120 protein-coding genes and 1 riboswitch (2 of these 121 running past the window's edge) are annotated in these 106,792 nt (G+C 59.2%); of the genes, 59 read left to right on the plus strand and 61 right to left on the minus strand.

Features of this window, described 5'->3' with window-relative positions; all coding sequences use genetic code 11:
- Positions 1 to 115 carry the end of an efflux RND transporter permease subunit gene (locus ACZ5C3_RS09200; RefSeq protein WP_464037078.1) on the plus strand. Its footprint begins 3,068 nt before the window's first position, so the window shows 115 of its 3,183 coding nt (coding positions 3,069-3,183); its start codon lies beyond the left edge, outside the window; it ends in the stop codon at positions 113 to 115.
- A complete protein-coding gene (locus ACZ5C3_RS09205) occupies positions 112 to 1,380 on the plus strand; it encodes an efflux RND transporter periplasmic adaptor subunit (RefSeq protein ID WP_464037079.1) in 1,269 nt (422 codons plus the stop codon). The genes ACZ5C3_RS09200 and ACZ5C3_RS09205 overlap by 4 nt, the downstream gene beginning before the upstream one ends.
- 90 nt (positions 1,381 to 1,470) lie before the next feature.
- On the opposite strand, the gene ACZ5C3_RS09210 is transcribed toward ACZ5C3_RS09205, so the two are convergent.
- Positions 1,471 to 1,968: a DUF3455 domain-containing protein gene (locus ACZ5C3_RS09210; RefSeq protein WP_464037080.1), complete on the minus strand. Its 498-nt coding sequence runs from the start codon at positions 1,966 to 1,968 to the stop codon at positions 1,471 to 1,473.
- A 202-nt stretch (positions 1,969 to 2,170) separates the two neighbouring features.
- On the opposite strand from ACZ5C3_RS09210, the gene ACZ5C3_RS09215 reads away from it, so the two are divergent.
- The 7 genes from ACZ5C3_RS09215 (at position 2,171) to ACZ5C3_RS09245 (ending at position 8,708) form a co-directional block, all read left to right on the plus strand.
- The gene (locus tag ACZ5C3_RS09215; RefSeq protein WP_464044664.1) at positions 2,171 to 2,776 is read left to right on the plus strand and encodes a hypothetical protein; all 606 of its coding nucleotides are present in this window, start codon (positions 2,171 to 2,173) and stop codon (positions 2,774 to 2,776) included.
- Positions 2,777 to 3,097: 321 nt separating this feature from the next.
- A complete protein-coding gene (locus ACZ5C3_RS09220; protein WP_464037084.1) occupies positions 3,098 to 3,688 on the plus strand; it encodes a hypothetical protein in 591 nt (196 codons plus the stop codon).
- An 84-nt stretch (positions 3,689 to 3,772) separates the two neighbouring features.
- Positions 3,773 to 5,350 (plus strand): ABC transporter substrate-binding protein, encoded by a 1,578-nt coding sequence (locus tag ACZ5C3_RS09225; protein ID WP_464037086.1) that lies wholly within the window; start codon positions 3,773 to 3,775, stop codon positions 5,348 to 5,350.
- A gap of 219 nt (positions 5,351 to 5,569) precedes the next feature.
- Entirely contained in the window at positions 5,570 to 5,887 is a 318-nt protein-coding gene (locus ACZ5C3_RS09230; RefSeq protein ID WP_464037088.1) for an immunity 53 family protein, read from the plus strand.
- A gap of 158 nt (positions 5,888 to 6,045) precedes the next feature.
- The gene (locus ACZ5C3_RS09235; RefSeq protein ID WP_464037090.1) at positions 6,046 to 6,807 is read left to right on the plus strand and encodes a DUF1127 domain-containing protein; all 762 of its coding nucleotides are present in this window, start codon (positions 6,046 to 6,048) and stop codon (positions 6,805 to 6,807) included.
- Complete coding sequence (locus ACZ5C3_RS09240) at positions 6,797 to 6,976, plus strand: hypothetical protein (RefSeq protein WP_464037092.1); 180 nt, start codon at positions 6,797 to 6,799, stop codon at positions 6,974 to 6,976. The genes ACZ5C3_RS09235 and ACZ5C3_RS09240 overlap by 11 nt, the downstream gene beginning before the upstream one ends.
- A 379-nt stretch (positions 6,977 to 7,355) precedes the next feature.
- Positions 7,356 to 8,708: an FAD-dependent oxidoreductase gene (locus tag ACZ5C3_RS09245; RefSeq protein WP_464037093.1), complete on the plus strand. Its 1,353-nt coding sequence runs from the start codon at positions 7,356 to 7,358 to the stop codon at positions 8,706 to 8,708.
- A gap of 288 nt (positions 8,709 to 8,996) precedes the next feature.
- Here the strand turns inward: ACZ5C3_RS09245 and ACZ5C3_RS09250 are convergent, their stop codons facing one another.
- The 4 genes from ACZ5C3_RS09250 to ACZ5C3_RS09265 all read right to left on the minus strand — a co-directional run bounded on the left by ACZ5C3_RS09250 (position 8,997) and on the right by ACZ5C3_RS09265 (position 11,048).
- The gene (locus ACZ5C3_RS09250) at positions 8,997 to 9,176 is read right to left on the minus strand and encodes a hypothetical protein (RefSeq protein WP_464037095.1); all 180 of its coding nucleotides are present in this window, start codon (positions 9,174 to 9,176) and stop codon (positions 8,997 to 8,999) included.
- Positions 9,177 to 9,523: 347 nt separating this feature from the next.
- On the minus strand, positions 9,524 to 10,354 hold the full coding sequence (locus tag ACZ5C3_RS09255; protein ID WP_464037096.1) for a class I SAM-dependent methyltransferase: 831 nt from the start codon (positions 10,352 to 10,354) through the stop codon (positions 9,524 to 9,526).
- A 59-nt stretch (positions 10,355 to 10,413) separates the two neighbouring features.
- Positions 10,414 to 10,746 carry a nickel-binding protein gene (locus ACZ5C3_RS09260; RefSeq protein WP_464037098.1) on the minus strand — a complete coding sequence of 111 codons (333 nt, stop codon included), beginning with the start codon at positions 10,744 to 10,746 and terminating at the stop codon, positions 10,414 to 10,416.
- A gap of 53 nt (positions 10,747 to 10,799) precedes the next feature.
- Positions 10,800 to 11,048 carry a hypothetical protein gene (locus tag ACZ5C3_RS09265; protein WP_464037099.1) on the minus strand — a complete coding sequence of 83 codons (249 nt, stop codon included), beginning with the start codon at positions 11,046 to 11,048 and terminating at the stop codon, positions 10,800 to 10,802.
- Positions 11,049 to 11,232: 184 nt separating this feature from the next.
- Here ACZ5C3_RS09265 and ACZ5C3_RS09270 point away from each other — a divergent pair, with 184 nt between their 5' ends.
- On the plus strand, positions 11,233 to 12,984 hold the full coding sequence (locus tag ACZ5C3_RS09270) for a winged helix-turn-helix domain-containing protein (RefSeq protein WP_464037101.1): 1,752 nt from the start codon (positions 11,233 to 11,235) through the stop codon (positions 12,982 to 12,984).
- 9 nt (positions 12,985 to 12,993) lie between these two features.
- Here ACZ5C3_RS09270 and ACZ5C3_RS09275 read toward each other — a convergent pair whose 3' ends face one another.
- Entirely contained in the window at positions 12,994 to 14,436 is a 1,443-nt protein-coding gene (locus ACZ5C3_RS09275) for an amidase family protein (protein ID WP_464037103.1), read from the minus strand.
- A 244-nt stretch (positions 14,437 to 14,680) separates the two neighbouring features.
- On the opposite strand from ACZ5C3_RS09275, the gene ACZ5C3_RS09280 reads away from it, so the two are divergent.
- Entirely contained in the window at positions 14,681 to 15,625 is a 945-nt protein-coding gene (locus tag ACZ5C3_RS09280; RefSeq protein WP_464037104.1) for an AraC-like ligand-binding domain-containing protein, read from the plus strand.
- 13 nt (positions 15,626 to 15,638) lie between these two features.
- Here ACZ5C3_RS09280 and ACZ5C3_RS09285 read toward each other — a convergent pair whose 3' ends face one another.
- The 6 genes from ACZ5C3_RS09285 to ACZ5C3_RS09310 all read right to left on the minus strand — a co-directional run bounded on the left by ACZ5C3_RS09285 (position 15,639) and on the right by ACZ5C3_RS09310 (position 20,873).
- Complete coding sequence (locus tag ACZ5C3_RS09285) at positions 15,639 to 15,884, minus strand: hypothetical protein (RefSeq protein WP_464037106.1); 246 nt, start codon at positions 15,882 to 15,884, stop codon at positions 15,639 to 15,641.
- A gap of 84 nt (positions 15,885 to 15,968) precedes the next feature.
- Entirely contained in the window at positions 15,969 to 16,640 is a 672-nt protein-coding gene (locus ACZ5C3_RS09290; protein WP_464037108.1) for a T6SS immunity protein Tdi1 domain-containing protein, read from the minus strand.
- Between the two features lie 134 nt (positions 16,641 to 16,774).
- Positions 16,775 to 17,140 (minus strand): DUF488 domain-containing protein, encoded by a 366-nt coding sequence (locus ACZ5C3_RS09295; RefSeq protein WP_464037110.1) that lies wholly within the window; start codon positions 17,138 to 17,140, stop codon positions 16,775 to 16,777.
- Between the two features lie 30 nt (positions 17,141 to 17,170).
- The gene (locus ACZ5C3_RS09300; RefSeq protein WP_464037111.1) at positions 17,171 to 18,928 is read right to left on the minus strand and encodes an MOSC domain-containing protein; all 1,758 of its coding nucleotides are present in this window, start codon (positions 18,926 to 18,928) and stop codon (positions 17,171 to 17,173) included.
- A gap of 42 nt (positions 18,929 to 18,970) precedes the next feature.
- Positions 18,971 to 19,882, minus strand: a complete 912-nt coding sequence (locus ACZ5C3_RS09305) for a DUF427 domain-containing protein (RefSeq protein ID WP_464044666.1) — start codon at positions 19,880 to 19,882, stop codon at positions 18,971 to 18,973.
- A 163-nt stretch (positions 19,883 to 20,045) separates the two neighbouring features.
- Positions 20,046 to 20,873: a class I SAM-dependent methyltransferase gene (locus ACZ5C3_RS09310; protein ID WP_464044668.1), complete on the minus strand. Its 828-nt coding sequence runs from the start codon at positions 20,871 to 20,873 to the stop codon at positions 20,046 to 20,048.
- Positions 20,874 to 21,252: 379 nt separating this feature from the next.
- On the opposite strand from ACZ5C3_RS09310, the gene ACZ5C3_RS09315 reads away from it, so the two are divergent.
- Positions 21,253 to 23,316 carry a hypothetical protein gene (locus ACZ5C3_RS09315; RefSeq protein ID WP_464037116.1) on the plus strand — a complete coding sequence of 688 codons (2,064 nt, stop codon included), beginning with the start codon at positions 21,253 to 21,255 and terminating at the stop codon, positions 23,314 to 23,316.
- Between the two features lie 70 nt (positions 23,317 to 23,386).
- On the opposite strand, the gene ACZ5C3_RS09320 is transcribed toward ACZ5C3_RS09315, so the two are convergent.
- Positions 23,387 to 23,797 (minus strand): flagellar basal body rod protein FlgC, encoded by a 411-nt coding sequence (locus tag ACZ5C3_RS09320; protein ID WP_464037118.1) that lies wholly within the window; start codon positions 23,795 to 23,797, stop codon positions 23,387 to 23,389.
- Between the two features lie 257 nt (positions 23,798 to 24,054).
- Between ACZ5C3_RS09320 and ACZ5C3_RS09325 the strand changes: the two genes are divergently transcribed.
- Positions 24,055 to 24,807: a nucleoside deaminase gene (locus ACZ5C3_RS09325; protein WP_464037120.1), complete on the plus strand. Its 753-nt coding sequence runs from the start codon at positions 24,055 to 24,057 to the stop codon at positions 24,805 to 24,807.
- Positions 24,808 to 24,910: 103 nt separating this feature from the next.
- Positions 24,911 to 26,239, plus strand: a complete 1,329-nt coding sequence (locus ACZ5C3_RS09330; RefSeq protein WP_464037121.1) for a cytochrome-c peroxidase — start codon at positions 24,911 to 24,913, stop codon at positions 26,237 to 26,239.
- An 18-nt stretch (positions 26,240 to 26,257) separates the two neighbouring features.
- On the opposite strand, the gene ACZ5C3_RS09335 is transcribed toward ACZ5C3_RS09330, so the two are convergent.
- Both ACZ5C3_RS09335 and ACZ5C3_RS09340 read right to left on the minus strand, forming a co-directional pair.
- Complete coding sequence (locus tag ACZ5C3_RS09335; RefSeq protein WP_464037122.1) at positions 26,258 to 27,046, minus strand: transporter substrate-binding domain-containing protein; 789 nt, start codon at positions 27,044 to 27,046, stop codon at positions 26,258 to 26,260.
- A 182-nt stretch (positions 27,047 to 27,228) separates the two neighbouring features.
- The gene (locus tag ACZ5C3_RS09340) at positions 27,229 to 27,456 is read right to left on the minus strand and encodes a hypothetical protein (RefSeq protein WP_464037124.1); all 228 of its coding nucleotides are present in this window, start codon (positions 27,454 to 27,456) and stop codon (positions 27,229 to 27,231) included.
- Between the two features lie 291 nt (positions 27,457 to 27,747).
- Between ACZ5C3_RS09340 and ACZ5C3_RS09345 the strand changes: the two genes are divergently transcribed.
- Both ACZ5C3_RS09345 and ACZ5C3_RS09350 read left to right on the plus strand, forming a co-directional pair.
- Positions 27,748 to 28,410, plus strand: a complete 663-nt coding sequence (locus tag ACZ5C3_RS09345) for a hypothetical protein (RefSeq protein ID WP_464037125.1) — start codon at positions 27,748 to 27,750, stop codon at positions 28,408 to 28,410.
- A 47-nt stretch (positions 28,411 to 28,457) separates the two neighbouring features.
- Positions 28,458 to 29,972 carry an arylsulfatase gene (locus tag ACZ5C3_RS09350; RefSeq protein ID WP_464037127.1) on the plus strand — a complete coding sequence of 505 codons (1,515 nt, stop codon included), beginning with the start codon at positions 28,458 to 28,460 and terminating at the stop codon, positions 29,970 to 29,972.
- 68 nt (positions 29,973 to 30,040) lie between these two features.
- Here ACZ5C3_RS09350 and ACZ5C3_RS09355 read toward each other — a convergent pair whose 3' ends face one another.
- Both ACZ5C3_RS09355 and ACZ5C3_RS09360 read right to left on the minus strand, forming a co-directional pair.
- Positions 30,041 to 31,789 (minus strand): cache domain-containing protein, encoded by a 1,749-nt coding sequence (locus ACZ5C3_RS09355; protein ID WP_464037128.1) that lies wholly within the window; start codon positions 31,787 to 31,789, stop codon positions 30,041 to 30,043.
- Between the two features lie 63 nt (positions 31,790 to 31,852).
- On the minus strand, positions 31,853 to 32,824 hold the full coding sequence (locus ACZ5C3_RS09360; RefSeq protein ID WP_464038300.1) for an ABC transporter substrate-binding protein: 972 nt from the start codon (positions 32,822 to 32,824) through the stop codon (positions 31,853 to 31,855).
- A 226-nt stretch (positions 32,825 to 33,050) separates the two neighbouring features.
- On the opposite strand from ACZ5C3_RS09360, the gene ACZ5C3_RS09365 reads away from it, so the two are divergent.
- The 4 genes from ACZ5C3_RS09365 (at position 33,051) to ACZ5C3_RS09380 (ending at position 37,417) form a co-directional block, all read left to right on the plus strand.
- Positions 33,051 to 33,734 (plus strand): site-2 protease family protein, encoded by a 684-nt coding sequence (locus tag ACZ5C3_RS09365; protein WP_464038301.1) that lies wholly within the window; start codon positions 33,051 to 33,053, stop codon positions 33,732 to 33,734.
- Between the two features lie 539 nt (positions 33,735 to 34,273).
- Positions 34,274 to 35,806, plus strand: a complete 1,533-nt coding sequence (locus ACZ5C3_RS09370) for a sensor histidine kinase (protein ID WP_464044669.1) — start codon at positions 34,274 to 34,276, stop codon at positions 35,804 to 35,806.
- Positions 35,781 to 36,170: a response regulator gene (locus ACZ5C3_RS09375; protein WP_464037131.1), complete on the plus strand. Its 390-nt coding sequence runs from the start codon at positions 35,781 to 35,783 to the stop codon at positions 36,168 to 36,170. Before ACZ5C3_RS09370 ends, ACZ5C3_RS09375 begins: the two co-directional genes overlap by 26 nt.
- Entirely contained in the window at positions 36,167 to 37,417 is a 1,251-nt protein-coding gene (locus ACZ5C3_RS09380; protein WP_464037132.1) for an adenylate/guanylate cyclase domain-containing protein, read from the plus strand. The genes ACZ5C3_RS09375 and ACZ5C3_RS09380 overlap by 4 nt, the downstream gene beginning before the upstream one ends.
- 2 nt (positions 37,418 to 37,419) lie before the next feature.
- Here the strand turns inward: ACZ5C3_RS09380 and ACZ5C3_RS09385 are convergent, their stop codons facing one another.
- Positions 37,420 to 39,486 (minus strand): ATP-dependent helicase, encoded by a 2,067-nt coding sequence (locus tag ACZ5C3_RS09385; protein ID WP_464038302.1) that lies wholly within the window; start codon positions 39,484 to 39,486, stop codon positions 37,420 to 37,422.
- Between the two features lie 203 nt (positions 39,487 to 39,689).
- Between ACZ5C3_RS09385 and ACZ5C3_RS09390 the strand changes: the two genes are divergently transcribed.
- From ACZ5C3_RS09390 to ACZ5C3_RS09400, 3 genes are all read left to right on the plus strand, one after another.
- Positions 39,690 to 40,064, plus strand: coding sequence for an ArsR/SmtB family transcription factor (locus tag ACZ5C3_RS09390; protein ID WP_464037134.1), 375 nt, complete (start codon positions 39,690 to 39,692; stop codon positions 40,062 to 40,064).
- Between the two features lie 8 nt (positions 40,065 to 40,072).
- Positions 40,073 to 40,552 (plus strand): SRPBCC family protein, encoded by a 480-nt coding sequence (locus ACZ5C3_RS09395; RefSeq protein ID WP_464044782.1) that lies wholly within the window; start codon positions 40,073 to 40,075, stop codon positions 40,550 to 40,552.
- A gap of 144 nt (positions 40,553 to 40,696) precedes the next feature.
- Complete coding sequence (locus tag ACZ5C3_RS09400; protein ID WP_464037137.1) at positions 40,697 to 41,533, plus strand: SDR family NAD(P)-dependent oxidoreductase; 837 nt, start codon at positions 40,697 to 40,699, stop codon at positions 41,531 to 41,533.
- 134 nt (positions 41,534 to 41,667) lie between these two features.
- On the opposite strand, the gene acmB is transcribed toward ACZ5C3_RS09400, so the two are convergent.
- Complete coding sequence (acmB, locus tag ACZ5C3_RS09405; RefSeq protein WP_464037139.1) at positions 41,668 to 42,858, minus strand: methyl acetate hydrolase AcmB; 1,191 nt, start codon at positions 42,856 to 42,858, stop codon at positions 41,668 to 41,670.
- Between the two features lie 706 nt (positions 42,859 to 43,564).
- Between acmB and ACZ5C3_RS09410 the strand changes: the two genes are divergently transcribed.
- Complete coding sequence (locus ACZ5C3_RS09410; protein WP_464037140.1) at positions 43,565 to 43,867, plus strand: hypothetical protein; 303 nt, start codon at positions 43,565 to 43,567, stop codon at positions 43,865 to 43,867.
- Between the two features lie 119 nt (positions 43,868 to 43,986).
- Here the strand turns inward: ACZ5C3_RS09410 and ACZ5C3_RS09415 are convergent, their stop codons facing one another.
- A complete protein-coding gene (locus tag ACZ5C3_RS09415) occupies positions 43,987 to 44,160 on the minus strand; it encodes a hypothetical protein (RefSeq protein ID WP_464037141.1) in 174 nt (57 codons plus the stop codon).
- A 302-nt stretch (positions 44,161 to 44,462) separates the two neighbouring features.
- Between ACZ5C3_RS09415 and ACZ5C3_RS09420 the strand changes: the two genes are divergently transcribed.
- Positions 44,463 to 45,413, plus strand: a complete 951-nt coding sequence (locus ACZ5C3_RS09420; protein WP_464037143.1) for an oxygenase MpaB family protein — start codon at positions 44,463 to 44,465, stop codon at positions 45,411 to 45,413.
- 25 nt (positions 45,414 to 45,438) lie between these two features.
- On the opposite strand, the gene ACZ5C3_RS09425 is transcribed toward ACZ5C3_RS09420, so the two are convergent.
- Positions 45,439 to 45,729 (minus strand): hypothetical protein, encoded by a 291-nt coding sequence (locus tag ACZ5C3_RS09425; RefSeq protein WP_464037144.1) that lies wholly within the window; start codon positions 45,727 to 45,729, stop codon positions 45,439 to 45,441.
- A gap of 219 nt (positions 45,730 to 45,948) precedes the next feature.
- On the opposite strand from ACZ5C3_RS09425, the gene ACZ5C3_RS09430 reads away from it, so the two are divergent.
- Both ACZ5C3_RS09430 and ACZ5C3_RS09435 read left to right on the plus strand, forming a co-directional pair.
- Positions 45,949 to 47,490, plus strand: a complete 1,542-nt coding sequence (locus tag ACZ5C3_RS09430) for a S10 family peptidase (RefSeq protein WP_464038304.1) — start codon at positions 45,949 to 45,951, stop codon at positions 47,488 to 47,490.
- A gap of 200 nt (positions 47,491 to 47,690) precedes the next feature.
- Positions 47,691 to 48,740: an SAM-dependent methyltransferase gene (locus ACZ5C3_RS09435; protein ID WP_464044671.1), complete on the plus strand. Its 1,050-nt coding sequence runs from the start codon at positions 47,691 to 47,693 to the stop codon at positions 48,738 to 48,740.
- Between the two features lie 193 nt (positions 48,741 to 48,933).
- On the opposite strand, the gene ACZ5C3_RS09440 is transcribed toward ACZ5C3_RS09435, so the two are convergent.
- Positions 48,934 to 49,314, minus strand: a complete 381-nt coding sequence (locus ACZ5C3_RS09440; RefSeq protein WP_464037149.1) for a hypothetical protein — start codon at positions 49,312 to 49,314, stop codon at positions 48,934 to 48,936.
- Positions 49,315 to 49,728: 414 nt separating this feature from the next.
- Between ACZ5C3_RS09440 and ACZ5C3_RS09445 the strand changes: the two genes are divergently transcribed.
- From ACZ5C3_RS09445 to ACZ5C3_RS09460, 4 genes are all read left to right on the plus strand, one after another.
- Positions 49,729 to 50,757, plus strand: a complete 1,029-nt coding sequence (locus ACZ5C3_RS09445; protein WP_464037150.1) for a class I fructose-bisphosphate aldolase — start codon at positions 49,729 to 49,731, stop codon at positions 50,755 to 50,757.
- A 241-nt stretch (positions 50,758 to 50,998) separates the two neighbouring features.
- A complete protein-coding gene (locus tag ACZ5C3_RS09450) occupies positions 50,999 to 51,208 on the plus strand; it encodes a dodecin family protein (RefSeq protein WP_464037151.1) in 210 nt (69 codons plus the stop codon).
- 309 nt (positions 51,209 to 51,517) lie between these two features.
- Positions 51,518 to 52,105 carry a hypothetical protein gene (locus ACZ5C3_RS09455; RefSeq protein ID WP_464037153.1) on the plus strand — a complete coding sequence of 196 codons (588 nt, stop codon included), beginning with the start codon at positions 51,518 to 51,520 and terminating at the stop codon, positions 52,103 to 52,105.
- Positions 52,106 to 52,230: 125 nt separating this feature from the next.
- Positions 52,231 to 53,166, plus strand: coding sequence for an NADP-dependent oxidoreductase (locus ACZ5C3_RS09460; RefSeq protein WP_464038305.1), 936 nt, complete (start codon positions 52,231 to 52,233; stop codon positions 53,164 to 53,166).
- Positions 53,167 to 53,200: 34 nt separating this feature from the next.
- Here ACZ5C3_RS09460 and ACZ5C3_RS09465 read toward each other — a convergent pair whose 3' ends face one another.
- Positions 53,201 to 53,644 carry a MarR family winged helix-turn-helix transcriptional regulator gene (locus ACZ5C3_RS09465; RefSeq protein WP_464037155.1) on the minus strand — a complete coding sequence of 148 codons (444 nt, stop codon included), beginning with the start codon at positions 53,642 to 53,644 and terminating at the stop codon, positions 53,201 to 53,203.
- A 165-nt stretch (positions 53,645 to 53,809) separates the two neighbouring features.
- On the opposite strand from ACZ5C3_RS09465, the gene ACZ5C3_RS09470 reads away from it, so the two are divergent.
- Entirely contained in the window at positions 53,810 to 54,394 is a 585-nt protein-coding gene (locus ACZ5C3_RS09470; RefSeq protein ID WP_464037157.1) for a DUF308 domain-containing protein, read from the plus strand.
- Positions 54,395 to 54,482: 88 nt separating this feature from the next.
- Here ACZ5C3_RS09470 and metG read toward each other — a convergent pair whose 3' ends face one another.
- From metG to ACZ5C3_RS09485, 3 genes are all read right to left on the minus strand, one after another.
- Positions 54,483 to 56,183: a methionine--tRNA ligase gene (gene metG, locus ACZ5C3_RS09475; protein WP_464037158.1), complete on the minus strand. Its 1,701-nt coding sequence runs from the start codon at positions 56,181 to 56,183 to the stop codon at positions 54,483 to 54,485.
- 498 nt (positions 56,184 to 56,681) lie between these two features.
- Positions 56,682 to 57,839 carry a hypothetical protein gene (locus tag ACZ5C3_RS09480; protein ID WP_464037160.1) on the minus strand — a complete coding sequence of 386 codons (1,158 nt, stop codon included), beginning with the start codon at positions 57,837 to 57,839 and terminating at the stop codon, positions 56,682 to 56,684.
- 293 nt (positions 57,840 to 58,132) lie between these two features.
- Entirely contained in the window at positions 58,133 to 58,618 is a 486-nt protein-coding gene (locus ACZ5C3_RS09485) for a PaaI family thioesterase (RefSeq protein WP_464037162.1), read from the minus strand.
- Positions 58,619 to 58,956: 338 nt separating this feature from the next.
- On the opposite strand from ACZ5C3_RS09485, the gene ACZ5C3_RS09490 reads away from it, so the two are divergent.
- Positions 58,957 to 59,490 (plus strand): invasion associated locus B family protein, encoded by a 534-nt coding sequence (locus ACZ5C3_RS09490; RefSeq protein ID WP_464038306.1) that lies wholly within the window; start codon positions 58,957 to 58,959, stop codon positions 59,488 to 59,490.
- 62 nt (positions 59,491 to 59,552) lie between these two features.
- Here ACZ5C3_RS09490 and ACZ5C3_RS09495 read toward each other — a convergent pair whose 3' ends face one another.
- Positions 59,553 to 60,503, minus strand: a complete 951-nt coding sequence (locus ACZ5C3_RS09495; protein WP_464038307.1) for a GlxA family transcriptional regulator — start codon at positions 60,501 to 60,503, stop codon at positions 59,553 to 59,555.
- A gap of 146 nt (positions 60,504 to 60,649) precedes the next feature.
- Between ACZ5C3_RS09495 and ACZ5C3_RS09500 the strand changes: the two genes are divergently transcribed.
- Positions 60,650 to 61,366 carry a DJ-1/PfpI family protein gene (locus tag ACZ5C3_RS09500; RefSeq protein WP_464037164.1) on the plus strand — a complete coding sequence of 239 codons (717 nt, stop codon included), beginning with the start codon at positions 60,650 to 60,652 and terminating at the stop codon, positions 61,364 to 61,366.
- 66 nt (positions 61,367 to 61,432) lie between these two features.
- Here ACZ5C3_RS09500 and ACZ5C3_RS09505 read toward each other — a convergent pair whose 3' ends face one another.
- Positions 61,433 to 63,307: a peroxidase family protein gene (locus tag ACZ5C3_RS09505; protein ID WP_464037166.1), complete on the minus strand. Its 1,875-nt coding sequence runs from the start codon at positions 63,305 to 63,307 to the stop codon at positions 61,433 to 61,435.
- Between the two features lie 452 nt (positions 63,308 to 63,759).
- Here ACZ5C3_RS09505 and ACZ5C3_RS09510 point away from each other — a divergent pair, with 452 nt between their 5' ends.
- The gene (locus ACZ5C3_RS09510; protein ID WP_464037168.1) at positions 63,760 to 64,314 is read left to right on the plus strand and encodes a cupin domain-containing protein; all 555 of its coding nucleotides are present in this window, start codon (positions 63,760 to 63,762) and stop codon (positions 64,312 to 64,314) included.
- A 134-nt stretch (positions 64,315 to 64,448) separates the two neighbouring features.
- Positions 64,449 to 64,763: a hypothetical protein gene (locus ACZ5C3_RS09515; RefSeq protein WP_464037170.1), complete on the plus strand. Its 315-nt coding sequence runs from the start codon at positions 64,449 to 64,451 to the stop codon at positions 64,761 to 64,763.
- A gap of 21 nt (positions 64,764 to 64,784) precedes the next feature.
- Here the strand turns inward: ACZ5C3_RS09515 and ACZ5C3_RS09520 are convergent, their stop codons facing one another.
- Together ACZ5C3_RS09520 and ACZ5C3_RS09525 are read right to left on the minus strand one after the other, a co-directional pair.
- Positions 64,785 to 65,033: a DUF2798 domain-containing protein gene (locus ACZ5C3_RS09520; protein ID WP_464037171.1), complete on the minus strand. Its 249-nt coding sequence runs from the start codon at positions 65,031 to 65,033 to the stop codon at positions 64,785 to 64,787.
- A 363-nt stretch (positions 65,034 to 65,396) separates the two neighbouring features.
- A complete protein-coding gene (locus tag ACZ5C3_RS09525) occupies positions 65,397 to 67,868 on the minus strand; it encodes an arylsulfatase (protein ID WP_464038308.1) in 2,472 nt (823 codons plus the stop codon).
- Between the two features lie 358 nt (positions 67,869 to 68,226).
- On the opposite strand from ACZ5C3_RS09525, the gene ACZ5C3_RS09530 reads away from it, so the two are divergent.
- Positions 68,227 to 68,409: a hypothetical protein gene (locus tag ACZ5C3_RS09530; protein ID WP_464037173.1), complete on the plus strand. Its 183-nt coding sequence runs from the start codon at positions 68,227 to 68,229 to the stop codon at positions 68,407 to 68,409.
- A 50-nt stretch (positions 68,410 to 68,459) separates the two neighbouring features.
- On the opposite strand, the gene ACZ5C3_RS09535 is transcribed toward ACZ5C3_RS09530, so the two are convergent.
- Positions 68,460 to 68,969 (minus strand): P-loop nucleotide/nucleoside kinase family protein, encoded by a 510-nt coding sequence (locus tag ACZ5C3_RS09535; protein WP_464037175.1) that lies wholly within the window; start codon positions 68,967 to 68,969, stop codon positions 68,460 to 68,462.
- A 178-nt stretch (positions 68,970 to 69,147) separates the two neighbouring features.
- On the opposite strand from ACZ5C3_RS09535, the gene ACZ5C3_RS09540 reads away from it, so the two are divergent.
- Positions 69,148 to 69,603, plus strand: coding sequence for a hypothetical protein (locus tag ACZ5C3_RS09540; protein ID WP_464044672.1), 456 nt, complete (start codon positions 69,148 to 69,150; stop codon positions 69,601 to 69,603).
- A gap of 6 nt (positions 69,604 to 69,609) precedes the next feature.
- Here ACZ5C3_RS09540 and ampC read toward each other — a convergent pair whose 3' ends face one another.
- Complete coding sequence (gene ampC / locus ACZ5C3_RS09545) at positions 69,610 to 70,776, minus strand: class C beta-lactamase (protein ID WP_464044673.1); 1,167 nt, start codon at positions 70,774 to 70,776, stop codon at positions 69,610 to 69,612.
- Positions 70,777 to 71,184: 408 nt separating this feature from the next.
- Here ampC and ACZ5C3_RS09550 point away from each other — a divergent pair, with 408 nt between their 5' ends.
- Both ACZ5C3_RS09550 and ACZ5C3_RS09555 read left to right on the plus strand, forming a co-directional pair.
- Entirely contained in the window at positions 71,185 to 71,985 is an 801-nt protein-coding gene (locus tag ACZ5C3_RS09550; protein WP_464044674.1) for an alpha/beta hydrolase, read from the plus strand.
- A gap of 133 nt (positions 71,986 to 72,118) precedes the next feature.
- A riboswitch (ZMP/ZTP riboswitch) is annotated at positions 72,119 to 72,201 on the plus strand.
- Positions 72,202 to 72,244: 43 nt separating this feature from the next.
- Positions 72,245 to 73,465, plus strand: coding sequence for a phosphoribosylaminoimidazolecarboxamide formyltransferase (locus tag ACZ5C3_RS09555; RefSeq protein ID WP_464037183.1), 1,221 nt, complete (start codon positions 72,245 to 72,247; stop codon positions 73,463 to 73,465).
- 88 nt (positions 73,466 to 73,553) lie between these two features.
- On the opposite strand, the gene ACZ5C3_RS09560 is transcribed toward ACZ5C3_RS09555, so the two are convergent.
- The 3 genes from ACZ5C3_RS09560 to ACZ5C3_RS09570 form a co-directional block, all read right to left on the minus strand.
- Complete coding sequence (locus ACZ5C3_RS09560; protein ID WP_464037185.1) at positions 73,554 to 74,381, minus strand: alpha/beta hydrolase; 828 nt, start codon at positions 74,379 to 74,381, stop codon at positions 73,554 to 73,556.
- Positions 74,382 to 74,477: 96 nt separating this feature from the next.
- Positions 74,478 to 74,867 carry a nuclear transport factor 2 family protein gene (locus ACZ5C3_RS09565; RefSeq protein ID WP_464037186.1) on the minus strand — a complete coding sequence of 130 codons (390 nt, stop codon included), beginning with the start codon at positions 74,865 to 74,867 and terminating at the stop codon, positions 74,478 to 74,480.
- Between the two features lie 62 nt (positions 74,868 to 74,929).
- Complete coding sequence (locus tag ACZ5C3_RS09570; protein ID WP_464037188.1) at positions 74,930 to 75,790, minus strand: SDR family oxidoreductase; 861 nt, start codon at positions 75,788 to 75,790, stop codon at positions 74,930 to 74,932.
- Positions 75,791 to 76,177: 387 nt separating this feature from the next.
- Here ACZ5C3_RS09570 and ACZ5C3_RS09575 point away from each other — a divergent pair, with 387 nt between their 5' ends.
- Positions 76,178 to 76,786: a CGNR zinc finger domain-containing protein gene (locus ACZ5C3_RS09575; protein ID WP_464037190.1), complete on the plus strand. Its 609-nt coding sequence runs from the start codon at positions 76,178 to 76,180 to the stop codon at positions 76,784 to 76,786.
- A gap of 104 nt (positions 76,787 to 76,890) precedes the next feature.
- On the opposite strand, the gene ACZ5C3_RS09580 is transcribed toward ACZ5C3_RS09575, so the two are convergent.
- The 4 genes from ACZ5C3_RS09580 to ACZ5C3_RS09595 form a co-directional block, all read right to left on the minus strand.
- Complete coding sequence (locus ACZ5C3_RS09580) at positions 76,891 to 77,529, minus strand: hypothetical protein (protein ID WP_464037191.1); 639 nt, start codon at positions 77,527 to 77,529, stop codon at positions 76,891 to 76,893.
- A 118-nt stretch (positions 77,530 to 77,647) separates the two neighbouring features.
- On the minus strand, positions 77,648 to 77,992 hold the full coding sequence (locus tag ACZ5C3_RS09585) for a hypothetical protein (protein ID WP_464037193.1): 345 nt from the start codon (positions 77,990 to 77,992) through the stop codon (positions 77,648 to 77,650).
- Between the two features lie 36 nt (positions 77,993 to 78,028).
- Entirely contained in the window at positions 78,029 to 78,349 is a 321-nt protein-coding gene (locus ACZ5C3_RS09590) for a hypothetical protein (protein WP_464037194.1), read from the minus strand.
- A 41-nt stretch (positions 78,350 to 78,390) separates the two neighbouring features.
- Complete coding sequence (locus ACZ5C3_RS09595) at positions 78,391 to 78,819, minus strand: hypothetical protein (protein ID WP_464037195.1); 429 nt, start codon at positions 78,817 to 78,819, stop codon at positions 78,391 to 78,393.
- A gap of 114 nt (positions 78,820 to 78,933) precedes the next feature.
- Between ACZ5C3_RS09595 and ACZ5C3_RS09600 the strand changes: the two genes are divergently transcribed.
- Together ACZ5C3_RS09600 and ACZ5C3_RS09605 are read left to right on the plus strand one after the other, a co-directional pair.
- Complete coding sequence (locus ACZ5C3_RS09600; RefSeq protein ID WP_464037197.1) at positions 78,934 to 79,233, plus strand: hypothetical protein; 300 nt, start codon at positions 78,934 to 78,936, stop codon at positions 79,231 to 79,233.
- 114 nt (positions 79,234 to 79,347) lie between these two features.
- Complete coding sequence (locus tag ACZ5C3_RS09605; RefSeq protein WP_464037199.1) at positions 79,348 to 79,755, plus strand: GFA family protein; 408 nt, start codon at positions 79,348 to 79,350, stop codon at positions 79,753 to 79,755.
- Here ACZ5C3_RS09605 and ACZ5C3_RS09610 read toward each other — a convergent pair.
- Both ACZ5C3_RS09610 and ACZ5C3_RS09615 read right to left on the minus strand, forming a co-directional pair.
- Positions 79,752 to 80,582, minus strand: coding sequence for a ricin-type beta-trefoil lectin domain protein (locus tag ACZ5C3_RS09610; RefSeq protein ID WP_464037201.1), 831 nt, complete (start codon positions 80,580 to 80,582; stop codon positions 79,752 to 79,754). The two genes, ACZ5C3_RS09605 and ACZ5C3_RS09610, sit on opposite strands and share 4 nt — an antisense overlap.
- A 64-nt stretch (positions 80,583 to 80,646) precedes the next feature.
- Complete coding sequence (locus ACZ5C3_RS09615) at positions 80,647 to 81,495, minus strand: RICIN domain-containing protein (RefSeq protein WP_464037202.1); 849 nt, start codon at positions 81,493 to 81,495, stop codon at positions 80,647 to 80,649.
- Between the two features lie 196 nt (positions 81,496 to 81,691).
- Between ACZ5C3_RS09615 and ACZ5C3_RS09620 the strand changes: the two genes are divergently transcribed.
- Both ACZ5C3_RS09620 and ACZ5C3_RS09625 read left to right on the plus strand, forming a co-directional pair.
- Entirely contained in the window at positions 81,692 to 82,057 is a 366-nt protein-coding gene (locus ACZ5C3_RS09620) for an ArsR/SmtB family transcription factor (protein WP_464037204.1), read from the plus strand.
- A 10-nt stretch (positions 82,058 to 82,067) separates the two neighbouring features.
- Positions 82,068 to 82,562, plus strand: a complete 495-nt coding sequence (locus ACZ5C3_RS09625) for an SRPBCC family protein (RefSeq protein ID WP_464037206.1) — start codon at positions 82,068 to 82,070, stop codon at positions 82,560 to 82,562.
- Between the two features lie 257 nt (positions 82,563 to 82,819).
- Here ACZ5C3_RS09625 and ACZ5C3_RS09630 read toward each other — a convergent pair whose 3' ends face one another.
- From ACZ5C3_RS09630 to ACZ5C3_RS09650, 5 genes are all read right to left on the minus strand, one after another.
- Positions 82,820 to 83,185, minus strand: coding sequence for a hypothetical protein (locus ACZ5C3_RS09630; protein ID WP_464044675.1), 366 nt, complete (start codon positions 83,183 to 83,185; stop codon positions 82,820 to 82,822).
- Positions 83,182 to 83,697 carry a hypothetical protein gene (locus tag ACZ5C3_RS09635; RefSeq protein WP_464037207.1) on the minus strand — a complete coding sequence of 172 codons (516 nt, stop codon included), beginning with the start codon at positions 83,695 to 83,697 and terminating at the stop codon, positions 83,182 to 83,184. Before ACZ5C3_RS09635 ends, ACZ5C3_RS09630 begins: the two co-directional genes overlap by 4 nt.
- Positions 83,698 to 83,733: 36 nt before the next feature.
- The gene (locus tag ACZ5C3_RS09640) at positions 83,734 to 84,096 is read right to left on the minus strand and encodes a hypothetical protein (RefSeq protein WP_464037209.1); all 363 of its coding nucleotides are present in this window, start codon (positions 84,094 to 84,096) and stop codon (positions 83,734 to 83,736) included.
- A gap of 133 nt (positions 84,097 to 84,229) precedes the next feature.
- The gene (locus ACZ5C3_RS09645; RefSeq protein WP_464044676.1) at positions 84,230 to 84,919 is read right to left on the minus strand and encodes a hypothetical protein; all 690 of its coding nucleotides are present in this window, start codon (positions 84,917 to 84,919) and stop codon (positions 84,230 to 84,232) included.
- A gap of 189 nt (positions 84,920 to 85,108) precedes the next feature.
- The gene (locus ACZ5C3_RS09650; protein ID WP_464044677.1) at positions 85,109 to 85,627 is read right to left on the minus strand and encodes a hypothetical protein; all 519 of its coding nucleotides are present in this window, start codon (positions 85,625 to 85,627) and stop codon (positions 85,109 to 85,111) included.
- A 334-nt stretch (positions 85,628 to 85,961) separates the two neighbouring features.
- Between ACZ5C3_RS09650 and ACZ5C3_RS09655 the strand changes: the two genes are divergently transcribed.
- Positions 85,962 to 86,381: a hypothetical protein gene (locus ACZ5C3_RS09655; RefSeq protein ID WP_464037214.1), complete on the plus strand. Its 420-nt coding sequence runs from the start codon at positions 85,962 to 85,964 to the stop codon at positions 86,379 to 86,381.
- Positions 86,382 to 86,528: 147 nt separating this feature from the next.
- Here the strand turns inward: ACZ5C3_RS09655 and ACZ5C3_RS09660 are convergent, their stop codons facing one another.
- Together ACZ5C3_RS09660 and ACZ5C3_RS09665 are read right to left on the minus strand one after the other, a co-directional pair.
- The gene (locus ACZ5C3_RS09660; RefSeq protein ID WP_464037215.1) at positions 86,529 to 87,347 is read right to left on the minus strand and encodes a hypothetical protein; all 819 of its coding nucleotides are present in this window, start codon (positions 87,345 to 87,347) and stop codon (positions 86,529 to 86,531) included.
- Between the two features lie 101 nt (positions 87,348 to 87,448).
- The gene (locus ACZ5C3_RS09665) at positions 87,449 to 87,919 is read right to left on the minus strand and encodes a hypothetical protein (protein WP_464037217.1); all 471 of its coding nucleotides are present in this window, start codon (positions 87,917 to 87,919) and stop codon (positions 87,449 to 87,451) included.
- A 565-nt stretch (positions 87,920 to 88,484) separates the two neighbouring features.
- Here ACZ5C3_RS09665 and ACZ5C3_RS09670 point away from each other — a divergent pair.
- Positions 88,485 to 89,417, plus strand: coding sequence for a sterol desaturase family protein (locus tag ACZ5C3_RS09670; protein WP_464037219.1), 933 nt, complete (start codon positions 88,485 to 88,487; stop codon positions 89,415 to 89,417).
- A 95-nt stretch (positions 89,418 to 89,512) separates the two neighbouring features.
- A complete protein-coding gene (locus ACZ5C3_RS09675) occupies positions 89,513 to 89,893 on the plus strand; it encodes a hypothetical protein (protein WP_464037221.1) in 381 nt (126 codons plus the stop codon).
- Positions 89,894 to 89,896: 3 nt separating this feature from the next.
- Here the strand turns inward: ACZ5C3_RS09675 and ACZ5C3_RS09680 are convergent, their stop codons facing one another.
- Complete coding sequence (locus ACZ5C3_RS09680) at positions 89,897 to 90,841, minus strand: alpha/beta hydrolase family protein (RefSeq protein WP_464037222.1); 945 nt, start codon at positions 90,839 to 90,841, stop codon at positions 89,897 to 89,899.
- A 75-nt stretch (positions 90,842 to 90,916) separates the two neighbouring features.
- Here ACZ5C3_RS09680 and ACZ5C3_RS09685 point away from each other — a divergent pair, with 75 nt between their 5' ends.
- Positions 90,917 to 91,498, plus strand: a complete 582-nt coding sequence (locus ACZ5C3_RS09685; RefSeq protein WP_464037224.1) for a TetR/AcrR family transcriptional regulator — start codon at positions 90,917 to 90,919, stop codon at positions 91,496 to 91,498.
- A gap of 15 nt (positions 91,499 to 91,513) precedes the next feature.
- Here the strand turns inward: ACZ5C3_RS09685 and ACZ5C3_RS09690 are convergent, their stop codons facing one another.
- From ACZ5C3_RS09690 to ACZ5C3_RS09700, 3 genes are all read right to left on the minus strand, one after another.
- Positions 91,514 to 92,011, minus strand: a complete 498-nt coding sequence (locus tag ACZ5C3_RS09690; protein WP_464044678.1) for a DUF2569 family protein — start codon at positions 92,009 to 92,011, stop codon at positions 91,514 to 91,516.
- A gap of 45 nt (positions 92,012 to 92,056) precedes the next feature.
- Positions 92,057 to 92,698, minus strand: a complete 642-nt coding sequence (locus ACZ5C3_RS09695) for an HAD-IA family hydrolase (protein WP_464037228.1) — start codon at positions 92,696 to 92,698, stop codon at positions 92,057 to 92,059.
- An 83-nt stretch (positions 92,699 to 92,781) separates the two neighbouring features.
- Positions 92,782 to 93,288 (minus strand): DUF2569 family protein, encoded by a 507-nt coding sequence (locus ACZ5C3_RS09700; RefSeq protein ID WP_464037229.1) that lies wholly within the window; start codon positions 93,286 to 93,288, stop codon positions 92,782 to 92,784.
- A 376-nt stretch (positions 93,289 to 93,664) separates the two neighbouring features.
- Between ACZ5C3_RS09700 and ACZ5C3_RS09705 the strand changes: the two genes are divergently transcribed.
- Together ACZ5C3_RS09705 and ACZ5C3_RS09710 are read left to right on the plus strand one after the other, a co-directional pair.
- A complete protein-coding gene (locus ACZ5C3_RS09705; RefSeq protein WP_464037231.1) occupies positions 93,665 to 93,853 on the plus strand; it encodes a hypothetical protein in 189 nt (62 codons plus the stop codon).
- 466 nt (positions 93,854 to 94,319) lie between these two features.
- Complete coding sequence (locus tag ACZ5C3_RS09710; RefSeq protein WP_464037232.1) at positions 94,320 to 94,763, plus strand: cupin domain-containing protein; 444 nt, start codon at positions 94,320 to 94,322, stop codon at positions 94,761 to 94,763.
- Between the two features lie 56 nt (positions 94,764 to 94,819).
- On the opposite strand, the gene ACZ5C3_RS09715 is transcribed toward ACZ5C3_RS09710, so the two are convergent.
- From ACZ5C3_RS09715 to ACZ5C3_RS09730, 4 genes are all read right to left on the minus strand, one after another.
- Entirely contained in the window at positions 94,820 to 95,611 is a 792-nt protein-coding gene (locus ACZ5C3_RS09715) for an alpha/beta fold hydrolase (RefSeq protein ID WP_464044679.1), read from the minus strand.
- A 163-nt stretch (positions 95,612 to 95,774) separates the two neighbouring features.
- Positions 95,775 to 96,122: a hypothetical protein gene (locus tag ACZ5C3_RS09720; RefSeq protein WP_464044680.1), complete on the minus strand. Its 348-nt coding sequence runs from the start codon at positions 96,120 to 96,122 to the stop codon at positions 95,775 to 95,777.
- A gap of 8 nt (positions 96,123 to 96,130) precedes the next feature.
- Positions 96,131 to 96,571, minus strand: coding sequence for a GNAT family N-acetyltransferase (locus tag ACZ5C3_RS09725; RefSeq protein ID WP_464037235.1), 441 nt, complete (start codon positions 96,569 to 96,571; stop codon positions 96,131 to 96,133).
- 149 nt (positions 96,572 to 96,720) lie between these two features.
- A complete protein-coding gene (locus ACZ5C3_RS09730) occupies positions 96,721 to 97,437 on the minus strand; it encodes an SGNH/GDSL hydrolase family protein (protein WP_464037237.1) in 717 nt (238 codons plus the stop codon).
- Between ACZ5C3_RS09730 and ACZ5C3_RS09735 the strand changes: the two genes are divergently transcribed.
- Complete coding sequence (locus tag ACZ5C3_RS09735; protein WP_464037238.1) at positions 97,424 to 98,062, plus strand: glutathione S-transferase family protein; 639 nt, start codon at positions 97,424 to 97,426, stop codon at positions 98,060 to 98,062. The genes ACZ5C3_RS09730 and ACZ5C3_RS09735 overlap by 14 nt on opposite strands.
- Here ACZ5C3_RS09735 and ACZ5C3_RS09740 read toward each other — a convergent pair whose 3' ends face one another.
- Positions 98,063 to 98,524, minus strand: a complete 462-nt coding sequence (locus tag ACZ5C3_RS09740) for a universal stress protein (RefSeq protein WP_464037239.1) — start codon at positions 98,522 to 98,524, stop codon at positions 98,063 to 98,065.
- A gap of 130 nt (positions 98,525 to 98,654) precedes the next feature.
- A complete protein-coding gene (locus ACZ5C3_RS09745) occupies positions 98,655 to 98,843 on the minus strand; it encodes a hypothetical protein (protein ID WP_464037240.1) in 189 nt (62 codons plus the stop codon).
- A 302-nt stretch (positions 98,844 to 99,145) separates the two neighbouring features.
- On the opposite strand from ACZ5C3_RS09745, the gene ACZ5C3_RS09750 reads away from it, so the two are divergent.
- The 4 genes from ACZ5C3_RS09750 to ACZ5C3_RS09765 all read left to right on the plus strand — a co-directional run bounded on the left by ACZ5C3_RS09750 (position 99,146) and on the right by ACZ5C3_RS09765 (position 102,574).
- Positions 99,146 to 99,508: a hypothetical protein gene (locus tag ACZ5C3_RS09750; protein ID WP_464037242.1), complete on the plus strand. Its 363-nt coding sequence runs from the start codon at positions 99,146 to 99,148 to the stop codon at positions 99,506 to 99,508.
- A 512-nt stretch (positions 99,509 to 100,020) separates the two neighbouring features.
- On the plus strand, positions 100,021 to 100,275 hold the full coding sequence (locus tag ACZ5C3_RS09755) for a hypothetical protein (RefSeq protein ID WP_464037244.1): 255 nt from the start codon (positions 100,021 to 100,023) through the stop codon (positions 100,273 to 100,275).
- 567 nt (positions 100,276 to 100,842) lie between these two features.
- On the plus strand, positions 100,843 to 101,256 hold the full coding sequence (locus ACZ5C3_RS09760) for a hypothetical protein (protein WP_464044681.1): 414 nt from the start codon (positions 100,843 to 100,845) through the stop codon (positions 101,254 to 101,256).
- A 349-nt stretch (positions 101,257 to 101,605) separates the two neighbouring features.
- Complete coding sequence (locus ACZ5C3_RS09765; protein WP_464037247.1) at positions 101,606 to 102,574, plus strand: Bug family tripartite tricarboxylate transporter substrate binding protein; 969 nt, start codon at positions 101,606 to 101,608, stop codon at positions 102,572 to 102,574.
- A 143-nt stretch (positions 102,575 to 102,717) separates the two neighbouring features.
- Here the strand turns inward: ACZ5C3_RS09765 and ACZ5C3_RS09770 are convergent, their stop codons facing one another.
- A complete protein-coding gene (locus ACZ5C3_RS09770; RefSeq protein WP_464037248.1) occupies positions 102,718 to 103,431 on the minus strand; it encodes a hypothetical protein in 714 nt (237 codons plus the stop codon).
- Positions 103,432 to 103,686: 255 nt separating this feature from the next.
- Between ACZ5C3_RS09770 and ACZ5C3_RS09775 the strand changes: the two genes are divergently transcribed.
- Positions 103,687 to 104,523: a protein-L-isoaspartate O-methyltransferase family protein gene (locus ACZ5C3_RS09775; protein ID WP_464037249.1), complete on the plus strand. Its 837-nt coding sequence runs from the start codon at positions 103,687 to 103,689 to the stop codon at positions 104,521 to 104,523.
- Positions 104,524 to 104,560: 37 nt separating this feature from the next.
- Complete coding sequence (locus ACZ5C3_RS09780; RefSeq protein ID WP_464037251.1) at positions 104,561 to 105,085, plus strand: P-loop NTPase family protein; 525 nt, start codon at positions 104,561 to 104,563, stop codon at positions 105,083 to 105,085.
- A gap of 111 nt (positions 105,086 to 105,196) precedes the next feature.
- On the opposite strand, the gene ACZ5C3_RS09785 is transcribed toward ACZ5C3_RS09780, so the two are convergent.
- Both ACZ5C3_RS09785 and ACZ5C3_RS09790 read right to left on the minus strand, forming a co-directional pair.
- Positions 105,197 to 105,463: a hypothetical protein gene (locus ACZ5C3_RS09785; protein ID WP_464044682.1), complete on the minus strand. Its 267-nt coding sequence runs from the start codon at positions 105,461 to 105,463 to the stop codon at positions 105,197 to 105,199.
- 31 nt (positions 105,464 to 105,494) lie between these two features.
- A complete protein-coding gene (locus ACZ5C3_RS09790) occupies positions 105,495 to 105,893 on the minus strand; it encodes a hypothetical protein (RefSeq protein WP_464037254.1) in 399 nt (132 codons plus the stop codon).
- A 673-nt stretch (positions 105,894 to 106,566) separates the two neighbouring features.
- Between ACZ5C3_RS09790 and ACZ5C3_RS09795 the strand changes: the two genes are divergently transcribed.
- Positions 106,567 to 106,792, plus strand: partial view of an RlpA-like double-psi beta-barrel domain-containing protein gene (locus tag ACZ5C3_RS09795; RefSeq protein ID WP_464037255.1) — the beginning only. 266 nt of this gene lie beyond the right edge of the window; 226 of the gene's 492 nt are visible here — the first part of the coding sequence; the start codon lies at positions 106,567 to 106,569; its stop codon lies beyond the right edge, outside the window.

Here is a 106,792-nt window from a genome sequence, read left to right on the forward strand (position 1 = left end):
ACTGCTGTTCGCGACGCCGACGACATTGCTGGTCGTGCCGTATCTGTTCGCCTGGCTGCGAAAAGGCAATGACGGAAAGACGGCCCATGGTGTGTTCGAGGAGGGCACGATATGAACGCGATGGATCCCCTGACGCCACCTTACATTCCTGTTCCTGAAAACAAGATTCCAGAGAACAAGCCGAACGTGTTGCCGCCCAAACATAAGGGACGCGGCGGCCGGCTGTTCGGCCTGAGCGTTCTCAGCCTGCTTGTGGTGGGGTTGGCCTTCGGCGCGTGGAATCATTACGAGCAAAATCTCGCCGTGGCGGCCACCGCAGAGGCGCAGCGCGATCTCGCGCCGCAGGTCCGTGTCGCGACGGTGAAGGCAGGCGGCAGTGACACTGTGGTGAACCTGCCGGCGACCACGTCAGCGTTTGCGGTCGCCAATATCTTTGCGCGTGCCAGTGGTTATATTGATCGACGGCAGGTCGATATCGGGGACCGCGTCAAGAAAGGGCAGTTGCTCGCGGAAATCGTCGCACCCGAACTCGATCATCAGATCACGCAGGCTGAGGCGACGCTTGGCCAGCTTAAGGCGGCGCTGCAGCAGGCGCAGGCCAACATGGAGCTCGCGAAAGTGACGTGGCAGCGCGACGAGCCGCTGGTGCAGAAAGGTTGGCTGACGCCTCAACAGGGCACCACCGACGTGCAAACCCTCAAGGCCGATCAGGCGGCCGTCGGCGTCGCACAGGCAAATGTGGATGCACAAAACGCACAGTTGCAGGTTTTGCATCAGCAGAAACTCTATCAGCAAGTGGTGGCGCCGTTTGACGGCGTGATCACGCAACGCAACGTGGACGTCGGCAGCCTGGTGCAGGCTGATGCCACCAGCGGCACATTCATGTTCACGCTGATGCAGGGCAATGTGATCCGCACGCAGGTCTATGTTCCGCAGGATGAAGCATTCGGTCTGCATCCCGGCGCTGATGCCGTCATACGTGTTCCGGAAATTCCGGACCGCACATTCACCGGCAAAGTCACGCGCATTGCGGACGCGCTGCAGCCGGGCTCGCGCACGCTGCTGACGGAAATAGATATCCCCAACCCGGATGGCGTGTTGACGCCGGGCATTTACTGCACGGTTGAACTCCACATTCCGCAAGCGGCTGCCAGTGTCACTGTGCCTGCGGATTCCATCATCTTCAATGCAAGCGGTGTGCACGTTGCCGTCGTGCAGAACGGTGTCGCGCATCTGCGCAAGGTGAACGTGGCCCGCGATCTCGGCACCGAGGTCGAGCTGCGCGATGGCGTGAAGCAGGGCGAGAGTGTGATCCTCAATCCGTCCGTCGATCTCGCCGAGGGCGCGAAGGTGAAGGCGGCGGTGGACAAGAAAGCGTAAGTCGTGGCGGGCAGCGCCCCGCGCTTGTCGGTCGATCAGTAGCCGACACGGAATAATGCGGACCGGCTTGAGCCGATCCGCAATCCGTCATCACTTGTAGAAGACGTAATCGGCAGTGTAATCGACACGTCGCTCGGTGCCCGCGGTCTCACACGCGCCGGTCGGTCCGGCTCCGCCGCTGGTGTTAACCCGCTGGACGAAACGCGCGCCGGCCAAAGTCCCCGATCCCGAAGACTCTGCCGACAGCAGCAGCCAGGGGATCGAGTCCGCTTTCGGAGCAGGTTCGTTGGCAATAGCCTTGCCGACGGCCTTCGAGCCATCGGGCGCTTCCCAGGTCGGACCGGCGTAGTGCTTGGCGAACGGCTTGCCCTGTGCATCCGTGAGCTGGGCCTCCGGCGCTTTGAAAGTCCATTCGTTCGCACCGTTCTTGGTGCTACAGACGTAAATCTGGACGCCTTTCGCGGCGTATTTTCCGATTAGCTGCGCCCCCGCTGGAGGGGCGAGTTTGGCAGGAATGCCGTCTTGTGCAGCGGCGGTCACGGTCGAAAATGCCAGGGCAGCAAGGATTAATAGCGGGCGTGTAAACATGGAGTCGTCCTCATTCCGAAACATAAGACTGTTCGATGACATCAAGTAAGAGGTCGTTTCGTATTCAATCTTCGCCCCGGTGACAGTGGTCGTCCCATCGAGGCGGGAAATAAGAGATCCGAACGACGTGAGAGCCATTAGTTCGTATCGGTGCAGCGGGCAAAATCAATTCGGCGCGATCTGGGAGCAGAGCATAGGGCTTGTGAGCCCAGAGCAGGGTGATCAAGCAATCATGAACGGCTCAGCTCGTCATCGCACTGCCAGGGCGGACATTGGCGATACAACGTATCTGACCGGAGCGCAGCAGAGGCAAATCCTCGCGCAGTTGCTGAAGCAATGCGGTAGCGATCTTATGCGCGAGAGCATCAATCGTCAGGCTCACAATCTCAAGACCATTGCGCTGCCGACATTCCTCGATGGTGTGCACATCAATACGACTGCCACCAATGTACAGGCTATTACACAGCTCAAGCTGCGCCGATGGGATGACAAGGTGTGGGAAGAGTTCAGTGAAGTTCTGAGCGGCGCTGACGTCGATGAGTCGTGTCCTGATTGCGCGCGCACTGTGAGAATATTGAGCATCGTCTTGCAGTGGCGCGTTGTTATGAGCACGCGTGGCTCAAAGCATCCGCGCAAAGGTGCGGCGACTGTTCCGTTCCAAAACGATGCTACGCGAAGTTGTGCAATCGACGGCTGTGAGGAACGGTATCAACGCAGCCTGAAATTGCTGACGAAAAACGGGCTGTCTCAGTTCGGCCCGCTTTCCGACTTATTAATGTCTCGCCGTAGTTCCATCACATCCAGGTGACTCCTCCGCGAGTTCCCGGCGGCCTTCGCCGAGGGATCGGGACGGCAGACATTACAGGTGCGTGCAGCCTTGCGACGGTTTTGCCGGCAGCACGATTAGTTCTTGCAATGCCCATTTAACAACGAACGTAACAACAAACACCTCGATCCACATTTCCCGGCAATGAAACCGAGAACAATCCGCGGACAGGGCTTCCCCGTGCGAACGCATTCGCCGGTTGGAAACGAGTCTGCCACGTCTAGGGAAACGTCAAACAGCAAGATGACTGCGGCGCCAAGCGGCGATCGCGGCGTCAAGGTCGCGTGTCATGAGGAGTAGCGTATGAGTACCCTGAGTTCAGACGATCATCTCAGCCCACAAAACCCGTTGTATTATGCGCCGCGCCGGCTGCGTGAAAAATCGCAGAGCTCGTCGAACTCCTTTGCGGAAACGAAAATCGACCGTCTCAAGCGACTCGCTTCAACCTCCACTCCACCTGCATTCGATACTATGCTTGAGGATGCGGTCGCTCAGGCCTTGCGCCATCCGCTCGATCCTGAGGTCGTTCCTGAGCCTCACGAATTTTCGGGTGAACGCGATCAGCGAAAGTCGGTGCTGCGTGTCGTCAGCCTTTCCGCAGCAGCGATCGGCGTTGCGGCCGGTGCGGCGCTCGTCTTCGTCGTTTTGGTTCCCGTCTCGCAAGACCATGCACGGCAATCAGACAACCTCACCTCAATCGCAGGCATCATGAATTCGGTCAAAGCTGCACTCAGTCCGTCGCGTCAAAAAGACGAAGACGCGATGCCTGATGTATCCGAGTTTCAGACAATCCTTGCGTCAAGCCGGGCCGAGCAGCCCGTGACGCACGAGCAGTCCGAAACGCTGCTTCAGCAATTCTTGCAGTGGCAGAAGAAGCCAACGCAGACACCTTAGTAAGCTGCGGCAATTGAGACACCGAGAGGAATTGACGATGCTCCACGACAGGTTCAATGTGACACTGGTCTCGTGGAGATGGCGATGACCTCTCGGTGGATCGCGCTCGCACTCAGTATTGCGCTCGCAGGCTCCGCGGGTGCGGCGCCTGGAGACAGGGTGGATGTTGTCCGCGACCTTGCCGGTCGCGTGGGTCCGGTTGTTGGTGCGGCGCTGGCCTGCCCAGACATTGGCCGGCCTCGCATCCAGGCCATCGTCTACAAGTTCGCAACGGTCATCAACGAAGCCACGTCCAACGAGGCAGAACGTAACGAGCTGACGCAGTTGCTTGATCGCACCGTCGCGGATGGCCGTCGCGCGGTCACCGCGGGACAAACGGATTGCGGATCGGCGGATCGTCGGCTCGCTGAGCTCGAACGTTCCATTACGGCAGTGAATCCGTCGGGCGCTGCTTCTCCAAGTGCAACTTCGCCAGGCGCAACATCGCCGGCTGCCACTCAGGCTCCGAGGATAGCAGCGGCAACGGGGGCAACCGGCGCCACGGTTCGCGGTGTCACCGACAAGGAAATCCGGTTCGGAATCTCTGCGCCATTCTCCGGTCCCGCCAAGGAGCTGGGACGGCAGATGAAACTCGGCATCGACACGGCGTTCAACCGGGTCAACGAAGCCGGGGGCGTAGACGGCCGGATGCTCCGGCTCATCGCAGCGGACGACGGCTACGAGCCGACGCGGACCGCGGAAACGATGAAGCAGCTCTACGACAAAGATCAGGTCTTCGGCATCATCGGAAACGTCGGCACGCCCACCGCAGTTGTCGCGGTGCCGTACGCGCTTGAGCGAAAATTGTTGTTCTTCGGCGCGTTTACAGGCGCGAATGTCCTGCGGCGCGACCCGCCCGACCGCTACGTGTTCAACTATCGTGCGAGCTACTCGGAGGAAACGGACGCCGTTGTGCGTTACCTCGTCAAGGTGCGCCGGATCCAACCCAAACAGATCGCCGTTTTCGCACAGGAAGATGCATATGGTGACGCAGGATTCGCCGGCGTCGCCAAGGCCATGCGCACGCTCAATCCGCGTGATAGTACGGTGCTGCGCCTCAACTACAAGCGCAACACCGTGGACGTGGATGATGCGATTAATCAACTGAGAGCGTCGAAGACCCCGATCAAGGCGGTCGTCATGGTGGCGACTTATCGAGCTGCCGCGAAATTCATCGAGAAGACGCACACCTCTTATCCCGGGCTGCTCTACACCAACGTCTCGTTCGTGGGCTCGACCGCGCTGGCGGATGAATTGATGCTGCTGGGTCCGCGCTACGCCACCGGCGTGATCGTCACGCAGGTGGTGCCAGCGGTGTCCGGCTATTCATCGGCGATTCTCGAATACAAGACCGCACTCGCCAAGTATTTCCCCGGCGAGGCGCCGGATTATGTGTCGCTCGAGGGCTACGTTACGGCAAACCTTCTGATCCAGGCGCTCAAGCGTACCGGCCCCCAACTCGATACCGAGAAGCTGGTCGACACCCTGGAGAGCATGAGTGGCATCGATATGGGTCTCGGAGCATCTCTCAGCTTTGGCCGTTCCGAGCATCAAGCCTCTCACAAAATATGGGGGACGGCGCTGGATGAAACCGGGAAGTACCAGGCCATCGAGCTCGAATAATCTTTAACACAAGCACCTTCAAGACAAGCACCTTCAAGGCAGCACCTTCAAGTTCAAGATCAACGATGCCGCTGGCCGTTGTTGATCGCAAATAAATCACCGTCAAGTTGAAGTCACGCAGGCAGACACTGTCGCTGCGAAGGAGAACTGCTGATCTTTTGATCAGTCCTATTTGATGAACGTCCTAACTGTCCCAACAACGCCGAGTGAGATGTCGAAATGAGCGCAATTGCCGACCCCATCCATATCCTGCAAGATTGGTATGCTTCTCAGTGCAATGGACGATGGGAGCACGGCTACGGCGTCTCCATAGCAACCCTGGATAGTCCGGGTTGGGCATTCAAGGCGAATCTTGACGATACTGCACTTGCCGGCCGGCGATTTGACGACGTCCAGTTCGATGGCGAGCATCCGCATGACTGGTACACATGCGCAGTCAGGGGCAACTTTTTTGAAAGCGCCTGCGGGCCCAATCACCTTCGCACGGTGATCGATCTGTTCCTGAAATGGGCCAACGAAGAGCCTCTCAGGGCGTGAAGTGCGGCCGATCGCCGACGAGTGCGTCCTCGCCCCGCCGCTGATGGCGAAAACATGGCGGCGAGGTTGCGGACGTAGCCATATTGCTCCGCAACGTGACGACGCCGTAACAGCGAACAACGAGATTTCTCTCCGACGAAGCAATGGGAGAGAGGTTTATGTTGAGCGAGCGCGCGCCGGAGCCGGCGAACACGGTTGTGACGGTCACCAAGACGGTTCAACGCGAAGAAAGCGGCGTTACTGCTGAGCAATGCCCAACGGTGCACAGGGACGTCCCACGGGCCGCGCTTTATCTGGCGCATATCAATTCGCATCTTCAGGAGACGCCGCCAACACCGGCGCCGGTGCCGGAACTCCCGGAGAAGAGCATCTGGTCCGCGGTGCTCGACTTCTTCGTGGAAGGCTTTGCGAATTGCAGCACGCTATATTCGGCCGTCCATTTGAGTGCCGCTGGCCCTCTGCTCGATGCAGACGTGCCGCTGCGCGAAGCGTTCGCCGCGAACGAGCGGCGTCTGTCCCTCGTGCCAAATGCTCCGCGACCAGCTGCGGGCACCAATCAGGTGGCGAGTGGTCTTGCAGTGGCATCACAGGTCTTACTCGACGGCCCAAGCCTTTATCCTGGAGCTCTTTCCAATCGAGCGCCTCCGACCCGAAGCCTTGCGGACGAAGGCGCCGCTGATCCCGCGTTTTCGGATTCAAACGCTCTTTCTTCGCAAGAGGTTGAACGGCCGAACCACTGGAATCTGCTGAGGTCGTGCTGGGATGTTGTCGTCGCCCTTCGGGCTCATATGCGCCGGGAGCGAGAGATCGGGGCGGCGATCGAGGCTTTGGCCCAACTTGATGACGGCATGCTGAAAGATATCGGCATTCATCAACGCAGCCATATCGAATACGCCGTGAGGAATGGCAATGGCGTCTGATGTGATCACCATCGGGATCGCCTCGATGACTTTCTGCCGCGCTTTCGTCTCGATCGACGGCATCTGGCGGGCGATGTATCCCCTTGGCAGACGTCTGTCGGTCGTGGCTCTTCCCATTCTGTTGCAAACGCTGGCGCAGAACATTCTGTTGAGTGCGTACGCCGGCTAGTGGTCCGATTTGAACATTCGCATCCCGTTTCAGCAGCATCTTCTGCGAATGTTAGAATCAAGGGACCACTAGCAAATAGAGTTTTGGATTTGACATTCGCTTGTTGAGCTCGTGGTCGGGTGGGGAGCGAATGTCAAATCCACTCCACTAGACGCGCGCTCAAACGGGGATGTCGCTTCCGATGGACAGCATCGGGAGCGACATTGCCGTTTGGCTGTGTGTTCGCGCAAATAATTTCGCGCAAGTGATTTGAGTGAAGCTGATTATGGCCGTTACGCGGCCGGCCAAGATTACTGCTGTAGCGATTTTTCGCCCGCTTGAAATTCGATCGCAATCCGACTTCGATGATTTGCTTCCTGCGACATGAGGGAGCAGCAGAATGAGAAATATTTTTGGCCGGCGCGCGGTCGTGATTGGCGCGGGTTTCAGTGGTTTGCCGGCGGCGGCGGCCCTGGCAAAGCATTTCGAGCAGGTCGTCATCGTGGAGCGCGATCGGTTGGAAGATCATCCGACATCGAGGCCGGGCACGCCTCATGACCGGCATACGCATGTGCTGCTTGCCGGCGGGTTGAATGCACTCGACGAGATTTTGCCCGGCTATAGCAATGACCTCGCGGATGCGGGCGCTATTCCGATCAGCTTGTGGCGCGACGTTCACTTTGAACGCGTCGATGTCGGTGTGCTGCCGAAACGGGATTTTGATACTCCTGTTCTCCTGGCATCGCGTCCGCTGTTCGAATTCGTCCTGCGGCGCAAAGTACAGGCGATCGACAATATCGAGTTTCGCACGCAGTGCAGGGCCACGTCCGTCCTGTCGTTCGATGGGGCGGTGCGTGGTGTCAAGTGTGAGGCGCAATCGCGTGCGATAGAGACGCTTGAAGCCGAGCTGGTCGTGGACGCCTCTGGTCGCGCACGGCCCACGCTGGAGCTGTTCGACGAGCTTGACTATGAACGTCCGGACATCACCGAAGTCGGCCCCGATATCACGTATTCGACCGTCGTCGTGAAGATTCCTCCTCATCTGATGTCGGATGCGAAGATTGTGCGGACGTTTCCGGATCTGCCGGCGTCAAACCTGAGCGCGGCGCTGGGGCCGATCGAGGGCGGGGATTGGATCGCGTTTATTGCGACGCCGATCGACGTCCCGCGTCCGAATACGTGGGAGGCGTTCCTGGACACGTTGCGCCAGCTGATCACGCCGACGCTCTTCGACATTCTGCGTCAGGTGCAGCCGCCGAAGTGGATAGAGCATTTCGGCTTCCCCACCAGCGTGTGGCGGCACTTCGAACGGATGCCTCGGTTGCCTCGCGGCATTCTTCCCATCGGCGATTCGATCTGCCGCTTCAATCCGACGCACGGCCAGGGCATGTCCGTCGCGGCTCAGGAGGCAAGATTGCTGCAAGACGTGCTGGCGAGCGCGACGGCCGAGCCTGATCCGCTCGGCGGTGTGCAGGCGGAATTCATGGCGCGCCTTGAGGCGATCCTGCGGACGCCGTGGGACATGTCGACAAATGTCGATCTTTCCTTCCCCAAGACACGGGGAGAGCGCCCGGAGAATTTTGCGGAGATGCAGCAGTTCGACGCGGCACTGTTCCGCGCGGTGATGACTGATCCGGTTGTCCAGCGTGCGGTGGTGGATGTCGCGCAGCTTCTGCAGCCAGGCAGCATATTGCAGGAGCGGGGCATCAAGGACCGCATTGCGGCAGCCTCGTCCGCCCGCGCGGTTGCCTGATTGGTTCTACGCAGCGCGCCGGTTGCTCGCGGCGCGATGTGTGGGAGAGGGGCGGGGCTTGCTGTGAAGGGGCAGCACGATAGCCGGAGCGCATGAACGCTCCGGCTATTTTCGTTGGTGTCACCGCAAGCAGTTCATGAAACCACCGGCACGACGTTTCAACCGGCTCGTCGCCGGTCATGGCCAAGTGCAGTGCGTTCCCGACTTCGGTGTCGACCGAGCCGATAAGCGAGCCCGCGGCGTAAGGCGGAATCGCGTGCACCGCGGTAGCGGATGCATGTGACTGCTTTATTTGCCCTTTGCAACGACGGGCGGAGCCCGCCAAAGAGATATATAGAGATCTGGAGCCCCAAAGAAATCGACTGAGTCCTGGGCAATCTCCAGTGCCGTGCCGGTGGTGCCAGGTGTGGTGCCACCGAACTGGCCTCCATTCGCGTACTGACGGGCGATCTCGAACGAAGTTCGCATTCTGAGATCATCCGTGCAGGCACGGCCGACGCATTGATCGTGTGCGCCAGCGGTCGAGGCTATGGCAGACATTATGGTGACGAAGATTGCGAAACCGAAGCTCCAGACTTTCACTGGCCTGTACTCCTGTGTCCCCGTGGTTCGGGCGATGCTTCACCTGAACAACATCAACGAGCGCCACCGCAACCGGTTCCCCGCCATCGTGGATGCTCATCAGCAGGTCCTGCCTGTCGTGCAACGATAGCGGCTCCGAGCCGGGGCGATTGACCTCAATCGAAGTACGAAGAGATGGAAAGCGTCCACCAAAGGAGCCGCCGGGTGCGAAGTTTCGCTGGTTCGATGGGCCCCTAAGTCGCCTTCGTCACGACCACTTCGAGGTATTCGCTTGGGACGACGGCCGTGCCGTCCTTCGCGACATTGAACCTGTCGATCAACATCCGCAAATCCGTGTCGAGACTGGCCTGGCTTTCGACATCGAGCGCGGCGAAAGTTTTCATCACCGGGCCGTAATAAGTGCGGAAGACCTCAATCCAGTGATCCGGCGAGCGGTAACGCAACATGAAGTAACGGCTCGCGGCCTGGATCGAGCCTTGATGACGGAACAGCAGGTCGAGATGAACGCGGCTGCCCCACAGCGCTGGCGACTTCGCACCCGGTGCCGGCGGAATGTACTTGGCGAAGGTCTTGAACACCTGACCGATGAAACTGTCCGGTGTCCAGTTGGCGAGCCCGATTTTGCCGCCCGGTTTGCAAACGCGGATCAGTTCTTTCGCAGCTCGCTCCTGGTTCGCCGTAAACATCACGCCGAAGGTCGAGAGCACAACATCGAAGCTCGCGTCAGTGAAGGGCAGGTTCTCCGCATCGGCTTCCTGAAACGAGATCGGCAGACGTTCGGCATGAGCCCGTGCGCGCCCGCGATCGAGCAGGGCGCCGACATAATCGGTGGACACCACGTCCGCGAAGCGACGCGCGGCAGCGAGCGATGCGTTGCCGTTGCCGGCCGCGACATCCAGAACGCGCGCGTTGCTGCGCAGATCAACCGCTTCGCACAGGCTTTCTCCAACGATCTGTAATGTCGTCCCGATGACGGCGTAGTCGCCAGAGCTCCAGGCCGCGTGTTGTTTCGTCTTCAACGCAGCAAGGTCCGGCGCAGTTGTCACCGGGGTCTGAATATTCATCGTCTCCTCCTATGACTTTCTGGTTCAAAAATTGGCAATCGTCGAAGCTATGCCCCGGATCAGGTTGAGGCCGGGACAGATTCCTTGTCTTGGGAAGCATCGTCCTGCGGGGCAGGATCGTCGCGGACAACGACTGTTGCCGCCACCTTGTAGAATTCCTCGCCGGGCATCCCGACGCGGCGCGCATGTTCGCGGATGGAATCGCCGTCACGCGCTTCGTAAACGCAGAACGTTCCGTATCGGCCGTCGGACTCGTGCACCACGTAACTGCGAATCCAGCGCACGCGATCCGACATCTCGTCGTTGCCGATGCGGGCCGAAATTTCGCCAGCGGCTTCAAGCTCGGGAATGGTTGCCCATGCGCTGGGGCGGCGAATGACGTAGAGGTCCATGGCAATCTCCTTTTTGTGAGTTGTTGCTGATCGTCGCTCAGTCCTTGCGTGCCTTAAACCTTGAGCGTGCAGGCCTTGCGTCTCGCGGTGTTGGGCGCCACCGGCTTGACCGGGATCATTGCCGGCTTCATGGCGCTTGCCTGGTTGAAGCCGGGCGCAGTCGCTTTCATTGCAAGCGCGATCGATTTCGCTGCGTTCACTGCGGTTCCCAACGCGCCCTTGTCGGCGCGGGCCGCCATCACGAGAGAGTGAGCGGCATAAGAAGATCCCGTCACTGCGAAGGTCAGAAGGGTGATCATCATCGTTAGCCTCCGTCGCATCGTCATGTTCAGTCCGTTGAAATGATTAGTCCTTTTAGTGTCATTGCGTCGCATTGCTGTCTGCGGCTTGTGCAGTGATATAATCGGCCCCACATATTCGCGTCCTTACGCGGTTCTGATCATTTCCTGAATTTTCATTGATGCCGGCGGCAGACAGGTACGTGCGGTGAAGCTGAAATTTGGCCCATTTGAATTGGACGAACCGAGACGCGCCTTGCTGCTGCAAGGCCGTGAGCTGGCGTTGCAGCCGCGGATCTTCGATCTGCTGATTTACCTGATCAACTCACGAACCCGCGTGGTCTCGAAGGACGAACTGCTCGATGCCGTCTGGGGCGGCGTCACTGTGACCGATAATTCATTGCAGAGAGCCGTCAGCACGCTGCGCACGATTCTGCGCGAAGGCGGTATGGAAAGCGCGGTGCGAAATTTTCCGCGCAACGGCTATCGTTTCTGTGTTGATCTGGACGAGCGAACGACATCTCTTCGAAACGAGTCAAAGCCGGATATCTCTTCATCGCGTGTCGCCCGGCAAGCCATTGCCGAGCAGCGCTGGCAGGATGCCGTTACGCAATACGGGCAACTCGATCGCGAGGGCGCGCTGAGCGGTGAAGACCTCGATCGTTGGTCGCTCGCGTTGCAATGTGTAGGAAAGCCATCGGATGCCATTCCGTTGCTTGTCCGTGCCGTTGCCGAGCACACGAAGGATGGACATCCGGATCTGGCCGCGTCGAGTGCGGTGACGTTGTCAGCCATTCATGGCGAACGCGGCGAGATGGCATTGACCAAAGGGTGGCTCGCGCGCGCACAGGATCTGGTTGCCGATGTGCCGGAGTGCCGCGCTGTGGGGCAAATCGTTTGCGTGGAATCGCGTATCGCCGCGGTGGAAGGGCGGCCGCGCGACGCCTTGAGCAAGGCAGATGCGGCTTACAAGTTTGGCCGGGATCACGGCTATATCGAAATTGAATCCCTGGGCCTCATGTACCGCGGATTTTTCCAACTCAGTCTCGGCGACACCGACAACGGTGTGGCCGATCAAGACCATGCCGCGGCGTTGGGCCTGTCGCAAAACATCGATCCGCTCACCGGCGGCATTCTTTACTGCAATATCCTCTGGGCGTGCCGGACGTTTGGCGATTGGGCGCGGGCCAACCAGTGGACGCTCGGCTATCAGCAATTCTGTTCGAAAGGCCGGATGGAATTCGCCGGATCATGCCAGTTGCATCGCGCCGAGGTGCTGGGCATTCGAGGTACCCTCGTCGATGCCGTTGACCACATCGTCGATGCCTTGAGCAAACTGCCCGGCGATGCACCATGGGCGGTGGGCGATGCCTATCGCGTGCTGGGCGATATTCGCGCGGCCATGGGCGACGACGATGACGCGCTCGCGGCTTACGAACGATCCTATGCGCTCGGGTGGGACCCGCAGCCCGGCCATGCGATGCTGTTGCTCGAGCGCGGAGAGTTCGAGGCCGCTTATCTCGCCCTTGAGCGCAGCCTGATCGGTGAGACCTGGTGGACCTTGCAGCGGCAGGGAATCTTGCTGGGGCATCTTGCCGTGGTGGCCGCGCGCTCTGGAAAGCACGAGCGAGCACGCGCGATCATCGATGACCTGACGGGACAGGCCCAGCGCTGGCCGATGGCGTCGATCCGCGCGCTGACAAACGAAGCAAGCGCATACCTCGTTGAGGAGACCGATCCGAAGAAGGCGCTGGATTTCCTCCACCTCTCGCGTCAGCTCTGGACCAGCGTTGATTCCCACATCAACGCCGCGCGCGTTCGATTAAGCTTGGCCGAGCTGCAGCTCCGCTTGGGCGACAAGACCGGTGCCGTGCACGAGATCCGCGCTGCGATTACGGCAACGAAAGAGCACGGCGCGAAGAAATTGCTGAAGCACGCCACGGCGCTGCTGCCGGAGTAGGGCGTGAAGTTAAATTGCCGGAGGAGAAATCTGTCCGACGATGGCCGAAATCCGGGTGGCCAGATCGAGCAGCCTGGCATCCTCGTTGGGGCGTCCGTCGATTTCCATTCCGATCGGCATGCCCTCAACTGAGAGCCCGATGGGCAAGGTGAGACCGGGCAGCCCGGCGCAGCTCGATGCGAAACCATTCTTGCCGATGGTCAGGATATCGACCTCCTGTCCCGCGATTGTCATTTTGCTATCGGCGCCGATCAAAGGAGCGACCGCAGGTGTCGTGGGATAGACCAGGGCGTCGATTCCGTTCGACCGGTAGGCGTCGGCATAACGCTTTTGCAGCTGCGGACGAAGCACGTTCAACGACTTCAGATAAGCGTCCCTCGACACATAGTTCGGACTACCGGGCAGGACTGCGTGGCCCCATAGGCGCTTCACGTTTTCTCCGAGACCATCAACGATTTGCTGGAAGGTGACCGGCGCTCCGCAGGCTTCAAGATATTCTGTGACATGCGGGATTGTTTCGTGCCAGAAGATCGGCCAGTTGGCTTCCATTCCGAGCGACATGAAGTCGTCGCCGAGATCGATCTCGACAAGCTCCGCGCCCGCGTCCTTCATTTTTTCGAGCGACAACTTGAAAGCGCGCTCCACATCGGCGTCGATGAGATCGAGATGCTGCTTTGGCGCATAGCCGATCCGCATGCTCTTCAGGCTCCGGCCTGCTGTCGCAGTCGCAGGCGAGCGGCCGGTGACAATCGCATCGAGCAAAGCGCAATCCTCGACGCTACGCGCCATCGGGCCGAGCGTGTCTAACGTATGGGATATCGGCGCAACGCCGTTACCCGGCCAGCGCCCCGTGGTTGGGCGAAAGCCGACGATGCCGCACAACGACGCCGGAACCCGGATCGAACCGACCGTGTCGCCACCCAGCGCAGCCGGCACGAGCCCCGCCGCAACGGATGCACCTGCGCCGTTTGAAGACCCGCCGGTGATCCGCGTCTTGTCGTAAGGGTTCCTGGCCTGACCATAATGCGCGTTGACCCCTGTCAGGCCATACGACATCTCAACGAGATTGTTTTTGCCAAACAGGATCGCGCCGGAAGCCTTCAGCGGAGCAATAATGTCGGCGTCGTGTTGAGGGCGGAAGCCGGCAAGCACCTTCGTTCCCACCGATGTTGGGAAATCCCGAGTATTGATGCTGTCCTTGATGGCGATTGGCACGCCATGCAGCGGGCCCATCGGCTTGTTCGATGTCCGGTCAAGATCGGCAAGACGTGCCTGTTCCAGAACCGCATTTTCATCAAGCGTGATGAACGCCTTCAAATCGGTGTTTTGCCGGCAACGATGCAGGAGCGCCGTGGCGTAAGCCAATGCAGTCACCGAACCATCCCGGATCGCGCTAGCTGCTTCGGTCGCGGAAAGCAGGTGCAGGTCGTTGGATGATGGAAAACCGGGCATTTGATCGTGTCTCCAGTCAGAAGGGTGAAGATTGACCGGCAGGTAATCACGCTGAACTGGAGGCCGCTCGGTTCAAACTGCCAGATGGCTGGTCTATGCTTGCCATCGACACGCCTGCTGGGCCGTTTGAGGGGCGTTCCGGGCCCATGAGGGCAGGGCGGAACAGTTGCCGCTCGGCAGGAGAATTCCCATATGGCACATCGTTTGCCAGACACCGTGATGATGCGCGCGGAGGTGACTGAAAATGCTTGCGATGCACAGTACAGCGGCTGTCAAAGACGGCGATTGCTTCGATCAGTGGCACGACGTCACGTGCCGCAACTACTCGCTGTCCGAGTGCCGGCGCACGTCGGATCGCCCCTTCAGAGGGGTTCTTACCAGCCGGGCATTCGGCGCCCTCGCGCTGAGCGAAGGCTGCTCGCTAGCGCCCGATCAGATTCGGTTGAGCCGCACGCCCGAGGGAATCCGCAAGGATCAGCGGGACCACTTCATGCTCTATCTCGTGCTGCGTGGAGAGATCGGGGTGACGCAGGACGGACGGGAGGCCCTTGCGCAGGCGGGTGATCTTTTCCTCTACGATCAAACCCGGCCGTTTGACCTGGACTTTTATCACGGCCATCGCACCATCCTGGTGAATATTCCCCGCCCATTGCTGGTGTCGCGGTTGCCGAAGGCGCGGCGGCTGACCGCTCAGCGCATTGCGGGCGATTCAAAGCTTGGTGCACTCGCGGGCAGCGTCATCCGTCAGCTCGTGTCATTCGACGAGCCAGCCAATGATGATGTGGTGGACCGGTTAGGCACATCCGCTCTCGACATCATCGCCACGACGCTGGCAGCTGAACTGGCTGGTCCCCTGGAAGCAGGGGCCGGTGACGGCGGTCTCTTCAGTCAAGTGAAACGCTACATGCTGGCTCACATTCATGAGGCTGAGCTTGATATCGAGACCATTGCGCGGGCGCATAACATCGCTCCTCGCACTCTGAATCGATTGTTTGCAGCCGATGGCACGACGCCGATCCGCTGGCTCTGGCAACAACGGCTCGATGCCAGCTACAAGGCGCTTGCGGAAGGACACGTCAGACATGTCACCGATGCTGCTATGAGCTTCGGCTTCACGGATATGTCTCACTTCAGCCGCGCATTTAAGAAGGCTTACGGAACATCGCCGCATGTTCTCAAGCGAAGCTAGGTGATGGAGCCCATCACGCCTTCAACCGATGAACCTCGATCGTTCCCGGTTCGTCGGGCAATTCGCGAACCTCGAAGTCTTCGCCCAGATCGGCATGTAAGCATGCGGCTGGCGTGTCACCCTTGCGGTCTGACACAGGCCACGCCGCTTCCATCAACTTCGCTTCAAACACCTGACGATCATCGATTGGCATCCCGTCGCAGACGCTGAGAATGTAGTCGCGGTAGGGCTGGCCGGTCGTTGCACGTTCCCTGGTCATTCAGGCTTGAATCCTTATCGTGTCGCGGTTTCAGCGGTGTCGATCCACTTCACGATCATCAATTCAGGATCCGGTCAAGGCGCTTTAGGCGTCGCCCGCGTTTGACTGCATCTCCACCAGCGTATCGCGGGATGTCGATCCATCGCGGTAATACGTGCCGAACGATGTGAGCTGGCTCAGCATCGACAGATGCTCCGGTGCACCGAGCTTCTGGACATGCTCGATGTCCGCGACACCGCCAAGCGCAAGTGCGGGGACGAAACCGTAAATTTCCGCTTCTTTGATCGGGCCGAATTTTGCAAGGCACGCGGAGAGAAGGTCGTAATGATCGCCAACGACCTGCTCCGGAATCGTCACCGTCAGGTTGATCTCCCTGAACCTGCCGCTCAATTCGTCGATAGGCTTTTTGGGGAAGTAGATCTTCGACTGCGGGAAATCGATATTCACGTGTCCGAACTTCCGGTGCCAGACACGCATGAAGCCGAATGCCGTGACGCTATAGGGCACGACGTCATCGGGCCGAATGAAGCGATTGTTTTTGAGCAGGCCTCCCACCAGCCCCGTATAAGTCGCCGGATCGACGAGCTGGAGAGAGCTCTCCGCCCAGTTCGAAACCCCGAATTTGCGCCAGAGATAATCGAGCGAGTCAGGCACGCGGTCCCGATAGGGCGTGGGATCGAAATGGCGCAAGGTGACAGGGTTGGCCTTCTCCTGCAGATACGCGATTTCCTCTACGAATTCCTCATCCAGCGCCATGGGTGCCTGCCTGTCGTAAAACTGCGGCAGACTTGCATGCTATTGGGAATGAGCAAGCGCGCGTTCGTCATCGCGGGTATGCAATGTATCGACCAAGAAGTCCGAATGACACAGTTGCCCTGCAACATGAACGATCATCCATCATTTTTAGCTTGCTGTTTTTTGAGAAAGCTTGCGAGGACCACCGCGTGGTTGATCGCCGGATCGTGCGCCGCATAAAGCAGGGTCGTATTTCGCGATCCGATGCTGTGAAGGATCTCGGGGACGGCAGCGTTGTCCTTGAGCTCGTGGAGATAACGCGCTTTGAATTTAGCAAAGCGATCTTCGCGATGATCGAACCATGTTCGAAGCTCCGGCGTCGGCGCGATCTCCTTGCACCACAGATCGAGCGCGGCCTTTTCTTTGCTGATGCCCCTGGGCCAGAGCCGGTCAACCAGAATGCGGAATCCATCGGTGGATTCAGGCTTCTCGTAAATGCGTTTGGTATGAATCGAGCCCATCTGAATGTGTCGCTCTGTTTCGCAATCGCATCAAAGATCGATCACCACATCGCCTTGCGGCTGTGAGCAGCAGATCAGCACATTGCCTTGGGCCGGTGCATCGATCGGCTCCGGCTGGTAGGCGACGGTGCCGGCTACAAGTCCGGATTCACAGTTGTGACAGACGCCGGTGCGGCACGACCATCGCACGGGAACGTCGCAGGCTTCCGCAAGTTCCAGGAGACTGCCAAACTGAGGTGCCCAATGGACGTTCAAGCCGCTGCGCGCGAACGACACCAGCGGTCCCGTACCGTTCACTCCGGCAGGCAGATGCGGCGGCTTTTGTGGCGCGGTGGCGATGCCCGGCGTGCTGGAGGGACCAGCGCCGAACAATTCGCTGTGGATGCGGGCTGCAGGAATGCCCCAGGCGGCAAGGCCCGCGGTGAGGGCGCTCATGAAAGCGGTTGGTCCGCAGATGAAGAAGTCCGCATCGCGCGGCACGTTGAGCTCCTGAAGCATCGCAACGTCCAAGCGTCCACGCACGTCGAAATTGACACCGAGCGCATCTGCAGGATCGGGCGCGCTATAGCGGATGTGACTGTGGCCTCGGGCGAGCGCCGTAATGAGTGCGTGGGCTTCCTTGGCAAACGGATGCTCGCGGCCGTTGCGCGCACCATAAAGCCACCAGACATCGCGCGGCGATGTGTCAGCCACCAGAGTATGCAGCATCGCCATCACTGGTGTCGCGCCGATGCCTGCGCTCAGTAGCACCACGGGAGATGTGCCTGATCGCAGTGTAAAACTCCCTCGCGGCGCGCTCACATCCAGCACATCGCCGGTTTTCACGGTGTCGTCGATATAGGCGCCCGCCGCGCCGTGGAGTTCGCGTTTCACGCTGATGCGATAGCGGATGGCGCTTGGCTCTTCCGACAGCGAATAGCTGCGCAGGATCGCGGGCGCGCCGGACGCCGTCGTCAGGCGCAGCACGACAAACTGGCCGGGATTGGCCGCGCTCAGGGGCAGTCCATCGGTGGGCTCAAGTTCCAGCGATGTCACATCGCTGCTCTCGCGCACCTTGCGCGACACGCGCAGTGGACGGAAACCCGCCCATGCCGGAGGCGGCGAGGACCCGGGCCCAAGTCCCGCATTGCCTGTCGCGCCGGTGTCTCCCTGATCAAGCAGTGCCTGGAACGACGCGCGCCAGCCTGCACTCAGGGACGGGATGCGCAATGCGCGTTCGAGCTGCTCACGCGGGTGACCCGGCTTGTACAAAAGCGCATTCACCTCGGACACGCTCATGCGCTCTGGCCCGGCCGCGACCTGCACGATCTCATCACCGGCTTCGACTTCGCCTTCCTCTACGACGCGGAAATAGAAGCCGGGCCTGTTGTGCGCGACTAAAAGCGCGGCCATGCGCGGCTCGTTCATGCGGATGCCGACGCGATAACAGGTGACGCGCGGCTGCGAGACTTCGAACAGCGCCTTGCCGATGCGGTAGCGATCGCCGATGCACACGTCCTGGTCGGAGAGGCCGTCGATGGTGAAGTTCTCGCCAAACTGTCCGTAGTCATAACTGTCGCGGCCGAGCTCGCGCTGCCAATGATGATAGGAGTCCATTTGATAGACGAAAACAGCGCGATGCTCGCCGCCATGTCCGGCGAGGTCGCCTTGCCCGTCGCCGTCGATATTGAGCCGCCGCACCATCCGCGGTCCCTGGACCGGGTTCTTCCACACGCTGGTGAAAACGGTGCGGCCTTGCCAGGCGACATTCTGCGGCAAGCCGACATTCACTGACAGCAGGGATGGCATCTGGCGTCCTTTCGCAATGGCCGGCATCGCGCCCAACTGACTTCAAGCCCAGGGAGACTCTATAACTCCTGAGCTACCAGTGAGGTGGTGGGCCGCGCGCTCGGCAATCTCCTCGACAGTGAGGCTCCGGTCAATGCCGTGCTCGACTACGGTCTGGCCCGGCTCCTGTTTGAGCTGCACGCCGTCGATGTGAACCGTCACCTTGTCCGGCTCGAAGGAGACAAGGTTGGAGATGCGGGCCACCTCGGTCCATGCGTTCGGGTAATACCAGGCGGCGCGGCGCGCATCGCCGATGTCGTAATAGCTGGCGACGCCTTTGTAGGGACAGAAGGTCTGTCCTTCGACCGACGTCAGCGCCGTTTCCTCGATGTCTGTGCGGGGGACATACCAGCGCGGGGCGAAACCGGACTCGAACAGCACCAAGGGACGCTTGCTGTCGGCGATGACGCTGTCACCTGAACGGACTTGCAGATGGCGGGAAGACTGGCGGATGTCGATGCGGTGGTAGCTGTCAGCGGCGTGGCCGACGATGCGTTCGTCCTCCTCAAAGAACGCGTCCATGGCCGGCCATGCAAACGCCACGCGTCCTTGAAGCTCGCGTGCGTGGACAGGCAGTTCGGTGTATTGCCACGCCGCACGCGGCTTGCGTTGCTCCCCGGCGCGAACCACATACCACGCGGTCGGTCCAAGGTCGCGGTGGTTCAAGGTGAAGGTGTCGGGCTCCAGCGTGCCGGCTTTGACGCTGTCTTGCGGGAAGTAAGCGACCGGGTAGCGGCCAGGCTCATGGAGGATCAGAACATCCTCACTGTCGGCAATCCACGCGCCGCCAAAGCGCACGCGCATGCGCCGTCGCAATGGCTCGGCGTAGAGCAATCGCTCCGGCAACGGATCAGGAACGAGAAACCGGCCGGCGCGTCCCAGTGAAAGCGGCCCTTGCTGCCAGGACAATCCCATCGCGTGGTCCTCCCGATGACTCCGGCGCGTGACGCGCGGAGGTGAGTGGCAGGCCGCAAATGGAGATCAGGATGATGGCGGATCAACGACCTTCCACGGGCGTGATGTTCTGTGGGAGGCCGCAACTGCTGAGGCTTGTTCCTTATTGCATTTCGACCAGCCGCTACAATCTCGCCCATGCGCAGTACTGCAGGGGGGCCATGATTTGGGCATGAGAGTCCAACGCGACGCTGCGTATGCGATCCTCCATGGTCTCGATATCTATCTGTTCGGCTGTCGCGGCACCGATTTTTTCAATCTGCGGCATAAGGGTGCGCACCGTATGCGCGAACCAGCCATAGATCGGAGAATCCGGGCCAGCGCCGGTGGGAATCTCGCAGAAGAGTGTAGGGGAGCGCCTCACGCCAGCATTATGGAAGTGTTCGACCATCCTCGCGACGGCATCCGGGTGCGGCGTGAAGGATTGGAATGCGGTGATGAGCCAATCATACACTTTCGAGATCAGGGGATGCGGCGGCGTCATCAGATTATGCTTGTCGTGCAGTCCGGCCTCGTGGAACGCGACCACGCCGCCGGGGCGGACATGTGCGGCGACGCTCCGAATGAAGGCCGCGGGATCTGGCTGATGCATCAGCACGTAACGGCCGATAGCGAAATCAAACGGCTCCTGTGCCTTGAATTCCTCGGCACTGCTCTCGCGGAACTCAATGTTGTCATAACCCGCCTCGCGTGTGCGTTCGCGCGCAACGGCAAGGGCGTCCTTGCTGAAATCAATCGCGACGACTGAGCCGCCCGGTCCGACCATATCGGCGACAAGCATCGACACATCGCCGGTCCCGCAGCCGACATCCAGCACGCGCATATCGCGCGAGAGCCCGGCGTCGCGGAACAGGCGGCGCGTGATGGGGGCAACCACGCTCGCCTGACGCCCCAGCCGCTGTAACTCGGATTCGGAGTGACCGAGGCCGTAAGAGACCTTAGATGTGGACATCGCTTTCTTTCCCGCTTGTTTCAGGGTGTTGTCCTTGCGGTCCGGCTCTAACTGGGTCGTGTTTCAAGCGTGTTTCAGTTTTGGTCGGCTAAGGCCTCAAGACACCGCAAATGGATGTGAGCGCTCACGAGAGCGCGACTGCGCTGTGTCGGGATCGGAGCCTCATCGTGTGCCGATGGGGCCGGTCCGTTGTAAGCGGCCCGGAAGCGGCATCTGTTCCACAGCCAAAGCCCCGCCGGGTCGCAAAATCGCCTTCAAAATGGCTGACTGATCCAGCCTAAATCTGTAACTTGGAATCCGGTCCCGGTTGCGGGACCAAATGCGGTTCCGATGGCGGAGCCGACGCGGTTTGGGGTCTCTCCAGCAAGGTCGTGATCCGATGCTCTTCGCACGCCGGTTTCCTGTTGCTGCGACTTTATTGATCGCAGGCGGTTTCACTCTGCTGTTGTCACAAGGCGAGGCGTGGTCGCAAACAGTGGCCCAAGCGCCCGCGGCATCTCAAGCGGCAAGCGCCGCCTGCGCCGACGCGCCCGAGCTGACGGTGCTGCCGTCGCCGTTGTCGCCATGGAAAGGCGCGCCGCTCCGCGTCATGGTCGTCACCGAAAAGCCGCTAAACGGCGCACTGTCGCTGATCGCACCCGATGGCAGCATTGCTGCCAAATCGACCAGCCGGCAGGGCGGACCGCCTTATGCATGGATCGCCGAGGTGGCGTCGCCCGCGGCCGGCACCTGGCGCGCGATGCTCGCGATCAGCGGCGGGTCGAACTGCACCAACGAGATCACGGTCGCTGCGAAGAAGCCTGCGGGCGTGGCAACGACAGCGAACAGCTTCTGGAAGGTGCGCGGCGCGTGGAACGCGACCACAGAGACGTTGTTCGCGGCATGGATCGAAAAGCTGTTCGATGCGCCGCCGGATCAGGACCTGTCGTGGAAGGTGTGGCACGAGGTGCTGCAGGACAAGTCGCGCAACTTCCTGTTCAACCATCTCGGCCGCGGTGAAGACGATGCCAAGAGCGGCCTCAAGCCGGACTGCGCCGATTTCGTCTATTTCCTGCGCGCTTATTTTGCCTACAAGATGGGCCTGCCGTTCGGCTATTCGAACTGCTCGCGCGGTGCCGGCGGCAAGCCGCCGAAGTGCTATCAGTGGTTCGACATCGAGCATCCCGAACTGACGCGTCCGCCTGCACCGCCTGAGCAGCAAGACATCATGGCGTCCCAGACGGCTCCTCAGGCACCTGGCGCGGCACCGGCTTCACCTGCGCAACCGCAGCGCAGGCCGAACATTCTCGGCCTTTTCGCAGGTGCCCAGCCGACCGAGCTGCCGCCATCACCGGACGCAGCGGTGACGCCTGCGGAGCCGAAGCCGCAGCCGAAGCGGCCATCGAACTTCAGCGAATATCTGCGCGCCGTGGGTGACGTCGTGCATTCCGGCACCACGCGCGTGGCGGGAGCCGACGACAACACCGATTTCTACACGGTGGCGCTGACCCAGCGCTCGCTGCGCCCGGGCACGGTGTACGCCGATCCGTATGGTCACGTGCTGATGCTGGTGCATCTGGTGCCCGAGGTGGACGGAAAGCCCGGCGTCTTCCTTGCTGTCGATGCCGAGCCGGATGGTTCGATCACGCGCAAGCGGTTCTGGCGCGGCAACTTCCTGTTCGCCCATGATCCAGCGCTCGGCAACTCCGGCTTCAAGCATTTCCGGCCGATCGTGCGCGATGGTGGCGGGGCGTTGCGGCGGCTGGCCAACGCCGAGATCGCGAAGAATCCGAGCTACGGCGATTTCTCGCTCGATCAATCAAAGATGAGCGTCGAGGATTTCTACGATCGCATGGACGACGTGATGTCGCCCGAACCGCTCGATCCGGTGAAAGCGATGAAGGACGCGATCGAAAGCCTGCACGAGCAGGTGAAGACGCGCGTCACGTCCGTCGAGAACGGACGCAAGTATCAGGAGAAGAAGCCCGGCGAGATCTCGATGCCGAACGGTCCGTCAATCTTCCAGACCAACGGCCCGTGGGAGGATTTCTCCACGCCAGCGCGCGATTTCCGTTTGCTGATCGCGATCGATGTGGTGCGCGGATTCCCGGATCGCGTGGTGCGGCGCGCCTCGCGCTTCACCATGCCGAGCGGCAAGAGCGCTGACGCCGTGAAGAGCGATCTGCAGGGCGTGCTCGCGTCTGAGCTTGCCTCGCGCAAGATCGCCTACACCCGCAGCGACGGCTCGCAGTGGACGCTGTCGCTGAAGGACGTGCTCGACCGGATGCAGGATTTCGAGATGGCTTATAATCCGAACGACTGCGCCGAGGCGCGCTGGGCAGCACCGGACAACAGCGAGGAAGCCGCGACCTGCAAACGCCGCGCGTCGCAGGCGCAGAAGGCGAAGATGGGTTCGGACTATCGCAACTGGTTCCGCGAGCGGCACTGGCCGACGAATACGTAAAGCGGTCTGCACATAACGCTGCGAAGCTTTAGCGCGCGGAGCGGGAAGCCCGAGCGTTCTATGCTTGGCTTCAAGCCATGATATTGAGCAGCGCCTTGTTCATTTGGGCGTCCACCTTCATCACTGTCGCATTGGCGGCAAAGCTATAGCTTGCGATCATCTGGCCGATCATCTCCTGGGAGAGGTCGACATTGGGCGCGGCGACAAGGCCGTCTTGGTTGGCGAAGGGGGCTTGCGGATCGGAGACTGCGGTCGTGGACGGCTTGGCTGTCGTGACGGTCGTCTGGGTGCCGCCGCCGGCGCTCTCGGTCTGGACAACCTCAAGCGGTGCGTAAGCCGTTGGCGCCCCGGCCGGCACCGTGCCGTCGGCGTTGGGCAGTGCGCCCGTGCTCACGACATTGGCGATGTTCGAGGCGGAGACTTCGACGCGGCGGGTGGCCGCCTTCATGCCGGACAGTGCGATCGTGGAGATGCTGCTCATCAAGGGCTCGTTGGACAGATTTTCACGCTGTCACTTACGCACGCCCTTCATAAGCAAGCTTCAATGTCGTTGACCCAATTGCAGCAGTGGGGATAACGGGCCGTTAACCAAGGATGATCGGCGACAAGACGCCGGACCTGATCCGCGGCTCACCGATTGGGTTAAGCCGAACGACTTATTGGCGATGCTTCGAGAGATACGGAGGCCGCGACCCTAAGCGCTTTATATATAGACGCAGAGGACATTGCGAAGTTTGAGTGTCAGGAGCGGGCGGCGATGCGCCGCTAGTCTCATCGATTTTATATCGTGACAATTATTTGCGACGGAGAAAACCCGAAATCATTTTAACGGTCTGCCGTGCCGCGAAAGTCAGCACCATGACTGATCATGATTTAGAATCATTTGATATGGAAATGATGCGCCGCTGCGTGGCTCTGGCGCAATCCGCAGGTTCAAGGAGGGAATACCCGTTTGCAGCTGTCATCGGACGGCGAGGCGAGTTCATTTGCGAGTCGCTCAATATGGTCAGAACTGATCAAGACGTGACGCGGCACGCCGAGATGGTCGCAATCTCTTCAGCACAGAGAAAGCTGCGGTCAACGAGTCTTGACGAATGCACGATCTATTCAACCATTGAGCCCTGTGCCATGTGTTCTTACGCCATCCGGGAAGCCAGGATCGGCAGGGTGATGTTCGGCCTTCGATCGCCGGTCATGGGCGGTCACTCACGATGGAATATTCTGACTGACGCTGGTTTGTCCTCGACGTTGCCGGAGGTCTTTGCATCACCGCCCGATGTTCTGTCGGGATGTTTGCATCACGAAGTTCAGAAAGTTTTTCAGAAGCGGAATCCGTTCGTTTGGGAGTTCATGAAGGCGAGAAAGATATTCGTGGATGGTCCCGGTGATGATCGCATCCGAACGTCAGATGTCAGGACCGGAGCTGGCCTCGACACGCGCCTTGCAACCTGGCTCAGGGTCATGGTTGTCGATCGACTTTGGCGCGGTTAGGCCTCTTCACGTCCGCTGGTATCACGGAATGGGTTCATTGGTTGGCGCGCCTTGAGGGCTTGCCGCGGGCGCGCTGTTTACGGATGACAAGGACCGCAGCGGGATGAGTACCAATCGATGGATAGTCGCTCATTTGACCGCCGTTACCGCGGCGCTCTCTATATGCTTTTACGCGGTCATCGCTGCACCCGGTGCGGATGGAGACGACGGCATCGGCCCACCGCCCGCGCTGACACCGGGACAGGCGCCACCACTGCCGAGAGCTGGTCCTCTGTCGAAGCCGCGGTCGCAAGATCAAATCGGCTTTCCTGCGGCGCTTACCGCATCGGTGATCCCGCCGGCCAGCCCGCTCACGCCCGCCGCGGTTGCGCTGGGCGAGAAACTGTTCTTCGACAGTCGGCTCTCAGGTGACGGCACGGTCGCCTGCGCCACGTGCCACGATCCGGTACGCGCTTTCACTGACGGCAGGCCCACCTCGGTCGGCATCCAAGGTCGTATCAGTCAGCGCAACGCGCCAACCGTCTTGAACGCGCTCTATAACAAGACGCAGTTTTGGGACGGCCGGGTCCATACGCTCGAGCAACAGGCGGCGCTGCCGATCACGAACCCCATCGAAATGGGCTCGGCCAGTATCGGCGATGCCGTTTCCAGAATCGCCGGTGATCAGGGATACCAAGAACAATTCATGCAAGCGTTTGGCCGTGGCGTGAACGAACAGGACCTGTTGCGCGCGATTGCCACTTATGAGCGGACGCTCGCTTCGTTCGATTCTCCCTTCGATCATTTCATCGCAGGAGACCAAAACGCCATCAGCGACTCAGCTAAACGCGGCTGGGATTTGTTCAACACCAAGGCCCGCTGCAACCTGTGCCATGCTTTGACGGACAGCCAGCGGGATACCACAGTCTTCACCGACAATGATTTTCATAACATTGGCATTGGTGTTCTCCGGCATCACGTCGTCCCTCTGGCGCAGCAGGCGGAACGCGATCTGGCACAGGGAAACCTTAAGGATATCGACGGTGCTGCTCTCGAGAGCGAGATATCGGTGCTCGGGCGCTTCCTCATCACAAAAAAGCCGAACGACCTTGCGTCCTTCAAAACGCCGGACATACGAAACATCCTTGTGACCGGGCCTTACTTCCACGATGGATCGATGCAAACGTTATGGGATATTGTGGATCACTACAACAAGGGAGACGGGGTGACTGATCCGTGGCTCGATGACGATATTCAGCCGCTGGCGCTGACCGAGCCCGAGATCGACGATCTCGTGGCGTTTCTCTCATCCCTGACAAGCCCGCAATACAAGGAGCTCGGCGACAAGGAGTATGCCCGGCAACTCGCTCTCGCTCAAGCGAGCCGCCCACAGCGGGATACGGCACGGGCTTTCGGCCCGAAGCTCCCGCGGCCAAAGCCGCCTCCGTTCTGAAGGAGAGCCGAAGCAGCGCTAAGGCGCGATGGACAACCGGTTCAATCCGGCGTCATCGAACGCGCGTCGAACAGTGCCGTCGGTTTTAGCCTTGTCCATGAAGTCCTTGACGTAGGCGAGCGCCGCCGGGCGTTCCTTTTGCACGGCGATGGCAACACCAACAGTCTGGAATGCGCCGTCGAGAATGCGTGAGCCCGGCAGTTCTTTTTGCAACGTCGGCAACGCGTCATGGGTGAGGGCGAAGGCCTGTACGCTGTCCGTTTTCATCATGCCCATGGCTTCATCGACAGATTTCGCCGGGATGATTTTCGCCTTGGTCAAGCTTCGGCCTGCAGCCCGCATGGTGGTCGACCCATTGATGCCCACAACAGTGACTTCAGGACGATCGACTTCCGCGAGCGTCTTGATCCCCGAGGCGCCGGTGGCGAGATAAGTGCTTTCGATCACGAAATAGGGCGGGCTGAAATCGACCTTCGTGCGGCGCTCGGCATCCGCCGGCATGAAGCCGATGTCGATGTCGCCGGACGTGCAGGCGTCCGTCAATTCACCGGTGGTTGCTTTCACAACGAGCTCGACGGGGACGCCAAGGCTTTTTGCAAGTGCGTTGCCGAGGTCGCTGGGCACACCGCGGACATCGCCGCTCGCGTCCTTAGTCGCGAAAATCGGGGTAGGTGCGGGCGCATAGGCGATGCCGACCCGCAGCTTGCCGGTGGGGACGAGTTGTTTCATGACGCTGTCCTCGACAGCCAGTGCGCCAGTGCTTGTCGACAGCATCAGTATCAACCCCAGAAATGATGTGAGTTTCATTTGTTTCCCCCGTTTTGATTTTGGTGCGATCTAAACAGAGACTTGCACACGGGACAATGCCAAGCACGCAAACATCAAACGCCAAGAGTCCCGGCCATCGCGTGATGACCGAGACAGCAGTTTGGCTTGACGCACTGCACTTGCAAAATGCCGCGGCGTCCGCGGCAAATAGAGAGCGTTCTTCAGTAAACCCTGCGACGGGTGACAACGGTCGTCCGGCGCGGCGTCGTCACGACTGTCCGTGTGACCGCGCGCGGAGCGACGACAACAGGACGTGGAGCCACAACGACGGGACGTGCTGCGACGCACCCGGCGCGATAGACACCGGCAGCGCACACCACGGCGGACGCTTCCGTCGTCGTCAAGGCAATAAAGCCTCCAACCAGCAGCAGAGGAACGAGACGTTTCATCGCGAAAATCCTCCTGGGTCATGAAGTGAATGAAGAAAAATCCCGGCACAGGTCACAATGGACAAGTCAATTGTACAGGTCACAGTGATCGGTAACGAGCAGCGGGCGGCGGTCCGCAAAAAGCGGCCGAAGCCTTAAGAAGCTGCTCGTTCAGGATGGAAGTCAACAGCAAGAATCCCACGAAAACACTTGAATAACTCAATGATGCTCATGCTCGGATCCCGCGCTAAGCTATCGGAGAATGCCTATCAGCTTTGGTCTTGAAATCCTGCGTCGACGCGAGGAGGACCTATGGCGAACCCGGAACGCGAGACCCTCACTTTTGCGCGTCTGAAAACGCCGAAGGCGGCAGCGTTGGCGGGGATCGTCTTTTCCCTGCTGATGTTCACGATCTTTGGGTTGCTGCACGGCTCCATTCCGATGGACCCGCTGGATACCGGTGCGTGGCTCGCCGCCGACAGGCCGCGGATTGCGTTTGCATTGAATCTGGTTCCTTTTGCCGGCGTAGCCTTCCTGTGGTTCATCGGCGTGCTGCGCGATCGGCTCGGGCAGCAGGAAGATCGTTTCTTCGCGTCGGTGTTTTTCGGCACCGGGCTGTTGTATCTGGCCATGTTGTTTGCGGCAGCAGCAGTGATCGGCGCCGTGATGCTCCTGGCCTCCATGTCCGAACCCGGTGAACTGTCGCGCTCCACCGTCTTTCACTATGCGCGAGCGATGGCCTATATCGTCAACAACGTGTATGCGACCAAGATGGCGGCCGTCTTCATGGTATCGACGTCAACCATTGTGATCTACACCGGCATCGTTCCGCGCTGGATTGCGTATATCGGCTATCTATGTGCGCTGGTACTGATGTTCGCCAGCTACAACATCGGATGGAGCTTTGCGGTGCTGCCCATCTGGGTGCTGCTCATCAGCGTCTATATCCTGATGGACAATCTGAGGAGAGGTTAGACGCCCGGTCCCGCTTACGACGGGCAATGGTCATGGGAGCTACCACCATGAAAGTCACAGCCTTAAAGCGCTACGTTTCAGCGGTAACGCTGCTCGCTTTGATGGGTTCGGCAACTGCCTTTGCGCAACAAGGCAATCGGCCCAACGTTGTTTTTATTCTCGCCGATAACGTCGGCTACGGCGACCTTGGGTCATATGGTGGCGGCGAGTTACGCGGGGCTCCGACGCCGCGCCTCGATGCTCTGGCGCAGGAGGGATTGCGTCTCACGCAATTCCTGGTCGAACCAGCGTGCACCCCATCCCGTGCGGCGCTTATGACCGGGCAATATTCGATCCGTAATGGTCTGTCGCTGATCGCCATTGAGGGAAGCCCCTATACACTTCCGGCTAGCGCTTTCACCATGGGTGATTTGTTCAAGAGTGTTGGTTACGCCACCGCGATTTTTGGAAAGTGGCACCTTGGAAGTGCGCCTCAAAGTTTGCCGACCGCGCACGGCTTTGATGAATTCTATGGTATCCCGCCGGATATCAGCTGGGATGCAGCAACATATCCGGCGACAATTGCCCTCACGCACTCGCTCAATGAGCCTTACGACGCGTTGGTGAGAGCGGGGCCGCAGATCGTTGAGGCGAAGTCCGGCGAGCCGTTGCGGACAGTGAAGCCATTTACTGAAGATGTTCGCGCCAACATCGACAATGAGTTGGTGGATAAATCAATCGACTTCATGCGGCGGCAAAAGACCGCTGGAAAACCTTTCTTTCTCTATCTTCCGTTCTCGATGGGGCATGCGCCGAACTTGCCCGCCAAGGATTTCGCCGGCAAATCGCGCATCGGCAACTACGGCGACAAGATGATGGAGGGTGACTTCCACGTCGGCCAAATCCTCGACATGCTCAAGGAACTTGGCACTGAAGATAATACCATCGTTATCTTCGCGTCCGACAACGGACCGTATGGCGAGGCTGCCCGCGAATTCGGCAATCATGGAACACCGGACATGGGCAATTCCGGCCCGTTCCGCGGAGAATTAGGTGAAGTGACTGAAGGGGCGATACGGACGGCGGCGATCGTTCGCTGGCCCGGCAAGGTCAAGCCGAATACCACCTCATACGCCATGTTCTCGATCATGGATTTCCTGCCGACCTTTGCCAACATTGTCGGTGGCAAGATGCCGACAGACCGGGCGATCGACGGCGTCGATCAAACCGATGTCCTGCTCGGCAGTTCAGCCTTGGGGCATCGCGAAAGCATGTTGAGCTTTATTGGTGGAGACCTCGTCGCCGCACGTTGGAAGCAGTGGCGCATTTATTTCACCGACGTTCATCCGACCGGCATTGGGCCGCAGCGGCAGCCGGGTATGTTCTCCGCCAGCGCTCCGATGGCCGGCTACCCGAAGGTTTACAACATTGAGATGGACCCACACGAGGATCTCATTGTCGCGGCAATGTTTGGCTGGGTATCGGAGCCTGCGCTCAAGACTGTCGATGAGTATCTGGCAACGTTGAAGCGATATCCAAATCCGCCCCCGCCGAATATCACGCAATTTCGCAGCGGTGGCTAACTCATATCGCGTCGCCATGCTATAGCGAAACGTCTGGCATTTTTCGGAAGTGCCGTCATGTCGCGCACCTACGACACCAGGCGGTTCTGGTTGATGCCGGCGGAAAAGACGGCGACAGGCTGGTCGAAGCCTTTAAAGGTTCGCGAGTCCAATTCGACAAGTGGTACGCGTGGGCCAACGGCGGAAGCTGCAACGCGATCGAGAAGAATCTCGGAGTCCGCCGCGCCTGCACACAAGCGCGAGGCAAGATTCACAACGTTGCCGATTGCACTGTAATCGAGGCGGCTTTCAGATCCGATCCGCCCGACGGTGGCGGGGCCCATGGCCAGTCCCACGCCGAAGCCAAGCCCATGGTTCAGCACGCGCCAGCCCATCAGAAGTTTCTGCACGTTCTGTTGCATATCGCACGCCATGTTCACGGCCCGCAATGCCGGATCGGAACAGGCCACCGGCGCGTTGAGCAGCACCATCGCGCCATCGCCCGTGAAATTGACAAGCGTTGCTTCGTGAGCGCTGACGACCTTCTCAAGCGTGTCGTAATATTCGCGCAAAACGCTCATGATGATGTCGGGTTTGGCTTGAGCGGAAAAGGCCGTGAAGCCTCGCAAGTCGCAGAACACGACGACCACGTCCACACGCCGCCCGTCAAGCACGCTGTCGTCCCCCGTGCGATCGATCAACTCCGCCACTTGCGGTGCGAGAAATCGTTTGAGGCGATTGATGCGCTCAGAACGCTCTTGCGAAACTGCCAGTTCGCCCGCCATCTCGTTGAATCGCGTGGCGAGAGCTTCGAATTCATCGTTCGTTTTGATGTTGATCCGATGATCGAAATGTCCCGCGCCAATCCGTGCGACGCCATCTTCCAGCAGGCGTATCGGTTCGATCATGCGCTTGGTCAGCCAGTAAGCGAGCCCCGCGGCAAGGGCGGCACCAGCCACGAGCAAGGCCCCTGTGCGCCACAGGGCCGCGTCGATCGGCGCGAATGCTTCGATGAGCGGCTGCTTGACGATGACGCTCCAGTCGACGCCGGGGACTTGCGTCATCGCCGCCAGCACGCTTTTTCCTCGAATGTCCTGACCCACCGCCGCCTGGCCGGGCCGGGCAAGAATGGCGGATCGCAAACGTTGGAGCGGGCGTTGCACAGCTTCATCCGCGCGCAACACTAAGCTAATGTCTGAATGAGCCACGAGTCGGCCCGGCCGGTCGAGCACGAACGCATCTCCGGTTTTTCCGATCCGGATTCCAGAGATGACATCCCAAATGAACTTGAGGTTGACCTCAGCCACGGCCACGCCGTTCGCCGCACGGTTTCCCGCGACTGCGATCGTCATGTAGGGCTCCGAGCCGCCATGATACGTGACCGGTCCAAACCAGACCCGATCGGCGCGGGCTCGCTGCACAGCGGGGTTTGCGGAGTGATCGTCGCCGCTGTCAATTCTGTTCAAACCGATGCGGGACACGAAGAGGCGTTCCTTGCCACCGGCATCGACCAAGGTGAGGCTCTCGATGGCTGGGACTTGCCGCAGCAGACGCAAGGCGTCGAGCCTGCGCCTGTCGTCGCCGCTATCCGCCGTCCACGGCAACAAGACGGTCCAGCCCAGCTGATCCTGGATCCCTTCGATAAAATCCTGGATCTTGACCGCTGCATAGCGGGATTCCGCATTCAACAGATCGTTCAATTGATTGCGTTGATCGCGATAGCCGAACCAGGCTTCGCTGATCCCTGCAATGAGCAGCGGCACCACTGCCGCGGCAAAAAGTGCGCGGAAGTATTTCCTGAAAAGTGACGTGCGTTGGACGGCGAGCGGATTAGACATCGCGTTAGCTCGCAAGGCAGTTGATCGGCCTCGTGCCGCGAATTTGAAGTTCTTCCTCACTCGTCATTCGATCACCGCGTCGGCGCTACTCAATATCCACGGCGGGACAGCTATGCCGAGCGCGTGCGCGGCTTTCAGATTAACGAAGAGCTCGACTTTGGTGACACGCTGAACCGGCAATTCGGAAGGCTTTTCGCCCTTGAGGATACGGCCAGCGTAAACACCGGCATGCCGGTGTGACTGGGTGAAATCACCACCATAACTCATCAGGCCGCCGGCAATGGGGAAATCGCGGGATTGCGTGATCGCGGCAACCGCGTGGCGAACGGCGAGAGTGGCAAGTTGCGGACTGCGAAAGGCGAAGTAGGGATCTGAGGCGAAGACAAGTCCGCCCGCCTGCATCTCGCGTGCATCGATGAACAAGGCCTCAAACTCCGGTTCATGGCTGGCTTTCAGCACTTTGAGCTCCAGTCCCAGGCTGGTGGCCGCAATTTGAAGATTTTTCAGCTGCGAGTTCCAGGTCGGGCTTGTCGGGTTAAGCGCGAAGGCGAACAGCTTGCTGTCCGGGCGCAGCTCATGCATGAGCTCCAAACGCTTGCGCGAGACCTCGACGCTCAAACTCGACACGCCAGTGAGATTTCCTCCCGGCCGGGACAGGCCGTCCACCACGCCAAGCGCGATGGGATCGCCACCCATTTCAAAGACAACCGGAATTGTCGACGTTGCCGATTTTGCCGCGAGCGCAACTTCAGCTCCGCCCGGTGCGACAATGACGTTCATCGAACGTTTCGCGAGATCTTTCGCGAGTGCGGGCAGGCGGCTGTATTCTCCATCCGCCCATTGAAAGTCGATGGTGACATTGCGCCCCTCAGCGTAGCCGGCTTCTGCAAGACCTTCGCGGAATGCTTTGAGACGACTACTAAAGCGTTCCGGGTTCTCCGGGCCGAGATACCCCACAATGGGTATCGTTTGAGCCGAGGCCGGACCCAGCCACGCCAGGGCACCAGCGATCGCGAGAACATCGCGCCGCCGCAGTTTGTGAGGGATTTCAGCAAAGGCGACAGGGTCGGAACGCACGGTTGTCTCTCCCCAACCAACGTCTCTCAGTCACGCGGAGGAGGATACCCCAGCTGTCTCATTTGCGAAATGGGCTGATCACGCGACTATTCGGCCTGGGGCATGCTAGATTGCCGACCCTATATGCCTCCGCTATTGAGAGCCTGGCCATCAATTGAACCGGCCGTCAGGGAGAAAGTCATTGCTGGCTAACGCGACGCTTTATCAGGTCTCGACCTGGATTCTTCCGCTTCTCATCGCCATCACATTTCACGAAGCCGCCCACGGGTTCGTTGCGCGCGCCTGTGGCGACGATACGGCGTCGAAGCTCGGCCGCGTGACCCTTAATCCGATCAAGCACATCGACCCGTTCGGCACCATCCTGCTGCCGGGGATCCTGTTATTGTCGCATGCGCCTTTCCTGTTTGGCTACGCCAAACCCGTGCCGGTGAATTTTCGTGCCTTGAATCATCCGCGGATGGATATGGTCTGGGTCGCTGCCGCAGGTCCCGCAACGAACATCGTGCTGGCAGCGCTCGCCGCTCTGGCATTTCACTTCATCGGCTTTGCGCCCGCCGGTGCCGCACAATGGATCGCCGACAATCTCAAGAATGCACTGATCATCAACGTCGTTCTTGCCGTGTTCAACATGCTGCCCTTGCCGCCATTGGATGGAGGCCGCATTGCGGTTGGATTGTTACCCAATTTCCTGGCGCTTCCGCTGGCGCGGCTTGAGCCTTACGGAATGCTGGTCCTCATCGGCATTCTGATCATTCTTCCCATGCTGGGGCGACAACTCGGAATTGACCTGGACATTATTTCCGATGTCTTGCGCGTCGCGACGAGCTTCGTGCTGAGGTGGATCTTGGTGATCACCGGTAACGCGTAAGCGCGGCGCATCGCGACAATCACGCGATGATCGCCAGCATCATCATCACAAGAAGGGCTCGGAACAATCCGGGCTTTTTTCTTCAACTGCACGTGGACGTACCCAGAGAGTGCAGAAAAGCAACATGGGCGCAAATAGAAGGATCGGCCTCTGGCGGTCGAAAGCTAAACGCTGCATAACTAATGTGGGGGAAGGACCTTTGACCGGGTTCTTCTAGAGGGCGGGGGGAAAAGTCGTCTCGAGCGATATTCGGGACGACTTTGACCCGAGTTTCGGTTTTGTCCGAATTCCGACCTTGCTGTTGCGCGCTCTCAATCGTCGTGCGCCCGGGTGCGCATTGGTCGTCAGCATCTTTGCGTGTTTCTTGATGTCTGCTTTTGACGTCAGGGGGTGGACTTGCCGAGCAAGGTCATCCAACCGGCAGCCGCCCAAAATATTGATTTCGTTATATTCTATTGTCCGGCAATTTATTTTTGTGCCACCATGGCCGTGTATTTATCGATCCAATGGTTCGCAGATTTTAAGGTCTGATTTCACGAATGACCTCAGTAATTTCTGACTTGGATTCGGCCCACCGGATCAACGCCGATTTGCAGCGCCAGCTCATCGAGCGCACCGCAGAGCGTGATGGGCTTTTGCAGCAGAACGCTCAGCTCCTTAACGAGATGAAGGAGGCGCTGGAACGGCAGACTGCGACAGCGGACATTCTGAAAGTCATCGCGAGTTCGCCGGACGACATGCAGCCCGTGTTTGAGGCGATAGCACAGCGCGGTAATCGCATGGTCGGCGGCATGTCGACCGCAGTCTTCGCCCACATCGACGATATGGTGCATCTCAGGGCGTTCTCGCCCGTCAGTCCGGCTGCTGACGCCGCGCTGAGATCGATGTTCCCGATGAAGCTGGAGCAACTGGCTTTTCGCGACATTCTGAGCCGGGGAAAAATTCACAGCATTCCCGATACCGAGCTCGATCCGATGCTACGGGATCTGGGACGCGCCCGCGGCTTCCGAAGCATCCTGTTTTTGCCACTCATCAGCGATCAGATGCACATTGGCTCCATTACGATCACACGCGCGGAGGCCGGCGTGTTCACGGACCATCATGTGCAGATCATGCACGCTTTCGCAGATCAGGCGGCCATCGCGATCTCAAATGCCCGGCTGCTTCAACAGGTTCAGGAACGCACGCGGCAGCTGTCGGCATCGCTCAATGAACTGCGCGCCGCGCAGGACCGTCTGGTGCAGACGGAGAAGCTTGCTTCGCTTGGCCAGTTGACGGCCGGCGTCGCGCACGAGATCAAGAACCCGCTCAATTTCGTCAACAATTTCTCGTCGCTGTCGCGTGAGCTGATCGACGAGCTCAATGAGACCTTGGAGTCGCTCGGCATTGAAGATAAAGCGCGGCTGCAAATTGCCGAACTGACGGGCATGTTGAAGGGAAATCTCGAAAAGATCGTCCAGCACGGAAAGCGCGCCGATTCCATCGTCAAGAACATGTTGCTTCACTCGCGCTCAGGCCCCGGCGAGCAGCGAACCGTCGACATCAATGCAGTGATCGAGGAAAGCCTGACCCTGGCTTACCATGGTGCGCGGGCCGAGAAACCCGGGTTCAACATTACGCTCCAGCGTGATCTCGATCCGAACGCGGGTCTGATCAATCTGTATCCGCAGGAGATCACGCGGGTGTTTCTCAACCTTATCTCGAATGGCTTCTATGCGGCCGCCCAGAGGAAGGGCATGGAGCTTCCGGCGGACTTCGAGCCGACCATGAGCGTCGCAACAAAAAGCCGGGGCGATAATGTCGAGATCCGTATTCGCGACAACGGCACCGGCATTCCGGATGACGTGAAAGACAAGATATTCGATCCGTTCTTCACCACCAAGCCGGCCGGTGAGGGCACCGGCCTCGGACTATCCATGAGCCACGATATCATCGTGAAGCAGCATGGCGGCAGCATCGGCGTTGCGACGAAGCCCGGCGAGTTCACCGAATTTCTCATTGTGCTGCCAAGAACACGCGTTACGCCAGAACAAGCGGGGGCAAGTCATGAGTGTTCTCATCCTCGTTGTTGATGATGAAGAAGATGTCGAAGATCTCTTTCGGCAGCGTTTCCGTCGCGATCTGCGGGCCGAGCGCTTTCAAATGGAGTTTGCTTGCTCCGCTGCCGATGCCCTTGCGCGGGTTGCGGAAGCTTCTGCACGGTCTTTGATCCTCATCTTGTCTGACATCAATATGCCCGGCATGACGGGCCTCGATATGCTTCCTCAAGTGCGGAAAATGAGGCCGGATGTTCCAGTGATCATGATCACCGCCTATGGGGATGATCGCACGAGACAGCAGGCCATCGAGAGGGGTGCCATGCAGCTCCTCACGAAGCCTGTCGATTTCGACGTTCTTCGCCGCGCGATCGATACCAGAATTGAGCAAGTCGCATGACCTCCACGATTCTGGTTGTGGACGACGAGCCCGACCTTGAGACGCTGGTTCTACAGAAGTTCCGCAAGCAGGTCGGTGAGGGCGGGATCAAGTTTCTTTTTGCCCGCGATGGTGTCGAGGCTCTTCATTCCATCAGCAACAATCCGGATGTCGATATCGTCATGTCCGACATCAATATGCCCCGGATGGATGGACTGGCGCTGCTTCAGAAACTCCAGGAAATGGATGATAAGAAATCGACCATCATCATTTCCGCGTATGGCGATATGGGCAACATCCGCGCCGCAATGAACCGCGGCGCTTTCGATTTTCTCACGAAGCCGATCGATTTTTCAGATCTCGAACATACGATCGGCAAGACGTTGCGCCATGTCGAAGGGATCAGGCAGGCGAGGCGGGAACAAGTTGAGGCAGAGCGGGCCTATGCCGTGCTATCGCGCTTCTTTTCACCGCAGCTCGTCGGCAAACTCGTCGCGAAGGACAAGGGCGCCGAAGTCACGATCCATTGGCGCGATGTCACCGCGATGTTCACGGATATATCCGGGTTCACATCCCTGGTGGACACAACGCCGCCCGAAGTCTTGGGCATTTTGATCAATGAATATGTGAGCGGCATGACCGACGTTGTCTTCGCTCATGAAGGCACTGTCGCCAAGGTGATTGGGGATGCGATCCACGTTCTGTTCAATGCCCCGGGCGACCAGCCTGATCATGGCGCACGCGGGATCGCATGCGCGCACGCGCTCGATGCTTGGGCGCAGAACTTCCGCGAGCGGTGGCGAGCCAAAGGCGTTGTGTTCGGCGCAACGCGGATCGGATTGCATTCGGGGGCGGCACTCGTTGGAAATTTTGGCGGCGAGCGCCTTTTTGACTACGCGGCCTATGGCGACACGATCAATACGGCCGCGCGCCTGGAATCTGCAAACAAATTGCTGGGGACGCGCATCTGCGTGAGCGAAGCCGTCTCTGCCGGTATCCCGGATTTCGTCGGGCGGCCCATCGGCGACCTGGTGTTGCGCGGACGAAGCGAGACGCTGAGGGCCTACGAGCCGTTGACCAGGGACGTCTTCGAGGATCCCTTGACCGCACGCTACTCCGAAGCGTTCGCGAAACTGAGTGCCGGAGATCCTACCGTCATGCCGGCCTTCGCAGCCTTGTTTGGCGAACAGCCGGGCGATGCGCTCGCCGGATTCCATTTGCGCAGGCTTTTGAACGGCGAGGAAGGCACGCGCATCGAGGTCGCCTGATGCTACCGCCACATGCCGCGCATGCGGGCGCCGATGTCGATCTTCGGACCGTTGCTTTGCGCGCGCGCGGTCGCGCTCGATGCGTGCGGCCAGCTCGTGCGCTCGAACATCGGCACCAGCGCTTCCGGAATAAAGCGCGTCCGCGACGCATAGACATGCCGGTCGCCTTGCGAATGCTGACCGTGGGTGAAGAAGCGCTGCGGCACGGTGAGATGGAGATCATCCTTCGCCCGCGTCATGGCCACATAGAGCAGGCGGCGCTCTTCTTCCAGCTCGGCGCTGGTGCCAGCGCCCAAGTCCGACGGCATGCAGCCATCGACGACGTTGAGCACATAGACCGACTTCCATTCCTGGCCTTTGGCGGAATGGATGGTGGAGAGGATCAGGTAATCCTCATCGCGTGTCGGCGCGCCGGCTTGATCGCTGGTGGCGTCGGGCGGATCGAGCGTGAGTTCGGTGAGAAAGCGCTCCCGCGAGGGATAGCCGTTGGCGATCTGCTCGAGCTGAATCAAATCCGCGCGGCGCACTTCGGCGTCTTCATGGATGCGATCAAGATGCGGCTCGTACCACAGCCGCGCGCGTTCGAGATCGACCGGCCATTCCGAATAACGCAGATTGCCGACTGTCTCGACGAACGCCGTCCAGTCCGCGCCCGCACGGGCAGGCTGAGGCAAATCGCACAACGCACCGATGGGGTCCGTCGCCTCCGCCATGCGATCCAGCACGCGCTGCGCCGACGCAGGTCCCACGCCGGGGAGGAGATGCAGCACACGAAAGCCTGCGACACGATCGCGCGGATTCTCCACAAAGCGCAACAGCGCCAGCATGTCCTTGACGTGGGCGGCGTCGAGAAACTTCAGCCCGCCGAATTTCACGAACGGAATGTTGCGGCGGGTGAGTTCGATCTCCAGCGGCCCGCTGTGGGATGACGTTCGAAACAGCACTGCCTGATGCTTCAGGAGATTGCCTTCCTCGCGGCAAGCCAAAACTTGCTCGACGATGTAGCGCGCCTGGTCGGCTTCATCGCGCACGGTGACCAACTGCGGCTTGCGTGTGGATGTCCGCTCGGTCCAGAGATTCTTGGTGAAGCGCTCTTTCGCGAGTCCAATAACGGCATTCGCCGCCGACAAGACAGGCTGCGTCGAACGGTAGTTGCGGTCGAGGGTGATGATGTCGGCGCGCGGCGTGAAATGATCCGGGAAGTCGAGAATGTTGCGTACGGTGGCCGCGCGGAAGGAATAGATCGATTGCGCGTCGTCGCCGACCACGGTGAGACCGCGGCCGCCGGGCTTCAAGGCCAGCAGGATGGACGACTGCAGCCGGTTGGTGTCCTGATATTCGTCCACCATCACATGATCGAAGCGGCCGCCGATGTCCTCCGCAAGCGCCGGATCGGAGACCATCTGGCACCAGTAGAGCAGCAGATCGTCGTAATCGAGCACGTTCTGCTTTTGCTTCGCCTCCACATAGGCGGCGAACAGTTCCTTCAGTTCGTTCGCCCAGCCCGAGCACCACGGAAAGAACTGCCCGAGCACTTGCTCGATCGGAAGCTCGGCGTTGACGCAACGCGAATAGATCGACAGGCATGTACCCTTGGTGGGGAAGCGGCTCTCGGTCTTGGAGAACCCGCGCTCATGCCGGATCAGGTTCATCAGGTCGGCGGAGTCCTCGCGGTCGTGAATCGTGAACGACGGATCCAGCCCGATCTGGTCGGAATAGTCGCGCAGCAGCCGCGCGCCGATGCCGTGAAACGTACCGGCCCAGTTCAGCGCGTCGGTCATCACGTTCGCCTTATCGCCCAGCACCTTGCGCGCGATACGCTCGACCCGCTTGGTCATTTCGCCCGCCGCGCGGCGCGAGAATGTCATCAGCAAGATGCGGCGCGGATCGGCGCCGTTGATAATGAGATGCGCGACGCGATGCGCCAGCGTGTTGGTTTTTCCGGACCCCGCACCGGCGATCACCAGCAACGGTGGTCCGACTGTGCCAGCGGTTCCAACGCCGTGTTCGACCGCGCGCCGCTGCTCCGGATTCAACGTCTCCAGATATGAAACTTCAGCCGCTGCCAACACCGAATCATCCCCTGCCTGAGGGGGAAGAGTCCACGATTTGTTCTGCAAGCGCAACGAAGCGAAGGGTGTGGACCGGCTTCGCGTACGGACCTCAATACTTAGGTATTGACCTAAGTATTATTCGAAGCTACCAACACGCAACGACACGGCGAGGGGACAGCAACTCCCGGCGCCGGTTCATCAAACGCACGGAGCAATTCATGACTCCACAAGCAGGCAGCTCCGCGCCCCAGGGCAAGGTCTCGCCCGCGGTCGTCGATAGCGTCTTTCGCGCGCTGGCCGATGCCACGCGGCGCGATGTGCTGACGAGGCTCAGCGTCCGCCCGGCGTCGGTGAGTGATCTCGCGGCGACGTATGACATGGCGCTGCCGTCCTTCATGGAGCACCTCAAGGTGCTGGAGGGCAGCGGGCTTGTGCGGTCGCATAAAGAGGGACGCGTCCGCACCTACGAATTCGTGCCCAGGCAATTGAGGCTCGCGGAAGACTGGCTCACGCGGCAGCGCATGTTGTGGGAGCAACGCCTCGATCAACTCGACAACTATCTGATGCAAATGAAACAGGAGACAGAGAAGTGACTTCATCCATGATCAAGATCGATCCGAACCTCGACCTCGTGCTCGAACGCGACATCGATGTGCCCGTTGAACTCGTCTGGAAAGCCTGGACGTCGCCGGAACATCTGAGCCAGTGGTTCGCGCCGAAGCCGTGGATCATCACTGCCTGCGATCTCGATCTGCGCCCCGGCGGCACGATCAACTTCACCATGCGCTCCCCTGAGGGGGAGGAATATCCCAATACGCAATGCTATCTTGAAGTCGTCCCGTTCGAACGTATCGTCGTCACCGATACGCTGCTCGGCGGTTATCGTCCGTCGGCCAATCCGTTTTTCACCGCTGTCATCGAAATGACGCGGAACGGCAATGGCACGCGCTACAGGGCCATCGCCATTCACGGCAACGACGAAGCGCGCAAGAAGCATGAAGAGATGGGCTTCCACGGCGGCTGGGGCACCGTGCTGACGCAGATGGTGGACTACATCAAGACGGGCGCGATGCATTCCTGACCATAAGAGCCGGTGGTGATTGATGAGCCCACGCCTGGTCAGGGCGTGGGCTTTTCGGTTGCTGGTCGTCCCCCAAGACATAGCCGCCGGTAGACGCTGGCTCACGATTGTGGTGAGTAGTTATCCTGGCATTGGGGGAGTGCAATGCAGGACCTTGTTGGAAAGACCGCCTTTGTCACAGGCGGCGCGAGCGGCATCGGCTTCGCCCTCGGTCAAGCTTTTGTGGAAGCGGGCATGAATGTGATGCTTGCGGATATCGAGCGGGGCGCTTTGACGGCGGCGGTCGAACGGCTTCGCGATTTCGGTTCGAGAGTGCACGGAGTGGTCTGCGACGTCACCGATCCGGCCAGTGTGGAGCGAGCCGCTGACACAACATGCGAAACATTCGGAAATGTCCACGTCCTCTGCAACAATGCGGGCGTGGCCGGGGGCAGCGGGATCGATGACATCTCGCTTGAGACCTGGCGGTGGGTGATCGATGTCAATTTGATGGGCGTGGTTCACGGCGTCCATAGTTTCCTGCCGCGGATACGTGCCCATGGAGAAGGGGGCCACATCGTCAACACCGCCTCAATGGCGGGCTTGGAAAGCGGACTGGGATTTAGTCCGTACGCGACGAGCAAATTTGCAGTCGTTGCAATGTCGGAAGGGCTGGCGTTGCAGCTTCAATCGCTTGGCATTGGCGTGACCGTGCTGTGTCCCGGATTTGTGCGTACGCAGATCAGTGGAAGCGCACGAAACAGACCCGAACGGTACGGGCCGGCTCCTATGCTGGATCCAACCAGTGCTGGAGGAAAACTCGCCGCCGAGAGCGCGCGGCTTCAACAGGCCGGCATTGATCCATCTGATGTCGCTAAGCGGACGCTAAAAGCAATCCATGACAACGCGCTCTACGTCTTCACGCATCCTGAGATGCATGATGACGTCAAGAAGCGGTTCGCCGCTATTGAAGCCGCGATGGATGAGGCGGCAGCTCGTTAGCCGACCGCGCGGCAGCTGTCGGGCAATGCGCGCGATGATGCGTTGGCCAAATTTACGCACCACCTGCTCAAGACGAGCGGGACGGTCTCCGCCGATGAGTCTGAGTTCGCGTCACCCTCGACTTGCTGCCGGCATCAGGCCGCCGCGCGCACCTCATGAGCTGCATAGGCGGCCGTCTCGAAATCCATATAGCCGCCGAACGAAATCGGATCGGCGAACGGCAGGATCTGCGTCGCCCAATATCCGCCGAACCCGTTCTTTCGATCGATCCAGTAGAACAGGTTGGGCAGCCCGGCCCAGCCCAGCGCTCCTGCCGGCCGGCCGGTCGGCGCATCTTCGTCGTTCACCATGAAGGTGTAGGACCAGGATTTCCTGAGACCGGGGAAGAACTCGGCATCGTTCGATATGCTTGCGATGACGCCGGGCAGCACCGTAACCGTCTGATGCGCTTTCAGGCCGTTGCGGACAGCCATCTCGACCGTCTCTGCGTTGAGCACGCGGCCGTTCGGACCCGCTCCGTCGTTCAGCCACATCCGGATAAACTTCATGTACTCGCCGATCGAGGCGTGGAGTCCGTGGCCGCCCATATCGACTTCCGGCTCAGCCGGCAATTGCATGTCGGGAAGGGGAGTCAGTGATCCGTCGGCCTCGCGTTGGTGCATGGTGGCGAGGCGCTCGCGCATTGAGGGGCTGAGCGAAAAGGCCATGTCCTCAATGCCGAGCGGTGCAAAGACCCGCTCAGCGAGAACTTCGCCGAGTCGCTTGCCGCGGATGCCCTCGACAACCTGCCCGCACCAATCGATGTTGCTGCCGTATTCCCATTTGTCGCCGGGATCGAACAGCAGCGGCGTCATGATTGATGCCCTCGAGCAGGTAATCACGCTGGGTTGGCCGCGCTCCTGCGCCAGGCGGAAGTAAGTGGTATTGAAGAAGTCGTAGCCAAAGCCAGCGGTGTGCAGCATCAGCATGCGGGTGGTGATGTCGCGCTTCGGCGCCCGCAGCCTTGGTGTCCCGTCGGCGTCAAACCCGTCGAGCACTTCGAGCTTACCGATGTCGGGGGCGTAGTTTTTGGCCGGAGCATCAAGGTCGAGCTTGCCTTCCTCGACGCATTGGAGGACTGCCGTTCCGGTGATTGCTTTGGTGGTCGAGTAGATGGCGAAGACAGTGTCGGTCGTCATCGGCTGACTGCCGCCAAGGCTGCGCTTGCCGGCGGCGCCTTCGTAGATGTTGCCCGAGCGATCGGTGATCATCGCCACTACGCCGGGAACACCAGTCGCAGTCCCCTGCAAAATCGCGTCACATGTGCTTCTCAGGTTGTTACCCATTGACGTTTCTCCCGTTTAGGTTGGCGAAGTTTGATCCTCCTTCCTCTCGCCATGCCGCTTGCGGTCCAAGCGGAACGGATGCAACCGATTCAACGTGGTGAAGTGGGTTGCTCCAACGCCGGTTTCGCAAACGAAAGTTCCACCGCGGCTCGAGCAGCAATGGCGATTGGCGTTTTGATCATGAGACGGCTCCAAGTCTTTATCGATGAGTCTTTATCGAATTTCGACCGAGCGTCGTGGAGCGTAGATCGTTTTTTTGCGGGCGGCTAGCCGAAAGCACGAAGACCTTTTTCCGATGCACGTCAGCGATGCTGACACTGAATCCATCGTCTGTGGTGGAGAGCGTTGACCAAGACCACGGCTACACCGACCGTGAAGCAGACAATTCAAAATTGATACGAGTTTTGTTTTCAGCCGCGTATCGACGCCGTCTGTTTTGATATCGTTCAACGATATTTCGATGGCATCACATATTTTGCATCTCATGGCGCAGAGCGGGTGTTACTCACGCTTGCGCAATCCACGCGCTTCGCAGCCTTCATGTGGTCGCTGTTCCCCTTGCAGCTTTCATTCATCTTTGTTGAGAGAGATTTTCGTCTCAGTTGTTCCGGAAAAAAATCTATGAGCTGCAAATTCATGTCGCCCAGTTCCGGCAACCACTGCGCGCTCGCGCTGTTGACTCTCCAAAGATGGAAAGGAGTCAGGCATGCGAAAGATAGCGTTCACAGCTGTAGCAGTTGCGGCACTCGCGACCGCCGTTGCAAACTCACCAGCGGAAGCGCGTGGCGGGCGCGGCGCGGCAGGTGCGGCCATCGGTTTAGGGTTGGCTGCAGGCGCCTTGGGTGCGGCAGCGGCAGCTAACTCAGGTTATTACGGGCCGGGCTATGGTTACTATGGCGGTGGACCATATTACGGCGGCTCATACGCCTATTACGGTGGACCAGCCTACTATGGTGGTGGTCCGCGGTATTACCGACATCGCTATTATCGTCACCGCCATTACTGGTAAAAAAGACTGGCAAACAAAAGCCCGGAGCAATCCGGGCTTTTTTTTAAATAATTTCCTTTTGTCTGAGTCAGACATCGTTATCGGGAAAGTTCGCCGGCCCGAGAGGCACTGCAAGCGGCTTACTTGATGATCCCGATCATTCGCCGGATGAGGGTTTTCACATTGACCCTTTTCTTCTTCGGGACCTTGACCGAGAGACTTCCCTTAACCCCGTCTGGTGTGGAGAAGATCGCGAAATACGATCGCACCTTCTTGTCCTTCGAACGCATCAGCCTCGTAATAACGGAATACATGGCGGGCTCATTATCGCGCTAAGTATTTGAGAAAAAGGCCTATGGGGAAGGAGGTTGCCATGTTGACGTGGCGTTGTCGAATCCGGGCTCTTGCAAGCATCCACCCGCAATTTGACAGGGTTAATGGCGCCCGTTCATCGTTGACAATTGGATGGAGGGTGCGGCGCCTGCTTTCGCAAGCGAAGCTCCAGCCCTATATTTGCCGCCACGAAATGATTTCTGACCGCTTGTTCACTATCGTCGGCACCGCCGCTTGCAGCGGCGTCAATATGTCTCGCTCCCAGTTGCGAAGGGTTGTGTAGTTGGTATCCCAGAGCGAACTGAACGCTGCGCTTGATTTGGTCCGGGCTAACGCCGCGGGCTCGGTCGAGGGTATCTTTGGTCCGGCCTCGGTGACATGGCGGGTGGACCGGGAAGCCGTGATCTTTTTGGGCGCCGGTCGCGCGTTGCTGCTTCAGCTGGCGCATCCATGGGTTGCCGCCGCCATCGCTGAACACTCGCGAACGTTTGCGGACCCGATTGGCCGCTTCCATCGCACCTTCGATGTCGTTTTCACAATGGTGTTCGGCTCGCGTGACCATGCGCTTGCCGCTGCGAGACGCTTGTATCATCGTCACGCTGCGATCGTCGGTGTCATGCCGGAAGCAGCCGGTCCGTTCGAAGCCGGCTCGACCTATCGCGCGAACGAGGTTTCAGCGTTGCGCTGGGTTCACGCGACTCTCGTGGACACCGCTCTCATGGTGCACGATCTTGTGTTGCCTCCTTTGTCGCTCGAAGAGCGCGAGCAATATTGGACTGAGGCCCGGCTGTATGGCGCGTTGTTCGGTTTGACACCGGACGACTTGCCGGCGGATTGGGCTTCGTTTGTCACCTACAACGCCGCCATGATGCAATCAGATGTTCTGACCGTCAGCAGCGCCGCGCGCGATGTCGCCGGACAGATCTTCACCGGTGGACGGCCATGGTTGCGGCCACCGCGATGGTACAGGACCATCACGGCGCAGATGTTGCCGGATCGACTACGCAAAGAATTTGGCTTCATCATTGACGAGCAAGATCGGAAAGTTGCTGATCGCGCGCTGAACCGGATACGACGCATCTATCCCAAACTGCCTGCACGCATTCGCACCGTCGGTCCCTATCAGGAAGCCCAGGCGCGGCTGCAGGGGAGGCCGCAGCTCGACTGGGTGACCCGATGTCTCAATAAGGCCTGGATCGGACGGCCACACGTGGAAGACATTTGGAACAAATGAAGCGCGCCCCAATGCGCTTCGCGGATCAGTGTTTGCTCGCAAGCGAGATGACAACGCCTGTCGGTTCGGGGTCGTGCACGCGCAAGCTCGTCTGGGTTTCGTCGCTCCAGAGAGCAATATTAACGATCTCGCCGGCTTCAGCTTCTCGTTCCGATGTTGCGGCGGGCTCAAGAACGTTCAGGCCGTTGTTGTTTAAGAAAAAAGTGTGATCGCCAAACAGGCTGTTCAATTGGGGAACCGCCGGGTGACTTTCGGGGAGGACCTGAGCATCGAACTGGCTGAGGGTTCGGGTGACTTGGTCTGAATTCAGTTTCATCGGTTTCCCTCCTCAAGATTTCGGCGCAGGACAAATTCCCGCGCGTCCCCGGCAGTTGCAACCTTCCGCCGGCGCGTGCGGCACTTAAGTGCCTTGGGAGTGAGTTCAAGGTCGAAATCGACAGGACTCATAAGATCGCCGAATTGACATATTTTAGTCGGGGATAAGATGACAGTCGAACGAGGAACGATGATGCCTAACGCCCGCGTCATGATCTCAGTGATCCTTCTTGCGTGTTTCCCTCACCTTGCGCAGGCGCAAGACGCCGCGCCACCGGTCGCCGGCAGTTCTGAGAAGCCGCAGCCCACCAGCAAGACCGAGAAGCCGGGTCAGCAGAGCAAGCCATCGCCGGGCAGCTCATCGCCAGCGGGCGTGCTCGGCCTATTGCCGGCCGACTCGGTGACGGAACATGTGCTCACGATCGGCAATCAGACACTTTCGTATAAGGCGACCGCCGGGACGCTGAATCTCTACGGACAGGACGGCAACCGATCGGCCGCGATTTTCTACACCAGCTATGTGGCCGATCGCCAAGGCGCGGATCGCCCGCTGACATTCGTCTTCAATGGCGGACCGGGCGCGGCATCCGCTTTCTTGAACCTCGGCCTGGTGGGTCCCAAAATTCTCGATTTCGGTCCGACAGAACGGGACGCAGCCAACGCCAGACTGGTCGACAACCCGCAAAGCTGGCTCGCCTTCACTGATCTGGTGTTAGTCGATCCGGTCGGGACGGGCTGGAGCCGTGCCGCCAAACCTGATGAGGCGAAAGACTTCTACGGCGTGCGGCAGGATGCACAGGCGATTGCCAAGACGATCGCGCTGTACATCGCTCACAACGGCCGCATGTCGTCTCCGATTTACCTGTTCGGCGAAAGTTATGGCGGTCTTCGTGCGGTGAAGGTCGCGGGCGCGCTTCAGCAGGATCAGGGGATCGCTGTATCAGGCATCGTGATGCTGTCGCCGCTGATCGAGGGGCCGCTTCTGTTCAGAGCCAATCACTTCGCGTTGGGGGCGGCGCTGCAGCTTCCATCGCTGGCAGCCGCAGAGATGGAGCGCCGGAAGACTTTTTCAAAAGACGGCGTGGAAGCCGCCGAACAATTTGCGATGCATGATTTCCTGACCACGCTCGCTGGCCCGCCTCCGAAAGGCGCAGCCGCAGACACGTTTTATGAACGCGTTGCCAAATTGACAGGCTTGCCGATCGAGATGATCCGCCAAACCCGCGGCTTCGTGCGCGACGAATACGTCAAAAATCTGCGGAAAGGGGATGGCGCTGTTGTCAGCCGCTACGATGCCGCCTTCGCCGCGCCTGATCCGTTCCCAGAGTCAGATACAGCGAAAGGCGACGACCCAATTCTCGATGGCTTCGTTCGCAGCTACGGAGGCGCCTTCGTGCACTATGCCCGTGAGCAACTCGGCTTCAAAACCGAGATGACGTACATCCTTCTCGGCGATGGCATCAACGAGAAGTGGGATTGGGGGCGGGGCGCTCGTTCCCAAGTCAGCGCCAGCGATGATCTGCGGCAGCTTCTCGCTCTGAATCCGTCCATGCGGGTTCTGATCGCCCAAGGGTACAGCGATCTGGTCGTCCATTACGCGGTCAACAAATACGTTGTCGATCATCTGCCGGACAACATCAGCGCTCGCGTGGCATTCAAAGTCTATCGTGGCGGTCACATGCTTTACACACGGCCGGCTTCGCGGACTGAATTCACGGCCGATGCCAAGGCGTTTTATGCCGGTCGAGGCTCTGAGCGCTAACGCACTGGCCGCGCATAGCTATTTGTTGTCGCGGCTGGAACCACGAGGCTCTTCTTGCGTCATCCATTAACGACGCATCTCTCTTGTACTCTCCAAGACGAGCATATTAGCATATCAGGGACGGTGCTATTTGGCCGTGCCTGATCGACATTAACAGTCTCTATCGTTTTCAGAGTGTTTCAGTGGGTACAGGAGTAAACTTGAACATTGTTCTGACGTTTCTGTTTATCGTGGCGATCGTCATCGCGCTGTTCGTGGCCTACAACATACTTCATTACGTACTTTTTCTCCTAGTGACCCGGCCGAAGGACGCAAGCACGATCGGTCATGCGTTGAATGAATTCGAGCAACGTCAACTGATCGAGTGGACACCGAAGCCGGACGACTTTCTCAAACACGACGATCAGCAGCGCACATATGATGACCTGTTCGGAACGTATCGCGACGAGGAAGCGAACTACAGCACGTGCATTTTTCCACGCGCGCCATTCTCGCGCCCCTATGAAGCTGAATACGCTCTTCTGAATCTGAAGGACGGGATGCGGGTGCTGGATCTCGGCTGTGGATCGGGGGCTGCGGCGTATTACCTCGCCAGCCGTTGCAACATTGAAATCGTGGCCGTGACCAATTCCTCCAAGCAAGCGGAGATCTGCCGGCGGAAATTTGCAAAGCTCTCCGGGCGAGGGCAGGTGATCGTCACCGACTTCGACAGCCTCGATCTTCCGAACGAAACCTTTGATGCGATCTATTCGCTCGAATCCATCGGCTATTCGAAAAACCTGGACGCGTGGCTGCAGCGCTGCTGGCGGATGCTCAAGCCGGGAGGAAGACTGCTCATCCAGTCACCGGGTGCGCTGGATCATTGCCGGCGTAAAGAGGATTACCACAACGTCACCGCCTTCTTCGAAAACTGGCGCTACAATTTTGTCGGCGCCAATGTTCTCGTCTACAAGCTGCGGCGGCTCGGCTTCGGCCCGATCCGTTATCGGCGGCTGCCATTCTGGGCCTGGGGTCTCACATGGAATTTCCTGCAGCATCTCGTGCTGTGGAAATACAAACTCAAGATGCGCACATTCGTCGAGCTCGAATGGATCATCTGGCGCAGCTCGAAGGTGTTTATCTTCGGCAACCCGTACAGCACGGTGCTGGCGACCAAGCCGGAGGCTGCATCTGGCTCTGAGCAGGTCGTTTCATCCCCGGAAGCACTATCTTCAGAAACGCTAAGTCGCGTTGCTCAAGCCGGTCACTGAAGAGATCGCAAAGCAGCCTCTGCGAAGCAAGCTCGGCGCCTGAGCGCCGAAATTGCTCCACTAAAGCGCGCGCCGAGACCAGGATGAATCGTCATCGCGCTTTAGGGTATTGTTTGAGCATGATCTTTTCGGAAAACCGCTACACACTTTTCCGGATCATGCTCTCGCGATCAGTCCAGATCGCGGTCAAACATCAACTGCACACCTGAACGGGACGGACGCGCCATCCATGTGTGGTGTGCACGCGTCGCTGAATCACGTAGCAATCACCATTGTCGTCGTAATAGTCATTGTACGCATACGGATAGCCGTAACCGTAACCGTAATCGTCATAGGCATAAGGTCCATAACCAAAGCCGCCGAAGCCGAATCCGCGCCCGAAGCCGCGACCGTGAAATCCACCGCCATGGAAGCCGCCACCATGGAAACCTCCGCCTCCAAAGCCGCCACCACCATGGAAACCGCCTCCGCCGCCGCCATGGCCGCCTCCGCCGCCACGCGCCTCCGCCATGGTCGGCAAAGCCAAGCCGACTGAGGCGACTGCCAATAACGCGATCATTGTTTTACGAAACATAACCACTCTCCGTCAGGAATTGCCTGTACCTCTGAGGTGGGTTCGTTTTCAAAAATCGCTACGGCTCTGGAGAGGCTCGTCACTCAACTCTCCGCGACTGATATCTGACTAAATTTTAATTCAGCGAGAGGTCGTCTGCACGGCTGCGATGAAGGGCATCTTCTGTGCGGATGTCATGCGATCAGAAATCGTGTCACAAAAAATCCTACCGGGGTACTTGCGCAAAGAATCCGGTGTGCGATCGGCTCAAGCAGCTCGAAAGCCCTTCGGCCGGAGGTAAACCGGGTTACCGGCGTTAATGTGAGTATGGTTTGCCGACGGGTTTTTGTGCTAACAATACCCAGCTTCTCATTGCCATGCTGTGCCGGCTTGTGAACTTGGGGAAAGCTGCACCGCAATCACGCGGAGGCTGAAATGAATCTTGCTGACCTCAACAAGGTTGCTCAAGCCCTCGTCGCGCCGGGCAAAGGCATTCTTGCCGCGGACGAATCCTCCGGCACGATCAAGAAACGCTTCGATGCGATCGGCGTGGAGTCCACCGAGGACAACCGTCGCGACTATCGCGAAATGCTGTTCCGCGACACGGACGCGATGTCAAAATATATCTCCGGCGTCATCCTCTATGACGAGACCATCTGGCAAAAAGGTAAAGACGGGACGCCCCTGGTCAAACTGATCGAGCAGGCGGGGGCGATTCCCGGCATTAAAGTGGACGAAGGCACCCAGCCGCTGCCGCAGTGCCCTGGCGAACTGGTGACCGTCGGCCTCGACAAGCTCTCGGAGCGGCTGAAGAGGTATTACGAGCAGGGCGCACGTTTCGCGAAATGGCGCGCGGTCATCGATATCGGCAAGGGCATTCCAAGCCATACTGCGATCCACACCAACGCGCATGCGCTCGCACGCTACGCAGCGCTGTGTCAGGCCGCGCAGATCACACCGATCGTCGAGCCGGAAGTTTTGATGGACGGCGATCATGACATTGGCCGCTGCTACGAGGTGACCGAGGCCGTTCTCAAGCAAACATTTCAGGAGCTTTACGACCAAAAGGTCGCGCTCGAAGGCATGATCCTGAAGCCGAACATGGTTGTACCTGGCAAGAAGAATGCGAAGCAGGCCTCCGTTCAGGAAGTCGCGGAAAAGACCATCCGGCTGCTGAAGAATTGTGTGCCGTCGGCGGTACCGGGCATTGCGTTTCTGTCCGGCGGTCAATCTGACGAGGAAGCGACCGCGCATCTTGATGCGATCAACAGGCTCGTCCATCAGCCGTGGAAACTGACGTTCTCCTATGGCCGTGCGCTGCAGTCCGCGCCACAGAAAGCGTGGGCGGGCAATCCCGACAATGTGCGGGCGGCGCAGCAGGCCTTTACTCATCGCGCGCGCATGAACTCGCTCGCGAGCATAGGCGAGTGGAGTGCAGATTTGGAAAGTAAGCGAGCGGCGTGAGCTTCCTCGTTTCAATGGAGGCGACTCTTGCTGCGCTTCACTGGTTGAGAGTCCGAGGTTCTGTAATTTTGCTCGTTAGCGATCTGTCCCGATAGCAGGCTTTTCTGCTGGGGCACGTCGTTGGGTGTCCTTTATGTGAGTCATTTGGATATTAGTTCTGGACGAAGTTATTGCTGTCGATATCATCCCACCGTTGCCGCAAGCCTGCTTTCTCAACAACACGTTAGAACAGGAGGACTTCATGGCTGAGAGTGTTTACAAGGTCATCGAATTAATCGGAACCAGTACCGACTCTTGGGAAATGGCAGCTAAATCAGCCGTCGAAAGGGCTGCAAAAACGCTTCGTGATCTGCGTGTTGCCGAAGTCGTCGAGCTTGATTTGCAAATGAATGACGGAAAGATCGAGGCCTATCGCGCCAAGCTCAAGGTCTCGTTTAAATTCGAGGGTTAGGATCTCGAAAAATTTCAACGCCAGCTGATGTCCGGAGCAAATCGGACATTCGGGTTCGTCTGTGCGAAGTACGCAAACGTCGAAGGCTGCTCGATCAGCAGCCTTCGATATATGCGCCACTGTGATCAGCGCGGAGCCTGTCGACCGGCTTCGCTGCCTACCGGTCAGTGATGACCCGAGAATTCGGTTCCTCCACAGCTAGACGATTTACCGCACGGCACATCACACAATCGCCATCGCGCGATGAGCAACTGTCGTTTCATGAGTCCTTTTCTTGCTTGAACGAACCCGCAGAATGAGGGATCAGAAATGACAGCCAGATCAAAGAAAGACAAGAGGAGCGCTCCGAAGGCGGACAAGCGCGCTCTCGATGCATCTGTTGAAACGATCAACGAAGCGCAACTTGAGGCATCGACACACGCGGTGCGCGAGGCTGCTCTCGACATATCTACGAAAGCGATCAGTCATGATCCATTCGAAGTAGCCGCAGACGCGGTGAGTGAGGACGCCCGCGGCGCATCTGCAAGTGAGGACGCTCCCAGCGCGTCTGTTGTCACGATGTCATTTGATCGCCCACCTGCCAGCGAGCTGGACGAGAAGGTGCTGACGCCAAGCACAAAATCTGACAAGCAGGAGAGTACGGTCCTCCAGAATCTATTCCTGGAATGGTTCGAGTTTGCCGGTATGCGGCTGAGCCAGCATGTGCATCTGATCCAGACTCTTCAGGACTGCCGGTCATTACCGGATTTGCAGCAGGCTTACAGCCAATTCTGGCAGAACGCATATACTCAGTATGGCGAGGAAACACAGCGCATGCTGCGGATGACGCGGGGAGCGGTGGACCACGCGGCTCGTGCGGCACATGAGGGCAGTGCGCCGCAAGCCACGCTACATTAGGCGGGCCGAACCGGCATCGCATGCGGCCGACGCGCGCTTCGCGACGGCCGCTTTGCCGTGAATGCGAGCAGACCCTCGCCGTCATAAGGAGGTTCAAGATGACCAGTCCCTCCGCTCCTGCATCGATGAAAGCCTGGCGTGTGCACGCGTTCGGCCCGCCGGACGCGATGATCCTCGATACGGTTCCGAGGCCGGATCCCGGTCCACGCGAGGTGCTTGTCCATGTTCACGCAGCAGGAGTGGGTCCCTGGGACAGCTGGATCAGGGCCGGCAAGAGCGCGTTGCCGCAGCCGCTTCCTTTGACGCTCGGCTCCGATCTGTCGGGAATTGTGATGGCTGTGGGCCCGAACGTTTTTGGCTTGGCTGCCGGAGATCAAGTTTTCGGCGTCACCAACACTCAGTTTCTCGGCGCTTATGCAGAGTACGCGGTGGCCTCCGCAGGGATGATTGCGAGGAAGCCAACTTCACTGAACTATGCTGAAGCGGCGTCCGTTCCGGTTGTCGCGGTCACGGCGTGGCAGGGCCTGTTCGATCATGCTGGCCTGGAAGCGGGGCAGACCGTCGTCATTCACGGCGCTGCAGGCAGTGTTGGCGCTTACGCGGTTCAGCTCGCGCGGCGTGCTCAGCTGCGCTCCATTGCGACGGCGGGGACCAAGGACATCGCGTATGTGCGGTCGCTCGGTGCAGACCAAGTGATCGACTATCATACCCAACGCTTCGAAGATGAGGTCACGGACGCTGACACGGTGTTTGATCTGGTCGGGGGCGAGACGCAACAACGCTCATTCCAGGTTCTGCGCCCGGGTGGCAAGCTGATCTCCGCCGTATCCCCACCTGATCAAGAGCGCGCGAAACAGCACGGTGTCACCGCAGCGTTTTTCCTGGTTGAAGTGACGGCCGAGCGTCTGCACAAAATCGCCGACCTGATTGATCGCGGTGAACTGAAAACACATGTGGGCGCGGTGCTGGCTTTCTCCGCTGCGCGGGATGCTCACCTGATGTTGGAGCACCAGATGCCGTCACCGAAAGGAAAGATCGTTCTCGACGTAGAAGGGGCCTAGCCACCGCAAACCACAACGGATACCTCAGTTGATCTTAAGAGGGGTTCTTTTCAAGAAAGTGGTTCACGGCCTCGCGGAAGGCACGGACTTCTCCATTGAGATCGATCAAGCGCTTCGGTGTCATACCCGCGGCCGCAAACAAGGTTTCGCCCAGGCAGCGTGCTTTCTCGCGCAGCCGCGTTCCCTTCGCCGTGAGGCTGACGACGACCTGCCGCTCGTCTTCGGGATTGCGCTTCCGCACCACGAAGTCAGCCTGCTCGAGCCGCTTCACGAGTGGCGTGATCGTGCTCGATTCCAGCGCCAGCCGGTCGGCAATGGCGCCGACGCTTTGTGCGCCGCCTTCCCCAAGCGTGCTCAACACAAGGTATTGCGGGTAGGTGATCTCCAATGCGTCGAGCAGCGGCTTGTAAGCACGGCCGATCGCCATGCTGGCGCCGTAGAGAGAAAAACAGAGCTGCTGATCCAGGGTGAGTTCCACGGCAATCCTCGCGTGCGATCACAAGATTGTATATCGCGATAAATAATTCTGGACACGTCGCCAATCAAGCCCCATAAATATATCGCGATAATAATTATCGCAATATGTATTTGGGGCCGCGTAGCCGCGGGATGGTTTCGGCCTCACTTGGTGATGGAGACAGACATGACGACGACGACAGGCAATCTGCAAAACGCTGGTGCGCAGGCGGATTTAACAGGGAATTTGGCGCGATATTATCTGGTCCGGGCCATTGTGGCCGCGGCGTGGGTGGCGGCGGCGGTGGCCGTCGGCCGTTCAAATGCCACAGCCGAGGCGCTGTTGCTGGTCAGCTATCCTGCGTGGGACGCATTGGCGAACTGGTTCGATGCTCAGGTCAGCGGTGGTCTCAGGGCGAACCCGACGCAGGCGCTGAACGTCGCCGTCAGTCTCGTCGCCGCGATTGCTGTTGCTGCCGCCCTGCAGGTGAGCATGAATGCCGTGCTCGCAGTGTTCGGGATCTGGGCGATCGGAGCGGGATTGGCCCAACTGGTCACTGGCGTTCGCCGCTGGCGCGCGTTCGGCGCACAGTGGGCGATGATCCTAAGCGGAGCGCAGTCGGCGCTTGCCGGTGGGTTGTTTGTGGTGCGAGCGGGCGGCGCCAAGATTCCGACGATCACTGATGTGGCCCCTTACGCAGCCTTCGGTGCGTTTTACTTCCTGGTCTCGGCTGTCGTGTTGATATTGACCAATCGGCGGCGCGCCGCGTGATCGCTGCGACGCGCAGTGTAAATCCGTACGATTGTAAAAATGAGGCCGGCAGACGCGTTGTTGCCGGCCTCATTTTTTTCCCAAGACCTCAAAATTGTTTGTGGTGTACTTCGCCGCAGAAACGCTGGCGGTTTTGCTCAGCCCAGTCGGGCCCAAGCTTTTCAAACAGCGGACCAGGGTTCTTGAGACGTCGTCCTTCCGGAATCCGAAGGAGGTCAGCCTTGGATGGGAAAGCCGGGACGTCGCCGTCGAGGTCTCCAAGTGCGGTCAGGACGATTTCAGCTGTGCTGGGAATGATCGGCCACGCCGCACGGGCGCAAATGCCGATGAGGTTGATGGCCGTTCTGATCGTCACTGCCGCGTCGATTGGATTGGTTTTGATCAAGGTCCACGGTGCGCGTGTCACCAGATAGCTGTTGGACAGTTTCCAGATGGCACGAACGGTATCGGCGATTTTGCGTAAGGCCAATGCATCGTGATGAAGGCGCAGGTCATCGATAAGCCTGTGGAGTTCGTCTTCAAGCTTTCGTTCTTCAGGTCCATGATTGCCACCGGCTGGGACGGTGGCATCGTAGCGCGTGGACACGAAGCTGAGCACGCGTTGAACAAGGTTTCCGAATGTATCGGCGAGATCATGATCGATGTCGGAAGCGAAACGCGCGAATGTGAAGTCAGTGTCGCTGCCTTCCGGCGCGTGCGCCGTCAGCCACCATCGCCAACGATCTGCGGGCAGAAGATCCAGTGCCTGGTCGAGGAATATGCCCCGTCCGGCGCTGGTCGAAAACTTCCCGCCTTCGTAAGTGAGCCAATTCACGCCTTTGATGACGTCGACCGTCTTCCAGCCCTCGCGGGATCCGAGCAGGGTGCATGGAAAGCTCACGGCGTGAAACGGCACGTTGTCCTTGGCCAGGAATTGAACGTACCGCACGTCGCTATCCTCCAACCACCACGAACGCCAATCGCGATTGTTCGGATGTCTCTCGGCCCACTCCTGTGTGGCTGCAATGTATTCGATCGGTGCGTCGAACCAGACATAGAAAACCTTGCCTTCGAAGCCAGGCTTCGGGACCGGCACGCCCCATGTGAGGTCGCGCGTGATGCATCGATCGCGAATGCCTTCATCCAGCCATTTCCGCGCAATCGAGGACACAAGCGGCGGCCAATCCGATCGAGAGGCCAGCCATTCGCGCAAGTCACCTTCGAGAGCGCTCTGGCGGAGGAAGAGGTGGCGGCTTGGCCGCAGCTCCAGCGCTGTCGATCCGGAAATCGCCGAGCGTGGCGAGATCAGATCCGATGGATCGAGTGGACGCGTGCAAGCTTCGCATTGATCGCCTCGGGCTCGGTCGGAGCCACAGTGAGGGCACGTCCCGATCACATACCGATCGGGGAGAAAGCGGCCGTCATCGCGGCTGAACACTTGCTCGAGCGTTCGTTCCTCGATGAGCCCGTTGTCCTCGAGACGTGCGAAGAAATGCTGAGTGAGGGCGCGATTTTGAGGAGACGACGATCTGCCGAAATGATCGAAAGAGAGCTGGAAGCGGCTGTAGATGTCAGCCTGAATACGATGCAGCTTGGCGCAATAACTCGCGACATCGAGGCCTGCCTCCGCGGCTGCAAGTTCCGCGGGTGTGCCGTGTTCATCCGTGGCGCAGATGAAGAGTGTCTCGGCGCCGGTTTGACGCCGGTATCTGGCGTGGATGTCGGCGGGAAGAAGCGACCCGGCAAGATTGCCGAGATGCTTGATGCCGTTGATATAGGGTAAAGCGCTGGTGATGAGGAACTTGGTCATGGTGCACTCCGTTGGGCGAAAAGTGCGGACCTGGTGTCCCGGTTCTGACATTCGTATCAGCTTGCGGCTGGCTCGTTTACGAATGTCAGAACCTAAGGGACACCAGCAAAAATATGAATCTAGTGCGGCTTTGGATCTGACGTTCGTATGATGGACCAGCGGTTAACACTGATACGAACGTCAGATCCGCCGCACTAGAATCAAAAAGCCCCCCGCAGGATGGGAGGGCTCGGGGTCCGCTTCGACCGAACGGCGCGCATGCGCCTTTAATCCCTCCAGCATGTCTCCTGCGGGGCGGGCATTCGCATCTTGGCGCGTGCAATCTTTGTATGTGCAGCGAAGTGCATCATTCATTCTCCTGAGGGCTGTTGTCTTACAGCCGACTTCGCTGAAATGCAATCAGGCGGCCGCAGAGCGGAGACATATTGAACGACTGGCAGACGGCAAGTCCGGCGCTGTCAGTCGCTCCTGTTGTGATGGAGATTGGTGCGCGTCCGGTCAGGGCAGCTTTGCAGCCACTATCCTGGCAAGTTCGTTGACGCGCCGTGTGCCGTCATCATGCAGATCACGATCACGATCGCCGCCACTGACCCGGACCTCCAGCACCAGACGCCCCTTGCGGATGACAATCGAATTCATGATGCTGCTGCTTGCCTCGTCGCCAAGTCCGGGGACGTCGGCGCTGCCGTCGCCGGTATTGCGGGCGATCTTGTAGTATTTCTTCGACAGGTCGTCGTTCGCCGCCATATTGGAGATGCTCACGCTGGCGTCATAGACGGCAAATCGTTTTTCTCCCTTGATGATGTCGGTCCGGCTGGTCGAGTAAATGCAGCGGATCGGCTTCGGCAAGGTCTCGACATGGTCGATGCGTGATTCATGCCGGAGTTGAGCCATGATCTTGCGCGGCGGATCGATCTTCATGTCGGCGAACACCGAGTGGACGTCTTCGGGCGTCAGCAGCGCGCAGGCATCCGGCCATTGGTCTGATGGGGCTGCGGACGAGGTCCGCGTATCCTCCGGGATATCGACGCTGCCGTTTGTCGCGACCGGCGCGGAGGCGTCGACCATACCGGTGCCCGGCTGCCAGCGTTTGGCTGCCTGCGTGGCAAGCGCGATGACATTGGGCCGTGTCTGTGGCGAATAGGTATCGAGGTTGACGACATAGATCAGGTCGCCCTTGCGAACGCGGGCCGTGATGGTGAAGTCCGACGTCTCGAGAAATGCTTCGTCACCAAGGCCGGTCAGCGGCTCGATCTTGTGGTTCAGTTTTGGATCGGCGTTCACCTTCTCGCGGGTCGAACGCATCGAGGCGAACGTCGCAGCCGAGCCTCGCGGACCGTCGATCTCGCCGCCCCACAGCACGGTGTTGAGGCTCGCAAACTTGGTCAGTTCCGACTTCGATGTCGGACTTGGGACCTTGACCGTATACATGCAGCTCTCGTTGTATTGCGGGCCTTTGAAGATCGGGCTCAAAGTTGGCCCCTTGCTATCCACCGGACGACCGGGGAAGAGCGCCTGAAGATCGGCTTGCGTCAGCAGCTTGCATGCATCCGGTGCGCCCGGTTTCGCCGGGGCAGGAGTCTGTGCAGAGGCTGGGATGGCATTGAGGCAAACGAGAATTGAAACAGGCCAAACAACAGAATGCTTGAACGACATTGGAGAACCGCTCCTTGTAGTTTCTTGTTCTGGCTGCGCCATCCACCGAGCGGGAACTCGATTGAGACATGGCACGTGCTGCGACTCGCCGAAATATCGACGAGGAGCCGGACTATTCAATTCGGCCAAGGAGAAAATGAGGCAGCGATGGGTGCAAAAACTTCACGCGCACGGCATGCGTGACGTATTTCCTTCATATGATGACCGGTTCGCGAAGCCCTCGAATCCGGCAAACGCGCGCAGCGGATTGCTTGCCCGATGACGAATCTCGTCAGCGCCAAACGCGGCTGTGTTCAGGCTGCAGCACCTGCCTTAAAGACGAAAAACGTCGCCGATCCGTGCGCCACCAAATTTCCTTTGCTGTCGAACACGCGGCCTTCGGCCGAAGCCGTGCTTCTGCCGGAATGCAAGACCGTTGCCTCGCAGCGAATGACGCCAAGCGCGCGCACAGGTTTGATGAATGACACATTCAAATTGATCGTCGAGTAGGCATAGCCCGCGTCCAGCATCGTGTGCGCCGCGCAGCCCATGGTCGTATCCAGCAGCAATGATGCCCAGCCGCCGTGCACGACGCCGATGTGATTGTTGAAGCGGTGGGACGGTGTTCCTTCGAACGTGACCCGGCCGCGCTCAACCAGCGTCGGATTGACGTTGGTGATGTCTGCGAATGGGGGAGGCGGCACTTTGCCGTTCAAAAGCCCCTGGATGATGTCCAGTCCGGGCAGGCGGCTTGCGAGTTCGAGCGACATCGCCTCCGGCGATTGAGATGACTGTGTCACAGGATTTTCCCTCAAGCTAAATCGTCTGATCTATTGTATTACGATGATAATATAATGGACGAAGGGACGTCAATCAATGACCCCGCTAGTCGAGCTTGAGTGCGTTGGCGTTATTGGGCAGCCCGCGCCGCTGCTGGCGCCGGTGTCCGCAACCCTTCATCATCGCGACATGAGATATGTTTACTCAGCGGAACCTGATAGACAGGGCGTCGCTGCTGCCCCGTGGAGCGTCGACTTACCGAAGCGGTCCCCGGCGGCGTGGCGGCACCAACAGCCGGCATCAAGCCATGCCGGCCAGCAGGACGATGAAGGCAATCAAGAACATGACGTTGAAGACAATGATCGCAGCGCGGCGCGCCGGCCTGCGCAACTTATTGCTCGCTAGCGCGGTATTCGCGGCCTCATCAGTCACGGCAGCGCCGCTGCCGAACGGGGCGGGCTCGCTGACCGAGAGCTATCAGGATTGGGTCGTCGCCTGCCAGGCACAGGCCAACAATGCGGCCGGCTGCGTGATGCGGCAGGTGCAGAGCAATCCCCAGACCAATCAGACTGTGCTGACCGTTGAATTGCGCAACGCCGCCGGGGGCAAGCTCGAGGGCGCTTTGCTGATGCCGTTTGGCCTCGCGCTCGCCAAGGGCGTGGTCCTCAAGATCGATGAAGCCGCGGCCGGCGGGCTGGCGTTTTCCACCTGCCTGCCGCAGGGCTGTTTGGTGCCGCTGAACTTCGATGGCGCTCAGGTTGCGAAGCTGAAAACCGGCACCGCGCTGAATGTCAGCGCGACAGGCCAGGCCCAGGCACAGCCGGTGGAGCTCAAGGTCTCGCTCAAGGGCTTTCCCACCGCGCTGAACCGGATCACCGAACTCACGAAATAGGGACATTGATCGCGTCCGCTTCTCACCGGACGCGAACGTCCTTCCGCGCGCGATCTGCAGTCTCACGCACTGAAGCGCGCGCGGTAGTCCTGTGGTGTCGCCGCGAGCAGACGCAGGAAGCTGCGCCGCATCGTCTCCTCAGAACCGAAGCCGCAGCGCTGTGAGATGCGTTTGATCGGAAGCCTGGTCTCGGAGAGCAACCGGCGTGCGGCCTCGACGCGCAGTTGCTCGACGGCGCGGGCAGGCGTGATGCCGGTGGCGTCAACATAGTGGCGGCTGAAACTGCGTTCGCTCATGCCGGCGCGCTCGGCCAGCACCGGCAGCGAGATGTCGTCGGCGAGGTGCTTGCCGATCCACTCATGCAGGGCGCCGAACTTGTCGTCCGCAGTCTGCAGCGACAACGCGGCGCTGAACTGCGATTGGCCGCCGGGACGTTTCAGGAAGACCACGAGTTGGCGCGCAACCGCCAGCGCCATTGTCCGTCCGAGATCTTCCTCGACCAGCGCCAATGCGAGATCGATGCCGGCGGTCACGCCCGCCGAGGTCCAGACCTCACCATCCTTGATGAAGATCGGATCGGCTTCGACACGAACATTCGGAAAGAGCCGTCCCAGTTCATCGCAATGCCGCCAGTGGCTCGTCGCGCGCCGTCCTTCGAGCACGCCGGCTGCCGCCAGTATAAAGGCGCCGGTGCAGACTGATGCGGTGCGGCGCGCTTTCGCGGTCCGCTTGCGCACCCATTCGATGGTGGCGGGATCGGTGGCAGCTTCACGGACGCCGGGACCGCCAGCGATCAGCAGCGTGTCGAGCGATACGCCGGTGGGAGAGAGCGGATGCGTCGCGAGTTCGAGTCCGGCAGAGGACGTGACCGGCATGCCGCCGCGCGCAACCACACGCGGCGCATAGGGCCGTGTTCCACCTGCGCTGACCGCGAGCTCGTTGGCCGTTGCGAACACCTGCAGAGGGCCTGAGGCGTCGAGCAATTGTACCGATGGAAAGACCAGTACTTCGATCGCGCGCGTCTTGATCGCGCGTAACAGTGCGCTGCGCCTCAAAGACACGGATTTTTGGTCTGGCGGGAAACGAGGGGTCTTTGGCATTTCCGCCAGAGCGTGCCCGATTAGGCTCTGCCTGTCCATTGTAAATTACGAGGCTAACCATGATCCCGCATGACCAACATCTGAAGATCGGATCGCTGCTGTTCGAAGGTCTCGACCAGATCGATCTCACCGGTCCGTTCGAAGTGCTGTCTCAAATTCCGAATTCGACCTATCGCCTGTACGGCCTCACCGAAGCGCCGGTGCGCGACTTCCGTGGTTTGCGGCTTGCGCCCGATGCGTCCATTGCCGACGCGCCGCAGCTCGATGTGCTTCACGTGCCGGGCGGCCGCGGGCAGGAGGCTTTGATGCAAAACGCAGACGTGCTCGGCTGGCTGCGCGAGCAGGCGCGGCATGCGCGGATCTTCTCGGTCTGCACCGGCGCGCTGCTCGTCGGCGCGGCGGGGCTGTTGATGGGACGGCGCGCCACGACGCATTGGGCTTCGTTCCACCTGCTGCCGCATTTCGGCGCGATCCCGGTCGATGAACGCGTGGTCATCGATGATGACTGGGTGTTTGCCGCAGGCGTCACCGCGGGCATCGACGGCGCACTACGTCTCGCGGCTGATTTGCGCGGTGAAGATGCGGCGAAGGAAATTCAGCTGCAAATGGCCTATGCGCCGGAGCCGCCATTCGACAGCGGCACGCCGGAAACGGCGCCGCCAGCCGTACTGCAGAGGGCCAAGCAGGATATGGCGGCGATCGTTGCGCGCCGGGAGGCGACGGCGCGCCGTGTCGCCGACGTGCTTGGCGTCAAAGTTCTTGCGGTGACGCCGTAATTAGATCTTAGCGAATGTCCGCCTCATGCTGAGGCGGACATTGCAGTTTGCCCCCCTGACCGGGGCTTACGCGAAGTCGCGATCGTGCAAGTTGTTCGGCTTCACGCCCACCAGGTCGATGGTGTCGTTGCCGACGTGCAGGAGCGTTCCGCCGTGATGATCGGACGACATCTGGACGTGCGCGTCGGACAGTATCTGCAGCTTGTCCACTTTCGGGTTGTAGTCGGTGATGGTTGCGGTGCTCTTCTGGTGACCTTGGAAATACTCACTGTTGAACACAAAGGTGTCGGCGCCTTTTCCGCCGGTCATGGTCATCTGTCCGGCCGCTGCAACCAACGTGTCGTTCAGTTTTCCGCCGGTCAGCGTATCCTTGCCCGGAGATCCGACCACGAGTTGCGCCATGCCCTCGGCCGCTTCTTGTCCTTTGGGGTCGACGCCGCCGAGCGTGCCGCTGTGCCGTTCGGTGGCGACAAACGCATCGCTCTGCATGGCGGTGGTATCGGTGTTGCGCATGATCAAGTCGGAGAGGGTGGTGTGCTTGATCTCGTTCAACGTCTCCTTGTCGAACTTCTGGTTCTCGAAATAGAACTTGTCGCCGTCGCGTAACGCCGTGAACTGATCGTCGATGATCTTCGCGAAGGTCGACCCGATGACGGCTCCCGGCGCATGATTTTCCGACAATCCACCGGTCCACAGATCGATGGCATCGACGTTGCCATAGGCTTGCTTCAGTGCCGCCGCGGCCTGCGGATCGGACGTAATCTGATCGAAGCTGGTATAGGGCGTTAGCCCCAGCGCCTCGCGGGTCTGGTTCAGCGTGCCGAGCCCGAGATCATGGGCGCGCTGGATGTTGATGGCTGCGAGATCTATGCCGGCGGGAGGATCGACGAGGAAGTTGCGCAGGCCATCGATAATGTGGGCGTCGATCTCGTTGGCCAAATCTCCTGCGAGATGCCGGAGCAAGCCGTCCGTGCCCATCGCCACGTAGCCTGCTGTATCTGTAAAGAACGATTCAGCGAGCGTCTGCTCCGACGTGACGGCGCCGATGTTATTGGTGGCTTCAATCCCGTCCGAAACAACGGAGTGACCAAAGCGAAAAGCCGCCCCTGCAAATTCTTCGCTGATCCGCGCGTCTGCGTTGGGATTATAGCCGCGATAGGGGGCAATGGCATTCTCGCCCAACAGATGCGGCAGGAACTCGCTGTAGGTGATGTTGACCATCTCGGCTGTGGTGATGGCTTTGGCTGTCTCATACAGCTTGTCGCCGCTCCACTTTGGATGTTCCTTGTGCAGCTGGTCCACTTGATAGTTATGCTCGCGCACGAACAGCACCTGCAGCGCGGTGAGGTCCGGGTTCTCCTGCGCGCGCACGTCGCCGGCTGCAAAGACCGGGCCCTGATCGCTGTTGACGATCGGCAGATTATCGCCTGCTGAGACTTTCATATGGCCGTCGGCTGTCCGCAAACTCTTTGCGATGGCCGGGTCGGATCCGTAGATCTGTGATCCGTCGAACCAGCCTGTGACCGTATTGATAGCGGTTGCCGGATGTCCCTCAACACCGGTTGCAGGATCGATGGCCACACGCGTCAGCGGAATAGTGCTGCCGGGCTCCAGAAACTTGTCGTCATCAGGAACGGTGATCGAGATATCCGTGGTCGTGCTCGTCTTTTGCAGATCCAGATCGTGATCGATGAACTGGCCCCATGCATACATCATGCCTGACAACGCAACGCCGCTGTCATCTATCAAATGCGTTGCGTCCTCTGGCTGCGCCACAACAATGTTGCTGATCTCGCGCGGGTTCGGCCCTTCCGTCATTTCATTGAAGCCATCGGCGAAATTCGCCGGGCCAACACGCGTGAAGTCCGTGTTGGCCTGGTTCATGGTGGAATCTGCAGAATTGTTGTTGGAGCCGTCGATTGTTCGGAACCGAATTGCCATGGATTACCCCTCCCTCAGAGGTTTTGTCGTTGGCCCCAGTCCCTCGTGTGGTGGTTCAGAAATCCGATTCATTTTCTTCGTACGTTCTTCAAGCGAACTTCGGATTCCGCACACTTATTATCGACTGCCCGTCAGATGGCGCTTTCATGATTCATTGTGATCGTCGCGTGATCGTTGAGTGACATCACGCAAGCTTTTCGGCGGCGCGTTCCAAGTGTACGGCATCACGTATTCCAGAAACTCCGATAAGGCCTATTTTCGAAGCGTTCTTCGTCGATCACAGCTCTCGCGTTAGCTGTGCGCGTTTTGGTTGCGCCACATCTTAGGCAGCGCGCTACAGCCGTAGTTCTCTTCTCAAAGACTGAAATCACGCAGTAGCGCGCTCCAGCCACGTTACATCTGTATTCAACGACGCGCGCGGTCACCGGCGCGGGCTGCAGAGGGGCAAAAGCATGGCATCGCCAACCACGGATAGCGCAAGCCAACAGAACGCAGGCTCTCAGGCTGGAAGCACACAGAGCGGATGGCTCGAAACCACGCCGGGCGAGCGGTTCAGGGTTCAGACATCTTCCATCGACACCGGCGGCGCGTATCTCGTTATGGAAGTGGAAGCGGACCCGCGCATGGGCGTTCCGCTTCATCTTCATCTCAATGAAGAGGAGCACTTCATCGTTGTGGACGGCACGCTGCAAATCTCCATCGCAGGCGAGACAAAGGATTTCAAGGCCGGCCGTTCCATCACCGTCGCCAAGGGCGTGCCTCATGCGTGGTGCAATCTCACCGATGCTGTGGCCCGCTTCATCGTGATCTTCACGCCCGGGCGCATCGAGGGGATGTTCCGCGCAGTCGCAGAGAAGAAGGTCGACGACGTCGAAGCCTTTGCGGGCCTCTATGGCACTCGCATCATCGGCCGCGCCATGCAGCCGGACCTGAACACCTATTTCAGGCCGCGCCGAAAGCCGGGGATGCTTCCTCGTTCGGGAGTGGATCAGGACGGGCAGACCTGATCCGATCTGCGTCTGCGCGTGGCACGCACAGCTTTGAATCCTTGACTTGAACCCTCGATTTGAACCCTTGCCGGGCAGCCACCGACCAACAGGTGAGGGCTCATGGGCGAGCCGTTCACAGCGGGGCTGTTGTCGTGAGGTTGTCCGCGTTTTGGGAATTGGCCATCCGGTCGCTCGTCTTCGCGGTGGGCGCGACGCTGATGGCGTGGGTGTGCGATATCCCACCGACCGGGAAATCCGCGGCGTTCATGCTGTTCTGCGCCTTCTGGTCCGGTTTCGTATTCGATGGCTGGAAGCGTTCGGCCAAGAATGGTTTCAAGAGTGGTTTAGAGAACGAGTCATCCGCAGTTGCCTCGCGAAAGGCAGCCACGGAGGTGATGACGCCGGCCCAGGTGGCAGAAGCGGCGCACAAGACGACGCGCAAGCCGACATCGGAGCCGGAGAGCTAACCCGGCTGCCGCGCATATTCGCTAGCTGGACGCCGCCGGTTCGTCTTCGCGCGTGAGGGCCATGGCGCATGCGCGGATCGCGGGTGCTGCAAAGATCACCACCGGCAATATCATGGCCCATGAGATCAGCCACGCCGACAGCCAGTGGTGAACGAAGCCGCCGCTTGCGATGAATGGATAGCTCGCAATTCCTGCCGCGATGCAGGAGGTGAGGCCGGACTGGATGACGCCGAAAATGAAGTGGGCGTAGCGGCGGGGAATTCCGAGCATTGAAAGCCTTTCGGAGAGGTGGTGCAGGCGCAGCGTCGTGGCGAGCGATACCAGATTGTGAGCGATATGACCCGCCGCCGTCGCGCGGAAATTTCGGGCAACCCTAGTGCGCTGGATTTGACGTTCGTATCAGTATTGCGGCGAGTCCTCATTACGAACGTCAAATCCAAAAGCGCACTAGTTTCATCAAGTTGCTAGTGTCCCTTTTGGTTCTAACGTTCGCAAACGAGAGTGCTGCAAAGTGATGCGAACGTTAGAACCGGGACACTAGCCTATTTTGTGAGGCGCACCCCGGCAAAGCGGGCCGCGCGCATAACACTTGTTCCGTGTACGCCCTTGTTGAGGGGCCATGCAACTGCCTGCTCAGTCGGTCGCTCTTTCGAGCGCGTGCCGCATGCGCTTTTGTTCCTCACTCGACATCTGCGTCGGACCAAGCTTGTAGGTCAGTTTGTCGATCTTGCCCGTGAAGCGGAATGGCAGCTTGTAACTGTCGTCCACGGCGGTGCGGGTATCACTCCCGATGTCGAAGGTCTCATCGATCGCCATCAGAAATGCAATGGAGTGGGGCATCGTCTGCTTGGCGATGTCTTTGCCATCGACGCTCAACACGCCCGTGCCGCCCTTGCCTGGGCCGGGCCCGTCATACTTGAAATCGAATTCAATCGTGTGCTTGCCGGGCTTGAGCGCACCGGCGAGCAGGTCGCGCCTTCCAATACCGGACTCCCAGCGGTACCGTTTCAAGTTCAGCATGTTGTAGACAAAGACCGGCTTGCCTTTGAGCAAGTAGAGACCGTATCCGCCGAAGCGGCCGCCGAGTGTCGCAATCATGCCCTCGGCGCCGCCCTGCGGAACGGTGATCTCCGCGGTGATCGTGTAATCCTTGTTGAGGATGCTCGGAGCATTGCCGTCCGGAATGCCGGCGTTCTCACCGGAGTACGTGAAGAGCGTTCGACCTGCGGTCGCGCTCGGCCGCGGTGTCACGATGCGCGGCAGGATCGAGTTGTCCAGCGGCAAGACCTGATATTTCGCCGCCTCCGTCAGGAATAGCGCCTGCATCTCCTTTAACTTGTCGGGGTTCTTGGCGGCGAGGTCGTTGTTCTGCGAAAAGTCTTCCGCGATGTTGTAGAGCTCCCATTTGTAGTCGTTGATCTCGGGAAGCTTGGTCGTTCCCAGATCCCACGGCGGCACCGGCGGCGTCGTCGCGGCGTACCAGCCGTCGTGATAGATGCCGCGATTGGCGAACATCTCGAAATACTGCGTCTCGCGTTTTGATGGCGCCTTGGCATTGGCCTGATCGAATGTGTAGGCCATGCTGATGCCTTCGATCGGCTTTTGCGCGATGCCGTTGACCGTGGCCGGCGCCTGAATTCCGGCGGCCTCCAGGATCGTCGGGACGATGTCGATGATGTGGTGGAACTGGGAGCGGATGCCGCCGGTGTCCTTGATGTGGCCGGGCCACGATATGGCCATGCCCTGACGTGTGCCGCCGAAGTGCGATGCGACCTGCTTGGTCCATTTGAACGGCGTGTCGAACGCCCATGACCAGGCCACCGACATATGCGGGTAGGTCTTGTCGGAGCCCCAGGCTTCGTAGTTCAGCATCAGCTCGGCTTCCGGCAGTTTCAGGATGCCGTTGTAGGCCGTCATCTGGTTCGGCGTGCCTTCAAGGGTGCCTTCGGCGCTGGTGCCGTTGTCGCCGCTGATGTAGATGATCAGCGTGTTGTCGAGTTTGCCCATGTCCTCGACCGCCTGGATAACGCGGCCGATCTCGTTGTCAGTGTAGGCCGCATAGCCGGCGAACACTTCAGCCTCCCGCGCGTACAGCTTCCTTTGTATCAATGACAGCGAGTCCCACTTCGGCAGAGTATCAGGCCATGGCGTCAGCTCGGTGTTGGCGGGGATCACGCCGAGCCGCTTCTGGTTGGCAAAAATCTGCTCGCGCAGCTTCTGCCAGCCCATGTCGAACTTGCCTTTGAACTTGTCGATCCATTCTTTCTTGGGCTGGTGCGGCGAGTGCGTGCCGCCGGGCACGTAATAAACAAAGAACGGCTTGTCCGGCGCAGCCGCGTTCAGATTGTTCATGTAGCTGATGGCTTCGTCCGCCATATCGGTGGTGAGGTTGTAGCCCTGCTTGCCGAGCCACGGGAAAATCTGTGTCGTGTTGCGAAACAGGTAGGGCGTCCACTGATCGGTCTCGCCGCCCATGAATCCGTAGAAATATTCGAAGCCCATGCCGACCGGCCACTGATCGTATGGTCCGGCCGCACTGTAGAGATAGGTTGGCGTGTTATGGTTCTTGCCGAACCACGATGTGGCATATCCGTTGTCGCGAAGAATGGTGCCGATCGTCGCGCTGTCTTGACCGATGACGGAATTGTAGCCCGGATAGCCGGTCGACATTTCGCCGATCACACCGTACCCGACTGAGTGGTGATTGCGGCCGGTGATCAGCGCCGCCCGCGTCGGCGAGCAAAGCGCTGTGGAGCTGAAATGGGTATAGCGCAGCCCCGCTTTGGCGATGCGGTCCATGTTGGGAGTCGGAACGACGCCGCCGAAGGTGCCGGAAACGCCATAGCCCTGATCATCGGTCATGATCAGCAGGACGTTTGGTGCGCCTTTGGGCGGCACCACGGATGGCGGCCAATACGGCTTGGACTCCTGCGCCGTTTCCTTGATCACACCACCAAACTTGGGAGGTTCGGGCGGCAGTTGTTTGCCGTCGATGGTGGTCGTCGCGCTCGGCGTCCCTGGTGTGCCCGTGGTCTGTTGCGCCAAAGCGCCTGACGTCAGTGATAGACAGAGGAGAATGCCGCTCGATGATAGGAGCTTCGTCATGTTGGTCACGATGCCCTCCCAATGGCTGTATTTGCCGCCTTATCGAAAGCACGATCTCAAGCTGGGCCTTGCGAAAGCCACTGACGTCCGAGAGCATTATCCGCCCTGTGAGCGGGCGCGTCAGCCGCCAGAAACATCCCTCGATCGAGTTACGTCCAAAAGGCGAATGGCGTTTTATCCGCGCTCCTTTTTCACGCTTGCCGTTACTGACCCCCCACTTGCGCGTTAGGGGATATGAAGCCGCTCCGGCGGGGCATCTTTCACCGCGCGGCCGGCACATTTCGTGGAACCTTCGTCCAGCTTTCATGTTTCAGCGTTATTCCGTCGGGATTCGTTTCAAAACGCTGGAATCGCGCCCATGAAGGAAACCAAGCAACTGAAAAAGCAGGCTGAGCGGGCCGCGCGTTTCGCGAGCTTCAGCTTCGATGATGAGGAGGCGCAGGAGAGGTCGAGCCTGGCCGAGGCTTTCCGCGCGCAGGCCGACGTGCTGAAAGAAAAGAAGAAAAAAGACAAGAAGAAGGAAAAGGAAGGCGCGAAGTAGGGGCATCACGGGCCGCGCACCGGATGCGCGAGCCGGGGATGATGTCGCGCTCAGAGGGCGCGGACCAATTCGATAATCTTTTTGACGCACTCGCCCGCGGACAGCTTGCTGGTGTCCAGCACCAAACGCTCGCTGGTCCAGTCTTCATAGCCGCGGCTTTGCACGCGTTTCCAATCCGGCAGATCGAGACCAGCAATATTGCTACGGCGCGTCTCCACACGGCGCCTGTGTTCAGCCTGGTCTGAGCACACAATCTCCACGTTCAGCAATCGTGCGCCGCAGGCGTCCGCGACGTCGGACCAGCATCGCCTCGTCACGTCGATGGGATTCACCGTGTCGGCAACCACGTCGAAGCCCAGCGCCAGATTGTCTTGCGCGACCGCATACGCCGTCACGTATCCGGCATCTTCGGCCGGGTGGATTTTCAAGCTGCTGTTTTTCAGCGCCGCCTCGATAGAATCCACGCGGATATAGCTGGCACCGATTTCCGCTGCCAAAGCGCGGGCAACGGTCGTTTTGCCGACCCCCGGTAAGCCGGAGAATGAAATCAGAACAGGCATGCCGGAGTCATACCACCGCAGTGAAATCGATTTCAACGCGCGCGGTGGTTCCTGGTCATGGAATGGCGGCGCTAAAGAGCGCGTTGCAGGCGTGGATCGATACGTCTTTATACGATATAAAGCCCTCGCAAAATGATCGGTTCAAAAATTTCAATCAAGATTTTACGGGGAGAGCGCTTTGCATAAATGGCAGCAATCGGCACGCGCGCTGGGCGCGTTCTTCATTTTCTGTTGCGTCGCGGGGCAACCGGCCTATGCCGATGGATCCGTGTCGTCCTTGGGCATGGGCTACGGTGCGCGTAATCCCGCTGAATTTGCGCGATTCCAGTCCGTGATACAGCAGTACAACGCGTCCGGTGAGCGCTTTCGCATTGACAGCCACTGTCAATCCGCCTGCACCATGTTCCTGTCGATCCGGAATGTTTGCGTCTCGCCGGATGCGACGCTGTTGTTTCACGCCGGTGGCACGAGGGCATCGGGCGTCAGCCCCGTCTACACGCAAAAAATGCTCAACACCTATAACGGCGCCTTGCGCCGATATGTCACCGCCAACCATTTCATGGATACTCTCGACTTTCATGAGATTTCTGGTGGCGACATCATCAAGCGCTTCGGCTACCGCGCCTGCCGGTAGGCAGGTTCACTCCGCCAGCTTCGACAGCACGGCGTAAGCCGCCTTCACCCGCGCGTCGTTCGGATAGGCTCTGTTCGCCAGCATCACGATGCCGATCTTCTTCGCCGGCAAGAACGCAACATAGGCGCCGAAGCCGCCGGTCGCGCCGGTCTTGTTGATCAGCACATCCGCGCGCGGCGGCATCGGCGGATCTATGGCGGTGGCGGGCAGCGGTTTCAGCATCTCGGACGCATTGCCTGCAACGAGCTTGTCGAGGCCGACGAGGTCAGGATACTGCTCCCAGATCAGGTCCTGAACGAGGCCACCTGCCTGAAAGTAGCCGGTGTGTGTGGCGTTCACCGCGCGCTGGATGGATCCGGGCGCGGTGCCGACGCCCATGTTCACCTCGAGGAAGCGCAGCATGTCCACGGCGTTGGATTTCACGCCGTACGCTTCATTGGCGATCGGGGCCGGGTTGACGCGCACCGGCTTGTCGTCGCGATAGCCCCATGCGTAGGACTTCATCTCTGACTGAGGCACGGTGATGTAGGTGCGCTTCAGCCCAAGGTCGTGAAACAGGTCCTGCGCCAGCGCCTCGAAAGGTCCGCCCATCGCGTTCGCGGTGACCATGCCGAGCAGACCGACGCTCGGGTTGGCGTAGACACGCGATGTGCCGCGCGGCTGCTGTGGCTTCCACGCGCGATAATAGGCGATGAGCTGCTTGTCGTTGGTCACGTTGTCCGGAATCTGCAGCGGGAATCCGCCCGCGGTGTGGGTGGCGAGATCGAGCACCTTCACCCTGTCGAGCGCGCTGCCTTTCAGCTCCGGCATAAACTTGGTGACAGGATCGTTCAGTGACAGCCGCTCTTCCTCCACTGCCTGCGCTGCGAGCGTCGCGGTGAAGGTCTTGCTGATGGAGCCGAGCTCGAACAGCGTGTCGCGCGTCACCGGCGTCTGTTCTGCTTTCGAGGCGAGGCCATAATCGAAGAAATGCCGCGTGCCGTTGACGGTGACCGCCACTTCAAGGCCCGGCACTGCATATTGCGCGATCACCGGCTTCACCGCGTCATCGACGATCTGCTTCAGCTTCGCATCGTCCAGCTCCGCGCCGGATGCAATGGGCGCGAGCGCAAAGGTGGCGCAGGCGAGAAGGGTCGCGGCGAGGGGACGGCGTGCAGGCAAGGGGATCTCCATCGGCTAGATCTGCGAGCCGTTTAGACTGGCGAGGAGCGCCTCACAAGGGATTGTGGCGATATGCGGACATGCGCCGTCTAAGCCATTGAATCTCTGATAGGGAATTGCTGACAGAGAGCGAACGGCTGATGGCGCCGCTGAATTAAGCCGACCGGGCTTGGTTTATGGAATCGCAGGCCCGGCCGGCGTGTGCCGCCTCACTGCAAACAGGCGACCGGACCGCAGATAGGTTATCCCTGCCATGAAGGCCATTCATCGTTTCGTGATCGCTGTGGATAGCCGCGCATGTGTTGTCGATGTGCCATATCGCGACATGCCGCGAGGCGATTGGCCTTGATGAATGCAACTCACGCGCTAAAAAGCGCGTCCGCCTGCGAAGCCCGCGGGTATTGGAGCCGGTCGCCCGACATGAAGAGCCAACTGATCGCCGCGTCGTTTGACGCCAAGTCCACCGGTACGCCAGTGGACTATCGGGTTCTGGCACCAGCGGATCGGGGCGAGGGCGAACGGTTGCCGTTGATTCTGCATCTGCACGGCGCCATGTCGTCGTCGGCATCGCTGGAAGCGGCGAAGGATGCCTATGATCTCGCATGGTCGAACGGAATTCTCCCGCGCGCGGTCATCGCCTGTGCCTCGACGCCGACGCTCGGCGGCTTCTACATCGACGGTGGTCCGGGCAAGAACTGGGAGACGCTGGTGGGAACAGAGTTTCCTGCGTGGCTTGCTGAGCAGTTCAGCCTAAGCGATACGCGCGTTGTCATCGGTTTTTCCATGGGCGGCTACGGCGCGCTGAAGCTGGCATTCCGGCATCCCGATAAATATCGTGCTGTGGCGGCACTTTGTCCGGTGATCTTTCCGGGCGAGACGCCATCGAGCGTGCCCGAGCGCAACCGGCCTGCGATCCTCAACGATCTGAACATCGCCATGGGCACGGATGAGGCGACTTACAAGTCCAACACCGTCTACGGCATTGCGCGAGCTCATCACGCGCAGATCAGGCAGTTCGGCCAGCGCATCTATTTCGATTGCGGTGATGCCGACGAGTTCAACCTGCATGATGGTGCGGCGTATTTAGACCACGTGCTGATTGAACTCGGTGTGCCGCATCAGTTCGAGTCCGTGCGCGGCGCAGGGCATGCGGATGCCGCCGCGATTGCGCGGCAGGCGAAGGCGATCGCGTTTCTTGGTGGGGTGTTGAAGGCGCGCTGATCACGCGATCGCGTTGCCAAGATCGAAATTGAAAACGCTAAGTTTCGACGTGGGCGTGAACCAATAAATTCAGCATTTTTGTGCACTCCCATCAGCGGCTATTGTTGAAGCCATCCTGCCAGTCTGCTACTTTGCTTCTCTGCGTAACTGGCGAAGCAAGATGGGTTACCATCGGGAAGCGCAGATTTTTGAGAGCCGATCGCCTGGGCCGCCGAGACATTGATCTCGGCTCATCCAATTTGATGGAGCCCAGCCAATCATGGCAAATGATCCCAATACACCCGATCCCAGTTCACTTGATCCCAATTCACGTCGTGCCCTTCGCTACGGCCTTAACCCGCATCAGTCGGGCGCGCACGTCATCTCGCCCAATGAGCCGTCGCCTCTCGACGTGCTGTCCGGCAATCCGGGATACATCAACATCCTCGACGCCCTGCGTGGGTGGAAGCTGGTGCGCGAACTCAGCCAACGCTTCAATCGCCCCGCCGCGGCATCTTTCAAGCACGTGAATCCGGCCGGTGTCGGCTTGGGCGGCGGTGACTTGCCCGACGATTTTATGGCAACTCATTTTCTCGGCAATTTGACGTTGTCGCCGTTAGCGACGGCATATCTGCGGGCCCGCCATGGCGATCGGATTTCGTCTTATGGGGACTTCGTCGCGCTGAGCGAAGAGGTGGACATCGAAACCGCCGAGGTGCTCAAGGGCGTTGCTTCGGACGGCGTGATTGCACCCGGTTACACGCCGGAAGCTCTGGCAATCCTCCGCAGAAAGCGGGAGGGGCGCTATCTCGTTTTGGCGATTGATCCGAGCTTTGAACCCGGCAAGGTCGAGAGCCGCACAGAGTTCGGCCTGACGATGACGCAGGACGCTGATATTGGCGACGTTCCCGATCCTTACGCCGCGAAGGTGGTGTCTCAGAACAGGGTGCTGACGGATGGAAACCGGGACGACCTGCTTCTGGCAATGATTGTCGCCAAGCATACCCAGTCAAACGCGGTCGTGATCGCAAAGGACGGACAAACGATCGGCATTGGTGCTGGCCAGCAATCCCGCATTTCAGCGACCCGCTTGGCATGCGAGAAGGCAGACACCTACCGTCTTCTAACACATCCTAAGGTGTCTAGTCTTTCGTTCGCGCCTGAGGTTGGCCGCATCGAAAAAATGAACTTGATGGACATGCTCCTCCGGTTTGAAGAACTGAGTGCTGTTGAGCGCCAAATGCTCATCGACAGGCTGCCGTCCGGTTTCCACCCTTTGACTGCGGTGGAGCGCGAAACCTGGCTTCGCAGAGGGCAGTCGCTCTGTTTAGCGTCGGACGCTTTCATTCCGTTCCGGGACAATATCGACCGTGCGACTCGCAGCAACGTCACGCATATCATGCAGACCGGAGGCTCGCTTCGCGATGCCGACGTTACGGCCGCAGCGGACGAGCATGCTATCGTCTTGCTTCACAGCGGAATGCGCCATTTTCTCCATTAGCCTGGCGGAGCGAGAGGTCCGGGGCGTCTGGTGCCAGTGAGAATTTCTCATCGTCACCCGACACCCACACCTCTCGTCTAAGCAAAGGTCACGGCGCCAAGGCACGCGCCAGCGAGTTCATCAGCGTGCCTGACACGTTGGCTAAATCTTCCAGCACCGTAAAGTGATTGCGGCTTTCGGTTGCGACGTACCCGACGTGTTCACCTGACCTGGCCGCCGCAGCAGCATATTCGCTTGCATGGCGTATCAGCTCCGGCAGCTCAGCCGCGCCCACCGCGATCGTCATCGGCGTGCCTTGACTGAGGTGCCGCAGCGGGCTGTACAGGTCGATCTCGCTCGGGCTGAGGTTCAATTTCTCATTCAACCACGAGAGACCAATGGGTTCGAGATCAACCAGCGGACTGATGGCCATGGTGTGAGCGAGCAGAGGATGCGAACGATGAACGAGGCTGAGGTGGCCGCCCGCTGAATGCCCCACGAGACAGACAGGACCGTGTCCGATTTTCAGCGCGTCCCGGTTGGCCGCGAGATGATCCAGCAGCCGGCCAATCTCTTCGACAATCTGTGTCATCGAAGCCTGCGGTGCGAGGGTGTACTCCGCAAGAACGACATTATACCCGCGCTCAAGCGGTCCCTTGGCGACGAAGGCGAAGTCCTCTTTGGTCAGCGTCTGCCAGTATCCACCATGGATATAGACCACCGTCGGTGCATGAGTTGCGCGCGCACGAAACAAGTCGAACCGCTGACGGGGTTGATCGCCGTAGGGCTGGTCCCGCTCACATGGCGTGGTGTCGTAAAGTTGCGCGCCGCGCAATTTGAAGTCCGCAAAAATCGTTTGGAAGTCGGAGACAGCTTTTACGTTGTTGTAGGCTGCATCGAGTGCAGCGCGATCCATTCCGCGATAAAGCACAGTCATGTCCATCTTTGAGTGGTTGAGAGCTGATGCCCGCCACGTGTGAGAGACCATCGTCGCTCTGATCTCGCGACGCTGATCTCGTGACAGACAATTCGATTAGAGGGCTTCGAGAACCTTCGCGGTGTCGGTGTATTGAACGAACTTCAAGAGCTTGTCGCCGCTCACCGTCCAGACGTGTGCATAAGGCACTGAAATCGCGCGGCCGGTTTTCTTGTACGTCCCGGTATAGATCCCGAGCGCCACAACGCGATCGCCATCCGCAATGAAATCAAAGGGCGTGGCCGCAAAGCCATCCCAGTCATTGGCGACGCGCACCAGAAGATTATCGAGAACCGCCTGCGGTCCGTGCCAGGTGCCAGTGTAATAGGGAAAGCGCTCGGCTTCCGTCCATTCGACGTTGTCGCTCAGGGTCGCGAGCACGCCCGAGACGTCGGCACGTCCGAGAGCGTCGTAGAAGCGCCGAACGATCTCCACTGGGGAAGTCATGATGACGATCTCCGCATTGTTGGTTGAGGCGGTGGGCGGCTCTCCGCCCACCGACCGATCGATCAGGCGAGCTTCGCGAGATGGCCGAGGCCAAGACCTTCGACCACACTTGCCTGCACTGGCGCGACGTCGCCGTTGATCTTGTCGGCACCGAATGCCGCACCAACGACAGTGCGCGCGACGCGGCTACCCTTCGGCTGACCGACCAGCTTGGTCACCGCCTCGGCGATGTCGTGCGGTTTGGGAGCGTTTGCGCCTTCGAACATCGACATGAAAGTCTTGAACATCGCGCCAGGAATCTGGCCCACTTCGCCGTATGACAACGCGACATCGGCAAGCGCGGGTGTCTGAATGCTGGCGTACATGTTGGTCGGATAGGCGCTCGGCTGCACCTCCACGACCTCTACGCCAAATTGAGAGACTTCCAGCCGCAGACTGTCGGTGAGGGCCTCGACCGCCATCTTGCTCGCGCCGTAGATGCCGAAGAACGGGAAGGTCACGCGGCCGAGGATCGATCCGATGTTGATGATCAGGCCATCGCGCTTTTGGCGCATGGAGGGGAGAACGGCATTGGTCACGCGCAGCAGACCGATGACGTTGGTGTCGAAGATGGCCTTTGCCTGATCGGCGGTGAAAGCCTCGGTCACACCGGCTGACGCGATGCCCGCGTTGTTGACGAGCACGTCGATCTTTCCGGCTTCAGCGAGCACTTTCTTCACGCTGGCTTCGACCGACGCGCCGTCGTTGACGTCCAGCTCCACGACCTTGATGCCGAGCTTTTGCAGGGCTTCGGCGGCCGCGCGATTTTTACCCTGCACGCTGCGCATCGAGGCGTACACGGTGTGCCCCGCACGAGCGAGCGTTTCGGCTGTGTCACGGCCAAAGCCGCTGCTGGCGCCGGTGATCAGGACTGTCTTGGACATACTCGGTCTCCTCTTGGATGATCATGCATTCGCATCGTAACCTGTTTGATGCTATAATGATGGTTACAAGAAGGGCGCGTAACTTGTCAATCGCGTTTTTGTGGTTACGAACGGCTGGTTCTGGAGGTATCGGCATTGGTGAGGGCGGGGAAACGGAGCGACAGTCTGCCGAGTGGTCATTCGATATAAATGGCTATTATATAAGCGTTTTATGCATCAACTGATGTGAGATTGATGGCGAGGCGGCCCGGCGCCCGAGTTGCCCGCTCCGCAAGCCTGCGAATTGCGGTAACCGATCAAGACGGCGAGCGAGGCGTAACGGCTCTTGTTGATAACCTTTTATATAGCTATAAACAGGTTATATAAGTCCGCCGCAAGGATGACGTCATGGTTGAACAACACCCGCCCGCGATCTTGATCGCTGATGCGCTCGGGCTGGATTTCCTCAACTCGGTTACCAAGCGAACCGATTGGATCGACAGCGGTGAGGGTTTGCTGCGGTGGCTCGGGGAGGTGGGCCTCGTGCCGGCCGAAGCTCTTGACGAGATTCGAAACCAAGCCCTGCGAGGGGAGTTGGACAAAGTCGCGGATCAAGCGAGACAGCTTCGGGAATGGTTCAGGGATTTTGTCGCCCGTCGCAAAGGCCGCTCGCTGCAAGCGGACGCCTTGATGGAGTTGGCGCCACTCAACCGCCTCCTGGAGCGGGACGAGTCGTACAGTCGCGTTGATGTGCAGGATCATGAAGACCACGCTCATCTGAGTGTCCAGAGGATGCGTCGCTGGCGGTCGCCGGAGTCTTTGTTGTTGCCGATTGCGGAGGCTTTAGCCGAATTCGTGAGCGAGAATGACTTTACGGACGTCAAAAACTGCGAAGGGCCCACATGCACGATGATGTTCGTTGATCGCACGAGAGGGCGGACACGGCGGTGGTGCAGCATGGCGAGTTGCGGCAATCGCGCGAAGCAGGCGGCGCATCGCAACAAGGCCGAGAGTTAGCATGAACGGTGGCGTGAGTGCGGAAGGATATCACGGAGGACGCGCAGTCTCTTCGGCACCTGCGGTGTGCGACGGGTCAAGTATCGTCGCGCGATTTGCGATGTTTATCTTCGCGTGAAGATCACGCCGTTTCCGAAGGTGAACGTGTCGTAGTCGATGCGCGATCCTTCCCTGCCCATGTTCCAGGTCAGGTGCTGGCCGTCGTCCGTCGTGACCTCGACTGCGTCGCCACATGAAAATTTCGACGGTTCGCCGCTGCACGTAATCCGCCCTTCGCCGGGGAAAAGTGGGTTGATGTGTTTCGACGATCCGCTCGCGTCGGCGCCGAACGTGTACATCGCGGTCACCTCGTTCTGGCCGTAATACCAGGAGCCCTGCAGGTATTCCGCCAGGGTCTTGGGTGCGGCGGCGTCGTCCGTCGGGCCTTTCGCGGCTTTGTCGGTATTGACGCAGACGTGGCAGGCGCGGACGCCGGCGGCAAGAGGGCGCCCCCGGAAGAGGATCACCGGCCCGGTGGTGGCGCCGCCACTGAAGACAGCCGTATAGCCCGTCACGTCGATCATGAAGTCGACTTTCGCGCATATCTTGGCGTCCGTCTTCAGCTCGACCGTCGCGCTCTCCTCGTCGAGGTGAGCCTCAGCCGTACAGTCGGAGACGTATCTGCTGCAGTCGCAGTTTTCTTGCGCGACGGACGGTGAAAAGGATGAAATCGAGAACAATAAAATGGCGGCGAGGCGCTTCATGTCCGCTCCAAATGCCTGCAAAGTATCGGAGACCGAGACAATCAAAATTCATCAAAAATAAGGTGAAGGCCCCGCCGACATTGTTATCGGGCAACTTTTTTGATTGCCCCGTGCCGCACTATTCGTCGAACACCAGCACAGACGGCTCGTCGCCGCGCTTGCGCAGCCGCGGGCAGGCATAGGCATCGCGCGGGACGGCGGTGGGATAGACGCGCACGAATGTCTCGCGGCCGGTGAAGCTGTGATAATGACAGGCCACCCTGAAGTCGGAGCTCCGCGCCAGCCCCGTGCCGTCGGTATCGACGCGTCTGCGAAGCAACTCATAGCCGCGCAGTTGAAACGGCAGCCAGACCGCAGCCAGCAGCGTGGCGACCGCGAGCGCGCTGAGCGGGACATCGCGCAAGAGGCGAAGCAGGGTCCGCGCGCGTCCAATGTGGTGAGGCGCGGGGCCGGGTGGTTTCATGCGGTCTTCGTCGCGGCGGATGATGTGGGTGCCTTGTTACGTGTGTGCCTTGGCGAGGGGCGGGCAGGAGAAATGGTCACGCGAGCTGGAAAAATCGAACCATGTGGTGTGAACGGTCTCGCCGGAGTAATTCATATATTTGCAGGCCGCGGTGAACTTGCCGCTGGCCTCGGACGTATTATCGCGGCTGTAGAGCACGGCATAGCCCAGCACGTGAATGGGCACCAGCGCCAGCAGCAGCGAGCCGATGACGCTTGCGAACAGCATCGCCTCGAAGAATGTCTCCCATAGCAGCACCACGGCCGCGAACACCGGCGCAACAAGGCAGACCAGGACAAATTCTTTCAACCGCTGCATGATCGTCTCGATGCTGGTGGAGATCCGTTGCGCTGGGTGGGCTATTTGCCGTCGCTCTGCAGGCCTTGATAGATCCCCTCGCAAAAGCCTTTGTACTGCTTGTGGATGTTTTCCATCTTGGCGCAGTTGTAGCCGGTGTCCTTGATCCACTCGTCTCTTAAGGAAAAGACGCGGTCCCGCATCGCCTCTTGCGTGATGCCGCCTGCCTTGGCGATGTCCTTGCCGCGCTTCCACAGCGCGTCGCCGATGGCGAGGTACGACTTCTGGTCAGCCACGCAGGCGGACACAAACGTGTAATATTCGCCGCAGTCGAGATATGTCGGCACGAGAATGCTGGCCTGGTTCGCCGGAGAGAGCGTCTCCGCGGGAATGCCTTCTGCGCCAATCGCAGGTGCTGCGATCGCCAGTATCGTTGCGGCGAGAACAGCCCTCGCAGCGCCCCCGGCCGCGCGCAATGTCGTTATTGTCATGGTTGTCTCCATCCATCCTTTTTGTCGTGACGGGTCAGCCGGAGGTTCGATAGCGGAACGGTGCGAATTCTGTTACAGCGCAAGGCAATTGAACCGAATCTCCGGAGTATCCCAATGGTCGAACTCACGAATTTGCCGACGACCGACCCTGACAACGTCCCGGAGACGATTTGCCTGGGCAAGTTCAACATCCAGGTCGGCGGGCCTTATGCCACGCTGCTGTTCACCCATCCGCGGCCGCAGGTGGGGCCGATGGTCGATGAAGGCAAGCTGGTGCTGGAGAGCGTGGTGCGCGCGCGCATTGTCACCTCGCTCGACAATCTGGTCGCGCTGCGCGAGCTGCTGAACAATCTCTTGAAGGACGTTCAGACTCCGGTCTCCGCCGCCGCAGGCCACAAGCCGGGCCACGCCTGAGCGGCGTGGGCACGCGCGAGATCCGCGAAGTGGGTACCCCGTCGGTCCTGCGGCGTAGGTCCTGCGGGGTGCAACGGTTGTCGCGGTCCCATTCAACCGAACATGGGTGTGTTGATGACTGAAACGGCGAGTGGCGCTTGTCAGTGTGGCGCTGTGAGATTTCAGATTTCCGGCGCGTTTGAGCGCTTCTTCCTTTGCCATTGTTCGCGGTGCCGCAAGGATACGGGATCGGCCCATGGGGCCAATCTGTTTTCCTCGACGGCAACGATCACCTGGCTGTCGGGGCAGGACCGCGTCAAGACCTACCGCATTCCCGGCACCCGGCATCAGAAATGTTTTTGCAGTGAATGTGGCTCTGCGCTGCCGAGAGATCAGGTGCAGGATGGCCTCCTGATCGTGCCCGCCGGAAGCCTCGATAGCGCGGTCGACATCCGGCCGGACTCGCACATCTGTTGCGCGAGTCGGGCTGAGTGGGACGCGCATCTGGAAGACGTTCCCAAGATGGACGGTGTTCCGGGTTAGTTGTGGCCGAAATTGAAGTGGGTGTTCTTCTCTGCGTCCTTCGCGCACGCGCGCGCGATCATCGGCGATGACCAGTCACCCGCTTTCCTGCCCTCACGCTGTTTGTCGTCAGGATAGAGCACGTCCCAGCACAGATTGTTGCTGGAGTGGACGATCTTGTTCTCACGGTCGTAAGTCCACCGCACGGTCACGTGCGCGCAATCGTCGAGAACGAGCCGTGGCTCCTTCGCGCCCTCTGAAGCTCTCGCGTCGATGCAAAGCCCCGGTTTGCCATCGAATGAGATCTTGTCGTTGGAGGCGAGGTGGAACACCTGCTGGTGCAGGCCTAAGAAATGATCGCAGCGATCCATCACCAGCGCCGCGCCCGGCTCGAACCGATAATCGGGGGCGGAGGCACAGAGGTCATCGGCCTGTTCCGGAGAGATGTACAGCCCCTTGGGCCGGCTGGCCACGGCCGCGTCATGGCGGGCTTTATCGATGGACACCGCGCAGACGCGAACTTTCTCGCCTTCCCAGCATCCGCCATTGCGGTGGACGTCCCCCAGCACGGCCTGCGCACGGGTGGCATAAGGCACCCCGTTCCAGGCCGCTTCACCCTTGCCGTTCTCGACGTTGACCATCGCAAAGTATTGGTCGCTGTAAATCGAGAATGAGCCGTCACTGTCGGTGTGGGCGAACTCGCAGACACCGCTGATGTAGGATTTGCCATCCACGATCAGCGTGCAATCGGCGGGGCGGGTGGCGGCGGACGCGCTGCCCGATATGGTGCAGGCGATTGTGAGAGCCGCAAAGATCAGTTGTGCCGCGCGCTGCATTGCTTTCGTCATGATGGATATCCGCCGAAGGAGGGAAAGAGGTTTATGCTGGGCGATGGTTCGCCCGCGCTTGGCGTCAGTCTCCATCGCCCAAACCGTCGCGGAAGGCGAAGCGGCCATTCTTCTCCGCGTCGTTTTCGCAGGGGCGTGCGATCATCGGCGAGGGGGTGTCGCCATCCTTTTTGTCGTCGGAGAAACGTACGTCCCAGCACAGATTGTTGCCAGAGCGGATTACGTTCATTGTCTTGTCATATGACCACCTGATGGCAACGTGGGCGCAGTCATCGAGAACGAGCTGCGTCTCCTTTCCATCTGCCGACGGCCTTGCGTCGACGCAGAGTCCCGGCTTGCCCTCGAACGAGATATTGTCCCCTGTGCGTTTGAAGACGCGCTGACGAAGTCCTAAAAACTGGTCGCATCGCTCCATCACCAGCGCCGCGCCGGGCTCGAACTTATAGCCGGGGGCGGAGGCGCAGAGGTTTTCCATGAGGTCTGGTGAGAGCATCAGCCCCTTGGGCCGGGCGGCGAGGATCGCATCGCGGCGCGCCTGTTCGATGGGCTGCACGCAGATGCGCGCTTTCGCGTTTTCCCAGCATCCGCCGGCGCGGTGGACAGTCCCCAGCGTGCCATCGGCGTTTTGGGGATCACCCACCCCGTTCCAGGAAGCCTCGGCCTTGCCGTGCTCGATACTGACCATTGCCCAATGCCGCTCGCCGTAAATCGAGAACGAGCCGTTCTTGCCGTCGGGCTGAAACTCGCACATCTCGTTGATGTAGGACTTGCCGCTCACGGTCAGCGTGCAATTCGCAGGACCTGCCTCTGCGGCGGATGCCGGGGCGGACATGGCGCGTGTCACACCCAACGATGTCGTTAAAAGCGCTGCGCCGAAGATCAGTTGTGCTGTGAGATGAGCTGCTTTTGTCATGATGAGATCCGTCGCGAAAAGGCCGAAAGCCGCGTGATGCTGTTGCCTTTGTCGGTGAAGCTATAGCGAAGGTTCACGCGGCGTGAACGGACTGTCGCGACGGGGGATGCGGCTTGCGCCGCCATTGGCGTTTTCGTTGACGATCGCTCGGTCTCCTCTTGCACGCGGCTCATTCATAGGTTACATACTGAACCACATGGTTCAGTATTCAAAAGCCCATCTCGACGCCTCATTCGCCGCGCTTTCGGACGCCACCCGACGGGGTGTTCTGGAGCAGCTCGGACGTGGAGAGGCGTCGATCACGGATCTTGCCGATAAGTTCCACATGACCCTCACGGGCATGAAGAAGCACGTCGGCGTGTTGGAGCAGGCGGGGCTGGTCACCACCGAGAAGGTCGGGCGTGTGCGGACCTGCAAGCTCGGCCGGCGCGGACTGGAAGGAGAGGCGGCATGGATCGAGAGATACCGCCAGCTCTGGAGTGCACGCTTCGATGCTTTGGACGAGGTTATCGAGGACCTGAAACGGAAAGAGAAGTCCGATGGACGCAGGAAAAGAGAGTGAGGGCAGCCCCATGACGAATCACACGACAGTAGAACGGAAGTCCGACCGCGAACTGGTTGTGACGCGAACCTTCAACGGCCCCGCGAGCCTCGTGTTCGAGGCGTGGACCACGCCCGAGCTGCTCATGCGGTGGTGGGCGCCGAAGTCATTTGGAATATCGTTCCTGTCCTGTGAGCTCGATGTTCGGACAGGCGGCACGTATCGTTTTGTGTTTGGCCACTCTTCCTCAGAGCGGCCGATGGAATTTTTCGGCCGGTACATCGAAGTGATCCCGCACGCGCGCCTCGTCTGGACGAATGACGAAGACGGCGAAGGTGGGGCCGTGACCACGGTGACCTTCGAAGACAAAGGCGGCAAGACACTGGTCGTCATGCACGACGTCCATCCCTCGAAGGAAGCGCTCGACGCTGCTATCGCTTCGGGGAGTACAAGTGGGTTTAGCGAGGCGTTCGAGCAACTGGACGAGCTTCTTGGGACTCCCGGCGCGAGCGCAAGAGGGGCGTGACGTCATCGATCGCGGGAGCGATCCTAGTTTGATTTCGGCAGCGGCATGACGTGGCCCGAGTGCACCATGTCCTCGCGGATTTTGGACGGCGGATAGATGAGCAGGTCCGCCGCGATCATCATAATGCCCAGGGCGAGGCTAGCAGGATGCTGCGGTGACGATACAGCCCGGGAGATTGGCGGCGCATCCAATCCTCCGCGGCACGGCTCGCCATGAGGGCCGCGAGCAGAGTGAAAAGCTGAGAGCAAGTTCTTTGCTCATAAGAGGTGTCTCCTCACATAGGCCGATAGAGCGCCAAATAAAAAGACGAACGCGATCCAACAAATGCATCCGATGATCCAGGCATTCATGTCCTTCCGAATGCGGTCGAGACGGGCGTTTGTTTCGAGCGACAACGATGCGGAGAGGTCAACGTACCGAGCCATCGAACGCGAGAAGCGGGGGAGTTGGAACTGGAAGGCAAACCATTGGAAGCCGAGTTGTGGTGCGTGATCGCGGACCAACCTGTAGGCTTGCCATATCTTATGGTTGACGGAGAAACCGCAGACGACGATCACAGGCACTGAAAGTAGCAATAGTGCCTGGTAAGTCGTGTTGAGAATTGCGCTGATGTCTCGCATCATCGCCGTCTTCGCGAATTCCAGCAGAGCTGCACGATGATGGCGAGCGCGACGAGGGCGCCGGCGATCCAGTACCACTCCCAACGCGACAGATCGCCGCCGAACTCATGAATGGCCCCTATGATCAGAGCCATCGCGGAGAAGGCAACGAGTTGAACCACCCCGACACGTTTTACTCTTCGAAAAGCGCCTTCATAAGATCGGTTGAGGTCGTCGTATCTGCGCGTCCGTATGGAGCGATATAAGCCGATGGCGATAAGCACCGAGACCCCAGCACACAGGACGAACACCAGGGTCATACCGATCAGGTTGAGAACAAAGTAAACCTGATGGTCCGAATACTGATACCAGTGACCGGAGCCGAGGCGACCGCTGTAAAACCAGCCCGTGGTCAGCGCAATGTAAATGCCCCGCGCGCACCAGATCGCAACGCCCACACACGACGCGACTAGGACAATGATCTTGAAGAGCGTGCCGGGCGCAACCCGATTGGGCCGATAGGGATCGCGCAACATTACGCGGGCCTTTCTGAGTAAGTACACATGCGGCCGTTACCTCGCCACCTGCCAGTCGGCCCCGTTCCAGACCCATTCCTTGGATGGGCCTATCCTGCTGCAAAAGAAAAGTCCGGCGACGCCGTCGTGGTCTATCCTCGAGAAGGCAAACTCGAACGCAAAAATCGTATTTTTCAGTGTGAGATCCTTGTCGCCAGTCAGAACGGCAAATGATGTCTCTTCTGTTTCGGGATCGGACGCACGAATAACAACCGTCCGGGACCGGTTCGGATTGCGATGGATAACCCAGCCGCTGACAGTGCTGTCTCCCAAAGGAGCGCGGGCGGTCTTTTGCAGGTCCTGCGGCAACGGCGTTGTCGACCAGTTCGGTACGACGGCATGCTTTTCGGACACCAGCATGGAACGGCAGAGCGTGAGCGCCTCTTCGGTTGCTCGCTCCGCGGATGCGATGCTGCACACGGTGCATGTCATCACAAGCGCGGCAAGTATCCGCAGCCTTTGCATGTGTCCTGCCGTTCTTTCTTTGATGATTTCAGGACGAGGAGGGGCCATGTTTCACCGTCACATCTCCCGCCTTCCTTCTTCTCTGAAACCAGATGGTGGCAAGCATCAGCGGTCCCTCAATGATGACAACAACAGCGACGTTGAGCAGGAACACCCCCAGCCAGAAATAGTAGAGGGGGGCGTGATACTGAAGAAACAGCAGCTTCGGCGTGTGGGTGGTCTCCCAATTCAGCGCGCACCATATGCCGCCCGGACCTAACAGCAGCCAGCCGATCAGCAGGCTCGACGGCTTCTTATGCCGATGCTCCGCTAGGCGCCCAAAGAACGGGTCGAATAGCACGATCGGCGACGTGGCAAGCCGAAGTGCAATGGTCGCCGCCGTGATCCAGAGCAGCATGCCCCAGGACTGAAGATGGACAGCGAGCATCGCGATGAGACCGCGCGACTCGTAGAACCACCATTTCTGATCCACGAGCCAGATCATGCGTGCTTGGCTTTGTCCAAATCCAACCGCATCGAGAACAGGCGCGAGCGACGGACTGATGATCCAGAACGGAAAGGGTGCGAAAATAATGAACACCTCGGCGAGCGAAGCACACCCTGCAAGCTTAATCAGAGCTCGGCATCTCGGCCGATGCGTTGGTGACAACAACGGGCCTGCTGAAGATCCCCTCTCGCCGCTCTCTTTCTCAATCGACGCTGAATTCAAATCTGACATTCTTCTCAGGGTCCTGATCGCACGGGCGCGCGATCATGGGCGATGGCCTGTCATCGGATTCCCGGTCATCGGGCTTCCTGTCAGAGTGGCCGGTGTCCCAACATAGATTGTCGCTCGAACGGATCGTTTTCCGATCCTTGTCGTAAGTCCATCGAACGGCAACGTGTGCGCAATCGTCGACAACGAGCCTCAGCTCTTTCTCGCTGATTGACGATCTCGCGTCGACGCAAAGCCCCGGTTTGCCCTCAAATGAAATCTTGTCTCCGGAGAGCTGGAATACCCGTTGGCGCACCCACAAAAACCTTCGCATCGGTCCATGACCAGCGCTGCTCGCGGCTCAAAGCGATAGTCGCGAGCGGAGACACAAAGATAATCTACGTATTCTGGGGAGATGTGCAGCCCCTTCGGCCAGCTGGCGAGGATCGTATCGCGGCGGGCCGGGTCAAGGGCCAGCGCACATATGCGGACCTTTGGGCCTTCCCAGCATCCGCCCACGCGGTGGACATCGCCAAGCCAGGCTTGAGCGTGCGTGGCATAAGGCTCTTCGTTCCAAGCGGCCTTAGCGTTGCTATCCTCGATGTTGACAGTCGCCCAATACTGGTCGCCGTAGATCGAGAATGAACCCTTCTTGTCGGAGCGCACGAATTTACAGATGCCGCTGATGTAGGACTTACCCTCCACGATCAGCATGCAATCGGCGGGGCGCATCCTGTCATTTGCGGTGCTGGGCGTTGCGTATGCCGCTAAAAGCATTGCCGCAAAGATCAGCCTTGCCGCAAACCGTGCTGCTCTCGTCATGGTGAGACCATCGGGGGAGAGGGTGGCGTTTCCGTTGTTGTTCTTTTTAGGTGCGTGAAGTTGTAGCGCAGCTTTTCGCGACGTAAACGTGCGCGTTGCGGGGTGCAGATCACATTTTCCGGAGGGAGCGTGTTTTATTGATGGATCGGATAACGATATATGTGGCGGGGAAAATGTGAGCCGCGCTTTATGTCTTAAACTGCGCGGTATAGCCGATGAGACCTCGCCTTTTCTTCGGGGATCTATGACAGAGAACTCAGATACCGACGGAAGCGGTCAGGGCGAGTTACTGCCGCCGACCGATGACAGTTCAAAGGAATATATCGTCAAGATCGATGGGGAAGCGGGGTCGTGCTTCATTGCGTGGATAGGCGGCATGCCGGAGCGAGAGCATGCCTTCGTTTATAAGGATAGGAATTACCATTTCTATTTCTACGCCGATCGGATTTGGACGAGCCGGTCCGCTTATGATGTCGACGTAAATAATGCTACGACAAAGCAATTCCACGGCTCGTCTCCAAGGCTTGCACCAGAGCACCTTGGAGAAATAGCGGACAACATGCGAAAATTTTTCGAGAGAGCTTATTTCTTGAGTTCAAAATTGCCCCGGCCGCAGAACCAAGAATTCAGGGAGCTGACTTTTTCGTGGAGGATCGCGCGATGAACGATCTTTCACTGAATATTATCGTCGGCTTGAGGACGTCGACCGCGATCGCCTCACACGCCGATGACGTGCTCCGGGCAGGGATTGTGGCCCCTCGCGCTACCGCAAGCCATGAGCCGCGCCACGCGTGAAGGGCGTGTGGAACGCTCAATCGACGCTGAATTCAAATTTTCCATTCTTGTCAGGGTCCGGATTGCACGGGTGCGCGAACATCGCCGATGTCCAGTCATCCGCCTTCTTCGTATGGCCGAGGCCGAAGACAATGTCCCAACACAGATTTGTATTCGAGCGGATCTCGTTCGCATCCTTGTTGAAAGTCCAGCGCACGGCAACATGTGCGCAATCATCGAGAACGAGCTTCAACTCCTTCACGCCGGTGACCGATCTCGCGTCGATGCAAAGCCCAGGTCTCCCTTCAAACGAGATCTTGCCCTCGGAGAGCTGGAAGACGCGTTGGCGAATTCCTACGAATTGGTCGCATCGATTCATCTCCAGCACTGCGCCCGGCTCGAACCGATAGAAGGGGACCGAGACGCAGAGATAACCCTCGTATGCCGGGGAGATGGCCAGTCCCTTTGGGCGATAGGCCACGATCGCGTCACGGTGGGCCTGGGTCATGCCGCCTGCGCAGATGCGGACTTTCGCGCCTTCCCAGCATCCGCCAACCTGATGAACTTTGCCAAGCTCGGTTTCGGCAGACGTGGCATAAGGCGCGGCGTTCCAGGAAGCCTTACCCTTGCCGTTCTCAACGTCGACCATCGCCCAGTATTTGTCGCCGTAAATCGAGAACGAGCCGTTGTCGCCGGGCGAAAGCTCGCAGACGCCGCTGATGTAGGATTTGCCATTCACGATCAGCGTGCATTCGGCCTGGCGGGTCGCAGCGGATGCGCTGCCGGACACTGCGTAGGTCATTAATACCGTCGCCGCGAAGATCAGTTTCGCCACAATCCGTGCTGCTGTCGTCATGATGAGATCCGCCGGGAGGGAGTGAGTGCCGGATGGCGCTTTTACCTTTGTCGGCGAAGCTATAGCGGAGGTTCACGCAGCATGAATGGGCGGGATCGCTGTCAGTGCGATCTGGGAGCATCTGCGAGCCAGCCCAAAATCTTCTGACCTGCCTCGGACTGCATCAGGAGCGCGCGGTTGAAGGTGTGAGATCGGAAGGGATCAACAAAAACAGAGATATAATCGCCGACTTCTTTGATTGCGTAGAACGTCTTCGCCCGGGAAAACGTGACCAGCTCTCCAGCCCTTGATATCCACAGAACGCCATCGCTGACGCCAGCAACGCGCAAAGGCGACCTGTCGTCAACGCTCAAGCCCTTGCGGGCCCAACGCTCTCCGACCCGTCTTAAAACGGACAGGTAGAAGATCCATAAAGCGAAAACAGCGAGCAGATAGATGGGATCAGGCAAGGTGGCAGCAAGGGCTGGATAATACCAATAGCCCGCCTGATAGATGGCGATGATGATGACGGCGCTCAGGCTTGGATAGTATCTCCAGAAGAACCAGGTGAAGCCGCGCAGCGACTCCTTCACGAGCCTGTTCCTTGCTCGTGTGGCGGCGAGTTCATCCTCCATTGTCAGATCGCACGAGACGCCAGACGAGATCAGGTCGCGTCCGATGAACTCTACGAGATCTTCGTTGATCGCCGGCCGGCTTTCGTGATCCTGTGGCAATTCAATCGTCCTCTCGTCGGCATCATTTGGATGCGATCAGCTTTGCCGCGAACCGTATGATTTTCGTCACGGTGAGATCGTGCTGTTGCCTTTGTCGACGAATTTGCACGGAAGGTTCACGGAAAGCGGGCGGCCGTGTTGCCCGATTTGCCGCCTGCGCGCTCATCGCGACACTGCAGAGTGGGGCCTTTTCCTCAGCGTCCGGGCGGCAATCATTTACCACCGGCCCGTCTATTGAGGGCAAACGCATGCATTTAATCGAGCCGGTTAAATCGACATTAAGGCTCGCCCGCCACGCTCGCATCGCGGAACCTGGAAACGCAAAGCTCCGGGAATGAGAAGCAGTTTTTCAATAGAAAGCTGGTCTGATCGTTGCGGCCGCACCGGTTTGGAGTTTGGAGCCGCCATCGCGCGAGGTGTTTAATTGATCGATTTCTTTTCTGCGCTTGCGGGTGCCTGGGTTGGGTGGCTCCACTCGCCGCGATCGATTGCATCCATCGCATTCCTATGTTCGCTTTTGATCATTGATGTGGCGCATCGTGGATGGCGCCTGTCCTGGTCACGGCGTGCTGTTGTGGGAATATTTGCGACCCTCTCCATCTTCCACATCAACTTCATATTCATTCCATTTATCTGGCTCGGTTCCGAGAAGGTCCAGGAGCTCTACGCTTCCATTGGAATTCCGAGCATTCCCACCGATATCTGGCTGACGATGCCGACATGGCTGCTGGCGATTTTCGCGGCGCTGGCCTACGACTTTGCCAACTATTGGAATCATCGCCTGATGCACCAGCCCTGGCTTTGGCCTGTGCATGCGATCCATCACTCTGACCCGGATGTGAATGGGCTCACCGGACATCGAATCCATGTGTTCGAAGCGTTCGTGATGGCGGTGTCCTACACGCTCATGCTGTCGTGGTTGGGATTGCCGAAAGACGCGATCGGCATCGGCGCAATTCTTATCGCTTTGCATAACATCTACGTCCATATCAACGTTGATTGGGGGCATGGGCCGCTCCGCATGCTGATTGCGTCACCGCGCTTTCACCGCTGGCATCACGCGGATGTCAAAGAAGCCTACGGCAAGAATCTTGCGAACATCTGCCCACTGTTCGACTGGATCTTCGGCACATATTACGTGCCGGGCAAGTGCGAAGCGCGTATGGGCGCTCCGGGCGTCCCGGAAAACGATGTTCTCATGCTGATTGCATGGCCGATCCGGGAGTGGGGCCGAATGATCCATGCGGGAGGCAAAACACTTGTCACCCGCTTTGCTCCCGAACAGAGCGCGCCGTTTGCGGTCAACACAGTTCGGGATATCGAGGTCGAAGAACGGTTCAAGCGCGAGCGACGTTGACTTGACAACAAGACTTGTGCGCCCAATTTGAAATTGTGGTTCGAGGAGATTTTCCTGCCATTTTAACGATGGTGGGATTTTTTGTGAGTTAGTTCATGGTTTTGAAGATTGCTTTTGATAGTCTGCTGCTGGTCTTGATAGTGCTATGTGGATACGGTGCGGCGTTTTTTTGGGTTGAGACCGGGAAGGTTAAACTCCCTGCATCGATTTTACCGACAGTGCTTGAGGGAGCTCCAGTTGCGCCCGAGTTGTCAGCTGCATCGGAACCGTCGATAGAATCTCTTTCATCAACAACACGCAATTTGTCGGTGAAGCTGGACGCTCTCGCAGTACATGTCGAGCAAATTCGTGAAGCTGGCGAGCGGCAAGGGCGGCTTAATCTGATTGCGGCTCTCTTTGCTATCGCAACTGCCGTGTTTACGGGGATCCAAGCGCTCTTGCAAACAAAGCTTCTCAACTTGTTATTCGGGCTTTGATAATCAAAAGCTGGCGTTATCTCGCACGCCGATGACGTGCTCCGGCCAGGGATTGTGCCCATCGCGCAGCCAGAGCAGCGTGTCGAGCCAGAAGCCGCTCGCGTGACGATCGTGAAACAGATCGAAATGGCCGATGCGCTCAAAGCCATAATCCTCAGGCTGTAACCGCACCGCAGTGCGCGGCGCTTGTGTGTAATACTTCAGCGTGCGGCGGATAGCCGGCACCGTGCCGAATTCATCGTCGGATAGGGAGATGGCGAGGATCGGCGCCGTGACAGCGCTCATACGCGCAAGCACGTCTGATCTTTCCTCGGGTGGATGGCTACGCTCGAAGCTTGGCCCGCGAAAGCTCCATTCATTGGCGACACCGGCGGGCAGGTCTTCCAGCCAGCCGAGCTTGCGCCCGGGGAAATAGCCGTACAGCGCGGTCGCGACGGGCATCGCCACATGCCATTTCAGGAACAGGCCGAACCGCTGACGCGGCGCGTAATCGCCCCACCACGCATATTGCGCGCCGACGGTGAGCATCCGGTCGATCAGCGGTGCGCTGTCCGCGAGCCCCGGCAGGAAGCCGCCGATGCTGTGACCCACGACCATGAGCGGTCCATCGCTCAAACGGCGCGCGTGCATGAAGGACAGCGCGGCGTCGACATCGATCTCGCCCCAGTCGCGCCAACAGGTCGGGCAACCGCGCAGGTTTTCCGGACGCGACGCGCCGATGCCGCGATAGTCGTAGGTGAGAACGTTGAAGCCGTGCCGCGCGAGAAACCGCGCATAGCGATGATAGTAGCGTGCGAGCACGCCGGTCGCCGCATTGATGATGACGCTCCCATTGCTGCCGCCATCCGCCGCGTACCACAGATCGCCGCCCAGAGCCGCGCCGTCGCGGCAGCGGAGCCAGGCTGGTTCTCTTTCCTTCGCAGGGGTCAGCAGGTCAATGGTCGACATATCGCAATCGTTAAGCTCGCCATCCTGTGATGTACATTCACTGGTCGGTATACATGGAGTGTGCTATAAAGGCGCATGGGCAAGATGGTCACACCGACGCGCGAGCGCATCATCACAGCCGCTGGCAAGCTGTTTTACGGCGAGGGCATCCGCGCCGTGAGCGTCGATGCCGTTGCGGCGAAAGCCGGCGTCACCAAGCGCACGTTCTATTATCACTTCCGCAGCAAGGACGATTTGATCGCCGCCTATCTCGAGGTGCTGGACCAACCGAACGTCGCCCTGTTTCAACGCTGGTATGCGGAGGCCGACGGCGATCTCGCCGACAAGGTGGCGGCCATCTTCCGCCATCTCGGCAAGTCCGTGCGGCACCCGAAATGGAACGGCTGCGGCTTCCTACGCACGTCAGTGGAATTGGTCGACAAGCCCGGCCATCCGGCCATGGTGATCGGCCGCGCGCACAAGAAGCGCGTGGAGGACTGGCTGCATGGCGTGTTCAAGGAGGCCGGGGCAGGCAAAGCCTCGCTCTCTCTCGCACGGCAAATCATGCTCTTGCTCGATGGTTCCTTCACCGTGGAGCTGCTGCATCGTGACCCGACCTATATGGAGACGGCAGCAGAAGGCGCGGCAAACCTTATCCGCGGGGCGATGAGGGGATAGCGGCCCGCTTCGGGATCATGAACGTGCGGGCATCTTTTCGTAAAACGTCGTCTTTACGCGCTTGGAGAGCAGCATGTAGGGAATCCAGATCGCTGCTGCGACGATCATTTTGAACATCGCAAGCGCGTCGTCTGGCGTAAGAGAGACGAGGAACACGGAATAGGCGACGCCCACCGTCAGGCCTGATACGGCGATATCGGCGATGCTGAGGCCGATATATGTTTTGGGGAAAAAGGGCTTGAGCGAATAGGCGAAGTAACCGCACGCGCCCCAGGCGATGCCGAACACGACGTTGCTGATGAGCACGGCGATCACGTAGGCAAAGGCCGCAGCGGACAAGCCGGGTTTTGCCAGGACAGTCAGCGTCTGCATGACGGTGTAAACGCTCGAACCGATCTTGGCCAGCGGATGCAGATAGGCCGGGAACAAAAGCCAGCCGTTGATCTTGTCGTAGTCCGACAAATCGACAGCACGGCCGCCGTCAGCTGGTGCGGGTTGCTCTTGAGTCATCATCGTCACCCCTCGGGAGTTCGCATATCGTGCTCGGCGGCTCTTCCGCTAAATCCCCAACGCCTCCAGCGTCCGTGCCACATCCGCTGACGAATTCACCTGAACGCCGATCAAGCCACGCGCCCGTGCGCCTTCGATGTTCTCAGGCAGATCGTCAAAGAACACTATGCGTGAGGCGGGCACGCCGATCGCCTGCACCACATGGTCGTAAGCTTCTGCATCGGGCTTGCGCAGATTGATGCTCGACGACAGGAAGATCTCGCGGAAGTGCTTCAGCACATCGGCATATTCATCCCGGAAATACGCCACATGCGGCCGGTTGGTGTTGGAGAACGCGTAAAGCGGCAAATGCTTTGCCGCGCGCGCTAACAGCGGTGCGATGCCCGGCATCTCGCCTGCGAAGATCGCATTCCAGCCTTCAAGAAACTGATCGTCGGTAATGCTGATGCCGAGCGAGTTGCGCAGGCTCTGGAAATAAGCGGCGTCCTCGATCAGGCCGCGCTCGTGCTGGTGATAGTGCTCATCACGCGTAAAGCGTGGGGCAATGTCGTCAGGCTGGACGCCAGCATAGGCCGACCAGCAGGCGAGCGCCTTGCCGAAATCGATATCGAGCACGACGCGGCCGAGATCGAACAGCAGCGCATCGGCGGAAGAGGGGGAGAGAGTGGGGGAAAAGGACGGGGGATTCATTCTGGTTTTTCTGCACGCTGCCGGTTGTTGATGTCGCTTCAACGTCGTTTGCCATCGCCCGACGTGCTGCGTCAACGCATTCCCTATCGCGTCGTGGTCGGCGGCATGGGCACGCCATCAAACGTTGCCTTGACGCGCTTCGAGACCAGCATATAGGGAATCCAGATCACTGCTGCGGCGAGAATGCCCACATCGGGCTCCGGGGGAATGTCGCGCAAAGTGTATCCGGCTCCCATGAGCAAGAGCGATGACACGACATCGGCGGTGCTGGTCCAGATATAAGCCTTGGGAAAAACCGGCCTGATCGACCAAGCGAGGTAGGCGCAGATTGCCCACGCGACGGCTATTCCGATGGTGATGGCGAGCAGGATTGCGGTATAGGCCTGGGAGGCAGGGGTGATGCGCATGTGCGCCGTCGTGAGCGTCGCATAGAGCATCACAGTCTGATACGTGAGGTAAATATCCGCGGCGATCCTGAGCGCGGGCTGCCAGTAGGCCGGGATGATGAGCCAGCCATCGATCTGGTGATACGTCGTGCCGGTGACGCCGCTCGCACCGCTCACTGTTGCCGGCTGTTGGTTGTCACTCACGGCCGCTTCCTTGATCCATTCCCAGTGTGTGATGACGGAGTTGTCTGCGTTTGATTGTCGCGAACGCGGTGCAGTTTATGTTCTGTCGTAAGCGGTCTGGATGGGTGTTGATGCGATCGTCCTTGTCATGATCTACGCTCTTATTGGCGTTATCTCGCCGTTAGTCGCCGCGCGCGACTGTCTGTTGTCGTCCTCCATCGCTTCCGCGTTCATTGCTGTGCGCCATTGCTGCTGTCCGCCGCAGTCGTTGCAACGAGATGTGAATGATGTTCCATGTTCGTTCTAGGAGAATGGAGCGGTGGAACCAGCGCTGCCGAAACTTCTGCAAAGTGTTTTGCTGTGGTGACCGGCCGAAGAAAAGTTGCCGAGTGGTACAATGAACCATACGCAGATCGTCGACGCGCATGAGCGCTTCATGAAATCCGTGCAACACGAGCTGGAAGCGTTCGAGCGGCGCGAGAGCGAATTCCGCGCGGAAGAGCGCAAGGAGCGAGCGGAAGAGATTCACCTCGACGACATCGAAGCCCACGCGATGGAGCTCGGGCCGAAGCAGCCGCCGCACTGAAGTTGCGCGGGCGAGTTCCGCCGATCAAATCGCCCACGATTTTTTCGCAAAGCGTGAGCACCCGAGCCTTGCGGAATGTTGCGTGCCAAGCGGGCCGCGGCGATCTCACGGACGTGATCGGTAGAGTTTCGACTTGAACCGAAGCTCTAGGTCCTTGTTTTGACGCATCTTATTCACGCGAACCGGGTGCCACGTCGCTTGAAAACGCTTTTGCCCCATGCGCCGCGTGGCAGACTCACTATATGATGGGGACCAATGATCAACGTGCTGCTAGTGTCCCGAATCCAAGTTCGCTTCATCGTGCAGCACGCTCCGTAGCGAACTTTGGATTCGAGGGACACTAGTAAACTTATGGTTCTAGTGTGGTTTAGGTTCAGAAGTTCGCTGGAAGGACGCGCTGGAAAGATCGAGCGAACTTCTGAACCACCACACTAGTGCGTCCCGTGCACCGGATAAGGAGCATCAGATGTCTGTTCTGGAAAGATCTGTTTTGGAAAAACCAGCTTCGGAAAAGCCCGAGTGTCGGCTGGTGCGCGCCAGTGAAGCGTACGAAGGCAAGCAGGGCTTGACCTATAACGTCGGCATTTCCGCGGAGACTGTCGGCGCCAAGGGCATTCACATGCAGATCGTGACGATCCCGCCAGGCGCGCGCGCCAAAGCGCACAAGCACGCCAGCCATGAGACGGCGATCTATGCGCTCAAGGGTGAATCCGGCACTTGGTATGGCGACAGGCTGGAGCATCATGTCATCGTGAAGCCCGGCGATTTCTTCTACATCCCGGCCAACGTGCCGCATTTGCCGTATAACCCGAGCAAGACCGAAGACGTGGTCGCGATCATTTCGCGCACCGACCCGAACGAGCAGGAAAGCGTGATCCTGCTGCCGGAGCTCGACAAGTTGCATCCGTGAGGGCGCAGCTCGGCTCGGCGTTGCTCACGCGTCTCGTTTGCTCTTAGGCACCCGTCTCAGACGGCGAGCGCCTGAAGGATCAAACCAGTGATCGCATCGGGTTGCGAGATCAATGACAGATGACTGGCCTCGACCTCGATGGTCTTCGCGTTCATGCGCTTGGCCATGAAGCGTTCGAGGTCGGGATTGATCGTGCGGTCCTGCGTCGACACCGCATAGAAGCTCGGCTTGTCGCGCCACGCTGCATTCGTCGTCTTGTCGGCCGTCAGCGATTTCTTGAACGGCTGCTGCACCGCGTAAAGCACGCGGGCCTCATCCCGCGGCAGGTCACCCGCGAAGTCGCGCAGGAAAGCTTCTTCCGAGAGCTGTCCCCAATCGTCGGTGAAGGTGACGCCGGCTGAAGCCGGTGGCGTGGGATATTGCTTTGCCAGCGCCGTATAATCCTCGCCGGCATCGGGCGCCCGCGCGGCGACATAGACCAGCGCGCTGATCTTCGGGTCCACGCCGACTTCCGAGACGATCATCCCCGAGAATGAGTGGCCGACCAGCACCGCCGGTCCCGGCTGCAACGCGATCGCGCGCTTGGCGGCATCGCAGGCCTCCGCAAGCGACGTGAGCGGATTCTGCACGCTGGTGCAGTTGACACCCTTCTGCTGCAGGCGGGAAATGACTTTCGTCCAGCACGAACCATCCGCAAACAGCCCGTGCACAAACACGACATTGTTCGTCTTCAGCGGCGCCTGCGCATTGGCGACGCGCGTCAGCAAGGAAAGGGCAGAGGTAGCAGCGGCAGCAGCGATAAATGTCCGGCGATTCATCATGGCCTCCGTGGGTGAGGGTGATTTCATTCCGTCTTCAAAAATACGCTATCTCGCTTTCTAATCTCGGTTCAGCGCGTGCCGGTCTCCTGTGTCGGGAGGTTCGGGTTGCGGCGGACGTGAACATAATGCGCGATTATGTCGATGCAATGTGACGGCAAAATTGTCTCAGGAGGAGGGCGCAAGACCGATATCATCCGCCGGTGAGATGCATCAGGAAGAAGACAGCGGGAAGATAGAAGGCCAGCAGCCCTACTTGCTGGAGGTTCGCTCTGTTGCAGTAGCGGATGAACAGATCGAGATCGTCGTCACTGAGCATCGTGCCATCGAGAGCAATATGTATGCGAAGGACAGCGCGTTCGGAGGGATCGATGTCGCCAGTCAGTGCTCCCCTTCTGCAGACATACATGATCGCTTTGCTCACGGACAGGTTCCGCGTGCGGCGCTGAACGGCACAGACATTAAACCAGACAATGAACGCGAAAAGAGCGATATAGCCGGGCAGCCAGGCGAGGCTCAGGAGATGGTGGAATTTTTCCATGGATGTCATCAAGTACTGAGCTTCATCTCATATTTCACGCCTGCGTCACCGACCACACAAAATCCCGCTCGTTCATAAAGCCGCCTGGCAGGATTATTCTTCAGAACAGTCAGAGCAACCGGCTTGGCTGCCGCTCTCCAGGCCACCAACAGCTCTCGCAGGACTTCCGTTCCGATGCCGCACCGCTGCTGATCCGGGGCAATGAAGAATTGGAGGAGGCGAACCTCTGTAGGGCTCTCTTGAATTTGAAGCCAGCCGACATCGCTTCCGTTGACCGTCACGATCCTGATTTCGGCCGGCTTCCATATTGAAGTAAAACCGCTCCGTTGCCTGGCTTCATCCCACACCATGAGTTCTTCGGTGTAGGGCCGCATGGTCAGCAAGTATAGCTCCAGCGCAAACTGATAGTGCGCCGCTGTTGCCGGATGGAGGTGGATGGTTCTGTTCATATCCGGCAGAGGTGCACTTGCTGACCCGCTATCAATGTCTTCTCACCGAGCGGCAAGATGAGGGTTGCGTGATGCGCCTCGCGCTGAACATGACAGCGGCACAGACGTTCGCTTCGTGTCGTTCAGCGCGATAAAGGGCGCGTGAGCGCCTACCTCACCATTCCGGCCAGTATCGCCGCGACCTTTTTATTTCCCTCAGCATTCAAATGAATGCCATCCGTCGAGGCCATCCCCGGTTGCTTCAGCACCGAGATGTAAGTCCCCATCGCGTCGATCACCTTGATGCCGCGTGCCTTGAGTTGGCTCTTGATGGCCGCAACATTTTTGGCAGCACCAGCGGCGCCCTGGGAGAGTTTGTGGGCGTCGTTATATCCGTTGATCATCAGGATGACGGTCTTGGTCCCATCGGGGACCGCGCTGGAGACGCGCGAAAGCGTCCCCTCAGTGGTATCCCCCCAAACTCCGGCATTTTTGACATGGGTTTGAGAGCCTTTTGCCCGCAGCATTCCTTCCAGAACGGCTGGCCACATCTCATTGCTGGAGACGCGCTGGTCGTCCACCGTGCTTGAGCCGAGCGCTACGATTTGAGCCGAAGCAAAACTGGCCGAGCCGATCGTGATGCCGGTCAGGATGATCGAAAAAGCACAAAACCTAAGCAAAAAGCCCATGTCGCATCCCCAATAATTTACGGTGTTGTTATGTGTCGTGAAATGAAGCCGTGATGGAAAGTCTGTCTGCGCCAACTCGTCACACCCTATAGATTCTGACATTGTTGGACAGTGGTCCTGCTGCAACAGATCCGATTTATTGGATGTGCAGGCACAATTGCCGTCACGAAGTGAGAGCCTCACGATGACCATCACCATCACCGCCTTTGAACGTTCACCCGATGGCGGCCAGGGACTGGCGCGGGACACGCGGGTGCGCTGGGCGCTGGAAGAAGTGGGCCAGCCTTACGAGGTTCGCCTTGTGTCGTTTCGGGCGATGAAAGAGCCCGCACATCTCGCGCTGCATCCGTTCGGCCAGATCCCAACCTATGAGGAGAACGATCTCGCGTTGTTCGAGACGGGCGCGATTGTCCTCCATCTCGCCGAGCACTATGCGGGCCTGCTGCCGAGCGAGGCCGATGCGCGGGCGCGCGCCATCACATGGATATTTGCCGCGCTCAACACCGTAGAGCCGCCGATCCTCGAACTCGTCACCGCCAAAATTTTCGAGGCCGACAAGCCATGGGCTGAAGCGCGTCTGCCGCTTGTGAAGGATCGTGTGCGCGAGCGGCTGAAGCAACTGTCCGCGCGGATGGGCGATGCCGAGTGGCTCGACGGTGCGTTCAGCGCGGGCGACCTGATGATGGTGTCGGTGCTGCTCCGCGTGAGGCCATCGGGCCTTCTCAACGAATTTCCGAACCTCGCCGCCTATGTTGCGCGCGGTGAAGCACGTCCCGCCTACAAGCGCGCCTTCGCCGCGCAATTGGCGGTGAACGCGGGTTAGTTATGTCCGCGACGGCACCACCAGCACCGGCACGCTTCCGTCCGCCAGGACCTCCGATGTCTGGCTGCCCAACACCAGCTTCTTGAGGCCGCGATGGCCATGAGAGGCCATGACGATCAAGTCGCAGCCTCTGGACTTTGCTGTGTCGATAATCACGGTGGCTGGGTTGAGTGCATTCGGAACATGCAAAACGTCTGCAGAGATCCCGGCCCGCTTCGCCATGGCTCGAATGTCATCGAGCACTTTGCCCGCACGCTGCTTGTGGGCTTCGTCAAAGCTATCGACCATTTCCTGCGGAGGAATCCATCCGCCGTGTGCACTCCCATATCCGACCAGCAACGGTTCCGTCACGGTGACGACGGTCACTTTCGCATTCAAGGCCTTTGCCAAAGCCATTCCATGCTCAACGCCTTTTCTCGCGACATCCGATCCATCCGTGCTCAAGAGAATGTTGGCGTACATTTGGGGCTCCCTTGCTCGTCGAAGACTTTCCTTCAAAAAAGGTGACGTTGACTTATAGGGCAGATCCGTCGCCGTCCGTTGATGCGCCAATTGCGAAGTTCACTCGTGGACTAACGAGCGTCCGGACGGTTCACTCGAACCGTGTCATCAACCGTTCGATATAGTCATTGATCGCGTCGGCAAAACGAAGCTGATGCGGCGCGAAGGCCGCGGTGCAATGCGCGTCGATGGCCGCGCGAATGCTATCGAGCGAATCCTTGTGCTCGTGGGCAGGCGCAGCCGCCAGCATGTCGTCGATCGCCTTTTCAGCGTGCGGCATGCCGTCCGTCTCGCCCGCAGAAATAAGCGAACGCAAGGCAGCGGTACATTTGTTGACGTGCTCCATCAGGTGAGTATGCGACGGGGCGGGGGAATATTCCAGTCCGTTGGTTTGGGCAGCGGGGTGGCGCGACGGCGGACGAACTTCTGAACCACCAACTCAGTCTTCACAAAATGAGACGTTGCGGATCAAGCGCCTTTGATATTCGATAGGCGCTCAAGAGCGGCGCGAAAGCGAACGTCATTGTAATGTCCGAGTTAGGGTGCACTCCACGAAGCTGTGTGTAGCAAGGAGGCCAAGAGATGAGGCGAGAACTAAGGACGGTGATCGGTGCTCTGGGAACGGCCCTGGCCCTGTGCAGCGTGGGTGCGTTGAGTATCGCAGCGCAGGCACAGACCGAACCGGGGGCGAGGCGTGTGACCCGGGTCCCCATCATCACGGCGCCGACACCGACGCCCTGGGATTACTACATTATTCCACGATACAGTTATCGCCCTCAGGATGACCGGGTCGATCCATGCGGCGGGCCCGTGGTGCCGGTCATCAGATACGGGTCTCAAGAGGTGTATCTTCCGGTCTGGCCGGCGCCAGACTCTGCTGGCCTCGGCCGGATCCGTGGCCGGGATTGGCCATGCGGGGGACAACGCCGGGCACGCGCCTATTGATCTGCTGCTGAACCTCGCGGCCTATGTCGCGTGCGGTGGAGGTCGCCCCGCCGACAAGCGGGTTTTTGCGGACAATTGGCGGTGAATACTTCCAAGCCGGCGAGCGCAGTCTGACAACACCTGAAGCGGTTCACTCGAACCGCGTCATCAACCGTTCCAAGACGCGGCTTGAGGGCGGATGGTTTGACTGCGGGTTCTTATGTCGTTTTCTCGACAAGAATGGCTTTGAAGAACGTCCCGGCGAGCCAAGCGAGAAGGGCCAGAAAAAAACATAAAAAAAAGAACGGGTCCTATGAACCTTTCAGTCGTGCACCGCCACTCACTGAAAGCGAGCATAATCACAATGCTTGTCTCGCCAGCGAATTGAAGCGATCGACCGAGTGGACTCAGGCGGCGTACAAATTGTGCGTTGCTGACCAACCTGATGCTTTGGTGACATTTCGGCCGGATCGCGGATGCTACAGCGCTTGGCGTGTTTGCAACTTCGTCATTCAATATGGGGCTACTCCTAAATGAAGAACATGCTTTTGATCGCCGCTTCTTGTCTCGTCCTGGCTTCGTCATCGGCCTTTGCCTGTTCGCCGGAAGAATTGAGCAAGAAGGCAATGGATCTGCAAACGACAATGCCTGCCTATTTGCAGAAGAATCCGAGCAAAGCTCAGGAGATAAGTCAAAAGTCTCAGGCTATCACCGCGCAGCTTCAGAAATCAGCGAATGTTGATGACGTGTGTAAAGCCTATGATGATCTTTTGGCGATCATGAAGTAGATCATTTAACCCCGCTCAGGCGGTATGAAGGCCGAGTTGGTCATCGAACCATTTTTCGGCCTTCGGTTTATTGACCTAGTACCGCCGATTTGAAGTCCCTGCATCAGTTGCGGCGATCTCTTCCAGGGACTTCAAATCGAAGGCGGTACTAGAATCATAGGGTTGCTAGTACCCTTTGCTTTCCGAAGTTCGCAAAGTGGTTGCTGCGACGTGTCACGAACTTCGGAAAGCGGGTACTAGGAGTCAAGTGGCCCGGCGCTTCGCTGCGTCGGGCTTTGCTTGTTAGAAGCAAACGCTTTCTTTGTTAGAAGCAAATTATGTCTCCCGGCTTATCCGAACATCGCCGAAGCCGTTTTTGAAACCAGCTCATGCGAGGTTCTATCTTTGGCCGGAGGTCACCCGGCCAAACAGCATCACGATGTCGGCGGGGTTTGTTCGACCAGGCGCGCCAAAACATGCCAGCGCATGCTCTGGCAAATGCTGTTGCAGAAAGTCCTTGACGCAACAGAACACGATGGATTTGGATCGATCGGAAGACCTTGATTGATCGATGGACGGAGCCGACCCGTGAAATTTTTACTGAGAATTATGCTCGTAACCGCTCTCGTGAACCTTGCTCCAGCCGTCGCCCAGGCGCCGAAGGAAGCCGTCGCTTCTCCTGCCTTGCAGAAGGAATTCGATGGCTTCATCGAGAAGTTTCGCGCGGCGTTGAGGACAAACGATTCCGCCGCCGTCGCCGGTATGACACGATTGCCGTTCATGAACGACAGCGCAATTCGCGACGCCGCGCAATTTCGCGCCAAGACCTATGCGACCTCGTTCACGGCGAAAAATCGCGCCTGTATCCAACGCGGCAAGGCCTTCTACGGTCGCGATGACGAGAACAATGACTATTACTCCGTCTTCTGCGGCCAGCACATCTTCGTCTTTACCAAGACGCCGGCGGGGTTCCTTTTTACGGACATCGGCGCGAATGACTGATCAGGCAACAATGCTATCCACTGTCGCCAGATATCCCTCGGAAAAGCAAGCGACGCCAAATTGATTGATGCCGCAATCTGTCACCGAGCCAGCCTTGGCGGTGTCAGTCACGCGCGCTATGCGTCAACGCTCGTGGTCCGATTCTCATGTTCGCATCGTGAATGCGCGGCGAGCAGCGGCGCGAACGTCAAACCTGCTTCACTTGCGCACCTTTCCAAATCAGTTCCGCCTGATGTAGCATCCGCGGCATAAATTTCGCGTGGCGAAACAGCTGCGCGGGACAAAACAAAATCAAAAGCCGCGGGGGCCGTCCGGCCTCAATCCGCGGATCAAGGAAAGGAACGCTGCAATGAAGTCCCTCGTTCGCGCGCTGGGAGCGCTCGCCGTCATCGCTGCTGCCACCAGTGGCGCATCGGCCCAGAGCTGGCCGACGCGGCCGATCCGCATGGTCGTGCCTTACACGCCGGGCGGCTACACCGACATGATGGCGCGGCTCGTATCGGAGAAGGTCGCGGCCTCGCTCGGGCAGCCCATCGTCATCGAGAACAAGCCGGGCGCCAACGGTGTCATCGGCGCCGATGCTGTCGCAAAGGCCGCGCCGGATGGCTACACTTTCGGCACGGTGATCGCGGCGCATTCGGTGAACGCGACGCTCAATCCGAAGCTGCCGTACAACGTGGAAAAGGATTTCACTTACGTCTCGCTGCTCAGCGTCGCTCCGCTGATCCTGATCGCGACGCCGTCGCTGCCTGCGAAGAACGTGAAGGAGTTCATCGCGTTGGCGAAGGCCGAACCGGGCAAGCTGAATTTTGCGTCGAGCGGCATCGGCGCCGCCGCGCATCTCACCATGGAGATGCTCAAGAGCCGCGAAGGCATCAAGCTTCAGCACGTGCCTTATAAAGGCACGGCCGGCGCGCTGCAGGATACGGTGGGCGGCCAGATCAATGTCATGTTTGACATCATCGGCCCGCTGATGGAGCAGGTGCGCGCCGGCAACGCCAAGGCGCTCGGCGTGGCCTCGAAGGAGCGCATTCCGGCGGCGGGCGATACGCCGACCTTCATCGAGCAGGGCGTGGCGGATTTCGTCTCCGGCACCTGGGCGGGCATCATCGCGCCGGCGGGCCTGCCGAAAGAGATCGCGGATCGCATGGCAGCGGAAGCCAAGAAGGCGCTGGCCGATCCGGATCTCAAGAAGAAGCTCGAGGCGCAGGGCATCGTGCCCATGGGCACCACGCCGGAGGAATTCCGCACCTTCGTGGCCGAAGAAATCCCGCGCTGGAAGAAGGTCATCACCGACGCGGATATCAAGATCGAGTAGGGCGGGATCTCATAAGAGAGAAGAGTAGGTGACGCGCGGGCGGCTGAGACAATCAGCTGCCCGTTGTGCTGTGAGGGGACATCTTTGAGGTGAAGCGCCGCAATGCACCCGACGAAGAAGCTCATTGTCCATGCGCGCGTTGATCAGCCATCTGGCGGTGCAAGCGTCCAACCACGCGCGGTGCGGCTGACACTTGCCTCGGAGTTCTGACGGAGTGTCAGCAATTTGATCTGATCGTTACCGTTCCAGCCGACAAACTTATACATGGTGTCGATAGACTTGGGGACGTGCTTCCACTCAAGCGGTGGGGGAAAGCTGCTCATGCTGTAGATGCTGACTTGATTTTCGCCATCCTGCTCGCTGGCTGCGACGATCACGAAGCGCTTGCCGTCCGGCGAGAAATTCGGGTCCGCATCATCAATGCGGAAGACCTCGCCAGTGCGCCGGCTCACTATGAAGCTGCCGCGGCTTTCGTAGTATCCCACTGAGAGCACAAACAAACGCTGCGAAGGCCGGTATTCGATAAGGGACGTCTCCTCACAACGGTCATCTGCATCGCAGCTGTTCGTGATGAACGACTTTGTCGACCCATCGTCCAGTTTCAAGTTCAGGGTCTTGCCGGACCGGCTCGCGATGCCAGGCAGTTTCGCCAGGCACTTTGCCTCAACATCGCAATGCACCGCTTGTTGGGCCAACGCGGTGGACGCGGGTGGCTTCGTTGGCTGGACACTGGGAGACCCCTGCACCTGATCAGCAGCGCCGTCTTCTCGCTGCGCGGCAGGCGCGGGCGCGTCCGCCTGGACAGCACAGCCGCAGAGCGCAGAGGCAAGGCATACGACAACGATCATGCGCGTCACGAAACTCTCCTGGCAATTTCCAGCCATTAACGCCCGCTTCTGCCGGAGGCCAGTGGTCTTGGGCTTTATGACAGTGAATTGATGTCAGTAACGGGCGAGCAGGCCGCGATCTGATCCAACGCGGACTCATCCTGACTGAAGCGTCGCTGTCATCGCCAGTAGCCAGCGCCACCTCGCATTTCGAGTGATCGACAAGCCCCATTCGAATATAACAGCGCGTCCGGGTTTTCAGCGCAGGTGGGAAGAGGTCGTAGAGTGGATGCATCGGAAAAATATCGATCGTTCTATGCCAAACTGATTTGCACCGGCGGCAAGCTCGAGGATCCGCGGATTGAGGAGGCATTTCGCTTTGTGAAACGCGAGCCCTTTGCCGGACCGGGGCCGTGGTACCTGACGTTCGGCGGCCACCTCCCATACGTTCAGACGCCTGACGATGATCCCGCATTTCTTTACGGAAACATGCTCCTCGCATTGGATCGCGAGCGAAGTATCAATATCGGCCAGCCCAGCGCTCACGCGATGTGGCTGGAAGCCTGCAACATCAAGGAAGCCGAGACCGTCGTGCAGGTGGGGACGGGAAGCGGCTACTACACCGCGATCCTTGCCCACCTCGTCGGCGCGAACGGCCGGGTCTACGGCTATGAGATCGACGAGGGACTGGCGGCGTGGGCTCGGGAGAACCTCCGAGATGTGCGTCATGCAGAAGTGCGAACGCAATCCGGCGCCGTGTCCGAGTTGCCGCAAGCCGACCTGATCTACGTTTGTGCTGGCGCCGCGCAGCCGAGCCGCAATTGGCTCGACGCATTGCGGCCCGGAGGGCGCCTGTTGTTTCCCCTGGCTCCCGACGGTGTGCTCGGAGGCATGTTGCTCATCACGCGTCCCGACCAAGGCTCGGCGTGGCCGGCAAAGTTTGTCACGCGCGCCGCATTCATCGGCTGTGTCGGTCTCCAGGACGAGGAGGCAGGCCGCCGTTTGACAGAGGCATTCTCGAAAAACTGGAATCGCGTGCGTTCGCTCCGGCGCGACGGATCCCCCGATGACAGCTCCTGGTTTGCGGGTGAGGGCTGGTGGCTTTCAACGGCAGACGCCTGATGGGCAGCAAGATAGGAATTCACCATCGGCGGATTGAATGCCTGAACCTCTAACCGAACGCACAGTGGTGATTGGAAACAGCGGCTCCGGAAAGAGCACGTTGGCCGAAGCCATCGCCAATTTGGCCGATATCCCTGCGATCGATCTCGACCTGCTGCACTGGGAAGAAGGCAGCTATGGCGTGAAGCGACATGAAGACGTCGCGCGGAAGATGGTTCTCGAGATTTCAAACCAGCCGCGCTGGATCATCGAAGGTGTATTCGGGTGGCTTGCGGACGTCGCGCTTCCGAGAGCAACCGCTCTCATCTGGTTGGATTTGCCGTGGAGCCTTTGCCGCGCCGGACTTCTCGCGCGCGGTCTGCGGCGAGGCGCGACACATGATGACGCCACAGACCTGATGACATGGGCGGAGGCTTACTGGACGAGGCCAACACCATCGTCGTTTGCCGGCCACTCCAGGATCTTCAACGATTTCTCGGGTGCCAAATTGCGGCTGGAGAGCCGGGAACAAGTTGCCCAATTGCTCGAAAACTTGCGCGCCAACATGGCCAATACGGCCTGATGCGATGAGATCAGGATGAATCATCATCGCGCTTGAGATGATGGCTTGAGCATGATCTTTGCGGAAAGCCGCTGCAGGCGCCGTTTCTGCAAGCCTTGCGTATCGCCTGCTTTATGATGTCCCGGCGGAACGCTTGAGGCGCTCGGCAATCATGGCATCTGCCATTTCGTAAGCATAGCCGGCCACCGTGGCGTAGTCTCTTGATGCGTAATTTAGCAAGTACGCGACCATCGCTTTCTCGGCCAAAGCATCGCGGTCGCTTGGTCCGCGCGGAAGCGTATCAAGTATGCTGATCAAAAGATTTCGTTGATTTTGTTTTTTTTCTTCGTCGTCTGCTTTTCGAGCCGACTCGGTGGCCATCTGACTCGTGTCGCTCATAACGATATCCTTGTTACATCGTTACATGTCGTCACATCTGGCAGCGCGAATAGAGCATTTCCACCGGCACCGGCTGCTTGGAGCTGAGTGTGATGTTATTCTCTCCGGTGATGGTCACGTCGAACGCTGTGTCTGTAACCGCAACACCATCCGAGCACGACGCAACCACGCGCACATTCGCTCCATCATCGTGCAACGATACGACAGTGCATTTTTGAAATGTGCCGGTGATGCGCTTTCCCTCGACGATCATGCCGCCCGCGTGCAGATCGGCATCGCGCTTGAAAGCAAGCCTGTTGTTCTCTTTGATAAACATGTCACCGCAGGCCGAGGCGTCGACTGTCCAGGCTCCGCTCAAATCTGCAGCCAGTGTCGAGACCGATTGCGTCACGAGAAGCACGAACAGCACCAACGGATTGAAGGTTCGCATGAGAACTCTCCGATTCAATGGTTGTCGACGCGCACGGGCGTAGCACCCCGCGGGGCCTTTCGGATCTCTTTTGAGCTGTATTCAAGTGCGACCAGTGCGCAGAGCTCTCGTTGATCTATGTCAATGAGTTCAGCGGATCGCGCGGTTTCGAGCGCGTCGTCGACCATGCGCACATTCGCTCTGTGATCGCTCAATGAGCTTCCCGCGTGGAGATCCGCATCGCGCTTCAAAGCAAGCATGTCAGCTGTTCCACTCAGCCGAGAAGCGTTTGTTCCCGCTCACGCGCGGTCATGTTGCTGACGCATTCTCTGTTTTAATCGCCGGCAACGAAAAACACTGTGTGAGAACCCTGAGAGGTTCCCCACAACGCGTTCGCCGCCATTCTGCGTCGCCATTCATTGGCACCAATCCGCAAAACATTGGCACGAGCTGTCAACGCTTTCGCGTTCGCTCGGTCATGTTTTCGGCGTCGGGAACCGAACAATCAAATAACGTAGTCTAGTGGAGCGGATTTGACATTCGCTCCCACTCAACCGCGAGCTCGCCAAGCGAATGTCAAATCCAAAGCTCCACTAGAAACTCATATTTGCTAGTGGTCCTTCGATTCTAACATTCGCAAGAGGGGCTGCTGAAACGGGATGCGAATGTTAGAATCGGACCACTAGGAGTCATAATGCTGTTCCGCTCGAGCGCCGCGATTTGCGGCGCGCTGGTTGTGCTTGCCATGTCGATGACCGTTGCGCGAAGTGAAAACGGTGTGGTTCATTCAAGCGCTGTCGTCGAGGCCGCTGCTGGAGATGCGATCGTTGGCGCAGCATCCACATACAATCCGTTCAAGCCCGGATGGCGCGAGGGCGGCCCGAACACAGCCTCCGGCGAGCGCTATAGTCCCTCTGTGT

Source organism: Afipia dichlorophenoxyacetatis, from assembly GCF_055386385.1.

Excerpts from the sequence above, each read along its gene's own strand:
- ACZ5C3_RS09205 (WP_464037079.1), top strand. The coding sequence starts at position 112 with ATGAACGCGATGGATCCCCTGACGCCACCTTACATTCCTGTTCCTGAA.
- ACZ5C3_RS09210 (WP_464037080.1), bottom strand. The coding sequence starts at position 1,968 with ATGTTTACACGCCCGCTATTAATCCTTGCTGCCCTGGCATTTTCGACC.
- ACZ5C3_RS09220 (WP_464037084.1), top strand. The coding sequence starts at position 3,098 with ATGAGTACCCTGAGTTCAGACGATCATCTCAGCCCACAAAACCCGTTG.
- ACZ5C3_RS09225 (WP_464037086.1), top strand. The coding sequence starts at position 3,773 with ATGACCTCTCGGTGGATCGCGCTCGCACTCAGTATTGCGCTCGCAGGC.
- ACZ5C3_RS09230 (WP_464037088.1), top strand. The coding sequence starts at position 5,570 with ATGAGCGCAATTGCCGACCCCATCCATATCCTGCAAGATTGGTATGCT.
- ACZ5C3_RS09235 (WP_464037090.1), top strand. The coding sequence starts at position 6,046 with ATGTTGAGCGAGCGCGCGCCGGAGCCGGCGAACACGGTTGTGACGGTC.
- ACZ5C3_RS09240 (WP_464037092.1), top strand. The coding sequence starts at position 6,797 with ATGGCGTCTGATGTGATCACCATCGGGATCGCCTCGATGACTTTCTGC.
- ACZ5C3_RS09245 (WP_464037093.1), top strand. The coding sequence starts at position 7,356 with ATGAGAAATATTTTTGGCCGGCGCGCGGTCGTGATTGGCGCGGGTTTC.
- ACZ5C3_RS09250 (WP_464037095.1), bottom strand. The coding sequence starts at position 9,176 with ATGCGAACTTCGTTCGAGATCGCCCGTCAGTACGCGAATGGAGGCCAG.
- ACZ5C3_RS09255 (WP_464037096.1), bottom strand. The coding sequence starts at position 10,354 with ATGAATATTCAGACCCCGGTGACAACTGCGCCGGACCTTGCTGCGTTG.
- ACZ5C3_RS09260 (WP_464037098.1), bottom strand. The coding sequence starts at position 10,746 with ATGGACCTCTACGTCATTCGCCGCCCCAGCGCATGGGCAACCATTCCC.
- ACZ5C3_RS09265 (WP_464037099.1), bottom strand. The coding sequence starts at position 11,048 with ATGATGATCACCCTTCTGACCTTCGCAGTGACGGGATCTTCTTATGCC.
- ACZ5C3_RS09275 (WP_464037103.1), bottom strand. The coding sequence starts at position 14,436 with ATGCCCGGTTTTCCATCATCCAACGACCTGCACCTGCTTTCCGCGACC.
- ACZ5C3_RS09280 (WP_464037104.1), top strand. The coding sequence starts at position 14,681 with ATGCTTGCGATGCACAGTACAGCGGCTGTCAAAGACGGCGATTGCTTC.
- ACZ5C3_RS09285 (WP_464037106.1), bottom strand. The coding sequence starts at position 15,884 with ATGACCAGGGAACGTGCAACGACCGGCCAGCCCTACCGCGACTACATT.
- ACZ5C3_RS09290 (WP_464037108.1), bottom strand. The coding sequence starts at position 16,640 with ATGGCGCTGGATGAGGAATTCGTAGAGGAAATCGCGTATCTGCAGGAG.
- ACZ5C3_RS09295 (WP_464037110.1), bottom strand. The coding sequence starts at position 17,140 with ATGGGCTCGATTCATACCAAACGCATTTACGAGAAGCCTGAATCCACC.
- ACZ5C3_RS09300 (WP_464037111.1), bottom strand. The coding sequence starts at position 18,928 with ATGCCATCCCTGCTGTCAGTGAATGTCGGCTTGCCGCAGAATGTCGCC.
- ACZ5C3_RS09305 (WP_464044666.1), bottom strand. The coding sequence starts at position 19,882 with ATGGGATTGTCCTGGCAGCAAGGGCCGCTTTCACTGGGACGCGCCGGC.
- ACZ5C3_RS09310 (WP_464044668.1), bottom strand. The coding sequence starts at position 20,873 with ATGTCCACATCTAAGGTCTCTTACGGCCTCGGTCACTCCGAATCCGAG.
- ACZ5C3_RS09315 (WP_464037116.1), top strand. The coding sequence starts at position 21,253 with ATGCTCTTCGCACGCCGGTTTCCTGTTGCTGCGACTTTATTGATCGCA.
- ACZ5C3_RS09320 (WP_464037118.1), bottom strand. The coding sequence starts at position 23,797 with ATGAGCAGCATCTCCACGATCGCACTGTCCGGCATGAAGGCGGCCACC.
- ACZ5C3_RS09330 (WP_464037121.1), top strand. The coding sequence starts at position 24,911 with ATGAGTACCAATCGATGGATAGTCGCTCATTTGACCGCCGTTACCGCG.
- ACZ5C3_RS09335 (WP_464037122.1), bottom strand. The coding sequence starts at position 27,046 with ATGAAACTCACATCATTTCTGGGGTTGATACTGATGCTGTCGACAAGC.
- ACZ5C3_RS09340 (WP_464037124.1), bottom strand. The coding sequence starts at position 27,456 with ATGAAACGTCTCGTTCCTCTGCTGCTGGTTGGAGGCTTTATTGCCTTG.
- ACZ5C3_RS09345 (WP_464037125.1), top strand. The coding sequence starts at position 27,748 with ATGGCGAACCCGGAACGCGAGACCCTCACTTTTGCGCGTCTGAAAACG.
- ACZ5C3_RS09350 (WP_464037127.1), top strand. The coding sequence starts at position 28,458 with ATGAAAGTCACAGCCTTAAAGCGCTACGTTTCAGCGGTAACGCTGCTC.
- ACZ5C3_RS09355 (WP_464037128.1), bottom strand. The coding sequence starts at position 31,789 with ATGTCTAATCCGCTCGCCGTCCAACGCACGTCACTTTTCAGGAAATAC.
- ACZ5C3_RS09370 (WP_464044669.1), top strand. The coding sequence starts at position 34,274 with ATGACCTCAGTAATTTCTGACTTGGATTCGGCCCACCGGATCAACGCC.
- ACZ5C3_RS09375 (WP_464037131.1), top strand. The coding sequence starts at position 35,781 with ATGAGTGTTCTCATCCTCGTTGTTGATGATGAAGAAGATGTCGAAGAT.
- ACZ5C3_RS09380 (WP_464037132.1), top strand. The coding sequence starts at position 36,167 with ATGACCTCCACGATTCTGGTTGTGGACGACGAGCCCGACCTTGAGACG.
- ACZ5C3_RS09390 (WP_464037134.1), top strand. The coding sequence starts at position 39,690 with ATGACTCCACAAGCAGGCAGCTCCGCGCCCCAGGGCAAGGTCTCGCCC.
- ACZ5C3_RS09395 (WP_464044782.1), top strand. The coding sequence starts at position 40,073 with ATGATCAAGATCGATCCGAACCTCGACCTCGTGCTCGAACGCGACATC.
- ACZ5C3_RS09400 (WP_464037137.1), top strand. The coding sequence starts at position 40,697 with ATGCAGGACCTTGTTGGAAAGACCGCCTTTGTCACAGGCGGCGCGAGC.
- acmB (WP_464037139.1), bottom strand. The coding sequence starts at position 42,858 with ATGGGTAACAACCTGAGAAGCACATGTGACGCGATTTTGCAGGGGACT.
- ACZ5C3_RS09410 (WP_464037140.1), top strand. The coding sequence starts at position 43,565 with ATGCGAAAGATAGCGTTCACAGCTGTAGCAGTTGCGGCACTCGCGACC.
- ACZ5C3_RS09415 (WP_464037141.1), bottom strand. The coding sequence starts at position 44,160 with ATGTATTCCGTTATTACGAGGCTGATGCGTTCGAAGGACAAGAAGGTG.
- ACZ5C3_RS09425 (WP_464037144.1), bottom strand. The coding sequence starts at position 45,729 with ATGAAACTGAATTCAGACCAAGTCACCCGAACCCTCAGCCAGTTCGAT.
- ACZ5C3_RS09440 (WP_464037149.1), bottom strand. The coding sequence starts at position 49,314 with ATGTTTCGTAAAACAATGATCGCGTTATTGGCAGTCGCCTCAGTCGGC.
- ACZ5C3_RS09445 (WP_464037150.1), top strand. The coding sequence starts at position 49,729 with ATGAATCTTGCTGACCTCAACAAGGTTGCTCAAGCCCTCGTCGCGCCG.
- ACZ5C3_RS09450 (WP_464037151.1), top strand. The coding sequence starts at position 50,999 with ATGGCTGAGAGTGTTTACAAGGTCATCGAATTAATCGGAACCAGTACC.
- ACZ5C3_RS09455 (WP_464037153.1), top strand. The coding sequence starts at position 51,518 with ATGACAGCCAGATCAAAGAAAGACAAGAGGAGCGCTCCGAAGGCGGAC.
- ACZ5C3_RS09460 (WP_464038305.1), top strand. The coding sequence starts at position 52,231 with ATGAAAGCCTGGCGTGTGCACGCGTTCGGCCCGCCGGACGCGATGATC.
- ACZ5C3_RS09470 (WP_464037157.1), top strand. The coding sequence starts at position 53,810 with ATGACGACGACGACAGGCAATCTGCAAAACGCTGGTGCGCAGGCGGAT.
- metG (WP_464037158.1), bottom strand. The coding sequence starts at position 56,183 with ATGACCAAGTTCCTCATCACCAGCGCTTTACCCTATATCAACGGCATC.
- ACZ5C3_RS09480 (WP_464037160.1), bottom strand. The coding sequence starts at position 57,839 with ATGTCGTTCAAGCATTCTGTTGTTTGGCCTGTTTCAATTCTCGTTTGC.
- ACZ5C3_RS09490 (WP_464038306.1), top strand. The coding sequence starts at position 58,957 with ATGATCGCAGCGCGGCGCGCCGGCCTGCGCAACTTATTGCTCGCTAGC.
- ACZ5C3_RS09500 (WP_464037164.1), top strand. The coding sequence starts at position 60,650 with ATGATCCCGCATGACCAACATCTGAAGATCGGATCGCTGCTGTTCGAA.
- ACZ5C3_RS09505 (WP_464037166.1), bottom strand. The coding sequence starts at position 63,307 with ATGGCAATTCGGTTCCGAACAATCGACGGCTCCAACAACAATTCTGCA.
- ACZ5C3_RS09510 (WP_464037168.1), top strand. The coding sequence starts at position 63,760 with ATGGCATCGCCAACCACGGATAGCGCAAGCCAACAGAACGCAGGCTCT.
- ACZ5C3_RS09520 (WP_464037171.1), bottom strand. The coding sequence starts at position 65,033 with ATGCTCGGAATTCCCCGCCGCTACGCCCACTTCATTTTCGGCGTCATC.
- ACZ5C3_RS09525 (WP_464038308.1), bottom strand. The coding sequence starts at position 67,868 with ATGACGAAGCTCCTATCATCGAGCGGCATTCTCCTCTGTCTATCACTG.
- ACZ5C3_RS09530 (WP_464037173.1), top strand. The coding sequence starts at position 68,227 with ATGAAGGAAACCAAGCAACTGAAAAAGCAGGCTGAGCGGGCCGCGCGT.
- ACZ5C3_RS09535 (WP_464037175.1), bottom strand. The coding sequence starts at position 68,969 with ATGCCTGTTCTGATTTCATTCTCCGGCTTACCGGGGGTCGGCAAAACG.
- ampC (WP_464044673.1), bottom strand. The coding sequence starts at position 70,776 with ATGGAGATCCCCTTGCCTGCACGCCGTCCCCTCGCCGCGACCCTTCTC.
- ACZ5C3_RS09550 (WP_464044674.1), top strand. The coding sequence starts at position 71,185 with ATGAAGAGCCAACTGATCGCCGCGTCGTTTGACGCCAAGTCCACCGGT.
- ACZ5C3_RS09555 (WP_464037183.1), top strand. The coding sequence starts at position 72,245 with ATGGCAAATGATCCCAATACACCCGATCCCAGTTCACTTGATCCCAAT.
- ACZ5C3_RS09560 (WP_464037185.1), bottom strand. The coding sequence starts at position 74,381 with ATGACTGTGCTTTATCGCGGAATGGATCGCGCTGCACTCGATGCAGCC.
- ACZ5C3_RS09565 (WP_464037186.1), bottom strand. The coding sequence starts at position 74,867 with ATGACTTCCCCAGTGGAGATCGTTCGGCGCTTCTACGACGCTCTCGGA.
- ACZ5C3_RS09570 (WP_464037188.1), bottom strand. The coding sequence starts at position 75,790 with ATGTCCAAGACAGTCCTGATCACCGGCGCCAGCAGCGGCTTTGGCCGT.
- ACZ5C3_RS09575 (WP_464037190.1), top strand. The coding sequence starts at position 76,178 with ATGGTTGAACAACACCCGCCCGCGATCTTGATCGCTGATGCGCTCGGG.
- ACZ5C3_RS09580 (WP_464037191.1), bottom strand. The coding sequence starts at position 77,529 with ATGAAGCGCCTCGCCGCCATTTTATTGTTCTCGATTTCATCCTTTTCA.
- ACZ5C3_RS09585 (WP_464037193.1), bottom strand. The coding sequence starts at position 77,992 with ATGAAACCACCCGGCCCCGCGCCTCACCACATTGGACGCGCGCGGACC.
- ACZ5C3_RS09590 (WP_464037194.1), bottom strand. The coding sequence starts at position 78,349 with ATGCAGCGGTTGAAAGAATTTGTCCTGGTCTGCCTTGTTGCGCCGGTG.
- ACZ5C3_RS09595 (WP_464037195.1), bottom strand. The coding sequence starts at position 78,819 with ATGACAATAACGACATTGCGCGCGGCCGGGGGCGCTGCGAGGGCTGTT.
- ACZ5C3_RS09600 (WP_464037197.1), top strand. The coding sequence starts at position 78,934 with ATGGTCGAACTCACGAATTTGCCGACGACCGACCCTGACAACGTCCCG.
- ACZ5C3_RS09605 (WP_464037199.1), top strand. The coding sequence starts at position 79,348 with ATGACTGAAACGGCGAGTGGCGCTTGTCAGTGTGGCGCTGTGAGATTT.
- ACZ5C3_RS09610 (WP_464037201.1), bottom strand. The coding sequence starts at position 80,582 with ATGACGAAAGCAATGCAGCGCGCGGCACAACTGATCTTTGCGGCTCTC.
- ACZ5C3_RS09615 (WP_464037202.1), bottom strand. The coding sequence starts at position 81,495 with ATGACAAAAGCAGCTCATCTCACAGCACAACTGATCTTCGGCGCAGCG.
- ACZ5C3_RS09620 (WP_464037204.1), top strand. The coding sequence starts at position 81,692 with ATGGTTCAGTATTCAAAAGCCCATCTCGACGCCTCATTCGCCGCGCTT.
- ACZ5C3_RS09625 (WP_464037206.1), top strand. The coding sequence starts at position 82,068 with ATGACGAATCACACGACAGTAGAACGGAAGTCCGACCGCGAACTGGTT.
- ACZ5C3_RS09630 (WP_464044675.1), bottom strand. The coding sequence starts at position 83,185 with ATGATGCGAGACATCAGCGCAATTCTCAACACGACTTACCAGGCACTA.
- ACZ5C3_RS09635 (WP_464037207.1), bottom strand. The coding sequence starts at position 83,697 with ATGTTGCGCGATCCCTATCGGCCCAATCGGGTTGCGCCCGGCACGCTC.
- ACZ5C3_RS09640 (WP_464037209.1), bottom strand. The coding sequence starts at position 84,096 with ATGCTGGTGTCCGAAAAGCATGCCGTCGTACCGAACTGGTCGACAACG.
- ACZ5C3_RS09645 (WP_464044676.1), bottom strand. The coding sequence starts at position 84,919 with ATGTCAGATTTGAATTCAGCGTCGATTGAGAAAGAGAGCGGCGAGAGG.
- ACZ5C3_RS09650 (WP_464044677.1), bottom strand. The coding sequence starts at position 85,627 with ATGCGCCCCGCCGATTGCATGCTGATCGTGGAGGGTAAGTCCTACATC.
- ACZ5C3_RS09655 (WP_464037214.1), top strand. The coding sequence starts at position 85,962 with ATGACAGAGAACTCAGATACCGACGGAAGCGGTCAGGGCGAGTTACTG.
- ACZ5C3_RS09660 (WP_464037215.1), bottom strand. The coding sequence starts at position 87,347 with ATGACGACAGCAGCACGGATTGTGGCGAAACTGATCTTCGCGGCGACG.
- ACZ5C3_RS09675 (WP_464037221.1), top strand. The coding sequence starts at position 89,513 with ATGGTTTTGAAGATTGCTTTTGATAGTCTGCTGCTGGTCTTGATAGTG.
- ACZ5C3_RS09680 (WP_464037222.1), bottom strand. The coding sequence starts at position 90,841 with ATGTCGACCATTGACCTGCTGACCCCTGCGAAGGAAAGAGAACCAGCC.
- ACZ5C3_RS09685 (WP_464037224.1), top strand. The coding sequence starts at position 90,917 with ATGGGCAAGATGGTCACACCGACGCGCGAGCGCATCATCACAGCCGCT.
- ACZ5C3_RS09690 (WP_464044678.1), bottom strand. The coding sequence starts at position 92,011 with ATGATGACTCAAGAGCAACCCGCACCAGCTGACGGCGGCCGTGCTGTC.
- ACZ5C3_RS09695 (WP_464037228.1), bottom strand. The coding sequence starts at position 92,698 with ATGAATCCCCCGTCCTTTTCCCCCACTCTCTCCCCCTCTTCCGCCGAT.
- ACZ5C3_RS09705 (WP_464037231.1), top strand. The coding sequence starts at position 93,665 with ATGAACCATACGCAGATCGTCGACGCGCATGAGCGCTTCATGAAATCC.
- ACZ5C3_RS09710 (WP_464037232.1), top strand. The coding sequence starts at position 94,320 with ATGTCTGTTCTGGAAAGATCTGTTTTGGAAAAACCAGCTTCGGAAAAG.
- ACZ5C3_RS09715 (WP_464044679.1), bottom strand. The coding sequence starts at position 95,611 with ATGAAATCACCCTCACCCACGGAGGCCATGATGAATCGCCGGACATTT.
- ACZ5C3_RS09720 (WP_464044680.1), bottom strand. The coding sequence starts at position 96,122 with ATGGAAAAATTCCACCATCTCCTGAGCCTCGCCTGGCTGCCCGGCTAT.
- ACZ5C3_RS09725 (WP_464037235.1), bottom strand. The coding sequence starts at position 96,571 with ATGAACAGAACCATCCACCTCCATCCGGCAACAGCGGCGCACTATCAG.
- ACZ5C3_RS09735 (WP_464037238.1), top strand. The coding sequence starts at position 97,424 with ATGACCATCACCATCACCGCCTTTGAACGTTCACCCGATGGCGGCCAG.
- ACZ5C3_RS09730 (WP_464037237.1), bottom strand. The coding sequence starts at position 97,437 with ATGGTGATGGTCATCGTGAGGCTCTCACTTCGTGACGGCAATTGTGCC.
- ACZ5C3_RS09740 (WP_464037239.1), bottom strand. The coding sequence starts at position 98,524 with ATGTACGCCAACATTCTCTTGAGCACGGATGGATCGGATGTCGCGAGA.
- ACZ5C3_RS09745 (WP_464037240.1), bottom strand. The coding sequence starts at position 98,843 with ATGCCGCACGCTGAAAAGGCGATCGACGACATGCTGGCGGCTGCGCCT.
- ACZ5C3_RS09750 (WP_464037242.1), top strand. The coding sequence starts at position 99,146 with ATGAGGCGAGAACTAAGGACGGTGATCGGTGCTCTGGGAACGGCCCTG.
- ACZ5C3_RS09755 (WP_464037244.1), top strand. The coding sequence starts at position 100,021 with ATGAAGAACATGCTTTTGATCGCCGCTTCTTGTCTCGTCCTGGCTTCG.
- ACZ5C3_RS09765 (WP_464037247.1), top strand. The coding sequence starts at position 101,606 with ATGAAGTCCCTCGTTCGCGCGCTGGGAGCGCTCGCCGTCATCGCTGCT.
- ACZ5C3_RS09780 (WP_464037251.1), top strand. The coding sequence starts at position 104,561 with ATGCCTGAACCTCTAACCGAACGCACAGTGGTGATTGGAAACAGCGGC.
- ACZ5C3_RS09785 (WP_464044682.1), bottom strand. The coding sequence starts at position 105,463 with ATGAGCGACACGAGTCAGATGGCCACCGAGTCGGCTCGAAAAGCAGAC.
- ACZ5C3_RS09790 (WP_464037254.1), bottom strand. The coding sequence starts at position 105,893 with ATGCGAACCTTCAATCCGTTGGTGCTGTTCGTGCTTCTCGTGACGCAA.